84 protein-coding genes, 4 tRNA genes and 1 pseudogene are annotated in these 85,183 nt (G+C 61.8%); 27 read left to right on the top strand and 62 right to left on the bottom strand.

Annotated features, from left to right (window positions below; all coding sequences use genetic code 11):
• A partial coding sequence (locus tag B9N72_RS16750; RefSeq protein WP_143477853.1) for a carboxymuconolactone decarboxylase family protein occupies positions 1-203 on the bottom strand: 203 nt, incomplete at its 3' end.
• Between the two features lie 116 nt (positions 204-319).
• Here B9N72_RS16750 and pdxR point away from each other — a divergent pair.
• From pdxR to B9N72_RS16730, 5 genes are all read left to right on the top strand, one after another.
• Positions 320-1,756, top strand: coding sequence for a MocR-like pyridoxine biosynthesis transcription factor PdxR (pdxR, locus tag B9N72_RS16745; protein WP_085277425.1), 1,437 nt, complete (start codon positions 320-322; stop codon positions 1,754-1,756).
• Positions 1,757-2,128: 372 nt separating this feature from the next.
• Entirely contained in the window at positions 2,129-3,139 is a 1,011-nt protein-coding gene (locus tag B9N72_RS16740) for an AraC family transcriptional regulator (protein WP_085277424.1), read from the top strand.
• A gap of 10 nt (positions 3,140-3,149) precedes the next feature.
• Positions 3,150-3,818 (top strand): NAD-dependent epimerase/dehydratase family protein, encoded by a 669-nt coding sequence (locus tag B9N72_RS16735; protein ID WP_085277423.1) that lies wholly within the window; start codon positions 3,150-3,152, stop codon positions 3,816-3,818.
• Positions 3,819-3,837: 19 nt separating this feature from the next.
• The gene (locus B9N72_RS21115; RefSeq protein WP_159453050.1) at positions 3,838-4,008 is read left to right on the top strand and encodes a hypothetical protein; all 171 of its coding nucleotides are present in this window, start codon (positions 3,838-3,840) and stop codon (positions 4,006-4,008) included.
• 71 nt (positions 4,009-4,079) lie between these two features.
• On the top strand, positions 4,080-4,919 hold the full coding sequence (locus tag B9N72_RS16730) for an oxidoreductase (RefSeq protein WP_085277422.1): 840 nt from the start codon (positions 4,080-4,082) through the stop codon (positions 4,917-4,919).
• Positions 4,920-5,132: 213 nt separating this feature from the next.
• On the opposite strand, the gene B9N72_RS16725 is transcribed toward B9N72_RS16730, so the two are convergent.
• On the bottom strand, positions 5,133-5,330 hold the full coding sequence (locus B9N72_RS16725) for a helix-turn-helix domain-containing protein (RefSeq protein ID WP_200811038.1): 198 nt from the start codon (positions 5,328-5,330) through the stop codon (positions 5,133-5,135).
• A gap of 357 nt (positions 5,331-5,687) precedes the next feature.
• Here B9N72_RS16725 and B9N72_RS16720 point away from each other — a divergent pair, with 357 nt between their 5' ends.
• From B9N72_RS16720 to B9N72_RS16710, 3 genes are read left to right on the top strand one after another with little or no spacing between them, the layout of a single operon-like run.
• Positions 5,688-6,272 carry a helix-turn-helix domain-containing protein gene (locus B9N72_RS16720; RefSeq protein ID WP_085277420.1) on the top strand — a complete coding sequence of 195 codons (585 nt, stop codon included), beginning with the start codon at positions 5,688-5,690 and terminating at the stop codon, positions 6,270-6,272.
• Positions 6,272-6,802 carry a GNAT family N-acetyltransferase gene (locus B9N72_RS16715; RefSeq protein ID WP_085277419.1) on the top strand — a complete coding sequence of 177 codons (531 nt, stop codon included), beginning with the start codon at positions 6,272-6,274 and terminating at the stop codon, positions 6,800-6,802. The genes B9N72_RS16720 and B9N72_RS16715 overlap by 1 nt, the downstream gene beginning before the upstream one ends.
• A gap of 36 nt (positions 6,803-6,838) precedes the next feature.
• Positions 6,839-7,306, top strand: a complete 468-nt coding sequence (locus B9N72_RS16710) for a DMT family transporter (RefSeq protein WP_234986024.1) — start codon at positions 6,839-6,841, stop codon at positions 7,304-7,306.
• A gap of 264 nt (positions 7,307-7,570) precedes the next feature.
• Here the strand turns inward: B9N72_RS16710 and rarD are convergent, their stop codons facing one another.
• From rarD to B9N72_RS16690, 4 genes are all read right to left on the bottom strand, one after another.
• Complete coding sequence (gene rarD, locus B9N72_RS16705) at positions 7,571-8,428, bottom strand: EamA family transporter RarD (protein WP_200811036.1); 858 nt, start codon at positions 8,426-8,428, stop codon at positions 7,571-7,573.
• 46 nt (positions 8,429-8,474) lie between these two features.
• Complete coding sequence (locus tag B9N72_RS16700) at positions 8,475-9,410, bottom strand: LysR family transcriptional regulator (RefSeq protein WP_085277418.1); 936 nt, start codon at positions 9,408-9,410, stop codon at positions 8,475-8,477.
• A gap of 303 nt (positions 9,411-9,713) precedes the next feature.
• Positions 9,714-10,763: a DMT family transporter gene (locus B9N72_RS16695; RefSeq protein WP_085277417.1), complete on the bottom strand. Its 1,050-nt coding sequence runs from the start codon at positions 10,761-10,763 to the stop codon at positions 9,714-9,716.
• A 63-nt stretch (positions 10,764-10,826) separates the two neighbouring features.
• Entirely contained in the window at positions 10,827-11,096 is a 270-nt protein-coding gene (locus tag B9N72_RS16690) for a metal-sensing transcriptional repressor (RefSeq protein WP_085277416.1), read from the bottom strand.
• A 195-nt stretch (positions 11,097-11,291) separates the two neighbouring features.
• On the opposite strand from B9N72_RS16690, the gene B9N72_RS16685 reads away from it, so the two are divergent.
• Both B9N72_RS16685 and B9N72_RS16680 read left to right on the top strand, forming a co-directional pair.
• The gene (locus tag B9N72_RS16685; RefSeq protein ID WP_085277415.1) at positions 11,292-12,260 is read left to right on the top strand and encodes a chromate resistance protein ChrB domain-containing protein; all 969 of its coding nucleotides are present in this window, start codon (positions 11,292-11,294) and stop codon (positions 12,258-12,260) included.
• A gap of 47 nt (positions 12,261-12,307) precedes the next feature.
• Positions 12,308-13,498, top strand: a complete 1,191-nt coding sequence (locus B9N72_RS16680; protein ID WP_085277414.1) for a chromate transporter — start codon at positions 12,308-12,310, stop codon at positions 13,496-13,498.
• Positions 13,499-13,686: 188 nt separating this feature from the next.
• On the opposite strand, the gene B9N72_RS16675 is transcribed toward B9N72_RS16680, so the two are convergent.
• Entirely contained in the window at positions 13,687-14,163 is a 477-nt protein-coding gene (locus B9N72_RS16675) for an FKBP-type peptidyl-prolyl cis-trans isomerase (RefSeq protein WP_085277413.1), read from the bottom strand.
• A gap of 56 nt (positions 14,164-14,219) precedes the next feature.
• Positions 14,220-14,654, bottom strand: a complete 435-nt coding sequence (locus B9N72_RS16670; protein ID WP_085277412.1) for a PaaI family thioesterase — start codon at positions 14,652-14,654, stop codon at positions 14,220-14,222.
• Between the two features lie 254 nt (positions 14,655-14,908).
• Here B9N72_RS16670 and B9N72_RS16665 point away from each other — a divergent pair, with 254 nt between their 5' ends.
• Positions 14,909-15,604 carry a TetR/AcrR family transcriptional regulator gene (locus B9N72_RS16665; protein ID WP_085277411.1) on the top strand — a complete coding sequence of 232 codons (696 nt, stop codon included), beginning with the start codon at positions 14,909-14,911 and terminating at the stop codon, positions 15,602-15,604.
• Positions 15,605-15,767: 163 nt separating this feature from the next.
• On the opposite strand, the gene B9N72_RS16660 is transcribed toward B9N72_RS16665, so the two are convergent.
• From B9N72_RS16660 to B9N72_RS16640, 5 genes are all read right to left on the bottom strand, one after another.
• On the bottom strand, positions 15,768-16,217 hold the full coding sequence (locus tag B9N72_RS16660) for a class II glutamine amidotransferase domain-containing protein (protein WP_234986023.1): 450 nt from the start codon (positions 16,215-16,217) through the stop codon (positions 15,768-15,770).
• A gap of 104 nt (positions 16,218-16,321) precedes the next feature.
• Positions 16,322-17,551, bottom strand: a complete 1,230-nt coding sequence (locus B9N72_RS16655) for an MFS transporter (RefSeq protein WP_085277410.1) — start codon at positions 17,549-17,551, stop codon at positions 16,322-16,324.
• Between the two features lie 241 nt (positions 17,552-17,792).
• Positions 17,793-19,163, bottom strand: coding sequence for an MFS transporter (locus tag B9N72_RS16650; protein ID WP_085277409.1), 1,371 nt, complete (start codon positions 19,161-19,163; stop codon positions 17,793-17,795).
• Positions 19,164-19,240: 77 nt separating this feature from the next.
• Positions 19,241-20,119 (bottom strand): shikimate dehydrogenase family protein, encoded by an 879-nt coding sequence (locus B9N72_RS16645; protein ID WP_085277408.1) that lies wholly within the window; start codon positions 20,117-20,119, stop codon positions 19,241-19,243.
• A 497-nt stretch (positions 20,120-20,616) separates the two neighbouring features.
• On the bottom strand, positions 20,617-21,702 hold the full coding sequence (locus B9N72_RS16640; RefSeq protein WP_085277407.1) for a porin: 1,086 nt from the start codon (positions 21,700-21,702) through the stop codon (positions 20,617-20,619).
• 619 nt (positions 21,703-22,321) lie between these two features.
• Between B9N72_RS16640 and B9N72_RS16635 the strand changes: the two genes are divergently transcribed.
• Positions 22,322-23,188 carry an IclR family transcriptional regulator domain-containing protein gene (locus B9N72_RS16635; protein WP_085277406.1) on the top strand — a complete coding sequence of 289 codons (867 nt, stop codon included), beginning with the start codon at positions 22,322-22,324 and terminating at the stop codon, positions 23,186-23,188.
• A gap of 213 nt (positions 23,189-23,401) precedes the next feature.
• Here B9N72_RS16635 and B9N72_RS16630 read toward each other — a convergent pair whose 3' ends face one another.
• From B9N72_RS16630 to B9N72_RS16615, 4 genes and pseudogenes are all read right to left on the bottom strand, one after another.
• A complete protein-coding gene (locus B9N72_RS16630) occupies positions 23,402-24,247 on the bottom strand; it encodes a sugar phosphate isomerase/epimerase family protein (protein WP_085277405.1) in 846 nt (281 codons plus the stop codon).
• A gap of 13 nt (positions 24,248-24,260) precedes the next feature.
• Positions 24,261-25,115: a 4-hydroxyphenylpyruvate dioxygenase family protein gene (locus B9N72_RS16625; protein WP_085277404.1), complete on the bottom strand. Its 855-nt coding sequence runs from the start codon at positions 25,113-25,115 to the stop codon at positions 24,261-24,263.
• Positions 25,116-25,276: 161 nt separating this feature from the next.
• Positions 25,277-26,296 (bottom strand): GntR family transcriptional regulator, encoded by a 1,020-nt coding sequence (locus B9N72_RS16620; protein ID WP_234986022.1) that lies wholly within the window; start codon positions 26,294-26,296, stop codon positions 25,277-25,279.
• An 11-nt stretch (positions 26,297-26,307) separates the two neighbouring features.
• Positions 26,308-26,478: pseudogene (locus tag B9N72_RS16615) on the bottom strand (aldehyde dehydrogenase family protein); the annotation flags it as partial.
• Here B9N72_RS16615 and B9N72_RS16610 point away from each other — a divergent pair.
• A complete protein-coding gene (locus B9N72_RS16610) occupies positions 26,429-26,605 on the top strand; it encodes a carboxymuconolactone decarboxylase family protein (protein WP_407681307.1) in 177 nt (58 codons plus the stop codon). The pseudogene B9N72_RS16615 and the gene B9N72_RS16610 overlap by 50 nt on opposite strands.
• A gap of 83 nt (positions 26,606-26,688) precedes the next feature.
• On the opposite strand, the gene B9N72_RS16605 is transcribed toward B9N72_RS16610, so the two are convergent.
• The 22 genes from B9N72_RS16605 to B9N72_RS16500 all read right to left on the bottom strand — a co-directional run bounded on the left by B9N72_RS16605 (position 26,689) and on the right by B9N72_RS16500 (position 45,427).
• Entirely contained in the window at positions 26,689-27,039 is a 351-nt protein-coding gene (locus B9N72_RS16605) for a 2Fe-2S iron-sulfur cluster-binding protein (protein ID WP_085277403.1), read from the bottom strand.
• Entirely contained in the window at positions 27,039-28,232 is a 1,194-nt protein-coding gene (locus tag B9N72_RS16600; protein ID WP_234986020.1) for a molybdopterin molybdotransferase MoeA, read from the bottom strand. The genes B9N72_RS16605 and B9N72_RS16600 overlap by 1 nt, the downstream gene beginning before the upstream one ends.
• Complete coding sequence (mobB, locus tag B9N72_RS16595; RefSeq protein ID WP_085277401.1) at positions 28,219-28,728, bottom strand: molybdopterin-guanine dinucleotide biosynthesis protein B; 510 nt, start codon at positions 28,726-28,728, stop codon at positions 28,219-28,221. Before mobB ends, B9N72_RS16600 begins: the two co-directional genes overlap by 14 nt.
• Before the next feature lie 344 nt (positions 28,729-29,072).
• Positions 29,073-29,297 carry a hypothetical protein gene (locus tag B9N72_RS16590; RefSeq protein WP_085277400.1) on the bottom strand — a complete coding sequence of 75 codons (225 nt, stop codon included), beginning with the start codon at positions 29,295-29,297 and terminating at the stop codon, positions 29,073-29,075.
• Between the two features lie 175 nt (positions 29,298-29,472).
• Positions 29,473-29,958 (bottom strand): DNA-deoxyinosine glycosylase, encoded by a 486-nt coding sequence (locus B9N72_RS16585; protein ID WP_085277399.1) that lies wholly within the window; start codon positions 29,956-29,958, stop codon positions 29,473-29,475.
• Positions 29,959-29,965: 7 nt separating this feature from the next.
• Positions 29,966-30,547 (bottom strand): ribonuclease HII, encoded by a 582-nt coding sequence (gene rnhB, locus B9N72_RS16580; protein ID WP_085277398.1) that lies wholly within the window; start codon positions 30,545-30,547, stop codon positions 29,966-29,968.
• Positions 30,544-31,719 carry a lipid-A-disaccharide synthase gene (gene lpxB, locus B9N72_RS16575; protein ID WP_085277397.1) on the bottom strand — a complete coding sequence of 392 codons (1,176 nt, stop codon included), beginning with the start codon at positions 31,717-31,719 and terminating at the stop codon, positions 30,544-30,546. Before lpxB ends, rnhB begins: the two co-directional genes overlap by 4 nt.
• 3 nt (positions 31,720-31,722) lie before the next feature.
• A complete protein-coding gene (gene lpxA / locus B9N72_RS16570) occupies positions 31,723-32,496 on the bottom strand; it encodes an acyl-ACP--UDP-N-acetylglucosamine O-acyltransferase (protein WP_085277396.1) in 774 nt (257 codons plus the stop codon).
• 2 nt (positions 32,497-32,498) lie between these two features.
• Positions 32,499-32,951, bottom strand: coding sequence for a 3-hydroxyacyl-ACP dehydratase FabZ (gene fabZ, locus B9N72_RS16565; protein ID WP_085277395.1), 453 nt, complete (start codon positions 32,949-32,951; stop codon positions 32,499-32,501).
• Positions 32,944-33,993: a UDP-3-O-(3-hydroxymyristoyl)glucosamine N-acyltransferase gene (gene lpxD, locus B9N72_RS16560; protein WP_085277394.1), complete on the bottom strand. Its 1,050-nt coding sequence runs from the start codon at positions 33,991-33,993 to the stop codon at positions 32,944-32,946. Before lpxD ends, fabZ begins: the two co-directional genes overlap by 8 nt.
• A gap of 48 nt (positions 33,994-34,041) precedes the next feature.
• On the bottom strand, positions 34,042-34,536 hold the full coding sequence (locus B9N72_RS16555) for an OmpH/Skp family outer membrane protein (protein WP_085277393.1): 495 nt from the start codon (positions 34,534-34,536) through the stop codon (positions 34,042-34,044).
• 13 nt (positions 34,537-34,549) lie between these two features.
• Positions 34,550-36,838: an outer membrane protein assembly factor BamA gene (gene bamA / locus B9N72_RS16550; protein WP_085277392.1), complete on the bottom strand. Its 2,289-nt coding sequence runs from the start codon at positions 36,836-36,838 to the stop codon at positions 34,550-34,552.
• A gap of 9 nt (positions 36,839-36,847) precedes the next feature.
• On the bottom strand, positions 36,848-38,176 hold the full coding sequence (rseP, locus tag B9N72_RS16545) for an RIP metalloprotease RseP (protein WP_085277391.1): 1,329 nt from the start codon (positions 38,174-38,176) through the stop codon (positions 36,848-36,850).
• Entirely contained in the window at positions 38,173-39,351 is a 1,179-nt protein-coding gene (gene ispC / locus B9N72_RS16540; protein ID WP_085277390.1) for a 1-deoxy-D-xylulose-5-phosphate reductoisomerase, read from the bottom strand. The genes rseP and ispC overlap by 4 nt, the downstream gene beginning before the upstream one ends.
• Positions 39,352-39,586: 235 nt before the next feature.
• Positions 39,587-40,393, bottom strand: coding sequence for a phosphatidate cytidylyltransferase (locus tag B9N72_RS16535; RefSeq protein WP_085277389.1), 807 nt, complete (start codon positions 40,391-40,393; stop codon positions 39,587-39,589).
• 4 nt (positions 40,394-40,397) lie between these two features.
• Positions 40,398-41,147, bottom strand: coding sequence for a polyprenyl diphosphate synthase (gene uppS, locus B9N72_RS16530; protein WP_085277388.1), 750 nt, complete (start codon positions 41,145-41,147; stop codon positions 40,398-40,400).
• A 10-nt stretch (positions 41,148-41,157) separates the two neighbouring features.
• Positions 41,158-41,715 carry a ribosome recycling factor gene (gene frr, locus B9N72_RS16525; protein WP_085277387.1) on the bottom strand — a complete coding sequence of 186 codons (558 nt, stop codon included), beginning with the start codon at positions 41,713-41,715 and terminating at the stop codon, positions 41,158-41,160.
• Between the two features lie 78 nt (positions 41,716-41,793).
• Positions 41,794-42,513: a UMP kinase gene (gene pyrH / locus B9N72_RS16520; RefSeq protein ID WP_008953643.1), complete on the bottom strand. Its 720-nt coding sequence runs from the start codon at positions 42,511-42,513 to the stop codon at positions 41,794-41,796.
• A 90-nt stretch (positions 42,514-42,603) separates the two neighbouring features.
• Positions 42,604-43,473 carry a translation elongation factor Ts gene (gene tsf / locus B9N72_RS16515; protein ID WP_085277386.1) on the bottom strand — a complete coding sequence of 290 codons (870 nt, stop codon included), beginning with the start codon at positions 43,471-43,473 and terminating at the stop codon, positions 42,604-42,606.
• A gap of 85 nt (positions 43,474-43,558) precedes the next feature.
• Positions 43,559-44,287, bottom strand: a complete 729-nt coding sequence (rpsB, locus tag B9N72_RS16510) for a 30S ribosomal protein S2 (protein WP_008953641.1) — start codon at positions 44,285-44,287, stop codon at positions 43,559-43,561.
• A 135-nt stretch (positions 44,288-44,422) separates the two neighbouring features.
• Complete coding sequence (locus B9N72_RS16505) at positions 44,423-44,617, bottom strand: hypothetical protein (RefSeq protein WP_085277385.1); 195 nt, start codon at positions 44,615-44,617, stop codon at positions 44,423-44,425.
• Between the two features lie 36 nt (positions 44,618-44,653).
• A complete protein-coding gene (locus B9N72_RS16500; protein WP_085277384.1) occupies positions 44,654-45,427 on the bottom strand; it encodes a M90 family metallopeptidase in 774 nt (257 codons plus the stop codon).
• A 254-nt stretch (positions 45,428-45,681) separates the two neighbouring features.
• Between B9N72_RS16500 and B9N72_RS16495 the strand changes: the two genes are divergently transcribed.
• Genes B9N72_RS16495 through nudC form a run of 3 tightly spaced genes read left to right on the top strand, consistent with a single transcriptional unit; the run spans position 45,682 to position 48,833 of the window.
• Positions 45,682-46,875: a cation:proton antiporter gene (locus tag B9N72_RS16495; protein WP_085277383.1), complete on the top strand. Its 1,194-nt coding sequence runs from the start codon at positions 45,682-45,684 to the stop codon at positions 46,873-46,875.
• Between the two features lie 13 nt (positions 46,876-46,888).
• Entirely contained in the window at positions 46,889-48,022 is a 1,134-nt protein-coding gene (locus B9N72_RS16490) for a YbdK family carboxylate-amine ligase (RefSeq protein ID WP_085277382.1), read from the top strand.
• 25 nt (positions 48,023-48,047) lie between these two features.
• Positions 48,048-48,833 (top strand): NAD(+) diphosphatase, encoded by a 786-nt coding sequence (gene nudC / locus B9N72_RS16485; RefSeq protein WP_085277381.1) that lies wholly within the window; start codon positions 48,048-48,050, stop codon positions 48,831-48,833.
• A gap of 189 nt (positions 48,834-49,022) precedes the next feature.
• Here nudC and B9N72_RS16480 read toward each other — a convergent pair whose 3' ends face one another.
• The 3 genes from B9N72_RS16480 to apaG form a co-directional block, all read right to left on the bottom strand.
• Positions 49,023-50,480 carry an aminoacyl-histidine dipeptidase gene (locus tag B9N72_RS16480; RefSeq protein ID WP_085277380.1) on the bottom strand — a complete coding sequence of 486 codons (1,458 nt, stop codon included), beginning with the start codon at positions 50,478-50,480 and terminating at the stop codon, positions 49,023-49,025.
• A 485-nt stretch (positions 50,481-50,965) separates the two neighbouring features.
• Positions 50,966-52,759: an ABCB family ABC transporter ATP-binding protein/permease gene (locus B9N72_RS16475; protein WP_085277379.1), complete on the bottom strand. Its 1,794-nt coding sequence runs from the start codon at positions 52,757-52,759 to the stop codon at positions 50,966-50,968.
• 180 nt (positions 52,760-52,939) lie between these two features.
• Positions 52,940-53,320: a Co2+/Mg2+ efflux protein ApaG gene (apaG, locus tag B9N72_RS16470; protein ID WP_085277378.1), complete on the bottom strand. Its 381-nt coding sequence runs from the start codon at positions 53,318-53,320 to the stop codon at positions 52,940-52,942.
• A gap of 144 nt (positions 53,321-53,464) precedes the next feature.
• Here apaG and rpe point away from each other — a divergent pair, with 144 nt between their 5' ends.
• The 4 genes from rpe (at position 53,465) to trpE (ending at position 57,256) form a co-directional block, all read left to right on the top strand.
• A complete protein-coding gene (gene rpe / locus B9N72_RS16465; RefSeq protein WP_008953632.1) occupies positions 53,465-54,145 on the top strand; it encodes a ribulose-phosphate 3-epimerase in 681 nt (226 codons plus the stop codon).
• Between the two features lie 2 nt (positions 54,146-54,147).
• On the top strand, positions 54,148-54,897 hold the full coding sequence (locus B9N72_RS16460; protein WP_085277377.1) for an SDR family NAD(P)-dependent oxidoreductase: 750 nt from the start codon (positions 54,148-54,150) through the stop codon (positions 54,895-54,897).
• A gap of 94 nt (positions 54,898-54,991) precedes the next feature.
• Complete coding sequence (locus B9N72_RS16455) at positions 54,992-55,660, top strand: phosphoglycolate phosphatase (protein ID WP_200811034.1); 669 nt, start codon at positions 54,992-54,994, stop codon at positions 55,658-55,660.
• Between the two features lie 132 nt (positions 55,661-55,792).
• Positions 55,793-57,256 (top strand): anthranilate synthase component I, encoded by a 1,464-nt coding sequence (gene trpE, locus B9N72_RS16450; RefSeq protein WP_085277375.1) that lies wholly within the window; start codon positions 55,793-55,795, stop codon positions 57,254-57,256.
• A gap of 108 nt (positions 57,257-57,364) precedes the next feature.
• On the opposite strand, the gene B9N72_RS16445 is transcribed toward trpE, so the two are convergent.
• From B9N72_RS16445 to B9N72_RS16430, 4 genes are all read right to left on the bottom strand, one after another.
• Positions 57,365-57,568 carry a DUF2788 domain-containing protein gene (locus B9N72_RS16445; RefSeq protein ID WP_008953628.1) on the bottom strand — a complete coding sequence of 68 codons (204 nt, stop codon included), beginning with the start codon at positions 57,566-57,568 and terminating at the stop codon, positions 57,365-57,367.
• Positions 57,569-57,662: 94 nt separating this feature from the next.
• Positions 57,663-58,883 carry an argininosuccinate synthase gene (locus B9N72_RS16440; protein WP_085277374.1) on the bottom strand — a complete coding sequence of 407 codons (1,221 nt, stop codon included), beginning with the start codon at positions 58,881-58,883 and terminating at the stop codon, positions 57,663-57,665.
• A 250-nt stretch (positions 58,884-59,133) separates the two neighbouring features.
• A complete protein-coding gene (argF, locus tag B9N72_RS16435; RefSeq protein ID WP_085277373.1) occupies positions 59,134-60,057 on the bottom strand; it encodes an ornithine carbamoyltransferase in 924 nt (307 codons plus the stop codon).
• 180 nt (positions 60,058-60,237) lie between these two features.
• The gene (locus tag B9N72_RS16430) at positions 60,238-62,250 is read right to left on the bottom strand and encodes an aminotransferase class I/II-fold pyridoxal phosphate-dependent enzyme (RefSeq protein WP_234986018.1); all 2,013 of its coding nucleotides are present in this window, start codon (positions 62,248-62,250) and stop codon (positions 60,238-60,240) included.
• A 97-nt stretch (positions 62,251-62,347) separates the two neighbouring features.
• Here B9N72_RS16430 and dinG point away from each other — a divergent pair, with 97 nt between their 5' ends.
• From dinG to map, 4 genes are all read left to right on the top strand, one after another.
• Positions 62,348-64,474, top strand: a complete 2,127-nt coding sequence (dinG, locus tag B9N72_RS16425; RefSeq protein WP_085277371.1) for an ATP-dependent DNA helicase DinG — start codon at positions 62,348-62,350, stop codon at positions 64,472-64,474.
• Positions 64,475-64,599: 125 nt separating this feature from the next.
• Positions 64,600-64,914: a DUF3579 domain-containing protein gene (locus B9N72_RS16420; RefSeq protein WP_008953623.1), complete on the top strand. Its 315-nt coding sequence runs from the start codon at positions 64,600-64,602 to the stop codon at positions 64,912-64,914.
• A 656-nt stretch (positions 64,915-65,570) separates the two neighbouring features.
• The gene (locus B9N72_RS16415) at positions 65,571-66,674 is read left to right on the top strand and encodes a porin (RefSeq protein WP_234986017.1); all 1,104 of its coding nucleotides are present in this window, start codon (positions 65,571-65,573) and stop codon (positions 66,672-66,674) included.
• A gap of 105 nt (positions 66,675-66,779) precedes the next feature.
• Positions 66,780-67,577 (top strand): type I methionyl aminopeptidase, encoded by a 798-nt coding sequence (gene map, locus B9N72_RS16410; RefSeq protein WP_085277369.1) that lies wholly within the window; start codon positions 66,780-66,782, stop codon positions 67,575-67,577.
• A 135-nt stretch (positions 67,578-67,712) separates the two neighbouring features.
• Here the strand turns inward: map and B9N72_RS16405 are convergent, their stop codons facing one another.
• The 5 genes from B9N72_RS16405 to B9N72_RS16385 form a co-directional block, all read right to left on the bottom strand.
• On the bottom strand, positions 67,713-68,612 hold the full coding sequence (locus B9N72_RS16405; RefSeq protein ID WP_085277368.1) for an ATP-binding cassette domain-containing protein: 900 nt from the start codon (positions 68,610-68,612) through the stop codon (positions 67,713-67,715).
• Positions 68,613-68,693: 81 nt separating this feature from the next.
• Complete coding sequence (locus tag B9N72_RS16400; protein WP_085277367.1) at positions 68,694-69,302, bottom strand: alpha/beta hydrolase; 609 nt, start codon at positions 69,300-69,302, stop codon at positions 68,694-68,696.
• Positions 69,302-69,610 carry a (2Fe-2S) ferredoxin domain-containing protein gene (locus B9N72_RS16395; RefSeq protein WP_085277366.1) on the bottom strand — a complete coding sequence of 103 codons (309 nt, stop codon included), beginning with the start codon at positions 69,608-69,610 and terminating at the stop codon, positions 69,302-69,304. The genes B9N72_RS16400 and B9N72_RS16395 overlap by 1 nt, the downstream gene beginning before the upstream one ends.
• A gap of 55 nt (positions 69,611-69,665) precedes the next feature.
• Complete coding sequence (gene dnaB / locus B9N72_RS16390; RefSeq protein ID WP_407681306.1) at positions 69,666-71,072, bottom strand: replicative DNA helicase; 1,407 nt, start codon at positions 71,070-71,072, stop codon at positions 69,666-69,668.
• A gap of 85 nt (positions 71,073-71,157) precedes the next feature.
• Positions 71,158-72,330, bottom strand: a complete 1,173-nt coding sequence (locus B9N72_RS16385; protein ID WP_085277364.1) for a BaiN/RdsA family NAD(P)/FAD-dependent oxidoreductase — start codon at positions 72,328-72,330, stop codon at positions 71,158-71,160.
• Between the two features lie 118 nt (positions 72,331-72,448).
• Between B9N72_RS16385 and sodB the strand changes: the two genes are divergently transcribed.
• Positions 72,449-73,030 carry a superoxide dismutase [Fe] gene (sodB, locus tag B9N72_RS16380; protein WP_085277363.1) on the top strand — a complete coding sequence of 194 codons (582 nt, stop codon included), beginning with the start codon at positions 72,449-72,451 and terminating at the stop codon, positions 73,028-73,030.
• A gap of 122 nt (positions 73,031-73,152) precedes the next feature.
• Here sodB and B9N72_RS16375 read toward each other — a convergent pair whose 3' ends face one another.
• The 9 genes from B9N72_RS16375 to B9N72_RS16335 form a co-directional block, all read right to left on the bottom strand.
• Complete coding sequence (locus B9N72_RS16375; protein ID WP_085277362.1) at positions 73,153-74,982, bottom strand: SurA N-terminal domain-containing protein; 1,830 nt, start codon at positions 74,980-74,982, stop codon at positions 73,153-73,155.
• 73 nt (positions 74,983-75,055) lie between these two features.
• A tRNA-Asp gene (locus B9N72_RS16370) sits at positions 75,056-75,132 on the bottom strand.
• Between the two features lie 6 nt (positions 75,133-75,138).
• Positions 75,139-75,214, bottom strand: a tRNA-Val gene (locus B9N72_RS16365).
• Positions 75,215-75,247: 33 nt separating this feature from the next.
• Positions 75,248-75,517: an HU family DNA-binding protein gene (locus B9N72_RS16360; protein ID WP_014087648.1), complete on the bottom strand. Its 270-nt coding sequence runs from the start codon at positions 75,515-75,517 to the stop codon at positions 75,248-75,250.
• A gap of 175 nt (positions 75,518-75,692) precedes the next feature.
• On the bottom strand, positions 75,693-78,104 hold the full coding sequence (lon, locus tag B9N72_RS16355) for an endopeptidase La (RefSeq protein ID WP_085277361.1): 2,412 nt from the start codon (positions 78,102-78,104) through the stop codon (positions 75,693-75,695).
• A gap of 144 nt (positions 78,105-78,248) precedes the next feature.
• On the bottom strand, positions 78,249-79,523 hold the full coding sequence (gene clpX, locus B9N72_RS16350) for an ATP-dependent Clp protease ATP-binding subunit ClpX (protein ID WP_085277360.1): 1,275 nt from the start codon (positions 79,521-79,523) through the stop codon (positions 78,249-78,251).
• A gap of 18 nt (positions 79,524-79,541) precedes the next feature.
• On the bottom strand, positions 79,542-80,165 hold the full coding sequence (gene clpP, locus B9N72_RS16345) for an ATP-dependent Clp endopeptidase proteolytic subunit ClpP (protein ID WP_085277359.1): 624 nt from the start codon (positions 80,163-80,165) through the stop codon (positions 79,542-79,544).
• A gap of 22 nt (positions 80,166-80,187) precedes the next feature.
• Entirely contained in the window at positions 80,188-81,495 is a 1,308-nt protein-coding gene (tig, locus tag B9N72_RS16340) for a trigger factor (RefSeq protein WP_085277358.1), read from the bottom strand.
• A gap of 68 nt (positions 81,496-81,563) precedes the next feature.
• Positions 81,564-81,648: transfer RNA gene (locus B9N72_RS16335), tRNA-Leu, on the bottom strand.
• Between the two features lie 183 nt (positions 81,649-81,831).
• Between B9N72_RS16335 and B9N72_RS16330 the strand changes: the two genes are divergently transcribed.
• Positions 81,832-82,521: a Bax inhibitor-1/YccA family protein gene (locus B9N72_RS16330; RefSeq protein ID WP_085277357.1), complete on the top strand. Its 690-nt coding sequence runs from the start codon at positions 81,832-81,834 to the stop codon at positions 82,519-82,521.
• Positions 82,522-82,604: 83 nt separating this feature from the next.
• Here the strand turns inward: B9N72_RS16330 and tilS are convergent, their stop codons facing one another.
• On the bottom strand, positions 82,605-83,957 hold the full coding sequence (gene tilS, locus B9N72_RS16325) for a tRNA lysidine(34) synthetase TilS (protein ID WP_085277356.1): 1,353 nt from the start codon (positions 83,955-83,957) through the stop codon (positions 82,605-82,607).
• The gene (locus B9N72_RS16320) at positions 83,929-84,894 is read right to left on the bottom strand and encodes an acetyl-CoA carboxylase carboxyltransferase subunit alpha (RefSeq protein WP_085277355.1); all 966 of its coding nucleotides are present in this window, start codon (positions 84,892-84,894) and stop codon (positions 83,929-83,931) included. The genes tilS and B9N72_RS16320 overlap by 29 nt, the downstream gene beginning before the upstream one ends.
• A 213-nt stretch (positions 84,895-85,107) precedes the next feature.
• On the opposite strand from B9N72_RS16320, the gene B9N72_RS16315 reads away from it, so the two are divergent.
• Positions 85,108-85,183, top strand: a tRNA-Val gene (locus tag B9N72_RS16315).

The raw sequence follows: 85,183 nt of genomic DNA, 5'->3' as shown, positions 1-85,183 counted from the left end.
CGGCGCTCGCTCTCGCCGTTCTTGCGCGCATCGGTCACGTGCATGTCGAGGCAGAAGGCGCAGCCGTTGATCTGCGAGGCGCGCAGGCGCACCAGTTCGAGCAGCGACTTTTCCAGGCCGGACGTGCTGACCTGCTCTTCGAGGCCCAGCATCGCCTTGAGAGCCCCCGGGCTGGCTTTGTAGAAATCGAGACGTTGTTCCATGGCTCACTCCGTTAAGTTCACGTTGCGTCCTGCAATCAGGACTATGGGCGTAAGCTTAGGCCCTACCGTGGCGTGTAAAAATAACCAGTTTTTGGAAATTTGAGGTAACCAGTGCGATGGACATCCAGGTAACCATTCAAGGCAGCCATGACCTGGCCGGGCAGATCTACCGGCAACTGCGCGAGGCCATCCTCGCCGGCCGTCTCGCCGCCGGCGAACGCCTGCCCTCGACGCGCGACCTGGCAGCGCAGCTCGGCGTATCGCGCAAGACCACGCTCGACGTGTTCGAACGGCTGGGCTCAGAAGGCTTCCTCCACACCCGCCCCGGCGACGGCACCTACATCGCCGAGAGCCTGATGCGCCTGCCACCTCAGCCACCACAACAAACCACCACGCGCGCCACCGCCGCCCCGCTGTGGGACCGGCTTCCCGCCGGACTGGCCCTGCCCAGGCCCGGCACCACCCTGCCCTTCGACTTCATGGGCGGCGTCATCGACAAGACGCCGTTCCCCTTCGACACCTGGCGGCGCTGCATCAACCACGCCCTGCGCATACAGGCGCGGGAGCGCGGCGCCTACCGCGACCCGGCCGGCGAACAGGAACTGCGCCTCGCCATATCGCGCTACCTCGCCTTCAACCGTGCCGTCACCAGCTCCTGGCAGGAGGTCATCGTCACCCAGGGCGCACAGCAGGCGCTGGACCTGATGGCGCGCGCGGTACTTGAACCGGGCGACGTGGTGGCGGTGGAAGACCCCGGCTATCCCCCTGCCCGCGCCTGCTTTACGGCGCAAGGGGGCAAGGTGGTGCCGGTGCCGGTCGATGCGGAGGGGATCATCGTCGAGAAACTGCCGAAAAGCGCCCGCCTGGTCTACGTCACGCCCTCGCATCAGTTCCCGCTCGGCATGCCGATGAGCCTGGAGCGCCGCATCGCGCTGCTGGAATGGGCGCAACGCTACGGCGCGGTCATCATCGAGGACGATTACGACGGCGAGTACCGTTTCGAAGGGCGGCCGATGGAACCCCTCAAGAGCCTCGACCGCGCCGGCCTGGTGGCCTACGTCGGCACCTTCTCCAAAACCATCTTCCCCGACCTGCGCGTGGGCTATGTCGTACCGCCCTCCTCGCTGCTGGCGGCACTGCTCAAGGCCAAGCAGATCGGCGACTGGCACGGCTGCACCCTGACCCAGACCGCACTGGCAAGCTTCATGCTGAACGGAGACTTCGCCAAACACCTGCGGCGCATGCACAAGCATTACACCGAACGCCGCCAGACCCTGCTCTCCCATCTCAAGGGCGAACTCAGCTCATGGCTCGACCCCATCATCCCCGCCGCCGGCATCCACCTGATCGCCCGGCTCAAGCAGGGGCTGCAAGAAGGCGACGTGATCGCCGCCGCCCGCAACGAGTCTATCGGCCTGTATGGGATTTCAGCCTTCTATGCCGGCGAGCCCTTACAGCAAGGGCTGCTGTTCGGCTACGGCGGCATCGATGCCAGCTCTATTGACGTGGCGCTGGGGCGGTTGGCTGAGCTGCTGCCGAGGGTGGCGGCGTGATGACAACGCAGCGTCTGCACGGCTGATGTTGGAGAAATAGGCGTCACAAGTCATTGTCTGCGAGTGCTGAGACCAGCCCTGTGACCGTAGCAGCGACGCCAAGAGAACTCTGAGTTAGTTAAGGACAGCCACTATTCGGCCTGAGCCGTCATCCCACGCCGCCATTCCATATGCCGGTATGTGATTCCAACGCAGCCATATCAACTTCTACTTGGTCTCGAACCTGCATCTGGCTTCGGTTGTTAGTGCCACAAACCCTTTGGCACAAGATGCATGTTAAGTGGCGCGCATGGCATATGAGCCATCCATGCCTCCAGCTATAGTGGCGGAGCGTGCAGCGTTCGGCTGTCGTACATACAGGACAGAGACACTATGTCGCGCAAGCAAACTTTTTCCCTGGATATTGGCTGGCAGACTTTGTTGAAAGACTTTGGCCTGCAAGCCAATCATGTACTTCGTCGAGCGGGGCTACCCGAAGACTTGCTGTCCCGAGGGCAGGAGGCGTTGTCGACTGCAGAGTACTTCCGCTTCTGGCGCAGCCTGGAGGCGGAAGCCGCGGATGCCATGTTCCCCTTGCGCATTGTTGAGACAGTTTCCGCCGAGGTGTTCAACCCGCCATTGTTCGCAGCGCTGTGCAGCGCAAACCTCATGCAGGCGATCCAGCGGTTGGCAAAATACAAGCAACTGGTGGCACCAATGAGCCTGGAGGTTGATGTGGGCAAGGGCGGTGAGCTATCGGTATCGCCTCGCTGGCTGTCGGAACAAGACCAGGTGCCGTTTTCGTTGCAAGTAGCCGAGATCGCATTTTTTCTGCAGCTGGCGCGCTTGGCCACCCGCGAGCCGGTTCGAGCTATTGGGGTTACGCTACCGCAGCTGCCCCCGGCTGGCTACGCCAAGCGTTATCAGCAATTCTTTGGCGTGACCGTGCAGGCTGGCGCAAATCCGAAAATCACCTTTGACGCAGCAGATGCACTGCTTCCTTTCCTGACTGCCAACGAAGGCATGTGGCAAGTGTTCGAGCCCGAACTACGTCGGCGGCTCAGCGAGCTTGATGCCACAGCAACAACCAGGGAGCGGGTTCAGGCTTTGCTATTGGAGCTGCTCCCCAGTAACTCGGCCAGCATCGAGGGGGTCGCCTCCCGCTTGGCAATGAGCAAGCGTACTTTGCAGCGCCGACTGGAGGATGAGGGCCAGAATTTTCGAGCACTCGTCAACAGTACGCGGGAGAGCCTGGCGAAGCACTATCTGGCCAACACTTCCTTGTCTGGCGGCGAGATAGCCTTTCTGCTCGGTTTTGAAGACCCCAATTCCTTCTACCGTGCCTTCCAGGACTGGACCGGGCAGACCCCGGATCGCGCACGGCATGCATTGCACCTGAACTGACGGGCCATCCATGATGACATCCCCCGCACAACGAAAAGTGCTACTTGCTGGTGCCTCCGGGTTGGTCGGTAGCCAGATTCTCCGCGAGCTGCTTGCCAATACGGCGGTGGCCGAGGTTCATGTACTGGGCCGGCGGAGCATCACTAGCCAACATCCCAAGCTTCATGTCCACATCGTGGATTTCAGCCGCTTGCCGGTACTGCCGGCTGTGGATGAGGTCTATCTCGCGCTCGGTGCCACCATCAAGGTGGCTGGCAGCCAGACGGCATTCCGTGCCGTGGATTATGCGGCCAACCTGGCCGTAGCCAAGGCGGCACTTGTTGCTGGCGCCAAGCGTATCGGGCTGGTCAGCGCCCTTGGCGCCAATGCGGATTCACGGGTGTTCTACAACCGGGTAAAAGGCGAGCTGGAAGTGGCGCTACAGTCATTGGCGCCTGACGCACTGGTAATCGCCCGGCCGTCGCTGTTGCTGGGTGACCGTGACTCTTTGCACCAGCCGCTCCGCATTGGTGAAAAGCTCTCGATTCCGATTGCCAAGCTATTGGCGCCTGTACTACCTGGCCCCTATCGGCCTGTTACCGCGCAATCCGTCGCGCGGGCTTTGCTCAGGGCTGTTCCGGGAGCCAGTGGTGTTGTCGTGCTCGCTTCGGATGCGCTGGCCAGGATCGGACACGAGTGACCATCCGGATGCATTGGTGATGAAAGCAGTGCGCTGGCTCATGGCCGTATTTCTTGCGGCCAACCTGCTCGCCGCTGGTGCGGGCATAACCAACGATTTGGTTGGCACTGGCCCCGTGAGCAAATGCCTGGCGCGCTTTGCTGTGTTTGTGGCGTGTACTGCCAGAGTGTTCGCGGTGTTTGCTGCGTAAAGTTGCAGGTATCGAAGGCGGGCAAAAGTGTGGCCGCCATGAATCGCAGCTCTTCCGCAAGGACCATCAACATGCATACCAAAGTTGCTCTCGTGACTGGCGCCTCATCCGGCATTGGCCAGACTACCGCCCTCAAACTGAAGTCACTCGGTTTTACCGTCTACGCTGCCGCACGCCGGGTCGAGCGCATGCAAATGCTGGCCGATGCCGGCATCGTAGCCCTGGAGATGGACGTGACAAACGATGCGTCCATGCAAGCCGGCATCCAGGAAATAGTCAGCCGCTCGGGCCGCATCGATGTCTTGGTCAACAATGCGGGTTACGGCTCTTACGGAGCGGTAGAGGATGTGTCGCTGGATGAAGCCCGCGCCCAGTTCGATGTCAATGTGTTCGGCGCCGTGCGGCTGATCCAGCTGGCGCTGCCGCATATGCGTGCCCAGCGCTCTGGCACCATCGTCAACATCACCTCGATGGGGGGCAAGATTCATACCCCGTTGGGGGCCTGGTATCACGGTACCAAGTTTGCGCTGGAAGCGATCAGCGACTGCTTGCGGATGGAGGTACAGCCGTTCGGTATCGATGTGGTGGTGATCGAACCCGGTGGCATCAAGACCGAGTGGGCAGGCATCGCCGCCGACAAGCTGCTGGATGTCTCCGGCTCCACCTCCTACGCCAGCCAGGCGCGCGCCATGGCCGAGTCGATGATCGGTGACGCTAGCCGCAAGCGTCAGTCACCGCCAGAATTGATCGCCGACACAATTACCAAGGCGGTAACTGCCCGTCGACCAAAAACGCGTTATGCCGTTGGTTTCGGTGCTAAGCCGATGATTCTCCTTCGTCGCCTACTTTCGGACCGTGCTTTTGATCGTTTCATGCGCAAGGCTACCGGTATTTCCGGTCAATCATCTTGACGTCTCGGACTATCAATAGAAAGCGGCGAGAGCCCCCGCACTTGCTAGATACATTTATGGCTGCTTCGTAACTGGAAGCAGCCATTGCTCATATTGTTTACCAAGACAGCTCTGGCCGACCAAGAGATAGTCAGCATTCTGGAAGAATTGATGGTCTAGCCGGCAGGCTTGAGGAAAAAGGAATGCGCTGGGATCGTGCTCGTTGACCCGCTCTTACAACGCAGGCCATTTCAACAAATCGGAAGCCGACACATCGAGTGACGTAGCAATCTTCTCGATGTTATCGAGCGATACATTGATCTTGGCCCGCTCGACCTGACTGATGAATGTACGGCCGAGCCCCGCGGCAAAACCGAGCTGCTCTTGAGACCGCTGCTTCTCCACACGACGCAACCGCACATTGAAAGCCAACACGTCCCTTAGCGACCTGATAGGCAGGGTTGGGTCCGGGGCTTTTGCCGTGGACGGACCTCTATCAGACCGCGCTGTACCGTTCCCTTCGCAACAGACCATTACGATTCGATCAGTACGAACGTCCGCTGTCTGATCTCCACGCCCAACAGCTCTACATCGCCCAGCACCGCAACCTGATCTGGCACGACACCAGCAGCTTTGCCAGCTGGATCATCCGCCACGGGCACAACTGGAACCTGCCTTGCCAAGGTGGCACCACTACCCCTCTTCGCGACAACCCTCTCCAACCCGGAGGCACTGGCGCCTCGCCATAAATTCTTGTTTGATAGATTTTAATTCCTGTATATTGGAAACATGAATCTAGACACTCGCCTCGCCACGCGCATCCACTCCCTGCGAAAGAGCTGCGCTTACTCTCTGGAGAAACTCGCCGAGCTCAGTGGCGTCAGCCGCTCGATGATTTCGCTGATCGAGCGCGCAGAAACCAGTGCCACTGCAGCGGTGCTCAATAAACTTGCCGATGCGCTGGGCGTCAGTCTGGCCTCGCTGTTTTCCGAGGAAGCAGAAGCGCTTGTGGCCTCGCCACTATCGCGTGCAGAAGAACAGCCTGTCTGGCAAGACCCGGCGTCCGGCTACCTTCGACGCCAGTTGTCACCACCTGGCTATGGGTCACCGATCGAGCTGGCCGAAGTGACCTTCCAGCCCGGACAAAAGGTGACTTTTGACAATGCGATGCGCAGCATCGTCACGCACCAGCAGATCTGGATGCTCGATGGCGAAATGGACATCACGGCAGAGGGACGGACATGGCATCTCCAGCCTGGCGACTGCCTGGCGATGGTGCTTGGCCAACAGATCATGTTCCGCAACCCCACTTCACGTTCGGCGCGTTACCTCATCGCGCTGACCGCAACACCATCCTCGACAGGGAGACAGTAATGAGTGAGCACCGGCTTGTTGATTGCGATTTTGACCGTCATGCGGCGGCCATCCTGGATATTTTCAATGACGCCATCGTCAACTCGACCGCGTTATATGACTACAAACCCCGCCCGGCCGAGAGCATGGTGAGCTGGTTTGAAACCAAGCGAAAAGGCGGTTTTCCCGTCATCGGCATCGAAGGCAGCGATGGCCAGTTGCTGGCCTTCGGCAGCTACGGCACCTTCCGCGCATGGCCGGCGTTCAAGTACTCGGTTGAACACTCCGTCTACGTGCACAAGGATTATCGTGGCCAGGGTCTGGGCAACACGGTGATGAAGGCGCTGATTGCCGCCGCGCGGCAAAACGATGTGCACGCCATGATGGGCGGCATCGACGCCAGCAACGCCGGCAGTATTGCCCTGCATGAACGGCTGGGCTTCAAGCACGTCGCCACCCTGCCCGAGGTGGGTTTCAAGTTTGGCCGCTGGCTTGATCTGGCCTTCTATCAGTTGCTGCTGGATACGCCGCATACGCCTGTGGATGGCTAATGCCCGGTGCCGGTTGGTGATCTTGATGCCGGCGCCATGGCTGGCTGGCAAGGAGCGCAGATCATGAATGCATATCTTGTTTTCCCTCTGCTGACCGCCGCCGGGGTGGCGCTGGTGATGCAAAACCTGTTGATGGTGCGGATGACCGAGTCCGTCTCGACAGTCATCATTACGCTGGTCATCAACTCCGCAATGGGGCTGGCGCTATTGTTGGGCACCTTGCTGGCCCGCAACGGCTGGGCGGGCGTCAGTGAAACCATCCAGGCGATCCGCCCCTGGGTTGTTCTGCCTGGTCTGCTGGGTTCGTTTTTTGTCTTTGCCGGGATCGTAGGCTACCAGTCGGTGGGGGCATCGGTGACCATTGCCGTGCTGGTCGCCAGCCAACTCGGCACCGGCCTGCTGGCGGATGCCTACAAGGCACAGACGCCACCCAGCGCCCTCTCGCTGCTGGGGGCGGCGCTTCTGGTCGCCGGCGCAGTCCTTATCCTTCGGGGGAAGGGGTAACACTATGCGGGTCGATCTTGCCCCTGGCGGCATTGCGCTCAGGCCACGTGCGGGCAAAGAGACCCCGATGCCACGCAGAACAATGTACCGCGGCCCGACGAATGTACCGACGGAGACATGCCTGCACCGCCCGGTCTTCGGCCAACGTCGCGGCCTCCACATTTCAGTGGAATCGCCCGCTCACCATCCGTAAACGGTCATGCCTTACGCTGCACGCCATACGGCCGGGCAGCTTGCCGCCACAATCGCAGGGGGCTGATCAAACTACCTTTCGCGTAAAACATGCTTTACCCCTTCGACGACCAGCAGTGCGACGGCAGCCCAGATCGGGAAGTACGTCAGCCATTCGTCAGCCTGGATATGCTCACCCAGAGTCAGGGCAACCAACAGCATCAGCACCGGTTCGACGTAGCCCAACAAGCCGAACAAGCCCATCGGCAATAACCGGCTGGCGGTGATATAGGCCATGAAGGCCGTGGCGCTGATCAGCGCCAGTATGATCACCAACAGGTACAGGCTGGGGTGCTGCACAAATGGCTGACTGCCGGTGTGCTGCCCCACGACGACCCAGGTGGCAAAGGGCAAGGTCAGCAGCATGTCGAACCAGAGTCCCCCGAGGTGTTCGGTGGCCAGCCGGCGGCGCAGCATGAAGTACAGCGGAAAACCAAGTGCAACCAGCAATGCTTCCCACGAGAAGCCGCCAACCCGATAGAGCTCATGTGCTACGCCGCAGGCAGCTGACACGCCAGCCAGCGTTTGCAGCCAGGAAAGAGGCTCGCGATAGAGCAGACGGCCTACCAGCAGCATCACCAAGGGCAGCAGGAAATACCCCAGCGACACCTGCAGCCCGCGGCCGTTCAGCGGCGCCCACATGAACAGCCATTGTTGCGTACCCAGCAATGCACTACTGCATAGCAAACCGAGGAAGAGTGCCGGCCTGCGTCTGAGCCGGGTGAATACCTGCACCACATGCTTCCACTCTCGGCTGACCAGCATGAACAGGGTGACACAAGGCAGGGTAAGCAGCATGCGCCAGCCAAAGATTTGCTCGCCGCTGAGCGGAGAAAGCAAGGTGGCGTAGTAATACAGCCCCGCGAACAGGCACGACGACGTCACCGACAAGGCCACGCCGCGGTATGGGTGGCCGTTATTTCCTAATTGCATCATCTCAGCCTTCCCCGACTTCCCAAGGGAGCCCCGTGCTGAATTTGGCTTCGATCCAGGTCTTGAACGCCAGCGTACTGGCGGCGGCAAACCTGGCCGAAGGCCGAACCAGATAGATGCCGCCCGGGGCATCCAGTTGCCAATCCGGCAACACACGCACCAGTTTGCCGGCAGCGATATCGCGGCTCATCAGCCACTCGCCGGCGGCCAGAATACCGGTCCCGGCACGTGCCGCGGCCAGCAGGGCCTCACTGTCATTGCTGGTCATCGGCCCCGACACCAGCACAGCGTGCTGTTGCCTGCCGTTGGTCAGGCGCCACTCCGGAAAGGAGGCAAAACCACTGAAACGCAAGCAATTGTGCTGCACCAGTGCCTGCGGATCAGCCGGCAGACCGTGGGTTGCGATATACGCCGGCGAAGCGCACAGGATGCGGCGGTGATCGCCAAGCTTTTTGGCGATGAGCCGGCTGTCGTGCAGTTCACCCATGCGAATGGCCAGATCGAACCCTTCGGCGATGATGTCCACAAAGCGCTCGCTGTAATCGGCCACGATGGATACCTGCGGATAGGCCTCCAGAAAAGCCGGCAGCAGCGGCGCCAGCCATTGCCGCCCCATGGCGGCGGGCAAGGCGAGCCGCAGGGTGCCACGCACTTCCGCCGCACCTGCCGATGCCTCCTGCTCCGCCTCGGCAATCAAATTGACGGCCGCGCGCAGCTTCTGTGTCAGTTGGATACCGGCATCCGTCAGGCGAACTTGCCGGGTGGTGCGCGCTATCAGCCGGATACCCAGCCGTGCCTCCATGACAGCCACCCGCTTGGACACCACGGTCGGATGGCGCTGCAGCAGGCGACCGGCGGCCACGAACGAGCCCTCGGAAGCCACGGCAAGCAGGGCCGCGATTTCGTCGCTGTGCGCGTTGTCGAATGCGTCGTACATCATGGCTGCAAAATAATGTGCCAGACAGTGGGGGCTCCACACCGCTCAAACCGGACAACAGCAACCATCGACGTCTCCTCAAGACAGAAAGGCCATGCTTCCCCGCATGCTGACCCAGATTATGGGAATCTAGTCACGATTGAACAATACGGTATCCATGCAGCTCATTGCTGCATTAATTGCAGCAATTGTTCCAGGCAAGGCCAGGTTGTTAACTGGCAAAGGCAGACGAGCGCAGAGAGGAGTGAGGGAGCGGAAAAGACAAAGCGGTTTCTGAGCCTGTAACAGCGCCCATCCTGTATCGTTTTAGTGCTTGTGCCTGTGGTGTGAATCAGGGAAATGCGGGTGGGAATGCGTCAATACGTCGTGCCTATGCCGATGACGGTGCTTAGCACCCGGCTCAACCGGATAGCCATGCTCGTGCTGGTGATGCTCATCGTGAACATGCTCGTGTTCATGCTCCAGCGCCTCGTGCGTGTGCTCATGAACATGGCGTTCGGTCAGGTGCAGCCAGATGCCGATAGCCATCAATACGCCGGCAAGCAGCAACGGCAGTGTGATTGATTCCCCCATCGCCAATGCCAGCACCGCACCAAAGAACGGCGCAACCGAGAAATAGGCACCGGTGCGGGCAGTGCCGAGGTGACGCAGTGCCACCACGAACAGAGCCAGGCTTACGCCGTAGGCGAAGAAGCCCACGACCATGGCGCCGACGAGGTTGGGTAGCGGCGGCAGCGACGCCCCCAGCACTAAAGCCAGCACCAGGTTGACCAAGCCCGCCGCCAGCCCTTTGACCGAAGCAATCCATGTCGCATCGGTCAGTGAGACCTTGCGGGTCAGATTGTTGTCGATACCCCAGGCGAAGCAGGCGCCCATAATGGCCAGCGCCGGCCACGCCCCCGCAAAGCGCGCCTCCCCCGGCCAGCTCAGGATCAGGGCCCCCGCGACAATGGCCACCATCCCCAATGCAATACGGCGGTCGAAGTTTTCCTTGAACGCAAACCAGGCCAGCAACGCAGTAAACACGCCCTCGGCATTGAGCAGCAGTGAAGCACCAGAGGCAGGCATCCCGGTCAGACCCAACATCAGTAAAACCGGCCCGATGACACCGCCCGATACGATGGCCCCCGCAAACCATGGTGCCTCATGGCGCGGCAAGCGGACTGGCTCAGCCCGTGTCAGGCGGCGGTAGAGGGTCAGGCCGATACCAGAACCAAGATAGAGCAGGCCGGCCAGCAGCCACGGATTCACATTGTGCAATAGCAGTTTGGCAAACGGTGTTCCTGCGCCAAACAACAGCGCGGCACCCAGCGCCGCCGGCACGCCGGTCTGGCGCAGCCCTTCTTTCCAATTCATCACAATCTCTCGCTTGCCGGGTAGTCATCCTGTTTTGGTGTAGTCCAAACGGACTCACGCCCCCTACAGGTATTTGGTGATCTCTTTGAACTCGCGCAGGGTATCGTCTGCGCCTTGCGAGCCCTCGCGCACAGCCTGTTCCAGGCAGTGGTCGATATGGTCGTGCACCAGGGTTTTCTTGGCGTTGGTGACGGCGCTTTCGACCGCCTGGAGCTGCTGGGCAATGTCCAGGCAACTGCGCCCCTCTTCGAGCATGACAATGATGCTCTTGAGGTGGCCTTCGGCCCGCTTGAGCCGCTTGATGATGTCAGGGTGGGAAGTATGTGTGCTCATGGCTTCACATCCTATCCAGGGGGATAGGAAAAGACAAGAAAGCCAATGACGGACTGCTACGGCGTTCTTGGTGCTTCAGGTAGCCCGCCGCGTTTCTGCACCTCAGCCCAAGCATGAGGAATGTAATGAGCTTTTCACTAAATGTAATATAACTAACATTACAAATGGTGTAATATCCATTTCAAAGGAGGTGAAATGGATCAGACCAACTGGCTCGTTTTGGTCACCAGCGTGGCCGGACAAAACAACAGCCTGCGCGTGCGCCTGTGGCGGCAGATGAAAGCGATCGGTGCCGCCGCGCTGCGCGACGGCGTCTACCTGCTGCCTGCCCGGCCCGAATTGCGCCAGGTGCTGGCCAACCTGCGCGATGAACTGCTGGCTGCGGAGGGGATGGCCTATCTGCTGCAGGTGGTGGAAGACGATCCAGCCTTGCAAGCGGAATGGCGGGCACTGTTCGACCGGAGCGAGGCCTACCAGCAATGGGGTGAGGCGCTGGCGGCGTTGCTCGCTCAACTACCGGAGTTGGAGAGCGAGGCCCGGCGCAGCCTGCGCCAACTTCGCAAGGAGCTGGAAACGATCGCGGCCATCGATTTCTTTGCTGGCGACTTCTCTGCCGGCGAGCCGCTGGAGTTGGCCCGTCGCCAATGCAACGACGCGGAAAGGCGACTAACCCGCCATTACTCGCCGGATGAACCGCTGGCCGCTGGCGGAGACATCCCCCGTCTCAATCCGGCCGGCTACCAAAAGCGGCTCTGGGCCACGCGGGCCCGCCCGTGGGTCGATCGTGTCGCCTCGGCCTGGCTCATCCGCCGCTTCATCGACCCGGCTGCCCGCTTCGTCTGGCTGACCGATATTCACGCCTGCCCGGTGGAGGCGCTGGGCTTCGATTTCGACGGGGCGACGTTCTCCCATGTCGGGGAGCGGGTGACGTTCGAGGTGCTGCTGGCGAGCTTTGCCCTAGAGCACGACCCGGCACTGGTCCGGCTCGGCGAACTGGTACACGCGCTCGATATCGGTGGCAGCGTGGTGCCCGAGGGAGTCGGCTTCGAAGCCGTACTGGGCGGCGCGCGCAGCCGGATAGCGGACGATGATCTGCTACTCGTCGACATCAGCAATGTCCTGGATTCGCTCTATACCCACTTCCAGAGCCGGGTCAAGCCATAAAACCGCCCTGGTATGCACTGGAAACCATTCAGCAGCAGGAGATCCATTTGAACACGCCAAGCAATACCGCCCCGGCCAGCACCAACCCGCCCTACACCTTGTGGCAGTTGGTGCTGTATTTCCTGCGTCTCGGCACATTCGGCTTCGGTGGCCCGGTGGCCTTGGTGGGCTACATGCACCGTGACTTGGTCGAGCGCCATGGCTGGATTACGGAGGCCGATTACAAGGAAGGTCTCGCCTTGGCCCAACTCGCCCCCGGGCCTCTGGCCGCGCAAACCGCCATTTACCTCGGCTATGTGCATTACCGCACCCTGGGTGCCACCCTGGTTGGTCTGGCATTCGTGCTGCCGTCATTCCTGATGGTGGTCGCGCTGGGCTCCGCCTATAGCGCATTCGGCGGGCTGCAATGGATGCAGGCGGTGTTTTACGGCGTGGGCGCGGCGGTGATTGGCATCATTGCGATCAGCGCGCACAAGCTGACCACCAAGAGCGTCGGCAAGGACAAACTGTTGTGGGCCATCTACCTGACCCTCCTCGTCGTGACGGTGATGACCGAATCGGAAATGGCCTGGTTGTTTGTGGCTGCCGGGGTGCTGGGCTGGTTCTGGCGCGCGCCGCCCAAATGGCTGAGCAAAGGCAGTCTGAATGCGGTCGCTGCCGCCCAGATGCCAACTGCCAGCAACCTGCTGGCCGGCTTGGATCTGTCGCTGCTGAGCCAGATCGGCCTCTTCTTCACCAAGGCCGGCGCATTTGTCTTCGGCTCGGGGCTGGCGATCGTCCCATTCCTGTACGGTGGCGTCGTGACCGAGCACCACTGGCTCAACGACAAGCAATTCGTCGATGCCGTGGCTGTGGCGATGATTACGCCGGGGCCGGTGGTCATCACGGTGGGCTTCATCGGCTACCTGGTCGCCGGGCTTCCCGGTGCGTGCGTGGCGGCGCTGGGCACCTTCCTGCCGTGCTATCTGTTTACCATCCTGCCCGCGCCGTATTTCAAGAAGTACGGCAAGTTGCCGGGGGTCGTGGCGTTTGTGAACGGCATTACCGCCGCCGCAGTCGGGGCTATCACAGGTTCGGTGATCGTCATCGCCAAACGCTCGCTGGTCGATACGCCGACCGTGCTTCTGGCGCTTGGCACCATCCTGTTGCTGTGGCGTTTCAAGAAGCTGCAAGAGCCGGTGATCGTGGTCGGGGCTGCCGTGATCGGTCTGCTGCTGTACCCCTTGCTGCATCACTGATGCCGACAGAAAGAGATTGCCCATAATGGAGCGAAGGCCGGTGCTGAAGTTGTTGCCTCATGCAGAACATCCACCGGGAGCGGGAGGCGATCAGGAGCAGATCACCAACGCCAAACAGCAGGCGAAGGCCAGGCAAAACAAAGCCCTCCCGGATCGGGAGGGCTTTGTTTGCATGGAGCGGCGGTGTGTCAGTGCTGATGCCCGTGCTCGCCATGCACATGCTGGTGGGCAATTTCCTCGGCAGTTGCCTCACGCACGTCCACAACTTTGAGGGCGAAGCGCAGGGTTTTGCCGCAAAGCGGGTGGTTGCCGTCCAGCAATACGGTTGGGCCTTTGATCTTGGTGACAAAATAGTAGCGCAGTGTGCCATCCGGGCCGGGGCGTTGGATCTGGCCGCCTACCTTGATGCCGGGCGGGAATTCGGCCTTGGGCATGGTGGTGACCAGGGCTTCGTCGCGTTCGCCGAAGGTGTCTTCGGTAGCGAGCTCCAGCGTGGTTTGGAAGCCTGCTTCCTGACCTTCAAGTGCGGCTTCCAGTTTGGGGAAGAGATTGTCGTAATCGCCATGCAGGTAGGAGACGGGGTTCTTGCCATCGTCGTAAACCAGACCCTGGCTGTCTGTGACTTTCATTCGCAGAGTGACGGCGGTGTTTTGGGTGATTTTCATAGCGGGCAATGGCAAATAAATTGAAGCGGGAAGGTTCGCAGTTCAGCGTGGGAGTGTCAACTGGCGGGAAAGTCTTGGCTATCGCGCTTAGGCGGAATGGAATACGTTCCAACAACGTGTGCCACCGGCTCACTTGAACCCTTCGAGTACAGCGAAACCTCACCGACAGCCAACGTACGGCCGACTTTCATAAGCTTGCAATCGGCAATGATGTGGGCATCGGCAGATGGCTTGCGCAGAAAGTTGATGGTGAGACTGGTAGTCACAGCCAGCGGCACGATGCCGATTTTGCCGAGGATGGCCACGTACAGCGCCACATCCGCCACCCCCATGAGCACAGGGCCCGAAACCGTTCCGCCGGGGCGCAACTCACCTGGGCCAATGTGATGCGAAACCGTGGCCCCATCATCGCCAACAGCTTCTACTACACACTTGCTTTGCGGAAATTCCGCTGCCATGAATGCGGCAACTTCTTCTTTCGTTGCAGGCATGGATTCACTCCTGAAACCTGATTTTGCTTTGGGGAGGATAGATGACAGCCAGGGCATTAATGCCAAGCAGACGCAACAGGGACCGGCTCATTCCCATCCATAAGACGGTTGGCATGCCCTTTCTTCGGGATTGCCGAAACCCATGCTCCCCATCAAACCTACGGGTGCCCGTTGCCGGCATCGCCGTCAAAAATACACTGCATTTATTAAATTGAACACCGTTCAATTTATGAGAGCAGTGTAGAATCCGGATCATGGCCAAGTCAACTGCAAGTCAAGAAGTTAGCTCTCGCAGAGTTGCCGCCACCGCCGAGTCACGGGTGGCCCGGGAAAATGCGCTTAATCAGACGCGACGAACCCTCATATTGGATGCAGCCCGTACGGCGTTTTCCGAGCTGGGACTGGATGGGGCAAGCCTCCGGGAAATCGCCAAGCGGGCCGGGTATACGCCAGGGGCAATTTACAGCTACTTTGCCAACCTGGAAGAAATCTACGGCGCCCTGCTTGGCGAGTCCTTGCAGCGTCTGAATCAAGTTGTGGAGGGTGCCAATGTTGGCACCCGAGGCAAGACACAGTTCGCCAAGGCGACCGACCTGCTCCGCGCCAAGGCCGAAGCCTTCTACGTGTTCTATCGGGACAACCCCAAAGAACTGGACCTGGGGTTCTACCTTTTCGATGGCATGAAGCCCAGGGGGCTGACGCCTGAACTCAACCAGCAACTGAACGAACAGTTGATGACTGCCTTGCGACCTGTCCAGCGCCAACTGGAAGCATCGGGCCTCGCCACCGATCAGGCGCTCATCGAGACCACAGCTGTGTTTGCGCACATCGTGGGCATTCTCGTGCTAAACAACACGGGGCGTATTCGCCTGTTCAAACAGAACCCGGACGCACTCTTTGTGCAATACATGGATTCACTCATTCAGCGGCTCTCGGCGTCTCGCGCATAGGGCCAAAAGGCAGGTAGTAGTTCAACGCATCCAGCCTGCGCCCTGGCAGCTGTCATTTGTGAGCCCCCCTCCCTGTCGGCCCCGAACGCCCCAGCAAAGCCACACACCGACCGTTCCGCTATCGTCGACGCAGAATGGAAATCATCCAGGCGACCCTAGCGCCTCAGGGCAGATGAGGATTGAAGCGGTGCTGCATGATGGTGCCGGCATGCGCCACAATGGCGGTTTGCTCCGGCACTTTCTCCCACACCTCGAGCAGGTCGACAAGCGGTTCGGACAGCACGAGGAAGGCATCGTCGCCGGCCGCCGTGATACGCGGGTCGTCCGGATACAGTTCGTGCAGGTGGTGAAACGACGTGCTGTGAAACAGCGAGCGCGACTGAGTCTCGCTGGAATAGCGCACGGCGACCAGTTGCTGCCCGTCGGTCGCGCACACCGTCATGGTCAGCGGCGCTTCCACCCCATGGCGCTGCCCGGTCTCCTCGACCAGCGCCGCCATCCGCTCCAGCGCCGGCACCGGTTCGGCCGCCAGGCCATACGTCAAGGCGAGAAAGAACAACAGTTCGGAAAAGGAATCACCCCACGTGCCCACTAACCCCTTGTCGGCCTCCACGCCATAATCTGGGGTTCGGACACACCGACCCAACCCGCTTCCCGGCACGACCACACAGCAAGCGCTCCATGCCGCTCGAACCGGCCGCCGGGCCGGGTCAGCACTCACGCGGCCGAAGCTGCGGCCCCCTTCCCCGCCATGCTGTGCAGCACACTGCTGAGCATGGCCGCCAACGCGACGGCCAGCGCAGCCAGCAGAAACACCGAGGCATACCCCAGCCGATTCGCCACGACGCCGGCCAGCGGCCCGGTCAGGCCGAGCGCCAGATCGAGAAACAGCGCATAAGCCCCCAGGGCCGCACCGCGATTGCCGCTCGGCACCCGGCGTACGGCCTCCATGCCCAGCGACGGAAACACCAGCGCAAAGCCGAACCCCGTGAGTGCCGCGCCGGCAAAAGCCTGCCAGGGTGCGGCAGCCAGCCACAGCAGCAGCAAACCGGAGGCTTCCACGATAAACGACACCAGCGCCACCGGGAAACCGCCAAAACGGTTGATGCTGCCGGCAAACAGCAGGCGCGCCGCGATGAAGAAGGCGCCCAGCAGGGTGAGCGCCAGCGCCGCATCCGGCCAGTGCCGGCTGGCAAAGAACAAGGTGACGAAGGTGGAAATGGCACCGAACCCGACCGAGCCCAGCGCCAGGCACAGCCCGAACGGCACCATGCGCCGGAACACCTGGCTGAACGGCAGCCGCTCGCCGCCGGATGGCGCCACCGCCGGCTTGCGCCGCGCCAGGAACCACGAGGCCAGTGTCATTGCCACAGTGGTGAGGCCCAGCGCGCCAAAGCCCCAGTGCTCGGCGAGCAACACGCCCAAGGGCGCACCGAGGGCCATGCCGCCGTAACTGGTCATGCCGTTCCAGGAAATGACTTTGCCGGTATGGGCGCTGCCGGCCCGGGCAATTCCCCAGGTAATGGTGCCGGTGGTGACGAGGCTCTCCCCGGTCCCCAACAGCAGACGCCCCACGATCAGGCTGGCCAGGCTGCCCGCCGGCGCCAGGCCCGACAGCCCGGCAATCCAGAGGCAGATCCCGCTGGCGCAGCACAGCGCCATGCCCGACAGAACCGAGCGCTTGGGCCCGTGGTTGTCGCACAGCCGGCCCGCATAGGCCCGGCTCAACAAGGTGGCCAGGTACTGGATGCTGACGGCGAAGCCCGCCACCACCTCGCCGTAGCCCAGCGGGCCGTGCACGTAGCCCGGCACCACCGCCATCGGCAGGCCGACCGCGAGGTAGGCCACGAAGTTGAAGAACACGATGGCGATGATCGGCCCGGCGGCAGAGCCCGTGGTGGCGGAGGCCGCTGGCGGCGCGGAGGTTGCGGAAGCATTGTCTGACATCGGCTGAAATCCGATAACGGGTTAAAACAAGAGGAAGGCGTTGCAAACACCCGGAACCCTATCCGCAACAAGACGATGCGGGGAGGCGCGCGAGCAGCGTAGTTTATCGCGATCGAGGACAGGCAAAAAAAGGCGAACGTTCACACGTCCGCCCAAGTCCCCGGGTCACAAGGAGTTCAAATCATCGGTTCCGACCGGAACGCCGCGGCGGATCGCTGCCGCGTGCCCGGTACAAGAGTCATCACTTGCCGGCATAGAGCGCGACGTCACGTGCCGCCGCCTGGCGCTGGCGCGCGCCGTGCATGCCTTTGGCCAGAATCGCCAGCGCGGTGAGCGCGGCCGGCACCGACAGCGCGCCGAACACCTGCGCAAACGACCACCCCCAGGCCAGCATCTGCGCCCCGCCAAAGGCGCTCAGCACCGCACCCCAGCGGCCGATGCCGTGCATCCAGCTCGAACCGGTGGCACGCGCCTCGACCGGGAAAAAGCTGGCCGACAACGCGTTCATGCCGGTATTGGCGCCGTTGAAACAGAAGCCGATCACGAAGGAAAGCAGCACCACCAGGGCGAAGTGGCTTGCTACCAGGCCCAGCAGGTAGAGCATCGCCCCGCCGAACAGGTAGGCCAACGCCAGCAGCTTGTGCGGGTTGGTGCGGTCCATGCACCAGCCGAGGAACAGCGACCCCAACGGGCCGCCCAGCTGGAAGAACGCCGTCACCACGGCGGCGTCGCTGACGCTGTAGCCGGATTCTTTTACCAGGGTCGGCATCCAGCTGCCCATCAGGTACACCAGGAACAGCGCCGAGAAGTAGCCGAGCCACAGCATCAGGCTGCCGAACTTGTACTGCTTGGACAGCACGATCTTGATCGGGCTTTCGTTCGGTACCGCCACCGGGGCGCTCGACATCACGAAGGTGGAGTGCTCGTTGACCACGCCCGGGGCGAGCCGGTCGACAACCTTGCGGATCTGCTCGGCCGGAGCCTGCTTGGTGACCAGGAAGCGAACCGATTCCGGCAGCTTGAAGAACAGGATCGGCGCCACGAGCAGCGGCAGCACGCCGCCCAGCACCAGCACGCTGGCCCAGCCGAAGTTGGGAATCATCCAGGCTGCCAGGAAGCCGCCGCCGGCTGCGCCGACGGTGAAGCCGCAGAACACCACCGTCACCAGGAAGGAACGGCTGCGGTCCGGGGCGTACTCCGACACCAGCGTGCCAACGTTCGGCATCGCCGCGCCCAAGCCCAGGCCGGTCAGGAAGCGGAACACGATCAGGTGCGTGATGTCGGTCGACGCTGCCGTCGCCAGCGTCCAGACACCGAAGAAGAACACGCTGCACACCAGCACCACCTTGCGGCCGAAGCGGTCCGCCAGCGGGCCGGCGACCAGGGCGCCGATGGCAAGACCGGCCAGGGCGGCGCTGAGCACCGGCCCCAGCATCTGGTTGGTCACCCCCCATTCCTGCTTCAGTTGGGGCGCGATGAAGCCCATGATCGCGACGTCGAAACCATCGAGCGCGATGATGCAAAAGCCGAGCAACACCACCAGTTTCTGGCACAGCCCGATGGCGCGGTCATTGATCAACGCGCGAACGTCGATTGCAGTGGATACAGTCACGGTTTATCTCCTCCATTACATCAAAAGTGACGCAAGCGGTGCTTGCGCGACGGGCTCTCCCTGTCTTTGCGCGTCCGTCAGGACGCCTGCAGGGTGTCGAGCAATTCTTTGGGGTAAATCATGTCCCTGAGCGCGGAGGCGTCGTGCTCGATGCCAGCCGCCGCGGCCTCCAGGCCGAAAAAGCGCAGGTACAGCGGCGCCTGCTGGATCAGCATCTCGAAGCCGGGCTCGGCCTTGAGCGCGCGGGCGCGTGCCGAGCGCACCAGCGGGGTCGGCTGGTTCTTCATCAGCACGTCGAACACGGCGGCGCCGGCGTCGAGCCGCGTCACGTCGAACGGCACCGGATCGCCCTGCTTCATGCCGAGCGGCGAGGCGTTGACGACGAGATCGTAGCCGGCCGGGTCGTTGCTGGCGGCGGCACGGGTCTCGACCGGGAAGGCCTCGGCGATGCGCGCCGCCAGTTGCACGGCCTTGTCGCCGGCCGGATCGAAGACCGCGATCTCGGCGCTGCCGCACGACGCCAGCGCGGCGGCAATCGCCGAGGCGGCGCCACCGGCACCAATCAGCAGCACGCGCTTGCCGGTGTAGGCGATGTCGGCGCGTTCCAGTGCCTTGACGAAGCCCAGTCCGTCGAACAGGTCGCCCTCCAGCGCGCCGTCCGGAGCGCGGCGTACCGCGTTGACCGCCCCGGCCACCTGCGCCAGCCGGGAGCAGCGGTCGGCTACCGTCAGCGCCGCCGGTTTGTGCGGAATCGACAGGAACACGCCGTCCACATTGGGCGCCTTGAACACCGTCCTGAGCGTGGCGTCGAAGTCTTCCGCCTTGACGTTCAACGGCACCACCACGGCGTCGACGCCGTACCGGCGGAATACCAGGTTGAACAGTTCAGGCGCGCGGACCTGGTCGATCGGATCGGCGATCACGAAATACACGCGGGTGGAACCGGTGATCTTCATCAGACTCTTCCTAACTGGCTTACCTGGTCCCAGGGCTGAATGGCCTGTAGGGAACGGGGCGGCGATCGGCGCACGATCGCCAGGGCGGTAAATCCGGCCGACAACGGCCGCCTGCTATGAGGTCGCGCTAGCGCGATGTGCTCGTTCGAAAAGCGTGACGGAGAGCGGGAAGTCGATTGGAAGGGGACGCGATCGGACCGACCGGCAAGGCGCTCGCTTGAGCGGGCTGGCGGGTGGAAACGAGGAACGGGGCCACGGCGTTGATCATGATCATCCTCCAAATCAGAATGGGCGATTAACGCCCTTATGTTCTTATATCGAACTACAATGTAGGTCGGCCGTTACACGTCGTCAACTCCGATTATCGAATTATCGTTCGACTATCGAACGCAACAACTCTAGTCATGTCAGGCCCGGATTCCGATCGGCTTCGGCCAACCTTGGCCAAGAAAAAGACCCGCCCCGAAGGGGGCGGGCCTGGCGGGAACGGCAAACCCTCAGAAGTTCTTCCACATGCCGATGGCGATGGAGTGCTGCTTCGACATGACCGCGCCCGCCCCCGGCTGCACGGCGTTCGAACCCAGCACGTAGCCGGCGTTGTCATCGTTGTGCATCAGCGTGTAAAGCGCGTACACCTGGGTGGTCTTGCTCAGGATGCGGTTGTAGGCGATCGAGCCCATGCGCGCGCCACTGTCCGCCACCCCGGCCGCCCCGGTCCACGACGCTGCCTTGCCGAACTGGGCCGAGAACACGTTGAGACCGGCGGTGTAGCTGGCCATCGCGCCGTAGTAGTTGCGACTGCGGTCGTTGCCGCTGTTGTTGATGTTTTCCAGCTTGATGTGCTCGTACAGGCCGCCGAGGTAGACGTCGCCGAAGACATAGCCCGCAGCCAGCATGTGGGCGGTGCCGTCCTCGTAGAAGTTGGACGACAGGCCCTGCATGTCGCGGTTGTTCTGGAAACCGTAGCCGACGCGCAGCGGGCCGTCGTCGTACAGCACGTTGGCCGAAACCACCGAAGCCCCGTTCGACTTGACTTCCTTGCCGTTGGTGGCGTCGGTGGTCAGCGAATACTGGATGCGCGAGCTGAAGCCCTTGTACTTCGGAGTCTGGTAACTGATCGAGTTGCCCAGGCGCGTATCGAAGCCGCCGGTCTTGAGATCGCCGCCGTTGGCCCACATCGCGGCATCGTTGGAAATACCGGTGCCCTGCTGGAAGTTGTTGCCGGCGATGTAGTGCAGATCGTCGTAAGGCACCAGGAAGTTACCGGCTTTCAGGGTGCCGAAGGTGGCGTCGCTCAAACCCAGGAAGCTCTCGCGCGAGGCCCAGGTGCCGCCGCCGGCATCGACCGACACGCCCGACTCCACCTGCCAGATCGCCTTCAGGCCGTTCCCCAGGTCCTCACTGCCCTTGAAGCCGATACGCGAGGCATCGTTCTGCACCTTGGTCAGCGACGGCGACTCGGTCGTACCCGCCTTGGTACTTTCCAGGTCCATGTGGATACGGCCGTAGAGCGTGACATCGGCGTAGGCAAACGAGGTCATGCCCAGCGCCAGAGCGGCAATCAGTTGTTTCTTCTTCATCATGAGTCTTTCTCCTAGGTGGACACAGCTTTTTTGGTGTGGGGCAGCCTCGAACACGTCACCCGCCATTCCGGCACGCGGCCGATCCATCGGGATCGGGCATCCGGGAAGGGGGGCAAACTCGAAACCGCCGGCGGCCAGGCAAAGCCCGGCCGCCATCGACAGGAACGCCGATCGTTACGGCGTCCCGATCAAATCGGGGGCAACGCGGAAATGCGCGACATGGCAAGAACGCTGCGCACGGCAGCGGCCGGGTCGAACGTCAGGAAGGGGGAAGCGGGGGATGGGCCATGACTGTCTCTCCTAAGTCGTTTTGTGCGTTTAACGCACATATAGTTGTTTATCGAACAAACTGTAGCCAGCCGCCCTGGGCACGGTCAATACCGATAATCGAAATATTGTGCGATAGGCGAATAATCAACTATCCTGACGGTGCCGGTGAATGCGAGGCGATGCGGAAGGAGAAGGCCGACAGCCTGCATTCACGGGGACATGCGCTCCGCCCCAGGGCGGAGGGTGAACGATTGAACGAGGCGAAGGCGGCATGGACGCGCTAACGGAAATGACACACGGTCATCTGCACCGTGAGCCCGCCGCCCCACGCCATGACACGAGACGGCCCATGTACAACACTGAAGACCGCCCCGCCGAGGACCTGGAAGAGCAGTCCGGTCCCGACGAGAGCAGCGACGACACCCCTCAGACCGCCGCCGAGGACATCGCCTCGCAGAGTGGCGATCCCAACTTCATGACCTCGCTCGCCCGCGGCCTGACCGTGATCCAGGCGTTCTCGCAACAGCGCCGCCTGATGTCGATCTCGCAGATCAGCCAGAAGACCGGCATCCCGCGCGCCGCCGTGCGCCGCTGCCTGTATACGCTGAACAAGCTCGGCTTCGTCAGCGCCGAGGATGGCCGCAACTTCGCGCTGCGTCCGCGCATCCTGTCGCTGGGCCATGCCTACCTGGCCTCGACCCCGCTGGCCAAGGCGGCCCAGCCGGTACTGCGCCACATCAGCAACACGCTCAATGAATCGAGCTCAATCGCCATCCTCGACGGCGACGACATCCTCTACATCGCGCGTGCCTCGACTTCGCGCATCATGACCATCGACCTCGACATCGGCAGCCGGCTGCCCGCCGCCTACACCTCGATGGGGCGCGTCCTGCTGGCCAGCCTGCCGGCCGAAGAGCGCGAAGCCCAGCTGGCCCGCGCCAAGCTGATCAAGTACACCTCGCACACCCTGATCACCGTGGACGATCTGCGCGCCGAACTGGAGAAGGTGCGTGCGCAAGGCTATGCCATCGTCGACCAGGAGCTGGAAATCGGGCTGCGCTCGATCGCCGTGCCGATCGCGGCATCGGACGGCAAGGTGGTGGCGGCGATGAACATCGGCGTGCAGGCCGGGCGCGTCTCGCTGAGCGATCTGGAAACCCGCATCCTGCCGGTGCTGCAGGCCGGTTCCAACGAGCTGTCGCTGCTGCTGCCCTAAGCGGCCTGCCATACCATCCCGGCAGCCGCGCCGCCCCGCCCTCGGTTTGCCGCACGCATAAAAAAACGGACGGGAAGACCCGTCCGCCACTACCTGGGAAATCGCCAGGTGCACACACCAACACAAACAACGTTAACCCTCCCGGCCCTGGCCGGAAGCGAGGGGATTAGTACGCCGGCAGCACATCGTCGCCAGGCGCCGGAAACAGCGCGTTCAGCCCGGCCGCAGCTGCGAAGAGAGCCATTCCACCGCCTGCCCTGCCCGCTGCAGCACCAGCGACGGAGGGCAATGCTGATAATCGTCGTTGGCGACCTCGAAGGCGTAGCGGCCGCGATAGCCGCCCGCCTCCAGCCGGCTCACCAGTTCCACCAGCGCCCGGCTGTGCTCACCCTCGCCCGGGAAAAAGCGATGATGCAGGGAGAGCTCCACCATCTCGTCGAGCGCCGGCACGTAGTCGTACATCGCGTCGGAGAGCTGCACCAGAAACAGGCGCTCCAGCGGAATGGCGTGCAGGTCGTCCGGCTGCATGCCGCGGGCGAACAGGTGGAACGAATCCAGCACCAGGCCGACGTTTCCCCGGCCGACCCGCTCGATCACCTGCCAGGCACCGGGGTAGTCCGCAACGTGGCGCCCCCAGGCCAGCGGCTCGTAGCCGATGCGCAAGCCGAGGGGCGTCGCCAGTGCGGAGAGCAGCTGCAGGTGCTGCACGATGGTATCGAGGTCGCCGCTGGCTTGCGGCGAGGTCGACGACGACACCAGCAAGAGATCGGCCCCGGTCTGCTGCGCCATGCGCAGCATCGATTTGGCGATGTCGATCTTGTAGTCGAGGAAGCGGCCACCCAGCCCTTCGAAGTCGCGCAGCGCCAAGAAGCCGCTGACGGCCAGCTGGCTGTCGCGCACCCGGCGCACCGCCTGCTCCAGGCCGCCGGTCTGCTCGCCCACCAGATCTTTGGCCGACAGCGTCACAGCCGAAAAACCGGCCGCGGCGATGGCCGCCAACTTGTCTTCCAGCGCCCCGGCAAGGGCGGTGGTATCGATGGCAAAACGGGATCGTTCCATGATCGGCACCGTGTCAGTCAGCCTGCGAGGCCATTTCGAATTGCACCAGCCCCGGCTCGTGCAGCGTGTGCAGCACCCGTGGGGCATAGGCGTCCGGCGTCAGCGATTCGCCCAGCCGTACCCCCCGCCGCGCCAGCTCGGCGGCCGCGGCGGGCAGATCGGGCGCCAGCAGCCGCACGGCATGCAGGCCTTCGCGCCCGCCTTCGCCCCGTTCACCCACGGCGGTCTCCAGGCGGATGCGCACCTTGCCGCACGGGCTTTCAATCAGGCTCTCGCCGGCCACGCTCTGCGGATAGGCGCGAAAACCGAACAGGTGGGCATAAAAGTCTTGCCACTCCTTGAGCCGGCCAAGCTGAACCCGCTGGACCAGCTGATCGACCGCGTTGAGCAGCGGCGGCGCCTGGCCAGCCTCGGCGCCGGTCAGCCAGACAAAATCGACGTCGTAGATGGAGTGGTCCTGGTAGCGGTCGACCAGATAGATCAGCGAGCCCCCCACCCCCTGAAACGCGGGAATGCGCAACTCCATCACCCCGGGGGCGCTGTCCACTTCCCAGCCCCCTCGCTCATTGGCGTAGCGTGTCGCGAGTGCCGCATCGCGGACCCGGAAAGCCACGGCGCAGATGCCCGAACCCTGCTGCTGCGCGTACTGGTGGGCGTGCCCGACCTCTTCGCCGTTGACGATGAAGTTGATCGAACCTTGCCGGTACAGCAGCACGTTCTTCGAGCGATGCCGCGCCACGGCGCTGAAGCCCAGCGCTTCGAGATGACGCCCCAGACGGACGGGTTCGGTGCTTGCAAACTCCACAAACTCGATGCCGTCCATTCCCATGGGATTGGCCGCGTCTCCCTGAGTGTTCGAGTTAACCATGACGTTCCTCAGCAGAGTGATTCTTTACATGCTCGTCGTGATGCGACGTGGCAAACGCCTTGCGAGCGGGGGACGGGGCGATAGAAGCCGCAGCCTCCTTGCACACCCAGCCACCGATCCATCGGCTCGTCATTTTCATTGTCCGAAAACCGCTCGCTTAATCAAGTGGCATTGCAAGGCTGTCCACCGATAAATGACCGATAAACGCACAAATAGTTCGAATATCGGCCATCAATGTAGTGAGTGGCAGCCATGACGTCAAGGAGCATGCCGGCAAAGATGTTCGATGATCGAACCGGCAGGGTTTGGCGCGCACGATGCCCCACCGAGACGGCTTGGACGGCAGGCGCTGTGCTCCGGAACGAAGACCGGGATGCCGGGCGGGAGAACGCCGCGCACGGCGGAGAAAACGGGGCGGCCAGCACGTGGCCGCCCGCGTTCACAGGACAGGAATCAGGAGAAGCCGGCCAGGGCCGCCGCCTCGAGATCGGCCTCCTGGCTGGCGTCGGCCACTTCGGCCAACTTTCTAGCAGCGATATCGGCAACACGCCGGACGTGAGCCACCGACGCGTCATGCGCAGACTGGGCATCGCGCCGCTTGAGCGCAGCAGGCGCATCTCCGCTGCGGCCTCGGTGGCACGGCCCGCCGAGCTGATGGTCATGGCGCGCAGGCGGTTGATGCGGGCGTTGAGCGACTGCACGATCTCCCAGGCCATGGTCTGGCCGCTGCCCTCGAACATCAGTTCGTAGAACGCGGAGGTGCTGGCCAGCACCTCATGGAAATCGTTACGGGCGAAGGCCGCCTGGATTTCCTCGTTGATGGCGGCCAGGCGCTCGATGGTCTCGTCGTCGGCGCGCTCGGCGCACAGCCGGGCGGCGTGGCCTTCCAGCAGGGCGCGAATCTCGTAGATCTGCGCCGCTTTGTCGGTGTCGAGCGTGGCCACCACCGGGCCCTGATGCGGGATCGACTCGACCAGGCCCTCGGTCTCCAGGTGGCGCAGCACTTCCCTGACAATGGAGCGGCTGACGCCCAGCTCTTCACACAAGGAGCGTTCCACCAGGCGCTCGCCGGGCTTGAAATAGGCGCTGAGGATGGCGTCGCGCATCTTCTCCAGCGTCAACTCGCGCAGCGTCTTGACGCTACGGTCTATCTTCAGCGAACTGCTGCCCTTGGGTGACATGGCCGACCTCCTTATTGAATGCCACCAAGACAGAGGTATTTGATTTCGAGGTAATCCTCGATGCCGTAGCGCGACTCTTTCCGGCCGCAGCCGGACTGCTTGATCCCGCCAAACGGCGCCACTTCAGTGGAAATGAGGCCGGTGTTGACCCCCACCATGCCCGCTTCGATCGCCTCGGCGACGAAACGGAACACCAAGGAAGAAATCGTCGAGGCGATCCTGCAGATCGCCATCTATTGCGGGGTGCCCGCCGCCATTGATGCCATGCGCATTGCGCGCGAGGTGTTGAATGCCGAGAGCTCGGCTTGATGCTGGCGTCAGAGAATGCTTGCAGGCGTTGATAATACCGTTTAGAGCACACGGGCGGAACGGCCCCTGCCCGTGTTCACACTCTACTCCGCCGGCGGCAGCAACACGCGCCAGTCGGTCTCGTCCAGCGTCAGATGACAGGCCAGGCGCCAGGTGTCGGCGGTATCCGGCCACTCCTCGGCGGCGGCCATGGCGGCGTCGATCAGCCCGGCGCGCAGCATCACGTTGCGCTCCTTTCGGCCAACCTTGACGGTGCCGGGCTGGCCCAGGTGTTCGACACGCACCTTGCAGGTGCCGCAGGTGCCCTGGCCGCAGCGCCAGTGCAGCGGCAGCTCGTGAAAGCGCGCGACGTCGATCAGCACATCGCCCGCTTCGGCAGCCACCTCCTCCAGCACCTGCCCGCTGGATTGATCGATAAAGCGGACGATCGGCATCAAAACTCCAGGGCGATGAAATCGACCAAATCGCCGGCCGCGACGGCCTGCCCCGGCGCCAGGCGCACCAGCCCGTCGGCCCAGGCGCACGAGGTCAGCACCCCCGAGCCCTGGTTGGGGTAGCGCTCCAGCACGGTCTGGCCATCGCGCACCACACGCCGCACGCGCAGGAACTCCACGCGCTTGGCGTCGGGACGAGTCCAGTCGAAGGCGGCGGGATAGCGCACCGTCGTCGCGCCGGCCGCGTCGGCCACGCCGGCGCGCCGCTGCAGGAAGGCCTTCACCAGCACCGCGAAGGTGACGAAGCCCGACACTGGGTTGCCCGGCAGGCCGATGAAGTCGGCGCCGCCGACCTTGCCGCTGGCCAGCGGCTTGCCCGGCTTGATGGCGATCTTCCACAGATCGAGCGCCCCCTCGGCCTCCACCGCGGCCTTGACGTGATCCTCCTCGCCCACCGACACCCCGCCGCAGGTCATGATGACGTCGGCAAAGTCGGCGGCGTCGCGCAGGGCCTCGCGCGTGGCCTGCAGCTCGTCGGGGATGATGCCCAGGTCGCTCACCTCGCAGCCCAGCTGCATCAACGCCGGCACCAGCCAGTAGCGGTTGGAGTTGTAGATCTGGCCCGGTCCCAGCGGCAGCCCCGGCTCGACCAGTTCGTCGCCGGTGAAGAACACTGCGACGCGCAGTGGGCGCACCACCGTCACCTCGGCGATGCCGAGTGAGGCAAGCAGGCCGATATCGGCGGTGGAAAGACGCTGACCGGTGGCCAGCACGGTCTGGCCGTTGGCGATATCTTCGCCGGCACGGCGAATGTTCTGGCCGCCGACGGGCGCCTTTTGAATCGCGACGCGGCCGTCCTCAAGCACCTCGCACTGCTCCTGCATCACCACCGCGTCGGCCCCGGCCGGAATCGGCGCGCCGGTAAAGATGCGCGCCACGCTGCCCGGCTGCAGCGCATCGGGCACATGGCCCGCCGGGATGCGCTGCGACACCGGCAAAGGTTGGCCGAAGTCGGCCACGCGCAAGGCATAGCCATCCATGGCGCTGTTGTCGTGCGGCGGCACGTCCAGGGTGGCCACCACCGGCACCGCCAGCACGCGGCCGCAGGCCTCCAGCAAGGAAACAGTTTCGGTCTCGGTCACGGCGTCGGCGCGCGACAGCAGCCAGCTCGCGGCCTCGTCAACGGTCAGCATGTTTTGCATCGGGTAGGGTACTCAACAGAAAAGCGACGATGCCGGCGATATCGTCTCGATGAAACTGCGGCAAAGTCGTGTCGATGGGGACGTCGCCAACCACGGCCAGTACCTGGGGATCGTCCGGGTACAGGCGCGGACTGGCGAGCGCGCTATTGATCACTTCGATCTTGGGCACCGGGGCGTGCTTGAAGCCCTCGGCCAGCACCAGGTCACACGGCGTGAGCCGCGCCACGTGTTCCAGCAGCGGGTGATCGTTGCTGCCGGGCAGCTCTTCCACCAGCAACCGGCGCCGGCCGGCCGCCAGCAGCACCTGCCGCGCCCCGGCCTGACGATGGCGCCAGCTGTCCTTGCCCGGCACGTCCCAGTCGACGTCGTGGTGAGTGTGCTTGATCACCGCCACATCGAGCCCATGGGCCACGAACCGGGGCAACAGCCGTTCAATCAAGGTGGTTTTGCCACTGCCGGAATAGCCGGCAAAGCCGATCACGTGCATCGTTCAGCATCCGCAAGAATCTGGGCCCGGCGCACAGGCCGGGCGGAACAAGGCGATGATAACACGCAGGGGGATGCCACCTAATCGGGCGAAATGACTAGTCTCGGCTCACCCGGTGCAGGGGGAAGGAAATCGCCACGAGCGGCCCTGAGCGGGGTAAGGACCGTGCGGCAACCGCAATGCACACGCTGTTCGGGAGGATGTCTCAGCACGGCGCGAACCCCTGCGTACACAGCCATCGCTGAGCCAATCGAAGATTGGCAAGCAGGGATGCGCCCATCGAAAGATTGACACGCAGTGCGCATGAGCCCGATCGGGGGCGCGGCAGATCCATTCAGCCGCGTTCAGGCGGCGTGCGACAGGCTTGCGTCGTTGCCCTGCACGTCCTCGGGGTCCTCGAAGCGTTTCCAGTCGATGATCATCACTTCGGTCAGCCCGCAATCGATCGCCAGCTGTGCCTCGATCTCCTCCAGTACTTGGTGGCAATGAATCGAGCCGTTCAGCGCCACCTCGGCGCGGCGCACCACCTTGTCGTCAGGCGTGGCAAACCAGATGCAATAGCGGTTCATGACGGCCTCCGATCAACCGGTCAGTCAGAGCGCTTGCAACAAACTCGGCAGCCCGCCCCGCCCAGCCCCGCGCTGCTCGCCGAATCCACGATACGGCGACGCTTCTCGAGCCACCCAGGAGCGCGGCAATGACCGCAGGGAATCCCTGTAGGGCGATGTTTCTCGCAAGCCCATACTACATATATCGGCGCAATTGCAGCCAGATCGCAAGCTTTTCTTCGTAGGGACGGGTATAGGCCGGGCTGGAAGACGGCAGCGCCAGCAAGGCCAAGGGGCTTCCGGCCAGGCTTTTCGCCGCCTTGAACGCCGTGCCGCCGTTGAATCCAATCGCCTCGAGCCGGGGAAGGGAACGCGTCAGCGCCAGGAGGTCATTGTGCTCAATGTCGTTGAGCGCGGCATCCAGGCTGCCCTGACGCCGCGCCTGTGCCACCACGTCCCACAGCCCGACACGATGTTCGAGCAGGCAGCCGAGCCGGTCGGCATACGGCATCTCGCCCAAGGGCTCGTCCAGCACCTCGCCCAAGAGGCGCCAGAACTGGTTGCGTGGGTGGGCATAATACTGGCTGGCCGCCAGCGAGGCCTCTCCCGGCAGCGAGCCCAGGATCAGCAGGCGCACCTCGGGCGAGACGACGGGAGGAAAGCATTGCTTGCGATTCGCCATGCCCGATCTAGAACAACTGGCCCTGCTGCCGCGCCAGCCACGCCTTGACCGGGCCGAAGGTGCGGCGGTGCTCCGGCAGCACGCCGAAACGCTCGATCGCCGCCAGGTGCTCGGCGGTCGGGTAGCCCTTGTGGCGGGCGAAACCGAACTCGGGATGCAAGGCGTCGAGCGCCACCAGCTCGGCGTCGCGCGCGGTCTTGGCGAGGATGGACGCGGCCGAGATGGCCGGCTCCAGCGCATCGCCCTTGACGATGGCGCGCGCCGGCACGGCGATACCCTTGGGCACACGGTTGCCGTCGATCAGCACTTCGCCCGGCAACACGGAGAGTCCGGCCACGGCGCGGCTCATCGCCAGCATGGTGGCCTGCAGGATGTTGAGCCGGTCGATCTCGTCGACACTCGCACTGGCGATGCACCAGGCGAGCGAGCGCTCGCGGATTTGCGGCGCCAGCTCGTCGCGCTGCTTTTCGGAAAGTTTCTTGGAATCGGCCAGCCCGACAATCGGTCGGGCCGGGTCGAGGATCACCGCCGCCGCGAACACCGCCCCGGCGAGCGGCCCCCTGCCCGCCTCGTCGACCCCGGCGATCATGCCGGCACTCCCGCCACCTGCAGCACCGCATCGGCGGCAAGCTCGGCGGTATCCTGCCTCAGCTCGCGGTGCAGCGCGGTGAAACGGGCGGTGAGCGCCTGCCTAGCCGGCTCGTCATCGTAGAGCGCGGCCACGGCTTCGGCCAACCTTTCCGGCGTGGCGTCGTACTGCAGCAGCTCCGGCACCACCGAGTCGCCCAAGAGGATGTTGGGCAGGCCGACCCACGGCAACTTCAGCTTGCGCTTGACCAGACGGTAGGTGAGCCACGACAGTTTGTAGGTGATCACCATCGGCTTCTTGGTAAGCGCCACCTCCAGCGTCGAGGTGCCGCTCTTCACCAGCACCACGTCGCTGGCAATCATCGCCATCTGCGCGTGGCCGAACAGCTTGCGGATCGGCAAATCCCAGGCCTTGAGCCGGGACAGCATCTGGTCGAAGGCATCGAGCGTCGCCCGCGTCGCCAGCGGCACCAGGAACTGCGCCGCCGGATAGCGCTCATGCAGCAACCGCGCCGTCTTGACGAAGATTTCGCCCAGGTAGTCGATCTCGCTGACGCGGCTGCCCGGCAGGAGCGCAAATACCGGCCCTCCCGGCGGCAAACCGAGCTGCTCGCGCATCGCGGCGGTATCCGGCGCCAGCGGAATTTCCCCCGCCAGCGGATGGCCGACGAAGGTCACCGGCACGCCGGCCTTTTCATACAGCGGCGGCTCCATCGGAAACAGGCACAGCACCCGATCGGCCGCATCGCCGATCTTCTGCACCCGCTCCGGGCGCCACGCCCAGACCGACGGGCTGACGTAGTGGACGGTACGAATGCCCTTCTTTTTCAGCGACTTCTCGAGCCCAAGGTTGAAATCCGGGGCGTCGATGCCGACGAACACATCGGGCCGCTCGGCGATCAGGGCATCACGCAGATTGGCGCGGATGCGCAAGAGCTCCGGCAGGCGCGACAGCACCTCGGCGTAACCGCGCACCGCCAGCCGCTCCTGCGGCACCACCGAGTAGAGACCCTGCGCCTGCATCCGGGGCCCGCCGATACCGGCAAACTCGATGTCAGGGTGGCGCGCCTTGAGCGCCGCCATCAGGTGCGCGCCCAGCAGGTCGCCCGACGCCTCGCCGGCCACCATGGCGACCTTCAACGCGCCGCTTCGCTTGAACAAGGGTTCCGGCATGATTTAGCGAATGATGCCCCGCTCCGACAGGCCGAAGAAACGCACGAACGCCTCCAGCTCGGGGTGGCTGGCCGCTTCGGCGATAATGGCCTGCTTGGCCTCGTCGAGCGACAGGCCGTTGCGGTACAGCGTCTTGTAGGCCTGGCGGATGGAGCGGATCTGCTCCGGCGTGAAACCGCGGCGCTTCAGGCCCTCGGCGTTGATGCCGGAGGGTACGGCACGGTTGCCGTGCGCCATCACGTAGGGCGGCACGTCCTGCGCCACGGCGCTGGCAAACGCGGTCATGGCGTGCTCGCCGATGATGCCGAACTGGTGCACGCTGGTGAAACCGCCCAGGATCACCCAGTCACCGATATGCACGTGACCACCCAGCGTAGCATTGTTGGCAAAAATGGTATTGCTGCCGACTTGGCAGTCATGGCCCAGATGCACGTAGGCCATGATCCAGTTATTGTTGCCCAGGCGGGTGACGCCGACATCCTGCGCCGTACCGACGTTGAAGGTGCAGAATTCACGGATGGTGTTGTTGTCACCGATCTCGAGCCGGGTCGGCTCACCGGCGTACTTCTTGTCCTGGGGAATCGCGCCCAGCGAACAGAACTGGAAGATGCGGTTGTTCTTGCCGATCGAAGTATGGCCCTCGATCACCACGTGCGGCCCAACCCAGGTGCCGCTGTCGATGGACACGTTGGGACCGACGATGGAATAAGCGCCGATCTCGACATCCGGGGCGACCCGGGCGTTGGGATCGACGATCGCGGTGGGATGAATCGCCATGGTCACACCTCGCGCTTGGCGCACATGATCTCGGCCTCGCAGGCCACCTGACCGTCCACCAGGGCACGTGCCTTGTACTTCGCGATGCCACGCTTGGACGTGATTTCCTCCACTTCCATCACCAACTGATCGCCCGGCACCACCTGGCGCTTGAAGCGGGCGTTGTCGATGCCGACAAAGAAGTACAGCTCGTTCTCGGCGCGCTCGCCCTGGCTCTTGATCGACAGGATGCCGGCCGCCTGCGCCAGCGCCTCGATGATCAGCACGCCCGGCATCACCGGGTACTGCTCGAAGTGGCCGACGAAGAACGGCTCGTTGATGGTCACGTTCTTGAGTGCCTTGACGCGCTTGTTCGCCTCGAACTCGACCACTCGGTCCACCAGCAGGAACGGGTAGCGGTGCGGCAGGTATTTCATGATTTCACGTACGTCGACGTTCACGGCATGCTCAGTCATTATTCTGTTCCTTGCTGTCTTTCAGGGTCTTGATCTCGCGTTCGAGTTCTTTTACGCGTTTGACGAGATCGTCGAGATGTCTCAGGTGAACGGCGTTGGGCAGCCATTCCTTCATGGTGGAAAGCGGGTAGGACGAGGCGTAGTTATCCGGCTTCTTGATGCTCTTGGACACCAGCGTGCCACCGCCGATATGGGTGCGGTCGGTCACCTCGATGTGGCCGACGAACATCGCCGCGCCACCAACTGTGCAATAGGCCCCGATCTTGGTGCTGCCGGCGATGCCGACGCAGCCCGCAATCGCGGTGTGCTCGCCGATCTGCACGTTGTGCGCGATCTGCACCAGGTTGTCGATCTTGGCGCCCTTGCGGATGATGGTGTCGGCCATGGCACCGCGGTCGACCGTGGTGTTGGCGCCGACCTCGACGTCGTCCTCGATCACCACCCGGCCAGTTTGAGGAATCTTGAACCAGTGGTCGCGGGCCCAGGCCAGGCCGAAGCCATCCGCGCCGATCACCGTGCCGGAGTGGATGCCGACGCGCGAGCCGATCAGGCAACCGTGGTAAACCGTGACATTGGGGTGCAGCGTCACGTCATCGCCGATCACCACGCCGTCGCCGATTACCACGCCCGGCAGGATGCGGCAGCGCTGGCCGATGGTCACATCACGACCGATGCTGACGTTGGCGCCGATTTCGCTGGAGGAGTCGATGCGCCCCCCCTCACCGACCACCGCCGAGGCGTGGATGCCGGGACGGGCCGGCGGGGCAGGATGGAACAGCGTCGCCACCCGGGCAAAATAGAGATAAGGGTCGTCGGTCAGGATCAGCGGGCCGCCATAGCCGGTTTCTTCGGCCAACTTGGGCGACATGATGAGCGCGCTGGCAGCGGTCGTCTCGAGCTGGCGCCGGAACTTGGCGTTGGCGAGAAAACTGATTTCGCCCGTCTTGGCGTCTTCCAGCGGAGCCAGGCGTTCGACCAGGCAATCGTCACCACGCAGCTCGCCACCGAGCCGCGCCACGATTTCGGAAAGGGTGTATGCCATCAAAAACAAAGCCGACCCGGGGCCGGCTTCTCCGGAAAATAGAGGGAATTACTTGTCAAGTTCCTTGAGGACCTTGGCGGTGATGTCGTACTTGGGATTGACGTACACCGCGTCCTGCAGAATCAGGTCGAACTGCTCGCGCTCGGCGATCTGCTTGATGGTGCGGTTGGCGCGCTCCTGCACAGCAGCAAATTCCTCATTGCGCCGCAGGTTGAAGTCCTCCGCCAGCTCTCGCCCCTTGGCCCGGTAATCGCGGTCGAGTCCGGCCAGTTCGCGCTCGTACTTCTTGCGATCATCGATACCCAGGCCGCTCTTGCCAAGCAGCGTCTCCAGCTCCTTCGCCCGCGCCTCCATCTTTTTCAGCTCGGTGCGGCGGTCACTGAATTCCTTCTCGAGTTTCTTCATGACCTGCAAGGCCGGCGCCGCCTCACGATACACTCGCTCGGTATTGATGTAGCCCAGCTTGAACTCGGCGGCCGGCGCGGCGAACGAAGCGGCCGCAACGGCGCAGGCGGCAAGCAGGCGAACAGTTTTCATCTTCATGTGCGGACTCCGCTCAGAACACCGTCCCCAGCTGGAACTGGAAGGACTGCTTCTTGTCGCCCTCTTCCTTCTTCAGCGGCAAGGCGTAGCTGAATTTCATCGGCCCCATCGGCGACAGCCAGGTCAGCGCCGCGCCAGTCGAATAACGCAGCCCATCGCTCGGGGTAGAACCGGACACATTGCTGTCCCACAGGCTGCCGACGTCGAAGAACACGCTGGTGCGCACCGACTTGTTGTCGCGCATGCCCGGGAACGGGAACAGCAGCTCGACGTTGCCGACCACCTTGGTCGTGCCACCGAGGAAGTCGCCGTTGGTATCCTTGGGACCGATACTGCCGGTCTCGTAACCCCGTACCGAGCCCAGACCACCCATGTAGAAGTTCTGGAAGAACGGCAGGGTGGCGCTCTTGCCGTAACCGTCGGCATAACCCACTTCGCCATTCAGCATCAGGGTGAAGGTCTTCGACAGCGGGAAATACCAGGTCTGCTGATGGCTCAGGCGATAGTATTGCAAGTCGAGGCCCGGCAGACCGATATCGACCCCGGCGCGCAGCACCGCGCCACGTGTCGGCCACAAGGCACTGTCGCGGGTATCGCGCGACCAACTGATGGTGGACAACAAGGTGTTGGCGCTCTTGCCGTATTTGTCGACAAAGTCGAGGTAGCGCTGCGGGCTGTCACTAAAGGTAGTGATGGCGGTCTGCTCCACCCCCAGGCTCAGGTTGATGCGATCGAACTCGGTGATTGGCACGCCGAACTTGGCCGCGGCACCCGTGGTACGCGTCTTGTACTTGGAGACGTTGTCTTCCTGGGCGTCGTAGGTGCGCGAGTACAAGTTGTAGCCCAGGCTGACGCCGTCGACCGTGAAATACGGGTCGTTGAAGGCGATGCTGGCGCTCTTGTTGACCTTGCCGGTGGAAATACCGGCCGACAGCGACTTGCCGGAACCGAAGATATTGCTCTGCGACACGCTGCCGGAGAACACCAGGCCCTGGCCCTGCACAAAGCCGATACCGGCCGAGATGCTACCGGTCGGGCGCTCCTTCAGGTTGATGTTCATGTCGACCTGGTCCGGGGTATCGGCCACCGCCGGGGTTTCGACGTTGACATCCTCGAAGTAGCCGAGCAGCTCGACCCGCTCCTTGCTGCGCTTGATCTTGTCGGAGGCGTACGGCGCACCCTCGAGCTGACGCAGTTCGCGGCGCACCACCTCATCGCGCGTTTTGGTGTTGCCGGCGATATTCACGCGGCGAACGTAAGTCTTGCGACCCGGGTCGAGGAACAAGGTAAAGGCAACCTGACGCTTCTCGCGGTCGATCTCCGGCAGCGCATTGACGTTGGCGAAGGCGTAGCCATCGTTACCCAACCGGTCGCTGATGGCGGTCACCGAATCGTTGACCTTCTCGCGGCTGAACACATCGCCCGCCTTGAACTGCACCAGCTTGCGCAACTCGGCTTCCGGCACCTTCAGGTCGCCAGCCAGCTTCACATCGGAAATGGTATAGCGCTGACCTTCGTTAATATTGATGGTGAGGAACATGTCCTCCTTGTCGGCGCTGATCGACACCTGAGTCGAGTCGATATTGAACTCGAGATAGCCCTGGTTCTGGTAGAACGCCTTGAGCTTCTCCAAGTCGCCGGACAGTTTCTGCTTGGAGTACTGATTATCCTTGGTGATCCACGACAGCCAGTCACCGGTGGTCAGCGAGAACTGGCCCAGCAGTGTATCCTGATCGAACGCCTTGGCGCCGACGATACGAATTTCCTTGATCTTGGCTGTCACGCCCTCGACGATGTCCAGGGTGACGGCGACGCGGTTACGCTCCAGCTTGGTCACGCTGGGGGTGATTTCCACCGAGTACTTGCCGCGGCTGTAGTACTGACGCTTCAATTCCTGAACGGCACCGTCCAGCAAGCCTTGGTCGAACACGCGGGATTCGGCCAGACCGTTTTCCTTCAGCGCCTTCTTGAGCTGATCCTTGTCGAATTCCTTGGCGCCACTAATATTCAGTTGGGTGATGACGGGACGCTCGATGACGGAAACGATCAGAACATCGCCCTGCGCCTCCATCCGAACGTCATTGAAAAACCCGGTGGCAAACAATGCCTTGATCGCTTCTTTGGCCTTCTCGTCGGTAAAGGTATCGCCTACCTTGAGCGGCATGTAGTTGAATACCGTACCGGGTTCGGTGCGCTGCAAGCCCTCGACACGGATGTCCTTGACCACAAACGGCTCGGCCGCCATGGCAGCAGACATGGAAAACAGACCGGCAATCGCCGCTGCAACGAGTTTGATTCTCATCGGTTTGTTCTAACCCCCAAAAAGGCGGCTGATGTCGTTTAACAAGGCAAATGCCATCAACGAAGCCAGCAAGGCAAAACCTATTCTTTGCCCGAGTAACTGCGCCCGCTCACTGACCGGGCTCCCCTTAATCAACTCCGCCGTATAATACATTAAGTGTCCCCCATCCAGAATGGGGATGGGCAGCAGGTTTAATATGCCAATGCTGACACTGATCAGTGCCAGAAATTCGAGATAGGCGTCCAATCCTTGGCGTGCAGTCTGTCCGGCTACGCTGGCAATGGTGATCGGTCCACTCAGATTGTTCCACGAGGCCTGGCCGATCAGCATGCGCCCGAACATGCGCAGGCTCAGCACGCCGTTGGACCAGGTCTTCTGTACCGCCATCCACCCCGCTTCGGCGACGTCCGGATGCAGCTCGTAACGCAGCGTCGCAAGCCAGGCGGCATCCACCGCCGGGGCAGCCCCGATCCTGCCGACAAAGCCGGTGGGGGTTTCGACTGAATCCGGACGCAACATTACTTGCCGGCGCTCTTTGCCCCGCAGAAACGCCAGGGAAACCTCTTTGCCTGGGCTGTTGTGCACCATGCCCACCCACTCGGCCCAACCACGCAGGCTGCGGCCGTTGGCGCTCAGCAAGAGGTCGCCGGCACTCAGCCCGGCTCTTTGCGCCGCCCCACCCGGTTCAACAGCACCCAAAACCAGTGAATAGCGCACCGGCAATATGCCGATCTGGCCATTGCCGCCGGTTTCAGACCCGGCCTTCACCACACGGTTGAGGCGCTGCCCGGCGACGGTTTCCACTTGCACCGTCAAGGGCTCGCTGGCATCGCTGCTACGGTCGAGCAAGGCCAGGCTGATGTCATTCCATTGGGCGACAGGCGTACCGGCAATCGACAGAACCCGATCTCCTGGCTGGAACCCGGCGATGGCCGCAGGACTCTCCGGCACCACCGTACCCACCAAGGGCCGGTACAGGGTCAGGCCGTTGCCGATCACCACCCAGTAGAACAAGGTGGCGAGCAGCAGGTTCATCACGGGCCCCGCCGCCACGATCAGCATGCGCTTGCCGACTGGCTGCCGGCTGAAGGCTCGCGGCCGGTCTGCCGGAAGCACAATCCCCTCGCGCTCGTCCAGCATCTTCACGTAGCCCCCCAGAGGAATCGGACAGACGGCCCACTCCGTCTCCCCCCGCCTCACCGTGAAAAGCGGCTTGCCGAAGCCGATCGAGAAACGCAGCACCTTCACTCCGCAGCAACGAGCGGCGACATAGTGACCCAGTTCATGGAAAGTGACCAGAACACCGATAGCGAGGAGGAAGGCGAGAATGGAAATCATAGCGGCAACCGAGCCTCAAGGGAGGAGCGGACCTCACGATCCTTCTCCAGCAACGCGTCCAGTGTGGCACTGGCGGACAAGTCGAAGCGACCAAGGGCCTGCTCGACCAGTTCGGGAATGCCCATGAACCCTATCTGTCCGTTCAGAAAGGCCGCCACGGCAACTTCGTTGGCCGCATTCAGCACCGCCGGGGCATCGCCGCCGCTGCGCAGCGCCTCAAAGGCCAGCTTCAGACAGGGAAAGCGCTCCAGATCCGGCCGTTCGAATGTCAGATTGGACAAGGCAAAGAAGTCGAGTGAGGCCACACCGGCATCGATCCGCTCCGGCCACGCCATGGCGTAGGCAATCGGTGTGCGCATGTCGGGCGAACCCAGTTGGGCGACAACCGAACCGTCGCGGTACTGCACCATGGAATGGACGACACTCTGCGGGTGCACCACCACGTCGATGTTATCGGCAGGCGCATTGAACAACCAATGCGCCTCGATGACCTCCAGCCCCTTGTTCATCAACGAGGCGGAGTCGACAGAAATCTTCTGCCCCATCACCCAGTTCGGATGCTTGCACGCCTGGGCCGGGGTAACACCATGGAGCTCTGCGGACGACAACTGTCGGAACGGGCCACCCGAGGCGGTCAGAATGATCTTGCGCACCCCGGCCTGCTCCAACGAGCCGAGATAGCCATCGGGCAAGGACTGGAAGATGGCGTTGTGCTCGCTATCGACCGGCAGCAAGGTGGCACCTCCCTCGCGTACGGCGCTCATGAAAAGCTGCCCCGCCACCACCAGCGACTCCTTGTTGGCCAGCAAGATACGCTTGCCCGCACGGGCCGCTGCCAGCGCCGAAGGCAGGCCCGCCGCCCCGACGATGGCGGCCATCACCATGTCTGCCTCCGGCAAGGTGGCGACCATCTCGAGGGCATGGACACCGGTCAGGACCTCGACCGGCAGGCCGGCTTCATTCAGCCGCAAGCGCAGCGCGCTGGCAGCCTGCTCGTCGACCATGACAGCGAAGACGGGACGAAACTGCCGGCACTGATCGAACAGGCGATCTACCTGCCGGTGGGCCGCCAGCGCCACCACGCGGTAGCGCTCCGGGTGTCGGGCAACCACATCCAGCGTGTTCGTGCCGATGCTGCCGGTTGCCCCAAGTACTACGATTCCTTGAGGTTTCATCAGTTTGGCGATTTGAAGCCTGTTATGGACCTGCCCGTAAACCGTGCCAGCGTCCGGCACACTGGGTGCGAGGCGCGGGCGCGCAGGTCGATGTCATTCATTGACCAAGCGCCGTAACGCAACAAAACGGAGCACGGGACGCATGGCCCTTCGAGTTGGATCAAAAACACCGCAAGGTGGCATTTTTCCCGGCGTGCGGTACCCGCACAGCAGTGCGAATCACGCCAATAGCAGGCTACAGCCCACTCAGCGCACGCAAGGCATTGCTCACGGCAAGAACGGCGATAAGACTGTCGATACGATCATAAACCCCACCATGACCGGGAAGCAGTTGGCTACTGTCCTTGAGGCCCGCAGCACGCTTGAACCACGACTCCAGCAAGTCTCCGGCAATGCTGACAGCAGTCAGGGGAAGAGACAAGAGCAGCAGGCTCCATGGTGACAGACCCAGATGCAGCCAGCCCAGTTCATTCACCAGGAAAACATAAGCCGCCGTGGCCACCAGCGCGCCATAGACCCCTTCCCAGCTTTTACCGGGGCTGATCGACGGCGCCAGCTTGCGCCGGCCGAACGCCTTGCCGGAAAAATAGGCTGCGATGTCTGCCACCCAGACCAACCCCATGATGGCCAAGAGCTGCTGCGCCTGTGCCACATCGGGTTGCGGCCGCCATTCCAGCAGGGCAAACCAGGCCGGGAACATCAGCAGCCAACCCAACAGTCGGGCACCCCAGTCGTTTCGGACCACCCAACGCCGCGACAACCACAGCGGCACCACCGCCAGCCAGAAAGCCAGCGTCAGAAGGTGTAGCCACGGCATCGCGGCGACCCGGCCAAGCCAGGCCCCTGCCGCAAGCAGCGTCGAGACCGCCAGGTAAAACCATTGGCCGGTACCGGCCATGCCCACCATCCGGCTGTACTCCCACAACGCAAGGCCAACAACCAGCCACGAAAAAGCGGCCCATAACGGGGCCGAGAAGAAGAACAGTGCGGCCAGCATCAAGGGCAGCAGCACCAGTGCGGTCAGCACGCGTGTTTTCAGCATGGAATCAGTCCCGGCGCAGCGAGGCAGGCAGTTGTTCGCTGGTGCGGCCAAAACGGCGTTCGCGACACCGATAGGATTGCACCGCATCTCCCAGGGCCCGCTTGTCGAAATCGGGCCAGAGCAAGTCGGTGAAGTACAGTTCGCTGTAAGCCAGTTGCCAGAGCAGGAAGTTGCTGATGCGCTGCTCCCCGCCGGTGCGGATGAACAGATCGGGTTCCGGTGCATAGGCCATCGACAGCCGGCCGGCCAACGCCTCTTCGGTGATGGCGGTTGCGCCCTCTCCGATCATCTGGTTGACGGCCTGCAGCATGTCCCAGCGGCCACCGTAGTCGGCGGCGATGGTCAGCACCAACCCACCGTTGGCGGCGGTGCGCGCTTCGGCCGCGTCGATACGCTCCACGATGCGCGGAGCAAAACGGGAACGGTCGCCGATGACCTTGAGGCGGATATCGTTGGAGTGCAGCTTCTCCACCTCGTTCTCCAGCGCATTCAAGAAGAGGTCCATCAGGAAGGAGACCTCGTCCGGCGGACGGCGCCAGTTTTCGGTGGAAAAGGCAAACAGCGTCAGGTACTCGACGCCGAGTTCCTGGCAGCCCGCCACGACTTCCCTGACCGTGCTCAGGCCCTTTTTGTGACCCGCGACACGGGGCAGGAAGCGTTTCTTGGCCCAGCGCCCATTGCCATCCATGATGATGGCAATATGGCGTGGAACCGGACGGACTTCGGGGATGGAACTAGTGGAACTACCGAACAAGTCGTTCCCCTTATACCGCCATCAGATCGGTTTCTTTGGTGGCAAGAGCCTTGTCGATTTCGGCAATGTACTTGTCGGTCAGCTTCTGGATCTCGTCCTGGCCGCGGCGCTCGTCGTCCTCGGTGATGGACTTGTCCTTCAGCAGGTTCTTGAACTCGTTGTTGGCATCGCGACGGATGTTGCGCACGGCAACGCGGGCGCCTTCAGCCTCGCCTCGCACCAGCTTGATCAGATCCTTGCGGCGCTCTTCGGTCAGCATCGGCATCGGCACGCGGATGATCTCGCCCATCGAGGCCGGATTGAGGCCGAGGTCGGAGTCGCGGATCGCTTTTTCGATCTTGCCCAGCATGTTCTTTTCCCACGGCTGTACGCCGATGGTGCGCGCGTCGATCAGGGTGACGTTGGCCACCTGATTTACAGGCACGTCGCTGCCGTAGTAGTCCACCATGACATGATCCAGAATACCGGTATGCGCGCGGCCGGTACGAACCTTGCCCAGATCGGTCTTGAAGGCTTCCAGCGACTTTTGCATCTTCTGTTCGGCCGATTTCTTGACGTCGTTAATCATGTCAACTCCATGGAAACTTGGAAAAACAAGGCGGAAAGCGGCTATTGCCGTTTCCGCCCTTTTGCTATTCTGTAAGGCTCAGCAGTGTACCAGCGTGCCTTCGTCTTCGCCAAGCACTACCCGCTTGAGTGCGCCGGCCTTGAAGATGCTGAATACCTTGATATTGAGGTTCTGGTCGCGGCACAGTGCAAAGGCGGTGGCATCCATCACCTTGAGGTTGCGAGAGATCGCCTCGTCGAAGGTCAGCGTCTGGTAACGCTGGGCATCCGGGTTCTTCTTCGGGTCGTCGGTATACACGCCGTCCACCTTGGTGGCCTTGAGCATGATATCGACGTTCATCTCCATGCCGCGCAATGCCGCCGCCGTGTCGGTGGTGAAGAACGGATTGCCGGTGCCGGCTGCGAAGATAACGACCTTGCCCTCTTCCAGGTATTGCATGGCCTTGCCACGCACGTACGGTTCGGCGATTTGCTGCATGGTCAACGCCGATTGCACCCGGGCCACCAGACCCACCTTGGTCATGGCATCCTTGAGGGCCAGCGCATTCATCACGGTCGCCATCATGCCCATGTAGTCGGCCGTGGCACGATCCATGCCGGAGGCTGCCGGTGCCACGCCGCGGAAGATGTTTCCGCCGCCGATGACGATGCCTACCTCAATACCCAGATCAACCACTTCTTTGATCTGTCCCACGATTTGCTCGATCGTGGCGCGGTTGATCCCGTAGCTATCGTCACCCATCAGGGCTTCGCCCGACAGTTTGAGCAGAATACGTTTATAGGCAGGGGCTTGGCTCATAGTCACCTCGGTGGCAGTTTTTCAGTCAATCAATTTGCAAAACGGCACCCTGCAAGCAGGGTGCCGTTCAATCAGTCCAGATGTCCGGACTTACAGCTTGGCGGCGGCAGCCACTTCAGCGGCGTAGTCCACTACCTTCTTCTCGATGCCTTCGCCCACAACGAACATGGCAAAGGCTTTCACCGAGGCGGATTTCTCAGCCAGCAGCTTCTCGATGGTCTGGTCCGGGTTCTTCACGAACGGCTGGCCCAGCAGGGTTACTTCCGCCAGGAACTTGGTCACGCGGCCTTCCACCATCTTGGCCACGATGTCGGCCGGCTTGCCGGACTGAGCAGCCTGTTCGGTGTAGATGCGGCGTTCGGTTTCCAGGGTTTCGGCCGGAACCTGATCCTTGGACACGCAGATCGGCTTGGACGCGGCGATGTGCATGGCGATGTCCTTGCCCAGGGCCTCGTCGCCACCGTTGAAGTCAACGATGACACCGATCTTGGCGCCGTGCAGGTAGGTGGCGATCTTGCCTTCGGTTTCGTAGCGAACGAAACGACGAATGGTCATGTTCTCGCCCAGCTTGGCGATGGCAGCCTTGCGGATTTCTTCCACCGACTGACCGTCCACTTCAACGGCGCCCAGCGCTTCGACGTCGGCCGGGTTGGCGACAACGACAGCCTTGGCAGCGGCAGCAGCCAGCGCCAGGAAGGTCGGGTCTTTGGCAACGAAGTCGGTTTCGCAGTTCACTTCCACCAGGGCGCCAACGCCGCCTTCGATGAAGGAACCGATGATGCCTTCGGCAGCCAGGCGGCCGGCCATCTTGGAGGCCTTGTTGCCCGACTTGATGCGCAGGATTTCTTCGGCCTTGGCCAGATCGCCTTCAGCTTCAACCAGCGCCTTCTTGCACTCCATCATGCCAAGGCCGGTAGCAGCGCGCAGGTCCGAGACCATTTTTGCGGTAATTTCCGCCATGCTTGAAACTCCTTAACAGTATCTTTTTACGTAAAGCGGTGCGGGTTCAAAAAAAGGGGCTTACGCCCCTTTTTCAGGTCCGTGCTTACTCGGCTTGAGCCGGCTCAGCAGCAACGATTTCCTGCAGCGACTGTGCGCGGCCTTCCAGCACGGCGTCGGCGATGCCGCGGGCGTACAGGCGGATGGCGCGGTTGGAGTCGTCGTTACCCGGGATTACGTAATTGATGCCTTCCGGCGAGTTGTTGGTATCAACCACGCCGATCAGCGGGATGCCCAGCTTCTTGGCTTCAACAACGGTGCCCTTCTGGTAGCCGGTGTCGATAACGAAGATGGCGTCCGGCAGACCTTTCATGTCCTTGATACCGCCCAGCGAACGCTCCAGCTTCTCAACTTCGCGCTCGAGGTCCAGCAGCTCTTTCTTGTTGTAACCGGTGTCGCCGGAGCTTTCCAGGATGGCACGCTTTTCTTCAAGACGCTTGATGGACTGCTTAACGGTCTTGTAGTTGGTCAGCATGCCGCCGAGCCAGCGGTGATCGACGAACGGCATGCCACAACGGGCTGCTTCTTCACGAACAATCTCACGCGCCTGACGCTTGGTGCCCACAAACAGGACGGTACCCTTGTTGGCAGCCAGGCGACGTACGTATTCCTGAGCTTCAACGAACAGCGGAAGGGTCTTTTCCAGGTTGATGATGTGGATCTTGTTGCGGCTGCCGAAAATGTACTGAGCCATTTTCGGGTTCCAGAAACGGGTTTGGTGGCCGAAGTGAACGCCGGCTTCCAGCATCTGGCGCATGGTAACGTTGGTGGTCATGCAAAACTCCTAAAGGGTTAGGCCTCCATTCGCGCGCAGAATCCTGTTCGGACACCCTTTCGGCGCGAATGTGCGTAGTAAAAACCCTGCGAAATGCAGGGCGCGCAGAAGTATAGCACCGCGGACAGAGTCTGCTCAAGCAGCGGGCTCTTCGCCCTCGGCCTCGGCAAGCTCGACCTTCTTGCGCAAACGGCGCCGTACCAGCCGCGTAAACAATAGCCCGGGCAGCACCGCCAGAAACACGATGATGAAGGCCATGCGGATGGGGCTGTCCTGCACCACCGCCATCATCAGCACCACGTAGAGCCAGCCGATCAGAATGAGATACATGTGAAAGCAACCGCCCGGGTCAGGATGAACAGACGCTCATTCTAGCGTGGACAAGCGCGCCAGCGTATCTTGCCGGTAGAAAGCCACCAGCTGCCGGTAGACGGCCGGGTAGTCTTCGGCTAACCCCTGCGGGCATTCGAAGAACGTCTCGCTGAGCACCGCGAAGAATTCGGCCGGGCTTTCGGCCGCATAGGGATCAAGCCAGCCCTCCTCCGCCATTTCGCCTTCACGTTCCAATTGTTGCTGAAAATCGGCATAGGCGGCAGCCCAGGCCTGCGACCATTGCTCCCGATTCATACCCTTGTGCAGCGGCGGGAAACCGTTGGCGTCGCCGTTGAGCATATCGAGCTTGTGGGCGATTTCATGGATCACCACGTTCCAGCCATCACGACCGGTGGAGCGCTTCACATCCGGCCAGGACAAGACGACCGGGCCGTCCAGTCGCGCCTGGCCAATCAGCACGCTGTCCCCTTCATGGACCACGCCCCCTGGCGCCATCCAGTGGTCACGCACGACAAAAGCGGACGGGTACAGCACCACCTCTTCCCAACCGGCCAGCGCCTCCTTGCCAAGGTTCATCACCGGCAGCGCCATCTGCAGCAAGACCGACACCACCATCGACGGCTTCACCACCAAGCCGGCGGCTCCAGTGAAGGCTTTGTCGCGGGCAAAAACGGCTGCCAAGGCGACCAGCTGGGTGAGTTCGGCACGGCTCAACCCGGCCAGCAGCGGCATACGCTCAGCCCGCTGCCGGAGCTGGGCAAGCTCGGACTCGGCCGCAGCCCTTCGGCCAAAAAAACCAAAGACCATGAAACTCTCGCGTCATTCTCACGTCACTTCATGATGCTACACCTTTCTGCCACTCCCTCAAGTTGGCAAAGCCCCCACCCCGAGTGCGATGCAGAGCCAGGGGTGACAGGCTAGCATCAACAATGCTACGGCCGGCACGGCCCCACTCGCGTCGCCATGACACCGATTGGACAGCCCGCCACCGAAGCCGACCTGCACCAGCCTCAGGGCCCCCGCCGCCGAGCTTCGTATAAAAACACACCAAAGGAGGTTTCATGCACGACTTGCCCTGGCAATCGCTCGCCCTGAATCCGCTTGCCGCCTTCGGCATTCTGCTGGCGCTGGGAGTACTCGGCGGGCAGATTGCTGTCCGTGTAGCCAAACTCCCCGGCATCACCGGCTACATCCTGAGCGGCCTGATCATCGGCCCTTCGGGCCTCAAATTGCTGGACCAGCAGTTGATCGACGAGGCCGGCCTGTTCATCCAGCTGGCGCTGGGTCTGGCACTGTTCGACATGGGCCGGCGCGTCGACTTGCGCTGGCTGCGCCGTGAAAAAGCGCTGTTCGCCACCGCCTTGCTGAGCGGCGTCATCACCTTTCTCGGCCTGCTGGCCCTGCTCACGTTCTCGGGCTTCCCGATGGCTCCGGCCTCCTTGCTCGCCGCCATCGGCATCGCGACCTCGCCGGTGGTGCTGCTGGAACTGGTGCGGGAAAGCCGGGCCGAAGGCCAGGTAACCGAACGCCTGATGGCCAGCACCGGGCTCAACAACCTGTTGAGCCTGACGGTATTCACCCTTGCGCTGTCGTTTACCCATTTCAGCGCCGGCCATGGCGTGGAAGCGTTCATTCTGATGCCAGGCTGGCTTCTGCTGGGCTCGGTCCTGCTGGGCCTGGTGGCCGGCCTCCTGGCGATCCGGCTCAACGTCTGGCTGGGTGGAGGGAAGCGAGAGGCACAGACCGTGCTGATGTTTGGCCTGATCGCCCTGGTGGTGGGACTCTCCGCCATGCTCAAGCTGCTGCCGGCACTGGCCATCCTGGTCTTCGGCCTGGCCACGCGCAACCTGGAACGCGGTTATGCCGTGGCCGAACCCAGCCTGTCGAGCCGCTCCAGTTTCTTCTTTGTCGCCTTCTTCGTGGCCGCCGGGGCGCAGTTGATGCCACTTCCCCTGGCATCGCTATGGCCTCCCGCCATCGGCTTCGTGCTGGTACGCAGCCTGCTGGCCGCCGGCTCGTGGTGGGTCGCCGCCCGCAGTAACGGACTCCCCCCAAGGCATGGCGCATTGCTCGGCCTGGGCCTGCTACCGATGTCCGGCAGCGCCGTCATACTGATGACGATGGGCGCCCTGACCCTGTCGGCAGGGGCGGCCGAATTCAGCGGCTTTCTGCTCTCGGTGCTCTGCCTGACGGAGCTGCTGGGCCCCATCGTGACGCGCTTTGCCCTGCGCTGCGCGCAGGAAACCCGCGACTGAGAAAGGAAGGATCATGCTGGAATTTTCGACCAGCCAGCCCCTGACACTGGGCGTGGAACTGGAACTGATGATCGTCAACCGCCGCGACTACAACCTGACACGCGGCTCCGACGATCTCCTGCATCTGCTCGGGCGCCGCCCACACGGCTACGACATCAAGCCGGAGATCACCCAGGGCATGATCGAGATCGGCACGGCCGTGCATAGCGACGTCAACGCCATGCTCGAGGAATTGCTGGCCATCCGCGCCCTGCTGGTGCGCACGGCCGAGAAGCTCAACCTGGGACTCGCCGGCGGCGGTTCCCACCCGTTCCAGCACTGGAGCGACCAGCGCATCTACCCCAAGGAGCGCTACCAGCTGGTTTCCGAGCTATACGGCTACCTCGCCAAGCAGTTCACCGTCTATGGCCAGCATATCCATATCGGCTGCCCGGATGGCGACACCGCGGTGCGACTGACGCACTACCTGTCGCGCTACATTCCGCACTTCATCGCCCTGTCCGCCTCGTCCCCGTTCCACCAGGGGGTCGATACGCTGTTCCAGAGTTCGCGGCTGACCAGCGTCAACGCTTTTCCGCTATCCGGCTCGATGCCGTGCGTCGGCAACTGGGACGAATTCAACGACTACTTCACCGGCATGGCCGACCTCGGCATCGTGGCGAGCATGAAGGATTTCTACTGGGACATTCGCCCCAAGCCGGAATATGGCACGGTGGAAATCCGCATCTGCGACACCCCGCTGGGGGTGGATACCCCGGTGCTGCTGGCAGCGTACGCCCAAATGCTGGCCCGGCAATGCTTCGAAGATGGCTGGGACGATATCTCGCCGGCCCATTACCTGACCTACAGCTACAACCGCTTTCAGGCGTGCCGCTTCGGCTACGACGCGGTGCTGGTGGACGGAGTGAAGAAACGTCAGACCAGCCTGCTGGAAGACATGCTGGACACCCTCAACGGGCTGTTGCCACACGCACAAGCACTCGGCATCGAGGCCCAGCACAATGCGTTGCGCGAACGGATACTGCAGCGCCGCCTCGACAGTCATTGGCTGCGCCAGGTCTACGACGACAGCGGCTCGCTGTCTGAAGTGGTGCGCCGCCAGAGCGAGTTCTGGATGTACGAAGCCCCCGCGCTCAGCGTAAACTGACGTGATGTCCAACAGGATGCCACCCATGTCCTTCGATCTGCCGAGCCAACCCGACCTGTCCCTGCCCGCCCAGTGGTGCGTGTTTGACGAACAACGCCTGCTGCTCGTCAACGGCACGCTGCCCGGCAGCGAAGCCGCGAGCTGGCCGCTCACCGAGCGGCTGTTCCTGGCCCGCCAAGGCGAGGTCAACCTGTTTCAGGGAGAGCTGGTGGGAGCGGCGCCCGCGAGCGGCGAATGGGTGAGCCTGCGCCAGGCGCTGATGCAGCTACCGGCCGAGCTGGCTCCTGCGCTGGCGCGTGCGGCACAGTTGCGCCAGTTCCGCCGCACCCATCGTTTCTGCGGTCACTGCGCCACCCCGTTGCAGCAACACGAGCACGATCAGGGACGGCATTGCCCGCACTGCGGCCAGCTCTACTACCCGCGCCTGTCGCCGGCCATGATGGTGGCGATCTATCGTGGACAGGAGCTGCTACTGGCACGCGCCCCGCATTTCGCACCCGGCATCTACAGCGCCCTGGCCGGCTTCGTCGAAGCCGGCGAAACGCTGGAAGAGTGCGTGCATCGCGAAGCGTTCGAGGAAGTGGGGGTACGGCTGAAGAACCTACGTTACGTCGGCTCCCAATCGTGGCCATTCCCGCATTCACTGATGCTGGCCTTTACCGCCGAGTACGCCGGCGGCGACATCGTGCCGCAAGAGGGCGAGATCGAGCACGCTGCCTGGTTTCCTATCGACAACCTTCCCCTTATCCCGCAGTCGATGTCCATCGCCCACTGGCTGATCCGCCACGCCGTGGCCGAACTGTCGCGCTGACTCAGCGCCCTCGGTCATCGCAACCCCCAGGTCGCCAAAGAAGCCGCCGCAGCGGCAGAGCAGATGAACGGACTGACCGAGACGATTCGCCAGGGCTTCGCCCGCCTTGGTACCAGCCTTGACGTGCCGCCACGCGGTACAAGCACAAGGCCCCGCTCGCGGCGGGGCCTTGTCGCAGGGAACCACACCTCAGGCGCGCTCGGGCACGGCCTCCAACACGGCCTGCAGCAGGCGCCAGGCATGGCCGACCGTCTCGACCCTCACCCGCTCGCCCGGTGCATGGGCGCCACGAATGTCCGGACCGAACGACACCATGTCCATGTGCGGGTATTTGCCCCCCAGGATGCCGCACTCCAGGCCGGCGTGAATCACTTTCACCTCGGCCCGGCTACCGTATTCACGCTCGTAGACCTGCTGGAACAGCTCCAGCAGCAGCGATTGGGGATTCGGCGCCCAGCCGGGGTACTGGCCCTCTCTCTCCACCTCGGCACCGATCAGCCCGAACAGACTCTCGATCTCGTCGGCCAGTTGCCGCGCCCCGGCGTCCAGCAACGAACGCACCATGAAGTTGGCGAACAGCTTGCCCTGGCCCAGCGCAATCACCCCCAGGTTGTTGGAGGTCTCCACCACGCCCGGAACACGGCGACTCATGCGCCGCACTCCGTGTGGAGCGGCGTGCAAGGCCGCGAAAATGACACGCTGATCAGCCGGGGACATAGCCACGTTGGCCGAAGCCGGCTCCAGGGCCAGCGTCACGCCCTCGTCCACGCCCGCCAGCTCGAAACGTGCCTCCTGCTGGAACGCGTCCAGCCGCGCCACCAGCTTTTCGGCGGCGGCAGCCGGATAGGCCACCACGGCGAAGGCTTCGCGCGCCAGCGCATTGCGCGCCGACCCGCCCTGGAACGAGACCACGCGCAGCGCCAGCTCGTCTTCGAGCTCGCGAATCAACCGGATCAGCAGCTTGTTGGCATTGCCCCGTTCCTCGTGGATGTCCACTCCGGAGTGGCCGCCACGCAGCCCCTTGACCGACAGGCGCCCCACCTCATAGCCGGCCGGCAACGCCTCCTCGGCGTAAGCACGACGCACGTTGACGTCCACACCCCCAGCGCAGCCGAGGTAGAACTCTCCCCAGTCTTCGGTATCGATATTGATCAGCAGATCGCCTTCGAGCACACCGACGTCCAAGCCGAGGGCGCCCCCCATGCCGGCTTCCTCGTCCACCGTCAGCAGCACCTCGACCGGCCCATGGGCCACGGTATCGCTGGCCAGCACGGCCAACGCCAGCGCCACGCCGATGCCATTGTCGGCGCCCAGCGTGGTGTCTTCCGCCACCAGCCAGCCATCGCGCAGGGCCGGCCGAATCGGGTCCTTGAAGAAGTCATGCTCCGTGCCTGAGTTAGCCTGGCACACCATATCGAGATGGCCCTGCAGCACCACTCCGCGTCGGTTTTCCAGCCCAGCGGTGGCCGGTTTCCTGATGATCAGATTGCCGGCACGGTCGACCTGCGTCGACAAGCCTTTCAGTTCCGCCCAGCCCTGCAGGTAGTCGCGCAGATGCTGTTCGTGCTTGGAGGGGCGAGGAATCTCGCACAGGGTCTGGAAGTGCTCCCACACTTCGCGTGGTTCGAGTTCTGCGATGGCTGTCACGTCGGATCCTAACGCACAGCGGGTCCTGACTGCGAACCCTGCCGGCGAGCTTGCTAAGAAAATGTTATAGGTGTTTCTGCTACCCAATCGACTCTAGCATGCCCTTCGTCCAAGTGTCATGAAGGCAAAAAACCTGGCGAAACACAGCAACCCGGCTTCGTCTGCCGCCAGGCTTCTCCGCTACGCCTCCGGCATACCTACCCGCCCGTTGCAGCAACACCCTGCAACACTTCGCCCATCCCAGAGGGAGAAACTCTCTCACCCGCGCCAAGCCAGCAACGACGGGCCTTTCCGCTGATCGACCGGCGCAGACCGGAAGGCGCCGCCTTGTGCCAAGCAGTGTACCCATGCGCCGATTCAGCGAGATGGCCCACGGGATTCGGAAGGGGGTTCGGACAGTGTGATGCGACAGCAAAAAGGGGCCGACAAGGCCCCCTCAAATCTATTACCAAAAACAAATCAAAATTCGACTACATAACCAAATGTTATAGAGCTTCGGCCGTATTCTCGCTCTCCTGCTGCAGCAGCCACATCTCCGCGTAGCGACCGTTCTGCTCGACCAGCTGGCGATGGCTGCCGCGCTCGATCACCCGGCCGCCATCCAGTACCACGATCTCGTCGGCGTCGACCACCGTCGACAAGCGGTGCGCGATGATCAGCGTGGTGCGGTTGGCCGAAATCTCGGCCAGTTCGTGCTGGATCGCCTTCTCGGTGCGCGAATCGAGCGCACTGGTCGCCTCGTCGAACACCAGGATCGGCGGATTCTTCAGGATGGTGCGGGCAATCGCCACGCGCTGCTTTTCGCCGCCGGACAACTTCAGGCCGCGCTCACCCACCAGGGTGTCATAACCGTCCGGCAGGCCAACGACGAAATCGTGGATGTGCGCCGACTTGGCCGCCTCGATGATCTCCTCGCGGCTGGCGCCGGGACGACCGTAAGCGATGTTGTAGTAGATGCTGTCGTTGAACAGCACGGTGTCCTGCGGCACGATGCCGATGTGCGCGCGCAGGCTGTCCTGCGTCAGCTGGCGGATGTCGGTGCCGTTGATGCTGATGCCCCCGGCACTGACGTCGTAGAAACGGAACAACAAGCGTGACAAGGTCGACTTGCCGGCCCCGCTCGCTCCGACCACTGCCAGCGTGCGCCCCGGCGGGATGCTCAGGCTGACATCGTGCAGAATCTGACGCTTGGCGTCATAGCCGAAGTCGACATGCTCGAAACGCACCCCGGCGGCACGGGTCGCCAGTACCTCGGCACCAGTACCGTCAGCCACCTCGGCATGGGTTTCCAGCAGGCCGAACATGCGTTCCATGTCGGCCAGCGAGTGCTTGATCTCGCGATAAATGAAGCCGAGAAAATGCAGCGGCGAATAGAGCTGGGTCAGGTAGGCCGACACCAGCACCACATCGCCGACGGTCATGGTCCGGTCCACCACGCCCCGTGCCGCCAGCACCATGATCAGCGTCACGCCGACCGCGATGATGACGCCCTGCCCAGCATTGAGGAAGGACAGCGACACCTGGTTTTTGATCGCCGATTCTTCCCAGGCGGCAAGATTGGTGTCGTAGCGCGCCGACTCGTAGGCCTCGTTGTTGAAATACTTGACCGTCTCGTAGTTGATCAAGGCATCGATCGCCTTCGAGTTGGCCTTGGAATCGAGTTCGTTCATGCTGCGGCGGAACACCGTGCGCCACTCGGTCACCACCAGCGTGAAGGTGATGTACACCGCGATGGTCCCCATCGTGACCACGGCAAACCAGCCGTTGTAGCGGTGCAGCAGGATGACCGCCACCATCAGGATTTCCAGCAGCGTCGGCAGAATGTTGAACACGGTGAAATTGAGCAGGAAACCGATGCCGCGGGTGCCGCGTTCGATGTCTCGGCTCATGCCGCCGGTCTGGCGGTCCAGATGAAAGCGCAGCGACAGCTTGAACAGGTGTTCAAATACCGAGCGCGCCACGGTACGGACCGCGCCCTGGATGACTCGGGCAAAGATGGCGTCGCGAATCTCCCCCAAGAGGCCCGCCATCAGCCGGGCCAGACCATAACCGAGCAGTGCCGCCACCGGGATTGCCAGCAAGGTGGCGGGAACCGACAACTGATCGACAATATCCTTAAGGTAGAGCGGAACACTGACGTTGGCGACCTTGGCCAGCACCAGGCAGGTCATTGCCAGCAAAACCCGCCACTTGAACGCCCAGAGGTAAGGCAGCAAGGTTTTCAGGGTTTTGAGGTCGTTGCGATCTTTGGGCGCCGGGCCGCTATGGGTGAAACGCATGGTGGGTTTGCCTGTTTGCCGAGCTTGGCCGATGATGGACAGGTGGGGCCTCACCGTCACCCTATCAACCTCACCGGGATGATGCCGATGTGGATACTGCTTGCCGAAGCCGCCCTTGCCCTTGGACTTGCCGGCTTCATTGTCTGGTGGACCTGGCCCAAACGCTAGGCCGGACCAGAATCAGTGCAACACGCGCGGGGCGACCAGCTGGAACTCGGGAATTTCCGCCTCGAAGCGCTGGCCGTCGTCAGCCAGCATCTGGTAGCTGCCCTTCATGGAGCCGAACGGCGTGCCGATTTGCGACCAGCTGCTGTACTCGTAGCTCTGCCCCGGTTCCAGCCGCGGATTTTCCCCCACCACGCCCATGCCGCGCACTTCCTGCACCTTGCCGTCGGCTTCGGTAATGAACCAGTGCCGGCTGATCAGCTGGGCGGTTTTCGTCCCGCTGTTGGTCAGCCTGATGCGGTAGCTGAACACATAGACATCCGCAGCCACGTTGGAGCGCTCTTCCACATAGGAGGATTCGGCCGTGACTTCGACACAGTATTCTTTGTTTGCCATGGAGGGGGTCCGTTCAGGCGGGCCGGGCGGCGCCGATGTTCCCATTCTAGCAGCAATCCGGCCCCAGGCCGGGGCGTGAAAGCATGACGCTGCCCGGCGATGGGGCTACAATTCGCTTTTCCGTCCTGCTTGTTAGTTCATCTCATGCGCCCATTCCGCATCGCCCCCAGCCTGCTTTCCGCCGACTTCGCCCGTCTTGGCGAAGAAGTTCGTGACGTCATCGCCGCCGGCGCCGACATCATCCACTTCGACGTGATGGACAACCATTACGTGCCCAACCTGACCGTCGGCCCGCTGGTCTGCGAAGCCATCCGCCCTCACACCAGCGCCCCGATCGACGTGCACCTGATGGTTACCCCGGTCGATGCACTGGCCGCCAGCTTCGCCAAGGCCGGCGCCGACATCATCACCTTCCACCCGGAGGCATCGCACCACATCGACCGCACGCTCGGCCTGATCAAGGACGCCGGCTGCAAGGCCGGTTTGGTGTTCAACCCGGCCACCCCTCTGTCCTTCCTCGACCACGTCATGGACAAGATCGACATGATCCTGCTGATGTCGGTCAACCCCGGCTTCGGCGGCCAGAAATTCATTCCGCAGACGCTGAACAAGGTGCGCGAAGCGCGTCGCCGCATCGACGAGTACACCGCAGCCCACGGCGGCGAGATCTGGCTGGAAGTGGATGGCGGCGTGAAAATCGATAATATCGCCGAGATCGCCGCGGCCGGCGCCGACACCTTCGTGGCCGGCTCCGCCATCTACGGCACCGACGATTACAAGGCCACCATCGACGCCATGCGCGCCGAACTGGCCAAGGCAGGCTGATCATGCCCAACGCCGCCATCGTCACCGGGGCCTCGCGCGGGCTGGGGCTCGCCCTGTGCATCGACCTGCTGGCACGCGGCTTCTGCGTGGCGGCGCTGGCGCGCAGTCAGGGGGAGGGCCTGGCCAGGTTGGCCGAAGCCCACCCCGGGCAACTGCACTGGCTCAGTACCGACCTGAGCGACCCGGAGCAGCAAGACAGCGCCATCGCTCGCGCCCTGGCCACCCTACCGCGGGACGGACAGATACTGCTGATCAACAACGCCGGGGTAGTCTGGCCGATCGCGGCGGCCGGCCACTACGACGACCATGCTTTGCGTCACGCCCTGAGCCTCAACCTGGCGGCACCGATGGTGCTGTGCAACCGCTTTCTCGCCGACACCGCCGCCTGGGCCGACCGGCGCATTCTCAATATCTCCTCCGGCGCCGCCGCCAAGGCCTACCCGGGCTGGGGCGTTTACGGCACCGGCAAGGCGGGGCTGGATCACTTCAGCCGCCACCTCGCTGTGGAACAGGCCACTTCGGCCAACCCTGTACGGGTCGCCGCGGTCTACCCGGGCGTGATCGATACCGACATGCAGGCCGAAATCCGCCATGCCGCACCGGAAAGCTTCCCTGCCCTGCCGCGCTTTCTGGCGTTGAAACAGGAGGGCGCACTGGACAGCCCGGCCACGGCAGCCGGCAAACTGCTGGACTACCTGCTGGGGCCCCGCTTCGGCGAGGAGCCGGTGGTCGACATCCGCGCCCAGCCGTGAGTCGCGGCGCGGCTGGTACCAGTGCCTGGTGTATACTGGCGGGCAGGACAACCGTTTTCACCTGCCCGTGCAGGCGCTCACTTTCACACATCCCATGACAGCAAAACACATCAAGGCCGTGGCGTTCGATCTGGACGGCACCCTGGTCGACTCCATCCCCGATCTGGCCGCCGCCGCCAATGCCATGCGCGATCACCTGGGCCTGCCCGCCCTAGCCGAACTGCGCATCCAGCAGCATGTCGGCGACGGCATCGCCAGCCTGGTCCACCGCGCCATCACCGACGAGCGCGACGGCCAGGCCGATGCCGCCCTGTGGGAACGCGGCTTCACCTTTTTCGTGCAGTACTACCGCGACCACCTCAACGTACACAGCCGCGTCTACGACGGCGTGCACGACGCCCTCGGCCTCTTACGCGCACTGCAACTGCCGCAGGTGGTCATCACCAACAAATCGGAACGGCTGGCAGTACCGCTGCTGGAGGAGCTCGGCATGGCCTCCTCGTTCAGCATGATCCTGGGCGGCGACAGCCTGCCCGAGAAGAAACCCTCGGCCATGCCTCTCCTGCACGCCTGCCAGACGCTGGGCATCCGCCCCGACGAGCTGGCCATGGTCGGCGACTCGCACAACGACGTACTGGCGGCACGCGCAGCCGGTAGCCTGGCCGTGGCGGTGAGCTACGGCTACGGTGACGCCGCCAGCCTAGAGGCTGATCACGTGGTGGACAGCCTTGTCGAACTCTACGATTTGTTTAAGAATACCTGACATTGTCTGACGCATTTCTGGATACCGTTTGCATCATGAAATTCCTGCCCAACTTGGCCAGCTGGCGATGGCAACCCTGAGCCACACCTCCGTTTGCATCGTTTTCCGTTTCTGGTCATTTTGGGATAAAGCATGACGCACGACGAATTCACCCGCCTTGCCGCCGCCGGCTACAACCGCATTCCGGTCACCCTCGAACTGTTCGCCGACCTCGACACCCCACTTTCGGTCTACCTGAAGCTGGCCAACCAGCCCTACTCCTACCTGCTGGAGTCGGTAGTGGGCGGCGAACGCTTCGGCCGCTACTCCTTCATCGGCCTACCCGCCACCACTCGACTGCGCGTCAACGGCCACAAGGTCCAGGTCGAATACGGCGACAAGGTCATCGAACAATACGAGGGCGACCCGCTCGCCTTTATCGATGCCTTCCAGCAGCGCTTCCGCACACCTCCGGTCGAGTCGCTGCCGCGCTTCACTGGCGGCTTGGTCGGCTATTTCGGTTACGACACCATCCGCTACATCGAGAAGCGGCTGGCGGCCACGCAGAAACCCGACCCGGTCGGTACCCCGGATATTCTGCTGATGCTGTCGGAAGAGCTCGCCGTGGTCGACAACCTGTCCGGCAAGCTCTACCTCGTGGTGTACGCCGACCCGGCGGTGCCTAACGCCTTGATCAAGGCCCAGGCTCGCCTCGGCCAGTTGCGCGCCAAACTGCGCGAACCGGCGGCCATTCCTCTGTCACTGCCGAGCCAGCCGACCCAGGCGCACTCCGAATACGGCCAGAAAGAGTTCAAACACGCCGTTGAGCGTGCCAAACAATACATCGTCGACGGCGACATCATGCAGGTGGTGCTCGCCCAGCGGCTGCAGATGCCCTATCACGACTCGCCGCTGACGCTGTACCGTGCGTTGCGCAGCCTGAACCCGTCGCCGTATATGTTCTTCTACCACTTCGATGATTTCCACGTGGTCGGGGCCTCGCCGGAAATTCTGGTACGACGCGAGACCGACACCGTGACGGTACGGCCGATCGCCGGCACTCGCGTGCGCGGCAAGAACCGCGAGGAAGACGAAAGGTTGGCCGAAGAACTACTGGCCGACCCGAAGGAAATCGCCGAGCACGTCATGCTGATGGATCTCGGCCGCAACGACGTCGGCCGTGTCGCCGATGTCGGCAGCGTCAACGTCACCGACAACATGGTGATCGAACGCTACTCGCACGTGATGCACATCGTCTCCAGCGTCGAGGGCCGCGTATCCCCCGAGGTTTCGAACATCGACATCCTCAAGGCCGCCTTCCCGGCCGGCACCCTGTCCGGCGCCCCGAAAGTGCGTGCCATGGAGATCATCGACGAGTTCGAACCCACCAAGCGTGGCGTCTACGGCGGCGCCGTCGGCTACCTCGGTTTCTCCGGCGACATGGATCTGGCCATCGCCATCCGTACCGCCGTGGTCAAGAACAATATGCTCTACGTGCAATCCGGTGCCGGCATCGTCGCCGACTCGGTTCCCGAGTCGGAATGGCAGGAAACCCAGAACAAGGCGCGCGCCGTGATACGTGCCGCCGAGCTGGCACAGAGCGGGCTCGACGCTTGAGCCGGCGCCATACGCGCACACGTGCATAAAAAATGCCGGCCTTTCCAACAGGAAAGGCCGGCATTTTTCTGATCAATCAAGCAACTACAAGCGCACGACCCCAGTCGGCTACTTCAGAATGAAAAACTCCACCAGGACATTCTTGAAGATGAAGCCACCAACCCCCAGCCCCAGCACCAGGAACAGCACCGCCGTGCCGAACTTGCCGGCGCCCGACTTCTTGCCCAGATCCCAGATGATGAATCCGATGAACACCACGAGACCGGTCAGACACACGGCCAGCGAGATATTGGTGAACTGCTCTTCGCTCATTGCAAGTCCCTGATTTGTTTAGCCCCGACATTATACGGAGCCCATAAAAAAACCGCACCACCCGGGTGCGGTTTTTTGTATCGCCATGCCACTGTTACTTGTTGTACAGCTTGGCGGCAATGCGCATGCGCAGCGAATTCAAACGGATGAAGCCGGCGGCATCCGCGTGGTTGTAGGCACCGAAGTCTTCATCGAAGGTCGCAATGTTCGGGTCGAACAGCGAATCGGTCTTCGAATCGCGGCCCACCACGATCACGTTGCCCTTGTACAGCTTCAGGCGCACCCAGCCGTTCACGGTAGCCTGCGAAGCGTCGATCATGCTCTGCATCATCTTGCGCTCCGGGCTCCACCAGTAGCCGTTGTAGATCAGGCTGGCGTACTTGGCGATCAGCTCGTCCTTGAGGTGAGCCACTTCGCGGTCCAGCGTGATCGATTCGATGGCGCGGTGCGCCTTCATCATGATGGTGCCACCCGGGGTTTCGTAGCAGCCGCGCGACTTCATACCGACATAGCGGTTTTCCACGATGTCGAGACGGCCGATGCCGTGCTTGCCGCCGAGGCGGTTCAGTTCAGTCAGCACCTGGGCCGGGCTCATCTGCACACCGTTGATGGCGGCGATATCACCGTTCTTGTATTCGAATTCGACGTATTCGGCCTGGTCCGGAGCATTCTCCGGCGACACGGTCCACAGCCACATATCTTCTTCCGGCTCGGCGGCCGGGTTTTCCAGCACGGTGCCTTCGTAGGAGATGTGCAGCAGGTTGGCGTCCATCGAGTACGGGCTGCCACCGCTCTTCTTCTTGGTGATGTCGATGCCGTTCTTCTCGGCGTAGGCCAGGAGCTTCTCGCGCGACAGCAGGTCCCACTCGCGCCACGGGGCGATCACTTTGACGTCCGGTTTCAGCGCGTAGTAGCCCAGCTCGAAACGCACTTGGTCGTTGCCCTTGCCGGTGGCGCCGTGCGATACCGCATCGGCACCGGTCTGGTTGGCGATCTCGATCTGGCGCTTGGCGATCAGCGGACGGGCGATCGAAGTGCCCAGCAGGTACTCGCCCTCGTAGATGGCGTTGGCGCGGAACATCGGGAACACGAAATCGCGCACGAACTCTTCGCGCAGGTCGTCGATGAAGATGTTTTCCGGCTTGATGCCCAGTGCCACAGCTTTCTTGCGTGCCGGTTCGACTTCCTCACCCTGGCCGATGTCGGCAGTGAAGGTCACCACTTCACACTGGTAGGTATCTTGCAACCACTTGAGGATGACGGAAGTATCCAGGCCGCCCGAATAGGCCAGCACTACTTTTTTAATGTCAGACATTACGTTTTCTTTCGGCGAAATGTTCAGAGTTCCATTGCAGGAATGTAGGCCTATTTCAGTAGGCGAGCGAGCCAAAGCAGATCGAGCGCCGCCGGGGCAGAGGAACCGGAATGTACACAAAGTACATGAGGATTCCGAATCGCTGAGTGAATCCACCCGTGCAAATCTTCGGTTTGCTCAGCGATCGATTCGCACGCAGTCCGTCGGCGCTCAAGATGTGAAGGCGCAGCCGCCTAATGAAATAGGCTCTTTAGTCGTCTACACGACCCAGCAGGAGATATTCTATTAGGGCTTTTTGTCCGTGCATACGATTTTCCGCTTCGTCCCACACCACGCTTTGCGGACCATCAATCACGTCGGCGGCAACCTCTTCACCACGGTGGGCTGGCAGGCAGTGCATGAACAGGGCATCCGGCTTGGCGTGCTTCATCAAACCGGCGGTGATCTGATAGTTGCGGAAGGCTTCCATGCGCGCCACAGACTCCGCCTCGAAGCCCATGCTGGTAAACACGTCGGTGGTCACCAGATCGGCTCCAGCCACGGCACGCTCGGCGCTATGGCCCGGCTCGAAATGCTCGGGACCGTAATGCTGGCCATCGAGGGTCTTCAACTCGTAGCCTACCGGCGTCGCCACCTTGAGCTTGAAATCGAGCAGTTTGGCGGCCTGCAGCCAGGTACGGCACATATTGTTACCGTCGCCCACCCAAGCCACGGTCTTGCCCTTGATCGGACCGCGATGCTCGATAAAGGTCAGGATGTCTGCCAGTATCTGGCACGGGTGATACTCGTTGGTCAGCCCATTGATCACTGGCACGCGCGAGTTGGCGGCCAGACGCTCGACATTGGATTGTTCGAAGGTGCGGATCATGATGATATCGCTCATGCGCGACAGCACCCGTGCCGTATCCTCGATCGGCTCGCCGCGCCCCAGCTGCGACGTGTTGGCATCGAGGAACATGGCGTGGCCGCCCAACTGGGACATGCCGGCTTCGAACGACACCCGGGTACGCGTGGAGTTCTTCTCGAACACCATCGACATCACCTTGCCTACCAGCGGGCGGTACAGCTCACCGGAGCCATGTCGTCGCTTCAGTACCTGGGCACGCTGGAAGAGGTATTGGTAATCATCGCGGTTCAGGTCACTGAATTGCAGGTAATGTCTTACTTGCGTCATGGTCACAATCCAAAATAAATGGCCGCCGGGCCCGGAAGTCTTGCGCGGCGGCACGTACTACACGCTGGTTGCAAAATTATCGGTACATCGGGATGTCGCAAAATGCGGCCAATCGGCCAAAAACTTACACAAATGCGACAAACCTTATATTTATCGGAAATCGGTCGGACTGGCAAGCAATCAGCTGAACAATATTCTGCTCGGCAATTGCAAAAACTCTGCCGAACTGAGAACCCGCACCACGCAATCACCAGCGTCTTCTGCCAACCCATGCATTTCTATGGTTTTTTGTGCCTTTTGCAGGCGGGCCAGGTAAGACAGGATGCTCTCGTCAATCACCTGGCCCGGCACCAGCACCGGAATCCCCGGCGGATAAGGAACGATCTGATCACAGCACACCCTTCCCACCAGCTCGCTATTCGGCAGACCTTCATCATCCAGTAAGGGCAGTCGTTCCCCTTCTTCATAAAAGGCATCTCGTGGCAGGCACGCCAGCCGGCTGAAATGGGGTATTTCCGGCAGACGTCGCGCCACGTGCCGCGGCCGCCTTTCCTTGGCCAGCCGCAGCATGGCATCGTGCAGCCGCGACACCTTGCTGCGCGTGGTGCCGATGGTCAACAACAGCGTGACCGTGCTGAACGTCGACTTCTCCACCTGGATGTTGTAGCGCTCGAACAGCGCCTGCTGCAATTCATCAGCACTGAAGCCGGAGCCGGTGATATCGATCGTAAGCTTGGTCGGATCGAGCCGGATACCATCCTCCCGCACCTCCTCCGGGAGCAGGTCCTCCAGCTCCAGCACGCGAAATACCCCGGTTGAATCGATCTTCTGCCTCAGCTCCTGGGCCAGCCTCAAGGTACGCTCCAGCAACCGATACCCCTCCATCACCGCCTGCTTGCGCGCCACGTCGAGGCTGGCAATCAGGTTGTACTGGGGGCTGGTCGAAGCATGCATATTGAAGTTTTCTCGAAACAGATGCTCATCGAAGTCGGGGTCGTTGACATGAATCATGCCCGCCTGCGAAAAGGCCGACAGCACCTTGTGCGTGCTTTGCGTGACATAATCCGCCCCCGCCTCCAGCGCGGTGGGCCGAAGTTCCGGATGGAAGCGGGCAAAACCATACCACGCCTCGTCCACGACAACCTTTATACCCTTGGCGTGAGCCGCCTCGACGATCGGCTCGAGATCGTAGCGCAGTCCATCGTAAGTGCACGAGGTCAGGATCAATACCCGTGCTTCCGGGTGTGCCTCGATGGCGGCAAACAGGGTGGCTTTCGACACCGGCCCGAAAATGCCGTACCTGGGATTGATAGAGGAATCGAGATAGACCGGGCGTGCCCCAGACAGGATCACACCGTGATGCACCGACTTGTGGCAGTTGCGATCCAGCAGCAGCGTCGCGCCCGGCGTCAACAAAGTCTGGAAAATGACCTTATTGGATGTCGATGTGCCATTGGTGGCGAAATAGGTCTTGCGCGCACCGAATGCCTTGGCGGCCAGCGCCTGCGACTCGGCGATCACTCCGGTCGGATGCAGCAGCGAATCGAGCATGGGCACCGACACCGACAAATCGGCCCGCAGCATATTCTCGCCGACGAATTCGTAAAAATCCCCCACCCATGGACTGCCTTTCAGCGAATCGCCACCGGAATGCCCCGGAGTATGCCAGGAATCCTTGGCCATCCGTACGTACTGCCTCAGCCTGTCGTAGAACGGCGTAGCTGATTTCTCGGCCAACTCGGCCGTCAGAATCCGGAACCAACCGCTGAAGTCGAGTTCATCCCGGTAAAAATAGCCATCCACGGCATGACTGGCCATCTCCTCGACCAACAGCTTTTGGTCATCGTCCACCAGCAGGATGTACAGCGACAATTCGGGACGGAAGGCGTTGATCCGGTTGGCCAGTTGCACCGCCGGCTGGGCGAGCCCTTTCTCGTGCAGCAGCTTGTCGATCAGGACGATTTGAATATCCCCGTCAGCCGCCACCCTCTCCATGGCCTCACCCAGTTGGACCACCCCGAGAAAGGTGAGTCCGAAGGGGTTTTCCAGCTGCACGGCCGCGGCCCCCAGCCCCGTCAACACCTCTGCCTGCCATTTGGCATCGTCGCTCACCACCAGTACTCGGCTCACGGGTGTCATTTCCCTTCCCTCCCGACTCAGCGCGATGACGCTGACTCCCTGCCAGTACGACATTCTGTTCGCATGCTAGTTTTGCCCTCATCCTAGCTTGCAGACGACGGGGCGTCATTGATGCGGGCGCACAATCCCCCCTTCGGGTAAAATCCGACCCATGCTGACCGATGCCGAAAAAGACGCCATTCGCGACCACTACCGCACCATTGCCGACAACCTGCCCGGCTTCCGCCCACGCAATGCCCAGCGCCGCATGTTGGCCGAAATCGCCAACGCCTTCTCGCGCAGCAAGAACAAGGAAGGAGATGAGCTGCCCGAGCGCGGGGGGGAAAGCATCATCGTGGTGGAAGGGCCGACCGGTGTCGGCAAGAGCCTCGCTTACCTTCTGGCAGGCGGCGTCATGGCGCGCGCGCGCGGCAAGAAGCTGGTGGTCACCAGCGCCACCGTTGCGCTGCAGGAACAGCTCGTCAACCGAGACCTGCCCTTCGTGGTGGAGAACAGCGGGCTGCCGCTCACCTTTGCCCTGGCCAAGGGGCGCGGGCGCTATCTTTGCCCTCACCGACTCTATCAGTTGACGGCAAACTCGGCACAAGGCCAATTGCTGGCACCGGAACCGGAGCTGGCCCTCTGGGACCGCAAGCCGCAGGCAGAGGAGTTGGAAACTTTGCGCCAGATGGCCGATGAATTCTATTACCGGCGCTGGAACGGTGATCGGGATACCTGGCAAGAGGTCGTCGAAGACGGCCTATGGAGCCGCGTCACCAATGACCGGCACAGCTGCCTCAAGGCCGCGTGCCCGAACCGTCCCGAATGCCCGTTTTATCTCGCCCGCGAAACCCTGGAAACGGTGGATGTCGTGGTCGCCAACCATGACCTGATGCTCGCCGACGTCGCCATGGGAGGCGGGGTTATCCTCCCTGCCCCGGACGACAGTTTCTACTGCATCGATGAAGCGCATCACCTGGCCAAGAAGGCGGTCAACCAATTCTCCGCAGAACACTCGCTGGCGCAGGCCATGTTCTGGCTGGAAAAAGTCGCCGCCGTCGCCACCCGGGTCGACAGTCTGACCAACAAGAGCGAACTGGCGGGCAATGCCATCGAGGCCGCCGGCGCCTGCATGGAGACGCTGACCGAATGGCTATGGCTGTTGGAAGGCGAAGAGGCGCTGGCGGCCAGCAGCGACAATCTGGAACCGACCTGGCTGATCGACGACGGCATCCTCCCCGAGCGCTTCACCGTGCCCGCAGCCAACCTCGCCATGTCGGCACGGATGGTCTACAAGCACCTGACGTCGATGAACGACGCGCTGGCCGATGCGCGCAAGGACAAGGGCAGCGAGGCAGGGTTGGTCGACAAGCTCAGCAGCGACCTGGGCTTTCTGATCGGCCGTTCAGAACAGCTGATGGCGGTGTGGGATCTGTTCGAGAAGACCCCCGACGAGAACGCACCGCCGATCGCCAAGTGGATTACCCGGCGCACCGAGGGCAAAGGCGACTACCTGTTCAGCGCCTCGCCGGTCAGTGCCGCTGCGAGCCTCGCCGGCACCCTGTGGCGCCGCGCCGCCGGCGCCCTGTTGACCTCGGCCACGCTGCGCTCGCTAGGTGAATTCGATCTGCTGCTATCGCAAACCGGCCTCAAATGGCTGCCCGATGTCAGTTGCGTCGCCCTCGATTCGCCATTCAGCTTCCAGGAGCAAGGGGAGTTGTACCTTCCGCCCATGGTGGCCTCTCCCAAGGACCCTGCCGCCCATACCCGGGAGATCGTCGAATGGCTGCCGCGCCTGATCGACGTGACCGAACCACTCGGCTCGCTGGTGCTGTTCTCCTCACGCAAGCAGATGCAGGAAGTCGCGGCCGCCGTACCGGCAGGACTGCGCGAACGACTGCTGATCCAGGGCGAACTGCCCAAGAGCCGGCTTTTGGAGCAACACCATGAACGCCTCAAGCAAGGTGAAGCGAGCGTCATTTTCGGCCTTGATTCATTTTCGGAAGGACTGGACCTGCCCGGCGAGAGTTGTGTACACGTGATCATCGCCAAGCTACCCTTCGCCATGCCGGATGACCCGGTCGGCCGCACCCTGTCGCGCTGGATCGAGAAGCGAGGTGGCAACCCGTTCATCGAGATCACCGTGCCGGAAGCGTCGATCAAATTGATCCAGGCGGTCGGCCGGCTGATTCGCACCGAACAAGACTACGGGCGGGTCACCATCCTGGACAACCGACTGATGCGCCAGAGCTACGGCAAGAAGCTGCTGGCCTCATTGCCGCCGTTCAAGCGCATCTAGTTTTGGGGTAGAATGCGGGCAAACCCTCGAGTGCACACCCCCGGCGAAATGGGTAAAACACCAATAGCACCATAGGCCGGGATTCGAGAGACTACACAGAACAAGTACTCCTCCGGTCCATCACTATGATCTGTAACCCATATGAAATCGTCATTCAGGGCCTCACCTCTGAAGGACGTACCTTCCGCCCGAGCGACTGGGCCGAACGCCTCTCCGGCATCCTGGCCTCCTTTGGCGACAATCAGAAACTGGCTTACCACGCGTATGTGCGCCCGATGTTGCTCGAAGGAGTACGCTGTGTGGCGGTCGACAAGAAGCTGGAAAAGATCGACCCAGCCGTGTTTCAGTTCCTGCTGGATTTCGCCAAAGACAATGATTTACGCGTCGTCGATTGCCGCACCCTGATCGACGAGGTCTACCCCAACAAATTTCTCGCCTGACCCCTTCGTAAAACCCGACCACTCCCCGGTCAACACCACACTATCGGCCAAAACCAGCTTCGGGCTTTCCCAATGGCCAGAAGCTGCTTTTGGACTATCCTCTCCAGTTCCCCACTTCCAACGGCCACTCCTAGTCGACCCCTACGCAGGCCAAGCGCCGACCTTGCTTTAATTCATTGCCTGTTGCACAAAACTCACACGTGCAAAAATGCGACACTTTTTCGCGAAAAAAAGACAAAAATACAACACATAAAACGATCAAACAAACTCATTCGTCACAATTTCACCACACAGATGGGTGGCGACATCCCCACAAAACCACAGAAGAAAACCCATTGACGTTGGCATTTTATGCCGCAAATTTTCTGTTTTATTGGCATACCGCCACACTTAACCCTCATCCCTTTCCAAGCCCAGCCCACATGACAGAAACAAGGCATTCGTCAACTGGCGTTTTACCTTACTTCAGATCAAGACACGAAAGCGGCATTGTTTGTTACAAATACACGACGGCGAAAACCATATGAGGTTTCCTTGGTTATCCCGGTACGGGGCCACCGTAATAATAAAAAGCTGATCATTTGCTTACTTCCACCAGCAGTACCCATAAGAAAGGTCATTGCCAAATGAAACAACTGTTTGCCAACAAACAAATCATGATCGCCGCCGTTGTTGCCGGCGCGTTTGCCGCTCCGGCCATGGCCGATGTAACCATCTACGGTTTCATCAGTGCTGGCGTCGAATCCGTCAAAGCAACCGGCGCAACCGACTCGGCCAAGGACGTCAAAGCCACCACCCGCATCAGCGACGGGAACTCCCGCATCGGTTTCAAGGGTAACGAAGACCTCGGCAATGGCCTGAAAGCGATCTGGCAGGTTGAACAAAGTCTGCGCCACTTCGAGAATGGCGGCACCGACGAGAATGGCAATACCGCGACGTTTGCCACCCGCAACAGCTTCGTTGGCATCGAAAGCGCCGACTTCGGCAAGGTCATCCTGGGTAACAACGACACCGCCTACAAGAGCCTGACCGACATCGGCCTCAACGCCGGCATCAACACCACCGCTGATAACGTCGGCAGCGGCGCCATCTACAGCCGCGGTGAAACCCGCCTGAAGAACTCGGTGCACTACTTCTCGCCGACCTTTGCCGGCTTCAAGGCAGGCGTGTCCTATGGTGTTGACGAGACCCGTGCCAATGACACCAGCGGCGATCGCACCAATGCTCAGCGCCTGTCCATCGCCGGCAACTACACCCTGGGCGGCCTGCAAGTTGCCGCAGGCTGGGATCGCCAGTATGACAAAGGTGATTACAAGGCAGCCACCACCTCCAACGGGGATGATACCGACTTCTACAAGCTGACCGCTGGCTACAAATTCGCGACCGGTACCTTCGTCGGTGCCGGCTACGAGTGGGGCCGCTTCGATTCCACCACCAGTGGCAGCAACCTGAAGCAGGATGACTGGACTGTAATGGTCGGCCAGGAATTCGGCGCAGCAGCCATCAAACTCTCCTATAGCGAAGTGGGCGCATTGAAGCATGCCACCGACGGTAACGAGGACGACTACAAGGCCAAGCAATGGGTTCTGGCTGGCACCTACGACCTGTCGAAGCGCACCCAGCTCTACGCCTATGGCACCAAGATCACCAACAACAGCCGTCAAAACGTCAACTTTGGCGTGAACGGTATTGCCACGGCTTCGCTGGGCGCCGGCTCCAACCCGCAAGCCTTCGGTATCGGGATGAAGCACAGCTTCTAAGCGCTGTTAGCTTCTTAAGAGTCAGTTTTTACGGGCACCTAAGGGTGCCCGTTTTTTATGGTATTTGCTACTATTAGCCTTTGAACCCACCGACGCAGCAGAAGCATGTCCATCACGCTAAAAACCCCGGAAGACATCGAAAAAATGCGCATCGCTGGCCGCCTGGCCTCCGAAGTGCTCGACTACATCACCCCTTACATCAAACCCGGCGTGACCACCGAAGAGCTGGACAAGCTCTGCCATGATTACATGGTCAACGTGCAAGGCACCATTCCGGCCCCACTGAACTACGCACCGGACGGCCACAACCCCTACCCCAAGTCGGTATGCACCTCGGTCAACCACGTCATCTGCCATGGCATCCCCAATGACAAGCCGCTCAAGAACGGCGACATGCTCAATATCGACGTCACCGTGATCAAGGATGGCTACCACGGCGACACCAGCCGCATGTTCTATGTCGGTGAAGTCAGTCCGCATGCGCGCCGCCTCGCCAAGGTCACTTACGAATGCATGTGGCTAGGCATCGACAAGGTCAAACCGGGCGCCAAGCTGGGCGACATCGGCTACGTCATCCAGCGCCATGCCGAAGCCGCCGGCTACAGCGTGGTGCAGGAATTCTGCGGCCACGGCATCGGCAAGAAGTTTCATGAAGAACCGCAAGTGCTGCACTACGGACGTCCCGGCACCGGCCTGGAACTGAAGGCTGGCATGATCTTCACCATCGAGCCGATGATCAACCAGGGCAAACGCCATCTGCGCATGCTGGGTGACGGCTGGACCGTGGTCACCAAGGATCGCAGCCTATCGGCCCAGTGGGAACACACCGTGCTGGTGACCGAAACCGGCTACGAGGTTCTCACTCAGTCGGACGGCACGCCGCCCAAGCCGGTATTCAAGTAAGCGCGGGCCACCCTCCGGGCGATACCTCCAACAGGTGCCGTACCTGCAAAAGCAAAACCTCCGCGGATTGACCACGGAGGTTTTGCTTTTCTGGCCGGCCGAGTGCTTTGGTGGTTTGCATCCAGCCGGACGCGTTCAATCACGCAACTCGCGCCCGGTCAGACGCAGGAATACGTCCTCCAGATTGGCCGGCCGCAGCACGTAGCGCAAACCACTCTCGCCCAGCGCCGCCAGTAGCGTCTCCATTCCCTGGCCGTAGAAGAAGGCGGTTTCGCCGCTGAGCTCCATCCGCGCGCCATCCGCCGATGTCTGCCTGGCCCAGTCGATGGCGCCATCGCCGAACACCTCGACCACATCGGCCTCAATCAGCGACTGGATCAGCTCGCGCGGCGAGCCCTCCGCCATCAGCCGCCCATGGTCCATCACCGACAAACGCGTCGCCAGACGCTCGGCCTCTTCCATGAAGTGCGTCGTCAGCACCAGCGTCTTGCCCGCCCGCGTCAGTTGCCGCAGCCGCTCCCAGATCAGATGACGCGCCTGGGGATCGAGACCGGTGGTGGGCTCGTCGAGAAAGATGATATCGGGGTCATTGACCAGTGCACGGGCCAGCGTCAGGCGGCGCTTCATGCCGCCAGACAGTTCCCCCACCTTGGCTTCGGCACGACCGGCAAGGCCGGCGAAGTCGAGCAGGTAGGGTACGCGCTCGCGTAGATCGGCGGGACGCAGGCCGAAATAGCGCCCCCAGACCAGCAGGTTCTCGGCCACGGTGAAATCTGGGTCGAGGTTGTCGAACTGCGGCACGACACCGACCCGGCTGCGCGCTTCGCGCGCCCGTGCCGGGATGGGTTCGCCGCACAGCGTAATCTCGCCGGCATCGGGCAATACCAGACCGAGCGCCAGTTTCATGGTCGTGGTCTTGCCGGCGCCATTGGGGCCGAGCAGGCCGTAGCACTCGCCACGCCTCACCTCGAAACTGATGCCGTCCACAGCATTGCGCTCGCCGTAGCGTTTGACCAGTCCCCTCACCCTGAGCATGTCGTCCCCCTATCGCCTGGCACCTTTCCCTACGCTAGAAACGCTTCGGCCAACCTGCAAGGTTGGCCGAAGACGGACTCGCTACCAGCAGCGCTGGATCCATTTTCCGAGCGGCACCAGCTTGCCGTGGAAGAAGTGCCCGGTACCCGGAAACACTGTCACCGGCAGCCCCTGTGGCCTTGCCCAGTCGAGCACCGCAGACAGCGGGATCACTTCGTCCTCTTCGCCATGCACCACCAGCGTGTTGGCCGGCACCTCGGGGGTCGGAATGGCGTACTTGCCGACCGCCACCCCCATCAACAGCAGCTGATCCGCTTCGATGCGTTCGCGTACGCGGGCAGCGACAAAACCGCCGAAGGAGAAGCCCGCCAGCGCCAACGGCAGGTTGCCCTGCTCGGCTCGGGCATGCTCGACCACGGCGATAACGTCGTCAACTTCACCCGTGCCGTAATCGTGCACGCCCTCGCTGTTGCCCACTCCACGCAGATTCGGGCAGTAGCAGGCGTAACCGAGCTGGGACAGCGCCTTCGCCGTGGTCTGCACCACCTTGTTGGTATTGGTGCCACCCTGGGTGGGATTGGGATGACAGATCACCGCGATACCGCGCGTCTCGCCTTGCGCGGCGATGTAGATGGTTTCCAGCGTACCAACCGGGCCGTCGATGGAAATGATCGGGGGCGTCTTCAGCATCAGATTTTCAGCCTTTCCACCACTTGGCCGTTGACCAGATGGCTATCGACGATCTCGTCGATGTCGTCCTTGTCGATGAAGGTGTACCAAGTCTCCTGCGGATAGACCACCATCACCGGGCCGTCGTCGCAGCGGCCGAGGCAACCCGCCTTGTTCACCCGCACCTGCCCCTCTCCGGCCAGGCCCAGCGCCTTGACGCGGTCCTTCATGTAACCCAGCAAAGCCGGCGTACCGAAATCGGCGCAACAGCCCTCTCCCTCGGCACGCTGGTTGCAGCAGATGAACACGTGCTTGTCGTAATAACTCATACTCACTCTTCTCGATGAAGGCGGCCAAGGCAGCGCTTCGGCCAACCTTGATGGATCAGGAATCGTTGTCCGCCCAACCAGTGGCACCAATGGAGGCGGCGTTGTCGAACTTGGCATAGTGACCGATGAAGGCCAGGCGCACCGCACCGGTCGGGCCGTTACGGTGCTTGCCGATGATGGCCTCGGCCAGACCCTTCTGGTCCGAATCCGGGTTGTAGTACTCGTCGCGGTACATGAAGACGATCAAGTCGGCATCCTGCTCGATGGCCCCCGATTCGCGCAGGTCGGACATCATCGGCCGCTTGTTGGGGCGCTGCTCCACGGCACGCGACAGCTGCGACAGCGCGATCACCGGCACCTGCAGCTCCTTGGCCAAGCCCTTCAGACCGCGCGAAATCTCGCCCAACTCCGCGGTACGGTTGTCACCGCGGCCCGAGCCCGACATCAGCTGCAGGTAATCGATCACGATCAGGCCCAGCTTACCGCCATGCTGGCGCGCCAGCCGGCGTGCCCTTGCGCGCAATTCCAATGCGGTCAACGCCGGAGTCTCGTCGATGTACATCGGTGCGTCGGACAGCTTGCCGATGGCGTAGGTCAGCTTCTGCCAGTCGTCGTCACCCAGCTTGCCGGTACGCAGCGTGTGCTGGTCAAGCCGGCCCACCGAACCCAGCATACGCATCACCAGCTGTGCACCGCCCATTTCCATCGAAAACACCGCCACCGGCAAGTGCTGCTCCACCGCCACGTGCTCGGCGATGTTCATCGAGAAGGCGGTCTTGCCCATCGACGGACGGCCGGCGACGATGATCAGGTCGCCGGGCTGCAGGCCGGAGGTCTTGGCGTCGAGATCGATGAAGCCGGTCGGCACGCCGGTCACCTCATCCGGGTTCTCGCGGCTGTACAGCATGTCGATACGCTCGACCACCTCTTTCAGCAGATTGGGCATCTCGAGAAAGCCCTGCTTGGACTTGGCAGTCGACTCGGCGATGTGGAACACCTTGCCCTCGGCCTCATCCAGCAGCTGGGCAGCATCGCGCCCCATCGGGGCATACGCCGCCTCGGCGATCTCGGTACCGACTTGAGCCAGCTGGCGCATAATGGAGCGCTCACGCACGATCTCGGCGTAACGACGGATGTTGGCGGCCGACGGCGTGTTCTGCGCCAGCGTTGCCAGGTAGGCCAAGCCCCCCACCGCGCCGCTCTCCCCCGACTTGTCGAGGCTTTCCAGCACCGTCACCACGTCGGCAGGACGAGAATGCTCGACCAACTGAGCGATATGCTTGTAAATCAGGCGGTGGTCGTGACGATAGAAATCCGCCTCACCCACCACGTCGGCGATCTTGTCCCAAGCGCTGTTGTCGAGCAGCAGTCCACCCAGGACCGATTGTTCGGCCTCGATGGACTGGGGCGGAGTGCGCACCGCGGCGGTGGCGCTGTCAAAGTATTCAGTCGAGTCGGTCATGTACAACATCAAGTAAGCCGGCACACATTAGAAATGGTGTCGTGGGTGGTGTTCAGTTCTGTCTGCTGTCAGACGAAACGCGATTCTAACAGTTTTCGCCGGCGACGAAGCCGGATGACCAGGCCCACTGGAAGTTGTAGCCGCCGAGCCAGCCGGTCACATCCACCACCTCGCCGATGAAGAACAACCCCGGCACATCCTTGGCCATCATGGTCTTGGACGACAAATCGCGCGTACTGACGCCGCCACGCGTCACCTCCGCCTTCTTGTAACCCTGAGTGCCGTTGGGACGGACACGCCAGTGGTGCAGTGTTTCCGCCAGCTGACGCCGGCGCTTACCAGGCAGGTCCTTCACACGCCCACCAAAGCCCGCACCGTCCAACCAGGCCTGGGCAAAGCGCTTCGGCCAACCGGTATCGGCCAAGGCATTCGCCAGCAGCTGCTCGCTCCCCTCGCGCTCCCCCAAGTAGGCTTCCGCATCGAGTTCCGGCAGCAGATCGAGCACTAGCTCCTGACCCGGCGTCCAGTAAGATGACACCTGCAGGATAGCCGGCCCGGACAAGCCTTTGTGGGTGAACAATACGTTCTCGCGGAAGCGCGTCTTGCCGCAGCTTGCCACCGCATCGAGCGAAACACCCGCCAGCGGTGCAAAGCGCGCGACATCATCGGCATGAAAGGTCAGCGGCACCAGTGCCGGCACCCTCGGCGTCAGCGCCAGGCCGAACTGCTCGGCCAGCTGGTAGCCGAAGCCGGTAGCCCCGATCTGCGGAATCGACAGCCCGCCCGTGGCCACGACCAGCGAAGCCGACTCGAACACCCCGGCCGAGCTATGTACCCGGAAACGGTCCGAACGCTCCACCGTGCCCACGGTTACCCCCATGCGACGATCGACTCCAGCCTCACGGCACAGGCCGTCCAGCATGTCTATAATTTGCTGGCTGGACTCGTCACAGAACAATTGGCCCAGCGTTTTCTCGTGGTAGCCGATGCCATGCCGCTCCACCATGCGGATGAAATCCTGGACGCTGAATTGTGACAGGGCCGAGCGACAGAAGTGCGGATTCTCCGAGAGATAGCACTCGGGCCGGGCCTGGAGGTTGGTGAAATTGCACCGCCCGCCGCCGGAAATACGGATTTTCTCCGCCAGCTTGGCCGCATGATCGAGCAACAGCACCGAACGGCCCCGCTGCCCGGCGGTTGCCGCGCACATCAGCCCGGCGGCGCCGGCCCCGATGATGATTACGTCAAAATACGCCATGAAACCCTTTACTCTACCTTTTTAGTCGGCTATTGGCCCGCCCCGGCAATTCCAGTAAACTTGCCGCCATCATCGTGTCAGCCCGGAGCTGACATTCACCCCCACTTAGGAGATCAAGATGGAACACAAACTGCCGGAACTCCCGTACGCCCTGGACGCCCTCGCTCCGTACATTTCCAAGGAAACCCTGGAATACCACTACGGCAAACACCATCAGACCTACGTCACCAACCTCAACAACCTGATCAAGGGCACCGAGTTCGAAAACGCCAGTCTGGAAGAAATCGTCAAGAAATCGACCGGCGGCCTGTTCAACAACGCGGCTCAGGTCTGGAACCACACCTTCTACTGGTTCGGTCTGGCCCCGAACGCCGGTGGCGAGCCGACCGGCGCCCTGGCTGATGCCATCAACGCCAAATGGGGCTCGTTCGACGAGTTCAAGAAGGCATTCAACGCCGTCGCTGCCGGCACCTTCGGCTCCGGCTGGGCCTGGCTGGTGAAGAACCCGGATGGCTCGCTCGACCTGGTTTCCACCAGCAACGCCGCCACCCCGCTGACCACCGACAAGAAAGCGCTGCTGACCTGTGACGTTTGGGAGCACGCCTACTACATCGACTACCGCAACAGCCGCCCGAACTACCTGGAAAGCTTCTGGAAGCTGGTGAACTGGAACTTCGTGGCCCAGAACCTCGCCGCCTGATTCATTACAGGATCGCCACAAAGGGCCTCAGGGCCCTTTTTTCATGCTCGCCAAAACAACAAAACAAAACCGGCGCAACTCCGTTGCGCCGGCTGTCCAACTACAACCACCTAAACGGGCCATTACTCGGTCGGCTGCTGGCTCAGCGTCACCTTGTACTTCTCCCGCAAGGCCTCCAGATAGCTGGCCACCTGGGCATTCGCATTCATTTCCCCAATCAGGCCGCTCAACTGGCTGCGTTCAGCCGGGCTAGGCGCCTGAGCCGGAACCACCTTGTCGACGCGATACACCACGTAGTTACCACCATCCTGCTTGACGCCGGTAAACGCCGGGAGCTTGGTCGCGCTAGCCGCGAACACTGCCCGCACCTCGGACAACGACAGCGCACCGAAGGAACGACGCGACACCATCCGGGCAGGCTCCCACGGATGGCTGTCGACATTCTTGCCCGCCTTCAGTTCGGCCAGCAAGGCGTCACCACGCTTCTCCGCCAGCTTGGCACCCTCGCGCCGCACCAGTTCGGCCTTGATCACCTCCTGCACCTCCGCCAGCGTCTGCTGACGCTCGGGCTGATGCTCGGCCACGCGCACCACCACCAGGGTGTTCTTGCCGAGGTCGACCGGCTCGCTGTTATGCTTACCCTTCAGGACATCGTCGCTGAAAGCGGCTTCCTGCAGCTTCGGATTGTTCAGCAGCGGGTCGCTGGCCGGCTTGCCGCGCACCAGCCAATCGGAATGCTGCGGGCTCAGCTTCAACTGATCGCTGATCGCCTTGAGCGAATCAGCCTGCTGATAAGCCAACTCCCCCAATTTCTCCGACGCGGCACGGAACTGTGCAGCCGCCTTCTGACGCTTAAGACGCTGCTCAACCTCACCCTTGACCGCCGTAAACACCGGCTGCTTGACCTCTTCCAGCTTCAGAATATGAAAGCCGAATTCAGTCTCCACCACTTCGCTGATCTGGCCCGGTTGCATGCGGAACGCAACGTCCTCGAACGGCTTCACCATCGCTCCACGACCGAAGAAGCCCAAGTCCCCACCGTTGGTGGCCGAGCCTGGATCCTGCGAGCGGGTCTTGGCCAACTCGGCGAACTTGGCCGGGTTGGCTCGCACTTCCTTCAGCAAGGCTTCAGCGGCGCTGCGCACCTTAGCCTTCTGCTCGGCAGTCGCCTTCGGCGGCACCGTCAGCAGAATATGCGATACGCGCCGCTCTTCGCTGCCGAAGTCAGCCTTATGTTCGTTGTAATAGCTCTCGACTTCTTGGTCCGTCACCGCCTGAGCCGCTGCTAGCGCATCCTGCGATAGCACCACATAATCCAGCTTGATCGCCTCAGGGGTACGGAAGCGCTTCAAACTCGCGTCGTAAAATGCCTTCAGGGCGGTATCATCGGTCTTGACCTCGGCAGCAAACGCCTCCGGCTTGAGCACCAGCGCCCGCACCTCGCGGCTTTCCCCCAAGACTCCCGCCATGCGATCGACCACGGTGCGGGGCACAATCTGGCTACCCAGCAAGCTGGTCAGCTGACCTTGCAGCAGAATATCTCGCTTGACCAGTTCCTCGAACGCCGCGGACGACTGATAGCGCCCGGCCAGGAACTGCTTGTAGCGCTCGGGGCTGAACGTCCCGTTTTCCTGCAGGGCCGGTATCGCGGCGATCGCCTTGCGCAGCTGTGCATCGGAAACGGTCAAGCCCGCGGCGTGCGAGTCCGCCAGCAGCAATTGCTGACGGATCAGGTTCTCCAGCACGGCCTGGCGGGTGGCCGCATCCGCCGGCTGCCCCTCCAGGGCACGGTCCAGATCCTGTTTGTGTATCTTCACATTCCCCACCTTGGCCAGATAGGGCTCATCCACTGCCGTGGTATAGCTACCCACACCAAAACCGACAAAGGTCAGCGCAATAGCGCCAAGAATGACTTTGATGACAAATTTATTGTTCTGGACAAACTCGAACATGGTGCGAAAGGCGGATGCCACCTCGGTAAAAAAAAAGGTGAACGGAAGTGTCGTTCACCTTTTTTGTCTGTTCTGGCGGAGCGGACGGGACTCGAACCCGCGACCCCCGGCGTGACAGGCCGGTATTCTAACCAACTGAACTACCGCTCCGAACTTTGGTGGGTGATGACGGAGTCGAACCGCCGACATTCTGCTTGTAAGGCAGACGCTCTACCAACTGAGCTAATCACCCGTTGAAACCTTGTCTTGACGACAAGGCTTCAAATTATAGCGCGTCCTTCAGGGCTTTACCAGCACGGAACTTCGGCGAACGGGCAGCCGGAATCGTGATGGAGTCGCCAGTCTTCGGGTTACGGCCAGTGCGCTCAGCACGCTCACCAACATAGAAGGTGCCGAAACCAACCAGCGTAACGGTATCACCTTGTTTCAGCGCGCCAGTCACGGCGGCAATCATGCCGTCCAGAGCCTTGCTAGCAGCAGCCTTGGGAATATCAGCCTCAGCGGCGATAGCATCGATCAACTCAGACTTGTTCACGTAAGTCCCCTTTCGTCGTTCTTCGGTCTACGTAATTCGGATAAAAACCGTTTGCTTTATAACAAGCCCGAAATCCTTGTGTCAAGCGGCTTTCAGAGCATTCTGCCACTTTGGCGACTGCACTGGAAGCCCGGACGGCAAGGCATTTCGAGCATTTATACAAACGACTGCGTTATCAGTGTTTTACCACAGCCGGCGCCACAGCGCTTTCGACACCTGCCGCCAGGGGCTCGGCCACTTCGGTCTCGGCAAGAGGCTCCGGCATTCGCTCCAGAGCCAGCGCCAGAACCTCATCAATCCACTTCACCGGATGGATTTCCAGCTTCTGCTTGATATTGGCAGGAATCTCGGCCAGATCCTTGACGTTACCCTTCGGGATGAGCACATGCTTGATCCCGCCACGATGAGCTGCCAGCAGCTTTTCCTTCAGGCCGCCAATTGGCAATACCTCGCCCCGCAGAGTGATTTCACCCGTCATGGCCACATCGGCACGCACCGGAATACCCGTCAACACCGACACCATCGCCGTCGTCATGGCAATGCCAGCACTCGGACCATCTTTCGGGGTTGCCCCTTCCGGCACGTGAATGTGCATGTCCTGTTTTTCATAAAAATCAGGCCGAATGCCAATTGCTCGCGCACGGCTGCGCACCACGCTCATGGCGGCGGTGATCGACTCCTGCATCACCTCACCCAACTGGCCCGTGCGGATGATATTCCCCTTGCCTGGCAGCGCCACTGCCTCGACAGTCAGCAACTCACCTCCCACCTCGGTCCAGGCCAAACCCGTCACTTGACCGACACGGTTCTCTTCCTCGGCGATGCCGTATTCGAAGCGGCGGACCCCCAGGTACTTCTCCAGCGTCTTGGCGCTGACCGTTACCCGTCCAGCCTTTTCTTTCAGCAACTGTGCCATCACGATCTTGCGGCAGATCTTAGCGATCTCCCGATCCAGACTGCGCACACCGGCCTCGCGCGTGTAGTAGCGCACGATATCGCGCACTGCCGACTCCTGGATCACCGCCTCCTCGTCCTTCACGCCGTTGGCCTTCATCTGCTTCGGCACCAGGTACTTCAGTGCGATATTGACCTTCTCATCCTCGGTGTAGCCGGACAGGCGAATGATCTCCATGCGGTCGAGCAGCGCGGGCGGAATGTTCAGCGAGTTGGCGGTCGCCACGAACATCACATCGGACAGGTCATATTCGACCTCGGCATAATGGTCGACGAAGGAATGGTTCTGCTCCGGGTCCAGCACCTCGAGCAGGGCCGAGGACGGATCACCACGGAAATCCGCGCCCAACTTGTCGACTTCGTCGAGCAGGAAGAGCGGATTGCGCACCCCCACCTTGGTCATGTTCTGCAGCACCTTACCCGGCATGGAGCCGATGTAGGTTCGGCGGTGGCCGCGAATTTCGGACTCGTCACGCACGCCGCCCAAGGCCATGCGCACGAACTTGCGGTTGGTGGCCCTTGCGATGGACTGCCCCAGCGAGGTCTTGCCGACCCCCGGAGCGCCGACCAGGCACAAGATTGGCGCTTTCAGCTTGTCGACGCGCTGCTGCACCGACAAGTACTCGAGAATCCGCTCCTTGACCTTCTCCAGGCCGAAGTGGTCTTCATCCAATACCACCTCGGCGTTGGCCACATCCTTGTTGATCTTGGTTTTCTTCTTCCACGGCAGATCGAGCAATGTTTCGATGTAGTTGCGCACCACCGTGGCTTCCGCCGACATCGGCGACATCATTTTCAGCTTCTTGAGTTCAGAGGTCGCCTTCTCGCGAGCCTCCTTGCTCATACCGGCAGCCTTGATCTTTTTCTCAAGCTCATCAAGGTCGCTGGCCTCGTCCATTTCACCCAGTTCTTTCTGGATGGCCTTGACCTGTTCGTTGAGGTAGTACTCGCGCTGGCTCTTTTCCATCTGGCGTTTGACGCGACCGCGGATGCGCTTTTCCACCTGCAGGATGTCGATCTCGCCTTCCAGCTGCGACAGCAGATGCTCGAGGCGTTCTTTGACTTCGAACATCTCCAGCACCTCCTGCTTCTGCTCCAGTTTCAGCGGCAGGTGGGCCACGATGGTGTCGGCCATGCGCCCGGCGCGCTCGATACCGGCGAGCGAGGTCAGGATTTCCGGGGGAATCTTCTTGTTCAGCTTGACGTATTGCTCGAACTGGGCGAACAGCGCGCGACGCATCGCCTCGGTCTCGGTGGAGTCTTCCCCATCGCTGGTCAATGGGGTGACCTTACCGACAAAACAATCACCTTCATCCTGCACTTGCTGGATGATGGCGCGCTGCCGGCCTTCAACCAGCACTTTGACGGTGCCGTCGGGCAGCTTGAGCATTTGCAAGACGGTAGCAATCGTCCCGACACCGTACAGGTCGCCGGCTTCCGGCTCGTCCTTGGATGCCGAGCGCTGAGCCACCAGGAGGATTTGCTTGCCCTCGTCCATCGCATTTTCAAGGGCGGAAATGGACTTGGCCCGCCCGACAAACAGCGGGATCACCATATGGGGAAAGACGACAACGTCCCTCAAGGGCAACAGTGGAAGCGTGGTCTCTTCTCTGAGTTCTGCGGATTGCGGCATATCACCTGACCTTGCTTACATGAATCGATGCTAGGGAAATGGGGGATGGGCGGCGAAATATCAACGCCCATACTAAAACAGTTTTATCGCGCCAGAAATAAAAAACCGCCCTGCAGGGCGGTTTTCATGGGAAGCGGAACCGGCTCAGGCCGATTGCACCTCGTCGTCCTTGTCCTGGTAGATGAACAACGGCTTGTCGCCCTTCTCGATGACTTTCTCGTCGACCACCACCCTGGAGACGTTATCCATCGAAGGCAGCTCGTACATGGTATCGAGCAGCGCACGCTCAAGAATGGAACGCAAGCCACGTGCACCAGTCTTGCGCACCAAGGCTTGCTTGGCAATCACGCGCAGGGCCGACGGACGAATCTCAAGCTCCACACCCTCCAGCGAGAACAGGCGCTGGTACTGCTTGACCAGTGCATTCTTAGGCTGGGTGAGAATGGTCACCAGCGCTTCTTCATCCAGTTCTTCGAGCGTCGCAACTACCGGCAGACGACCGATCAGTTCTGGAATCAGACCGAACTTGATCAGATCACCCGGCTCCACATCCTTGAACAGCACCGAGATGCTCTTGCTCTCGTCTTTGGAGGATACCTCGGCACCAAAACCGATGCCTCCCTTTTCCGAGCGACGGCGGATGATCTTTTCGAGTCCGTCGAAGGCACCACCACAGATGAACAGGATGTTGGTCGTGTCGACCTGGATGAATTCCTGGTTGGGATGCTTACGGCCGCCCTGCGGGGGAATCGAAGCCACCGTCCCCTCGATCAGTTTCAGCAGGGCCTGCTGGACACCCTCACCCGACACGTCGCGCGTGATCGACGGATTTTCCGACTTACGTGAAATCTTGTCGATTTCATCGATATAGACAATGCCGCGCTGGGCTTTCTCAACGTCGTAATCGCACTTTTGCAGCAGTTTCTGGATGATGTGTTCGACATCTTCCCCCACGTAACCGGCTTCGGTCAGGGTGGTCGCATCGGCGATTACGAACGGCACGTCCAGCAGCCGCGCCAACGACTGCGCCAGCAAGGTCTTGCCGGAACCGGTCGGACCGATCAGCAGAATGTTGCTCTTGGCGAGTTCGACATCGTCCTTGTTGGTCGGGGTGTAGAGGCGCTTGTAGTGATTGTACACCGCCACCGACAGCGTTTTCTTGGCAATATCCTGGCCGATGATGTACTGATCCAGATCGGAACGGATTTCCTGCGGCGTCGGCAGCGGCTGGCTTTCACCCTCGGCTGCCTCAATACCAACGCCTTTTTCCAATTCTTCCCGAATGATGTCGTTGCACAACTCGACGCATTCGTTGCAGATGAATACCTGAGGTCCGGCAATCAGGCGCTGCACCTCATGCTGACTCTTGCCGCAAAAAGAGCAGTAGAGCAGTTTTTCGTTGCTGTTTTTATCAGCCATTGTCAATGTCCGTACCGATTATGCCTGCGCGTCCCGGCGGGACTGCAGCATCTTGTCGATCAAGCCGTAAGCCAGCGCTTCTTCGGACGACATGAAGTTGTCACGATCGGTATCACGCTCGATTTCCTCGATGCTGCGGCCGGTGTGCAACGCCAGCAATTCGTTCAGGCGGCGCTTCATGTAGAGGATGTTCTTGGCGTGAATCTCAAAGTCGGACGCCTGCCCCTGGAACCCGCCCAGCGGCTGGTGAATCATGATGCGCGAGTTCGGCAACGCAAAGCGCTTGCCCTTGGTTCCGGCCGACAGCAGGAATGCACCCATGCTGGCAGCCTGGCCGATACATAGGGTGGACACATCCGGCTTGATGAAGTTCATGGTGTCGAAAATCGACATGCCGGCCGACACCGAGCCGCCCGGCGAGTTGATGTAGAAATAGATGTCCTTGTCCGGGTTTTCGGACTCAAGGAACAACATCTGGGCCACCACCAGATTGGCCGACTCATCCGTGACAGGCCCAACCAGGAACACGATGCGTTCCTTCAAGAGCCGCGAGTAGATGTCGTAAGCGCGCTCGCCACGACCGCTCTGCTCGACCACCATGGGAACCAGGCCCAGCGCTTGGGTATCCATCATTGAAATCATCGACCGCTCCGGTAGTTGGTTATCAGGCGTTGTTACCCATCAGGGCATCAAACGACATTTCTTTTTCTACTACATTGGCCTTACCGAGCACAAATTCAACCACGTTATCTTCCAGCACCATGGAGGTCGGGCCTTCGATACGATCCGGGCTGGCGTAGTACCACTGCACCACTTCTTCCGGATGCTCGTAGCTTTCGGCAAACTCTTCGATCATGGCCTTGATCTGCTCCGGCTTGGCTTCCAGCTTGTTCTCGGCTACAACTTCGGCCAGGATCAGACCCAGGGCCACGCGGCGCTCTGCCTGCTGCTGGAACAGTTCCGGCGGGAACGGCATGTCCTTGACCTTCAGGCCGCGCGACTCCATGTCACGGCGAGCCTGCTCGATCAGGCGGCCCACTTCCAGCTGCACCAGAGCCTTCGGCAGTTCGATCTCGGTAACGTCAAGCAGGGTCTGCATCACGTTTTCCTTGATGCTGGCCTGCAGGCGGCGCTTCACTTCGCGCTCGACGTTCTTCTTGATTTCGGCGCGCATCTTTTCGATGTCGCCGTCGGCGATGCCCAGCAGCTTGGCGAACTCTTCGTTCACTTCCGGCAGCGTGGCAGCGGCAACGTTCTTCACGGTGATTTCGAACACGGCGGTTTTACCGGCCACGTCCTTGCCGTGGTAGTCTTCCGGGAACGCAACGGTGATGTTCTTGACTTCATCTTCCTTCATGCCGGTAACGCCGGCTTCGAAGTCGGCCAGCATCTGGCCCTGGCCCAGTACGAACGGGAAGTTCTCGGCGGAACCGCCGTCGAACAGCACGCCGTCGATGCTGCCCTTGAAGTCGATGATGACGCGATCGCCCGTGGCGGCCTCGCGCTCGACGCGCTCGTAGCGGGTACGCTGCTTGCGCAGAATATCGATCGTTTTATCGATTTCGGCTTCGGTCACGACGACAGCCGGCTTCTCGACTTCCTTGCCGGCCAGCTCGCCCACCTTGACTTCCGGGTATACTTCGAAAGAAGCGGCAAACTTGAAGCTTTCCTTGTCGCCTTCATCAGCAACCGGCTCAAAGCGCGGATAGCCGGCAACGCGCAGCTTCTGCTCGCTCACCGCTTTGTAGAAACCTTGCTGAACCTGCTCACCCAGCACTTCTTCGCGCACTTGGGCGCCGTAATTCATTTCGACGATCTTGAGCGGCGCCTTGCCTGGGCGGAAGCCCTGGATCTTGGCCTTGCGCGCCATGTTCTTGAGTCGCTCGGTCACCTGGGCGTCGATTGCAGCCATCGGCAACGCGATGTTCATGCGACGCTCGAGGTTGCTCAACGTTTCCAACTGTGCTTGCATGTCCAATCCTTAAACTGTGTCTCGAGTTTAAACCTGATGCAGGGAAAGGCGACGTTACGTCGGTTTGCTGGTGCGAGGGAAGAGACTCGAACTCTCACGCCTTGCGGCGCTGGAACCTAAATCCAGTGCGTCTACCAATTCCGCCACCCTCGCAATTGGGTGCGTGACCGCGCTTGCGTAATTTCCCGGCCGGTCAGCCAAGGCGCAAGAATACATCAAGCCCCCTACCCGGGCAAGACACCTTGCGCCGGGCCGCCGCATCGCGGAAACTTAATGGCAGGTGGATAAGTCTACCCACCACTTGCATCAAATACTATCGATCTCTGGGAGAGAAGCATGCACCCGAACCTTCAGTCCGGCTATCAGACCTTGACGCTCGATGGCTCACGCCACAAGGTTCTTCGCAATACCTACGCCTTGCTGGCGCTATCGATGATCCCGACCGTGATGGGAGCCCTGATCGGCACCAACATGCGCTTCGCCTTCCTGGCAGGCAGCCCGATCGTCGGCATGATCGCCATCATGGCGGTGTTTTACGGCCTGACCTTTGCCATCCAGGCCAACCGCAACAATGGTTTCGGCGTAGTGCTGATGCTGGGCTTTACGTTCCTCATGGGCGTTTTGCTGGGCCCCCTGCTGCAGTTCGCCCTGCGCTTCGCCAACGGCGGCCAGCTGATCCTGGTGGCGGGCGGCGCGACTGCCGTCGTGTTCTTCGTGATGGCGGCAATTGCCACCACCACCAAACGCGACCTGTCCGGCATGGGCAATTTCCTGACCGTGGGCGCCATCGTGCTGTTGGTCGCCATCGTTGCCAACATGTTCCTGCAATTGCCCGGCATGACACTCGCCATTGCGGCGGCTATTGCCCTGTTCAGTTCGCTGATGATCTTGTGGGAAGTGAAGAACGTGGTGGATGGCGGCGAAACCAGCTACATTTCCGCCGCACTGGGCATCTACATCAGCATCTACAACCTGTTCACCAGCCTGCTGCGGCTACTGCTGGCCTTCAGCGGGGAACGCGACTAACCGCACCGGCCGAGCACTTCAGCAAAACACCCGCTTCTGGCGGGTGTTTTTTTATTCTTCCACAGGCACCTCCGGCACCCGCGTCACTCCGTTCGAGAGCAGGGCAACGAGCACGGCCACCATTCCGGCCACCATCCCGGACCATCGCGGAGCTTGGCCTCTTCGGATACCGCGACACCAGGAATGGCCACGAGACGGCCATCCGGCAAAAACAGCAACGGCCACTGCTCCCGCAAGGCGGGTGGGATTCCTGCTTCCTGCAGCAGGGTTTTCACTGGCTTTCGGCCAACCTGCTGAGCCAGCCGCTCGCCGCCGACCCTGACCCGCAATTCGAACCCGCCCTGCAAGCAATGGGAATCGAGACCTCCCGATCGAAGCACAAACCCAAGCTCGCCCGACCAACTGCGCGGAACCACTCTGGCGCCCAGGACACCCGCGGCCAGGCGAGTCGTTTGCGGCGCCATCGCGGGGGCAAGCGGCCAGAGCGCTCCCCGATAACGGAAGATCCGCCCTTGCGGCAAGAGCAGTTCGGGGTTTCTGTCCTGGGCTGCATGCAGTACTTGATGCCGAAACTGCTCCAGCGCTTCCGGCGCTGCCGCCCCCAGACCGAGCCCCTCCAGCCAGTACTGCAGCATGTTGCGCTGACGCGGCGGGCTGAGACTGGACAAGGGCTGCACCAGCAGACGCCCAGCGTCGCGGCAGCGCAGCAAATCCTGCTCGGCCTGCTCGTCGAGAACGGCTGATGCATCCGCCATCAGGACGGCCGCACGTTGCAGATGCTGCCGATAATAAGGCATGGCAGACTCGATAAGAGGCAGGATGTCGTGGCGCAGCAAATTGCGGCGCCAGCGGGTGTCGACGTTGCTTTCGTCCTCGATCCAGACCAGTTGGCGCCAACGCGCATACGCTTCGATTTCGGCACGAGGGATGGCGAGCAAGGGTCGCCACAGCCAACGGCCGGCATGTCGCCGCAGTATCGGCATCGCCGCCACGCCCTTCGGCCCGGCGCCGCGCAGCAATTGCAGCAGCACGGTTTCGGCCTGGTCATCCTGATGATGAGCCAACACCACTACGCTGGCCGAAGACTCGCCATAAACCCGATAACGATGCTGTCGCGCCACAGCCTCGAGACTCTCGCCGCCAGCCACCTCGACCTTCACCGCTTCCGACCGTAATGGCACGCCCCACGCCAGGCAGAGCTGGCGACAATGCTCAGCCCAGGCATCCGCCTGCGGGCTGAGCCCGTGATGAACATGCACTGCCGACAGCTTCAGCCCCCGCTCCAAACGCAGGCGCACCAGCAGGTCCAGCAGCACCACCGAATCAACGCCACCGCTTAGCCCCACCTCAAAAGCACATTGGCCGGACAATTCGTCCGGCCAATGTGCGATGAGGCGATCAATCAGGTCAGGCAGCGTCTTCCTTGAAGCGCCCATAACTCATCAACCGGTCAAAACGGGTTTTCAGCAATTCTTCCAGCGGCTTGGCCGTCAGATCGCGCAACTGCTCTTGCAGCATACGCTTCATCGAGCCCATCATCTGCGCGTGATCGCGGTGCGCCCCGCCGATCGGCTCGTTGAGCACACGATCGACCAAGCCCAGCGTCTTCAGGCGGGTCGCGGTAATGCCCAGCGCTTCGGCGGCATCGGAAGCGCGCTCGGCCGTCTTCCACAGAATCGAAGCACACCCTTCCGGCGAAATGACCGAATAGGTGGAGTATTGCAGCATGTTGACGTAATCGCCGACGGCAATCGCCAGCGCGCCGCCGGACCCACCCTCGCCAATCACGGTGCAGATCACCGGGACTTTCAGGCGGGCCATTTCGTACAGATTGCGCCCGATCGCTTCGGACTGGCCACGCTCCTCCGCGCCAATGCCGGGATAAGCACCCGGGGTGTCGACGAAAGTAATCACCGGCAGACTGAATTTTTCCGCCAGTTTCATCAGCCGCAAGGCTTTGCGATAGCCCTCGGGGCGAGGCATGCCGAAGTTGCGGTAGATCTTTTCCTTGGTGTCGCGGCCTTTCTGATGGCCGATTACAACGACGGACTGGCCATTGAAGCGCGCGATGCCACCGACGATAGCGGGATCGTCGGCAAAGGAACGATCACCATGCAACTCGTCGAAGTCCGCAAACAGCGCCTTGATGTAGTCCAGGGTGTAGGGGCGCTGCGGGTGGCGTGCCACCTGAGAAATCTGCCACGGAGTCAGTTTGCCGTAGAGCGTCTTGGTCAGCTCCTGGCTCTTTTTCTGCAAGCGCGAAATCTCTTCGGAAATGTCCAGCACGGAATCGTCCTGGACAAAGCGCAGTTCTTCAATTTTGTTTTCCAGCTCGGCAATCGGCTGCTCAAAATCGAGAAAGGTCTGCTTCATTACTATAACCGTCCGATAAAGCGAATCGGCAGATAATACATGAGGTGCAAAGAGTGCGTCACGCCCCTGTCAGACAAAATGCCTTGAGCATGAAGAATGATGCGGGACGTTTTAAACAAGGACGTGAAAATTTCACTCACCCCTCTTGCATGACAGAAACCACTGTGCTTTAATTCGCCTCCTCGCTGTTGAGCCAAGCAAAACAGCGAGCGGGGGCGTTTAGCTCAGTTGGTAGAGCGTCTGCCTTACAAGCAGAATGTCGGCGGTTCGACTCCGTCAACGCCCACCA

The organism is Pseudogulbenkiania subflava DSM 22618, from assembly GCF_900177275.1.
Lineage (GTDB): Bacteria > Pseudomonadota > Gammaproteobacteria > Burkholderiales > Chromobacteriaceae > Pseudogulbenkiania > Pseudogulbenkiania subflava.
This window is presented reverse-complemented; position numbering and strand designations above follow the sequence as displayed.

Bases quoted from the DNA above. Each gene is read 5' to 3' on its own strand.
- B9N72_RS16605 (WP_085277403.1), bottom strand. From the start codon at position 27,039: ATGCCGATCGTCCGCTTTATCGATCAATCCAGCGGGCAGGTGCTGGAG.
- B9N72_RS16630 (WP_085277405.1), bottom strand. From the start codon at position 24,247: ATGGAACGATCCCGTTTTGCCATCGATACCACCGCCCTTGCCGGGGCG.
- clpP (WP_085277359.1), bottom strand. From the start codon at position 80,165: ATGATTTCAATGATGGATACCCAAGCGCTGGGCCTGGTTCCCATGGTG.
- tig (WP_085277358.1), bottom strand. From the start codon at position 81,495: ATGCAAGCACAGTTGGAAACGTTGAGCAACCTCGAGCGTCGCATGAAC.
- B9N72_RS16730 (WP_085277422.1), top strand. From the start codon at position 4,080: ATGCATACCAAAGTTGCTCTCGTGACTGGCGCCTCATCCGGCATTGGC.
- dinG (WP_085277371.1), top strand. From the start codon at position 62,348: ATGCTGACCGATGCCGAAAAAGACGCCATTCGCGACCACTACCGCACC.
- frr (WP_085277387.1), bottom strand. From the start codon at position 41,715: ATGATTAACGACGTCAAGAAATCGGCCGAACAGAAGATGCAAAAGTCG.
- sodB (WP_085277363.1), top strand. From the start codon at position 72,449: ATGGAACACAAACTGCCGGAACTCCCGTACGCCCTGGACGCCCTCGCT.
- rpe (WP_008953632.1), top strand. From the start codon at position 53,465: ATGCGCCCATTCCGCATCGCCCCCAGCCTGCTTTCCGCCGACTTCGCC.
- B9N72_RS16640 (WP_085277407.1), bottom strand. From the start codon at position 21,702: ATGATGAAGAAGAAACAACTGATTGCCGCTCTGGCGCTGGGCATGACC.
- ispC (WP_085277390.1), bottom strand. From the start codon at position 39,351: ATGAAACCTCAAGGAATCGTAGTACTTGGGGCAACCGGCAGCATCGGC.
- B9N72_RS16330 (WP_085277357.1), top strand. From the start codon at position 81,832: ATGCACCCGAACCTTCAGTCCGGCTATCAGACCTTGACGCTCGATGGC.
- B9N72_RS16455 (WP_200811034.1), top strand. From the start codon at position 54,992: ATGACAGCAAAACACATCAAGGCCGTGGCGTTCGATCTGGACGGCACC.
- B9N72_RS16625 (WP_085277404.1), bottom strand. From the start codon at position 25,115: ATGGTTAACTCGAACACTCAGGGAGACGCGGCCAATCCCATGGGAATG.
- B9N72_RS16665 (WP_085277411.1), top strand. From the start codon at position 14,909: ATGGCCAAGTCAACTGCAAGTCAAGAAGTTAGCTCTCGCAGAGTTGCC.
- argF (WP_085277373.1), bottom strand. From the start codon at position 60,057: ATGACGCAAGTAAGACATTACCTGCAATTCAGTGACCTGAACCGCGAT.
- nudC (WP_085277381.1), top strand. From the start codon at position 48,048: ATGTCCTTCGATCTGCCGAGCCAACCCGACCTGTCCCTGCCCGCCCAG.
- B9N72_RS16670 (WP_085277412.1), bottom strand. From the start codon at position 14,654: ATGCCTGCAACGAAAGAAGAAGTTGCCGCATTCATGGCAGCGGAATTT.
- B9N72_RS16555 (WP_085277393.1), bottom strand. From the start codon at position 34,536: ATGAAGATGAAAACTGTTCGCCTGCTTGCCGCCTGCGCCGTTGCGGCC.
- map (WP_085277369.1), top strand. From the start codon at position 66,780: ATGTCCATCACGCTAAAAACCCCGGAAGACATCGAAAAAATGCGCATC.
- B9N72_RS16610 (WP_407681307.1), top strand. From the start codon at position 26,429: ATGAGGCCGGTGTTGACCCCCACCATGCCCGCTTCGATCGCCTCGGCG.
- B9N72_RS16590 (WP_085277400.1), bottom strand. From the start codon at position 29,297: ATGAACCGCTATTGCATCTGGTTTGCCACGCCTGACGACAAGGTGGTG.
- B9N72_RS16440 (WP_085277374.1), bottom strand. From the start codon at position 58,883: ATGTCTGACATTAAAAAAGTAGTGCTGGCCTATTCGGGCGGCCTGGAT.
- tsf (WP_085277386.1), bottom strand. From the start codon at position 43,473: ATGGCGGAAATTACCGCAAAAATGGTCTCGGACCTGCGCGCTGCTACC.
- B9N72_RS16715 (WP_085277419.1), top strand. From the start codon at position 6,272: ATGAGTGAGCACCGGCTTGTTGATTGCGATTTTGACCGTCATGCGGCG.
- rseP (WP_085277391.1), bottom strand. From the start codon at position 38,176: ATGATTTCCATTCTCGCCTTCCTCCTCGCTATCGGTGTTCTGGTCACT.
- B9N72_RS16420 (WP_008953623.1), top strand. From the start codon at position 64,600: ATGATCTGTAACCCATATGAAATCGTCATTCAGGGCCTCACCTCTGAA.
- bamA (WP_085277392.1), bottom strand. From the start codon at position 36,838: ATGAGAATCAAACTCGTTGCAGCGGCGATTGCCGGTCTGTTTTCCATG.
- B9N72_RS16690 (WP_085277416.1), bottom strand. From the start codon at position 11,096: ATGAGCACACATACTTCCCACCCTGACATCATCAAGCGGCTCAAGCGG.
- B9N72_RS16600 (WP_234986020.1), bottom strand. From the start codon at position 28,232: ATGCTGACCGTTGACGAGGCCGCGAGCTGGCTGCTGTCGCGCGCCGAC.
- B9N72_RS16620 (WP_234986022.1), bottom strand. From the start codon at position 26,296: ATGTCACCCAAGGGCAGCAGTTCGCTGAAGATAGACCGTAGCGTCAAG.
- B9N72_RS16735 (WP_085277423.1), top strand. From the start codon at position 3,150: ATGATGACATCCCCCGCACAACGAAAAGTGCTACTTGCTGGTGCCTCC.
- B9N72_RS16415 (WP_234986017.1), top strand. From the start codon at position 65,571: ATGATCGCCGCCGTTGTTGCCGGCGCGTTTGCCGCTCCGGCCATGGCC.
- rpsB (WP_008953641.1), bottom strand. From the start codon at position 44,287: ATGACCACCAACGTTACCATGCGCCAGATGCTGGAAGCCGGCGTTCAC.
- B9N72_RS16490 (WP_085277382.1), top strand. From the start codon at position 46,889: ATGCTGGAATTTTCGACCAGCCAGCCCCTGACACTGGGCGTGGAACTG.
- B9N72_RS16685 (WP_085277415.1), top strand. From the start codon at position 11,292: ATGGATCAGACCAACTGGCTCGTTTTGGTCACCAGCGTGGCCGGACAA.
- B9N72_RS16400 (WP_085277367.1), bottom strand. From the start codon at position 69,302: ATGCTGAAGACGCCCCCGATCATTTCCATCGACGGCCCGGTTGGTACG.
- B9N72_RS16655 (WP_085277410.1), bottom strand. From the start codon at position 17,551: ATGTCAGACAATGCTTCCGCAACCTCCGCGCCGCCAGCGGCCTCCGCC.
- apaG (WP_085277378.1), bottom strand. From the start codon at position 53,320: ATGGCAAACAAAGAATACTGTGTCGAAGTCACGGCCGAATCCTCCTAT.
- fabZ (WP_085277395.1), bottom strand. From the start codon at position 32,951: ATGACTGAGCATGCCGTGAACGTCGACGTACGTGAAATCATGAAATAC.
- B9N72_RS16710 (WP_234986024.1), top strand. From the start codon at position 6,839: ATGGCTGGCTGGCAAGGAGCGCAGATCATGAATGCATATCTTGTTTTC.
- B9N72_RS16720 (WP_085277420.1), top strand. From the start codon at position 5,688: ATGAATCTAGACACTCGCCTCGCCACGCGCATCCACTCCCTGCGAAAG.
- B9N72_RS16395 (WP_085277366.1), bottom strand. From the start codon at position 69,610: ATGAGTTATTACGACAAGCACGTGTTCATCTGCTGCAACCAGCGTGCC.
- B9N72_RS16430 (WP_234986018.1), bottom strand. From the start codon at position 62,250: ATGTCGTACTGGCAGGGAGTCAGCGTCATCGCGCTGAGTCGGGAGGGA.
- lpxD (WP_085277394.1), bottom strand. From the start codon at position 33,993: ATGGCATACACCCTTTCCGAAATCGTGGCGCGGCTCGGTGGCGAGCTG.
- lpxA (WP_085277396.1), bottom strand. From the start codon at position 32,496: ATGGCGATTCATCCCACCGCGATCGTCGATCCCAACGCCCGGGTCGCC.
- B9N72_RS16505 (WP_085277385.1), bottom strand. From the start codon at position 44,617: ATGTATCTCATTCTGATCGGCTGGCTCTACGTGGTGCTGATGATGGCG.
- B9N72_RS16645 (WP_085277408.1), bottom strand. From the start codon at position 20,119: ATGAAGATCACCGGTTCCACCCGCGTGTATTTCGTGATCGCCGATCCG.
- B9N72_RS16675 (WP_085277413.1), bottom strand. From the start codon at position 14,163: ATGAAAATCACCCAAAACACCGCCGTCACTCTGCGAATGAAAGTCACA.
- B9N72_RS16375 (WP_085277362.1), bottom strand. From the start codon at position 74,982: ATGTTCGAGTTTGTCCAGAACAATAAATTTGTCATCAAAGTCATTCTT.
- B9N72_RS16405 (WP_085277368.1), bottom strand. From the start codon at position 68,612: ATGCTCAGGGTGAGGGGACTGGTCAAACGCTACGGCGAGCGCAATGCT.
- B9N72_RS16320 (WP_085277355.1), bottom strand. From the start codon at position 84,894: ATGAAGCAGACCTTTCTCGATTTTGAGCAGCCGATTGCCGAGCTGGAA.
- dnaB (WP_407681306.1), bottom strand. From the start codon at position 71,072: ATGACCGACTCGACTGAATACTTTGACAGCGCCACCGCCGCGGTGCGC.
- B9N72_RS16695 (WP_085277417.1), bottom strand. From the start codon at position 10,763: ATGAATTGGAAAGAAGGGCTGCGCCAGACCGGCGTGCCGGCGGCGCTG.
- B9N72_RS16500 (WP_085277384.1), bottom strand. From the start codon at position 45,427: ATGGTCTTTGGTTTTTTTGGCCGAAGGGCTGCGGCCGAGTCCGAGCTT.
- lpxB (WP_085277397.1), bottom strand. From the start codon at position 31,719: ATGCCGGAACCCTTGTTCAAGCGAAGCGGCGCGTTGAAGGTCGCCATG.
- B9N72_RS16385 (WP_085277364.1), bottom strand. From the start codon at position 72,330: ATGGCGTATTTTGACGTAATCATCATCGGGGCCGGCGCCGCCGGGCTG.
- B9N72_RS16635 (WP_085277406.1), top strand. From the start codon at position 22,322: ATGTACAACACTGAAGACCGCCCCGCCGAGGACCTGGAAGAGCAGTCC.
- pyrH (WP_008953643.1), bottom strand. From the start codon at position 42,513: ATGAGCCAAGCCCCTGCCTATAAACGTATTCTGCTCAAACTGTCGGGC.
- B9N72_RS16445 (WP_008953628.1), bottom strand. From the start codon at position 57,568: ATGAGCGAAGAGCAGTTCACCAATATCTCGCTGGCCGTGTGTCTGACC.
- B9N72_RS16460 (WP_085277377.1), top strand. From the start codon at position 54,148: ATGCCCAACGCCGCCATCGTCACCGGGGCCTCGCGCGGGCTGGGGCTC.
- clpX (WP_085277360.1), bottom strand. From the start codon at position 79,523: ATGGCTGATAAAAACAGCAACGAAAAACTGCTCTACTGCTCTTTTTGC.
- B9N72_RS16475 (WP_085277379.1), bottom strand. From the start codon at position 52,759: ATGCGTTTCACCCATAGCGGCCCGGCGCCCAAAGATCGCAACGACCTC.
- B9N72_RS16535 (WP_085277389.1), bottom strand. From the start codon at position 40,393: ATGCTGAAAACACGCGTGCTGACCGCACTGGTGCTGCTGCCCTTGATG.
- rnhB (WP_085277398.1), bottom strand. From the start codon at position 30,547: ATGATCGCCGGGGTCGACGAGGCGGGCAGGGGGCCGCTCGCCGGGGCG.
- tilS (WP_085277356.1), bottom strand. From the start codon at position 83,957: ATGGGCGCTTCAAGGAAGACGCTGCCTGACCTGATTGATCGCCTCATC.
- B9N72_RS16585 (WP_085277399.1), bottom strand. From the start codon at position 29,958: ATGGCGAATCGCAAGCAATGCTTTCCTCCCGTCGTCTCGCCCGAGGTG.
- pdxR (WP_085277425.1), top strand. From the start codon at position 320: ATGGACATCCAGGTAACCATTCAAGGCAGCCATGACCTGGCCGGGCAG.
- B9N72_RS16700 (WP_085277418.1), bottom strand. From the start codon at position 9,410: ATGATGTACGACGCATTCGACAACGCGCACAGCGACGAAATCGCGGCC.
- mobB (WP_085277401.1), bottom strand. From the start codon at position 28,728: ATGCACGTGATCGGCTTTGCCGGCTATTCCGGCAGTGGCAAAACCACC.
- B9N72_RS16495 (WP_085277383.1), top strand. From the start codon at position 45,682: ATGCACGACTTGCCCTGGCAATCGCTCGCCCTGAATCCGCTTGCCGCC.
- trpE (WP_085277375.1), top strand. From the start codon at position 55,793: ATGACGCACGACGAATTCACCCGCCTTGCCGCCGCCGGCTACAACCGC.
- B9N72_RS16740 (WP_085277424.1), top strand. From the start codon at position 2,129: ATGTCGCGCAAGCAAACTTTTTCCCTGGATATTGGCTGGCAGACTTTG.
- lon (WP_085277361.1), bottom strand. From the start codon at position 78,104: ATGCCGCAATCCGCAGAACTCAGAGAAGAGACCACGCTTCCACTGTTG.
- B9N72_RS21115 (WP_159453050.1), top strand. From the start codon at position 3,838: ATGAAAGCAGTGCGCTGGCTCATGGCCGTATTTCTTGCGGCCAACCTG.